Origin of the sequence: Citrobacter sp. Cc139 (genome assembly GCF_030334645.1) — a bacterium.
Classification (GTDB): domain Bacteria; phylum Pseudomonadota; class Gammaproteobacteria; order Enterobacterales; family Enterobacteriaceae; genus Citrobacter; species Citrobacter werkmanii.
The window spans coordinates 1-115,343 of sequence record NZ_JAOWDM010000092.1; the positions used below are offsets into that span (position 1 = coordinate 1).

112 protein-coding genes, 3 tRNA genes and 3 pseudogenes (1 of these 118 running past the window's edge) are annotated in these 115,343 nt (G+C 50.9%); 48 read left to right on the plus strand and 70 right to left on the minus strand.

Features of this window, described 5'->3' with window-relative positions:
* The first annotated feature begins 702 nt into the window (after window positions 1–702).
* From OGV69_RS19155 to OGV69_RS19170, 4 genes are all read left to right on the plus strand, one after another.
* Complete coding sequence (locus OGV69_RS19155; protein WP_038639884.1) at window positions 703–885, plus strand: con-10 family general stress protein; 183 nt, start codon at window positions 703–705, stop codon at window positions 883–885.
* A 78-nt stretch (window positions 886–963) separates the two neighbouring features.
* Entirely contained in the window at window positions 964–1,464 is a 501-nt protein-coding gene (locus OGV69_RS19160; RefSeq protein WP_069323353.1) for a YciE/YciF ferroxidase family protein, read from the plus strand.
* A gap of 36 nt (window positions 1,465–1,500) precedes the next feature.
* Entirely contained in the window at window positions 1,501–2,007 is a 507-nt protein-coding gene (locus tag OGV69_RS19165; RefSeq protein WP_038639879.1) for a ferritin-like domain-containing protein, read from the plus strand.
* Between the two features lie 18 nt (window positions 2,008–2,025).
* Window positions 2,026–2,907 carry a manganese catalase family protein gene (locus tag OGV69_RS19170; RefSeq protein WP_069323352.1) on the plus strand — a complete coding sequence of 294 codons (882 nt, stop codon included), beginning with the start codon at window positions 2,026–2,028 and terminating at the stop codon, window positions 2,905–2,907.
* A gap of 272 nt (window positions 2,908–3,179) precedes the next feature.
* Here OGV69_RS19170 and OGV69_RS19175 read toward each other — a convergent pair.
* A pseudogene (locus tag OGV69_RS19175) lies at window positions 3,180–3,638 on the minus strand (phage tail tip domain-containing protein); the annotation flags it as partial.
* Between OGV69_RS19175 and xisR the strand changes: the two are divergent.
* From xisR to roxA, 5 genes and pseudogenes are all read left to right on the plus strand, one after another.
* Window positions 3,625–3,795, plus strand: a pseudogene (xisR, locus tag OGV69_RS19180) (excisionase family protein); the annotation flags it as partial. The pseudogenes OGV69_RS19175 and xisR sit on opposite strands and share 14 nt — an antisense overlap.
* On the plus strand, window positions 3,792–4,400 hold the full coding sequence (locus OGV69_RS19185) for an Arm DNA-binding domain-containing protein (protein WP_230592233.1): 609 nt from the start codon (window positions 3,792–3,794) through the stop codon (window positions 4,398–4,400). The pseudogene xisR and the gene OGV69_RS19185, both read left to right, overlap by 4 nt.
* 146 nt (window positions 4,401–4,546) lie before the next feature.
* Entirely contained in the window at window positions 4,547–5,221 is a 675-nt protein-coding gene (gene phoP / locus OGV69_RS19190; protein WP_038643115.1) for a two-component system response regulator PhoP, read from the plus strand.
* Window positions 5,218–6,681, plus strand: a complete 1,464-nt coding sequence (gene phoQ, locus OGV69_RS19195; RefSeq protein WP_069323350.1) for a two-component system sensor histidine kinase PhoQ — start codon at window positions 5,218–5,220, stop codon at window positions 6,679–6,681. Before phoP ends, phoQ begins: the two co-directional genes overlap by 4 nt.
* Window positions 6,682–6,772: 91 nt before the next feature.
* Complete coding sequence (roxA, locus tag OGV69_RS19200; protein ID WP_038639870.1) at window positions 6,773–7,894, plus strand: [50S ribosomal protein L16]-arginine 3-hydroxylase; 1,122 nt, start codon at window positions 6,773–6,775, stop codon at window positions 7,892–7,894.
* Between the two features lie 96 nt (window positions 7,895–7,990).
* On the opposite strand, the gene pepT is transcribed toward roxA, so the two are convergent.
* The gene (gene pepT / locus OGV69_RS19205) at window positions 7,991–9,217 is read right to left on the minus strand and encodes a peptidase T (RefSeq protein ID WP_069323349.1); all 1,227 of its coding nucleotides are present in this window, start codon (window positions 9,215–9,217) and stop codon (window positions 7,991–7,993) included.
* Between the two features lie 250 nt (window positions 9,218–9,467).
* Here pepT and potA point away from each other — a divergent pair, with 250 nt between their 5' ends.
* From potA to potD, 4 genes are read left to right on the plus strand one after another with little or no spacing between them, the layout of a single operon-like run.
* On the plus strand, window positions 9,468–10,604 hold the full coding sequence (gene potA, locus OGV69_RS19210) for a spermidine/putrescine ABC transporter ATP-binding protein PotA (RefSeq protein WP_038639864.1): 1,137 nt from the start codon (window positions 9,468–9,470) through the stop codon (window positions 10,602–10,604).
* Window positions 10,588–11,445, plus strand: a complete 858-nt coding sequence (potB, locus tag OGV69_RS19215; RefSeq protein ID WP_038639863.1) for a spermidine/putrescine ABC transporter permease PotB — start codon at window positions 10,588–10,590, stop codon at window positions 11,443–11,445. Before potA ends, potB begins: the two co-directional genes overlap by 17 nt.
* Window positions 11,442–12,221, plus strand: a complete 780-nt coding sequence (gene potC / locus OGV69_RS19220) for a spermidine/putrescine ABC transporter permease PotC (RefSeq protein WP_006684943.1) — start codon at window positions 11,442–11,444, stop codon at window positions 12,219–12,221. The genes potB and potC overlap by 4 nt, the downstream gene beginning before the upstream one ends.
* A gap of 27 nt (window positions 12,222–12,248) precedes the next feature.
* A complete protein-coding gene (gene potD / locus OGV69_RS19225) occupies window positions 12,249–13,295 on the plus strand; it encodes a spermidine/putrescine ABC transporter substrate-binding protein PotD (protein WP_069323364.1) in 1,047 nt (348 codons plus the stop codon).
* A gap of 102 nt (window positions 13,296–13,397) precedes the next feature.
* On the opposite strand, the gene cobB is transcribed toward potD, so the two are convergent.
* Genes cobB through lolC form a run of 5 tightly spaced genes read right to left on the minus strand, consistent with a single transcriptional unit; the run spans window position 13,398 to window position 18,302 of the window.
* Window positions 13,398–14,219: a Sir2 family NAD+-dependent deacetylase gene (cobB, locus tag OGV69_RS19230; protein ID WP_069323348.1), complete on the minus strand. Its 822-nt coding sequence runs from the start codon at window positions 14,217–14,219 to the stop codon at window positions 13,398–13,400.
* Between the two features lie 15 nt (window positions 14,220–14,234).
* Complete coding sequence (gene nagK, locus OGV69_RS19235) at window positions 14,235–15,146, minus strand: N-acetylglucosamine kinase (RefSeq protein ID WP_227408976.1); 912 nt, start codon at window positions 15,144–15,146, stop codon at window positions 14,235–14,237.
* 18 nt (window positions 15,147–15,164) lie between these two features.
* A complete protein-coding gene (lolE, locus tag OGV69_RS19240) occupies window positions 15,165–16,409 on the minus strand; it encodes a lipoprotein-releasing ABC transporter permease subunit LolE (RefSeq protein WP_069323346.1) in 1,245 nt (414 codons plus the stop codon).
* On the minus strand, window positions 16,409–17,110 hold the full coding sequence (lolD, locus tag OGV69_RS19245; protein WP_069323345.1) for a lipoprotein-releasing ABC transporter ATP-binding protein LolD: 702 nt from the start codon (window positions 17,108–17,110) through the stop codon (window positions 16,409–16,411). Before lolD ends, lolE begins: the two co-directional genes overlap by 1 nt.
* Complete coding sequence (gene lolC, locus OGV69_RS19250; RefSeq protein WP_038639847.1) at window positions 17,103–18,302, minus strand: lipoprotein-releasing ABC transporter permease subunit LolC; 1,200 nt, start codon at window positions 18,300–18,302, stop codon at window positions 17,103–17,105. The genes lolD and lolC overlap by 8 nt, the downstream gene beginning before the upstream one ends.
* Before the next feature lie 261 nt (window positions 18,303–18,563).
* On the opposite strand from lolC, the gene OGV69_RS19255 reads away from it, so the two are divergent.
* The 3 genes from OGV69_RS19255 (at window position 18,564) to ldtC (ending at window position 24,307) form a co-directional block, all read left to right on the plus strand.
* Window positions 18,564–19,628, plus strand: coding sequence for an acyltransferase family protein (locus OGV69_RS19255; RefSeq protein ID WP_069323343.1), 1,065 nt, complete (start codon window positions 18,564–18,566; stop codon window positions 19,626–19,628).
* 118 nt (window positions 19,629–19,746) lie between these two features.
* Window positions 19,747–23,193 carry a transcription-repair coupling factor gene (gene mfd / locus OGV69_RS19260; protein ID WP_069323342.1) on the plus strand — a complete coding sequence of 1,149 codons (3,447 nt, stop codon included), beginning with the start codon at window positions 19,747–19,749 and terminating at the stop codon, window positions 23,191–23,193.
* 148 nt (window positions 23,194–23,341) lie between these two features.
* Window positions 23,342–24,307 carry a L,D-transpeptidase LdtC gene (ldtC, locus tag OGV69_RS19265; RefSeq protein ID WP_069323341.1) on the plus strand — a complete coding sequence of 322 codons (966 nt, stop codon included), beginning with the start codon at window positions 23,342–23,344 and terminating at the stop codon, window positions 24,305–24,307.
* 87 nt (window positions 24,308–24,394) lie between these two features.
* On the opposite strand, the gene bhsA is transcribed toward ldtC, so the two are convergent.
* Complete coding sequence (bhsA, locus tag OGV69_RS19270; RefSeq protein ID WP_029139491.1) at window positions 24,395–24,652, minus strand: multiple stress resistance protein BhsA; 258 nt, start codon at window positions 24,650–24,652, stop codon at window positions 24,395–24,397.
* Between the two features lie 243 nt (window positions 24,653–24,895).
* Here bhsA and comR point away from each other — a divergent pair, with 243 nt between their 5' ends.
* On the plus strand, window positions 24,896–25,531 hold the full coding sequence (gene comR / locus OGV69_RS19275; protein ID WP_038639835.1) for a TetR family copper-responsive transcriptional repressor ComR: 636 nt from the start codon (window positions 24,896–24,898) through the stop codon (window positions 25,529–25,531).
* A gap of 247 nt (window positions 25,532–25,778) precedes the next feature.
* Window positions 25,779–27,959: a TonB-dependent siderophore receptor gene (locus OGV69_RS19280; protein WP_038639832.1), complete on the plus strand. Its 2,181-nt coding sequence runs from the start codon at window positions 25,779–25,781 to the stop codon at window positions 27,957–27,959.
* 57 nt (window positions 27,960–28,016) lie between these two features.
* Here the strand turns inward: OGV69_RS19280 and OGV69_RS19285 are convergent, their stop codons facing one another.
* The 9 genes from OGV69_RS19285 to OGV69_RS19325 form a co-directional block, all read right to left on the minus strand.
* On the minus strand, window positions 28,017–28,556 hold the full coding sequence (locus OGV69_RS19285; RefSeq protein ID WP_069323340.1) for a glycine zipper 2TM domain-containing protein: 540 nt from the start codon (window positions 28,554–28,556) through the stop codon (window positions 28,017–28,019).
* Between the two features lie 163 nt (window positions 28,557–28,719).
* Window positions 28,720–30,024 carry an NADH-quinone dehydrogenase gene (gene ndh / locus OGV69_RS19290; protein ID WP_038639829.1) on the minus strand — a complete coding sequence of 435 codons (1,305 nt, stop codon included), beginning with the start codon at window positions 30,022–30,024 and terminating at the stop codon, window positions 28,720–28,722.
* Between the two features lie 235 nt (window positions 30,025–30,259).
* Window positions 30,260–30,802 carry an alpha/beta hydrolase YcfP gene (ycfP, locus tag OGV69_RS19295; protein ID WP_003030817.1) on the minus strand — a complete coding sequence of 181 codons (543 nt, stop codon included), beginning with the start codon at window positions 30,800–30,802 and terminating at the stop codon, window positions 30,260–30,262.
* 21 nt (window positions 30,803–30,823) lie between these two features.
* Window positions 30,824–31,849 carry a beta-N-acetylhexosaminidase gene (gene nagZ, locus OGV69_RS19300; RefSeq protein WP_069323339.1) on the minus strand — a complete coding sequence of 342 codons (1,026 nt, stop codon included), beginning with the start codon at window positions 31,847–31,849 and terminating at the stop codon, window positions 30,824–30,826.
* Window positions 31,850–31,859: 10 nt separating this feature from the next.
* Window positions 31,860–32,684, minus strand: coding sequence for a thiamine kinase (gene thiK / locus OGV69_RS19305; RefSeq protein WP_069323338.1), 825 nt, complete (start codon window positions 32,682–32,684; stop codon window positions 31,860–31,862).
* Window positions 32,665–33,306, minus strand: a complete 642-nt coding sequence (gene lpoB / locus OGV69_RS19310) for a penicillin-binding protein activator LpoB (RefSeq protein WP_038639817.1) — start codon at window positions 33,304–33,306, stop codon at window positions 32,665–32,667. The genes thiK and lpoB overlap by 20 nt, the downstream gene beginning before the upstream one ends.
* Before the next feature lie 13 nt (window positions 33,307–33,319).
* Window positions 33,320–33,694 carry a YcfL family putative periplasmic lipoprotein gene (locus tag OGV69_RS19315; RefSeq protein ID WP_038639814.1) on the minus strand — a complete coding sequence of 125 codons (375 nt, stop codon included), beginning with the start codon at window positions 33,692–33,694 and terminating at the stop codon, window positions 33,320–33,322.
* A gap of 2 nt (window positions 33,695–33,696) precedes the next feature.
* On the minus strand, window positions 33,697–34,056 hold the full coding sequence (gene hinT / locus OGV69_RS19320; RefSeq protein WP_003030826.1) for a purine nucleoside phosphoramidase: 360 nt from the start codon (window positions 34,054–34,056) through the stop codon (window positions 33,697–33,699).
* 437 nt (window positions 34,057–34,493) lie between these two features.
* Window positions 34,494–34,569 (minus strand) — tRNA-Asn (locus OGV69_RS19325).
* A 160-nt stretch (window positions 34,570–34,729) separates the two neighbouring features.
* Between OGV69_RS19325 and OGV69_RS19330 the strand changes: the two genes are divergently transcribed.
* Window positions 34,730–36,217, plus strand: coding sequence for an EmmdR/YeeO family multidrug/toxin efflux MATE transporter (locus tag OGV69_RS19330; protein WP_141700235.1), 1,488 nt, complete (start codon window positions 34,730–34,732; stop codon window positions 36,215–36,217).
* 99 nt (window positions 36,218–36,316) lie between these two features.
* A tRNA-Asn gene (locus OGV69_RS19335) sits at window positions 36,317–36,392 on the plus strand.
* 150 nt (window positions 36,393–36,542) lie between these two features.
* On the opposite strand, the pseudogene OGV69_RS19340 reads toward OGV69_RS19335, so the two are convergent.
* The 8 genes and pseudogenes from OGV69_RS19340 to OGV69_RS19375 all read right to left on the minus strand — a co-directional run.
* Window positions 36,543–36,703 (minus strand): annotated as a pseudogene (locus OGV69_RS19340) (AbrB/MazE/SpoVT family DNA-binding domain-containing protein); the annotation flags it as partial.
* 97 nt (window positions 36,704–36,800) lie between these two features.
* Window positions 36,801–37,826, minus strand: a complete 1,026-nt coding sequence (locus tag OGV69_RS19345) for an AbrB family transcriptional regulator (protein WP_061381753.1) — start codon at window positions 37,824–37,826, stop codon at window positions 36,801–36,803.
* 65 nt (window positions 37,827–37,891) lie between these two features.
* Window positions 37,892–39,124 (minus strand): ATP-grasp domain-containing protein, encoded by a 1,233-nt coding sequence (locus tag OGV69_RS19350; RefSeq protein WP_069323336.1) that lies wholly within the window; start codon window positions 39,122–39,124, stop codon window positions 37,892–37,894.
* Window positions 39,124–39,762 (minus strand): 2OG-Fe dioxygenase family protein, encoded by a 639-nt coding sequence (locus OGV69_RS19355; RefSeq protein ID WP_038639804.1) that lies wholly within the window; start codon window positions 39,760–39,762, stop codon window positions 39,124–39,126. Before OGV69_RS19355 ends, OGV69_RS19350 begins: the two co-directional genes overlap by 1 nt.
* Before the next feature lie 157 nt (window positions 39,763–39,919).
* Window positions 39,920–40,123 carry a 2-hydroxymuconate tautomerase family protein gene (locus tag OGV69_RS19360; RefSeq protein ID WP_038639801.1) on the minus strand — a complete coding sequence of 68 codons (204 nt, stop codon included), beginning with the start codon at window positions 40,121–40,123 and terminating at the stop codon, window positions 39,920–39,922.
* A 15-nt stretch (window positions 40,124–40,138) separates the two neighbouring features.
* Complete coding sequence (locus OGV69_RS19365) at window positions 40,139–41,422, minus strand: hypothetical protein (protein WP_247672762.1); 1,284 nt, start codon at window positions 41,420–41,422, stop codon at window positions 40,139–40,141.
* Between the two features lie 46 nt (window positions 41,423–41,468).
* Window positions 41,469–43,331, minus strand: coding sequence for an FAD/NAD(P)-binding protein (locus tag OGV69_RS19370; protein WP_069323334.1), 1,863 nt, complete (start codon window positions 43,329–43,331; stop codon window positions 41,469–41,471).
* A complete protein-coding gene (locus OGV69_RS19375; protein WP_069323333.1) occupies window positions 43,328–44,518 on the minus strand; it encodes an MFS transporter in 1,191 nt (396 codons plus the stop codon). The genes OGV69_RS19370 and OGV69_RS19375 overlap by 4 nt, the downstream gene beginning before the upstream one ends.
* Window positions 44,519–44,626: 108 nt before the next feature.
* On the opposite strand from OGV69_RS19375, the gene OGV69_RS19380 reads away from it, so the two are divergent.
* Window positions 44,627–45,499 carry a LysR family transcriptional regulator gene (locus OGV69_RS19380; RefSeq protein WP_038639788.1) on the plus strand — a complete coding sequence of 291 codons (873 nt, stop codon included), beginning with the start codon at window positions 44,627–44,629 and terminating at the stop codon, window positions 45,497–45,499.
* A gap of 105 nt (window positions 45,500–45,604) precedes the next feature.
* Here OGV69_RS19380 and cbl read toward each other — a convergent pair whose 3' ends face one another.
* Together cbl and nac are read right to left on the minus strand one after the other, a co-directional pair.
* Window positions 45,605–46,555: an HTH-type transcriptional regulator Cbl gene (gene cbl / locus OGV69_RS19385; RefSeq protein WP_038639784.1), complete on the minus strand. Its 951-nt coding sequence runs from the start codon at window positions 46,553–46,555 to the stop codon at window positions 45,605–45,607.
* A gap of 101 nt (window positions 46,556–46,656) precedes the next feature.
* Window positions 46,657–47,574, minus strand: a complete 918-nt coding sequence (nac, locus tag OGV69_RS19390; protein ID WP_069323332.1) for a nitrogen assimilation transcriptional regulator NAC — start codon at window positions 47,572–47,574, stop codon at window positions 46,657–46,659.
* A 325-nt stretch (window positions 47,575–47,899) separates the two neighbouring features.
* Between nac and OGV69_RS19395 the strand changes: the two genes are divergently transcribed.
* The 4 genes from OGV69_RS19395 to OGV69_RS19410 all read left to right on the plus strand — a co-directional run bounded on the left by OGV69_RS19395 (window position 47,900) and on the right by OGV69_RS19410 (window position 52,867).
* Window positions 47,900–47,975, plus strand: a tRNA-Asn gene (locus OGV69_RS19395).
* A 208-nt stretch (window positions 47,976–48,183) separates the two neighbouring features.
* Window positions 48,184–49,500, plus strand: coding sequence for a shikimate transporter (gene shiA, locus OGV69_RS19400; RefSeq protein ID WP_069323331.1), 1,317 nt, complete (start codon window positions 48,184–48,186; stop codon window positions 49,498–49,500).
* Between the two features lie 119 nt (window positions 49,501–49,619).
* Window positions 49,620–51,074 (plus strand): AMP nucleosidase, encoded by a 1,455-nt coding sequence (locus OGV69_RS19405; protein ID WP_038639774.1) that lies wholly within the window; start codon window positions 49,620–49,622, stop codon window positions 51,072–51,074.
* 14 nt (window positions 51,075–51,088) lie between these two features.
* A complete protein-coding gene (locus tag OGV69_RS19410; protein WP_069323330.1) occupies window positions 51,089–52,867 on the plus strand; it encodes an aminopeptidase P family protein in 1,779 nt (592 codons plus the stop codon).
* Between the two features lie 55 nt (window positions 52,868–52,922).
* Here OGV69_RS19410 and ptsG read toward each other — a convergent pair whose 3' ends face one another.
* From ptsG to yceD, 14 genes are all read right to left on the minus strand, one after another.
* Window positions 52,923–54,356, minus strand: coding sequence for a PTS glucose transporter subunit IIBC (gene ptsG / locus OGV69_RS19415; protein ID WP_003036277.1), 1,434 nt, complete (start codon window positions 54,354–54,356; stop codon window positions 52,923–52,925).
* Window positions 54,357–54,772: 416 nt separating this feature from the next.
* The gene (locus OGV69_RS19420; RefSeq protein WP_038639768.1) at window positions 54,773–55,570 is read right to left on the minus strand and encodes a metal-dependent hydrolase; all 798 of its coding nucleotides are present in this window, start codon (window positions 55,568–55,570) and stop codon (window positions 54,773–54,775) included.
* A gap of 10 nt (window positions 55,571–55,580) precedes the next feature.
* Window positions 55,581–56,585, minus strand: coding sequence for a DNA polymerase III subunit delta' (gene holB / locus OGV69_RS19425; RefSeq protein ID WP_069323329.1), 1,005 nt, complete (start codon window positions 56,583–56,585; stop codon window positions 55,581–55,583).
* Complete coding sequence (gene tmk, locus OGV69_RS19430) at window positions 56,582–57,223, minus strand: dTMP kinase (protein WP_038639762.1); 642 nt, start codon at window positions 57,221–57,223, stop codon at window positions 56,582–56,584. Before tmk ends, holB begins: the two co-directional genes overlap by 4 nt.
* Window positions 57,213–58,235, minus strand: a complete 1,023-nt coding sequence (gene yceG / locus OGV69_RS19435; RefSeq protein WP_069323327.1) for a cell division protein YceG — start codon at window positions 58,233–58,235, stop codon at window positions 57,213–57,215. Before yceG ends, tmk begins: the two co-directional genes overlap by 11 nt.
* A gap of 2 nt (window positions 58,236–58,237) precedes the next feature.
* Complete coding sequence (pabC, locus tag OGV69_RS19440) at window positions 58,238–59,047, minus strand: aminodeoxychorismate lyase (protein WP_069323326.1); 810 nt, start codon at window positions 59,045–59,047, stop codon at window positions 58,238–58,240.
* Window positions 59,048–59,183: 136 nt separating this feature from the next.
* Entirely contained in the window at window positions 59,184–60,425 is a 1,242-nt protein-coding gene (fabF, locus tag OGV69_RS19445; protein ID WP_069323325.1) for a beta-ketoacyl-ACP synthase II, read from the minus strand.
* Between the two features lie 85 nt (window positions 60,426–60,510).
* Window positions 60,511–60,747 carry an acyl carrier protein gene (gene acpP / locus OGV69_RS19450; RefSeq protein ID WP_000103754.1) on the minus strand — a complete coding sequence of 79 codons (237 nt, stop codon included), beginning with the start codon at window positions 60,745–60,747 and terminating at the stop codon, window positions 60,511–60,513.
* A gap of 155 nt (window positions 60,748–60,902) precedes the next feature.
* A complete protein-coding gene (gene fabG, locus OGV69_RS19455) occupies window positions 60,903–61,637 on the minus strand; it encodes a 3-oxoacyl-ACP reductase FabG (RefSeq protein WP_006685074.1) in 735 nt (244 codons plus the stop codon).
* A 13-nt stretch (window positions 61,638–61,650) separates the two neighbouring features.
* Window positions 61,651–62,580: an ACP S-malonyltransferase gene (gene fabD / locus OGV69_RS19460; RefSeq protein WP_069323324.1), complete on the minus strand. Its 930-nt coding sequence runs from the start codon at window positions 62,578–62,580 to the stop codon at window positions 61,651–61,653.
* Window positions 62,581–62,595: 15 nt separating this feature from the next.
* Complete coding sequence (locus OGV69_RS19465; protein ID WP_069323323.1) at window positions 62,596–63,549, minus strand: beta-ketoacyl-ACP synthase III; 954 nt, start codon at window positions 63,547–63,549, stop codon at window positions 62,596–62,598.
* Between the two features lie 77 nt (window positions 63,550–63,626).
* Window positions 63,627–64,706 carry a phosphate acyltransferase PlsX gene (plsX, locus tag OGV69_RS19470; protein WP_074458481.1) on the minus strand — a complete coding sequence of 360 codons (1,080 nt, stop codon included), beginning with the start codon at window positions 64,704–64,706 and terminating at the stop codon, window positions 63,627–63,629.
* 122 nt (window positions 64,707–64,828) lie between these two features.
* The gene (rpmF, locus tag OGV69_RS19475; protein ID WP_003036242.1) at window positions 64,829–65,002 is read right to left on the minus strand and encodes a 50S ribosomal protein L32; all 174 of its coding nucleotides are present in this window, start codon (window positions 65,000–65,002) and stop codon (window positions 64,829–64,831) included.
* A gap of 16 nt (window positions 65,003–65,018) precedes the next feature.
* Complete coding sequence (gene yceD / locus OGV69_RS19480) at window positions 65,019–65,540, minus strand: 23S rRNA accumulation protein YceD (protein WP_003036239.1); 522 nt, start codon at window positions 65,538–65,540, stop codon at window positions 65,019–65,021.
* A gap of 197 nt (window positions 65,541–65,737) precedes the next feature.
* On the opposite strand from yceD, the gene OGV69_RS19485 reads away from it, so the two are divergent.
* Complete coding sequence (locus OGV69_RS19485) at window positions 65,738–66,322, plus strand: Maf family protein (protein ID WP_038639734.1); 585 nt, start codon at window positions 65,738–65,740, stop codon at window positions 66,320–66,322.
* 82 nt (window positions 66,323–66,404) lie between these two features.
* Here OGV69_RS19485 and rluC read toward each other — a convergent pair whose 3' ends face one another.
* Complete coding sequence (gene rluC / locus OGV69_RS19490; protein ID WP_167371252.1) at window positions 66,405–67,358, minus strand: 23S rRNA pseudouridine(955/2504/2580) synthase RluC; 954 nt, start codon at window positions 67,356–67,358, stop codon at window positions 66,405–66,407.
* Between the two features lie 574 nt (window positions 67,359–67,932).
* On the opposite strand from rluC, the gene rne reads away from it, so the two are divergent.
* Entirely contained in the window at window positions 67,933–71,169 is a 3,237-nt protein-coding gene (rne, locus tag OGV69_RS19495) for a ribonuclease E (protein ID WP_069323320.1), read from the plus strand.
* A 40-nt stretch (window positions 71,170–71,209) separates the two neighbouring features.
* Here rne and OGV69_RS19500 read toward each other — a convergent pair whose 3' ends face one another.
* Window positions 71,210–72,235, minus strand: a complete 1,026-nt coding sequence (locus OGV69_RS19500) for a LysR family transcriptional regulator (protein WP_071888122.1) — start codon at window positions 72,233–72,235, stop codon at window positions 71,210–71,212.
* 21 nt (window positions 72,236–72,256) lie between these two features.
* Here OGV69_RS19500 and OGV69_RS19505 point away from each other — a divergent pair, with 21 nt between their 5' ends.
* The gene (locus OGV69_RS19505; RefSeq protein ID WP_069323318.1) at window positions 72,257–73,456 is read left to right on the plus strand and encodes an MFS transporter; all 1,200 of its coding nucleotides are present in this window, start codon (window positions 72,257–72,259) and stop codon (window positions 73,454–73,456) included.
* A gap of 76 nt (window positions 73,457–73,532) precedes the next feature.
* On the opposite strand, the gene flgL is transcribed toward OGV69_RS19505, so the two are convergent.
* From flgL to flgB, 11 genes are all read right to left on the minus strand, one after another.
* Window positions 73,533–74,486: a flagellar hook-associated protein FlgL gene (gene flgL, locus OGV69_RS19510; protein WP_069323317.1), complete on the minus strand. Its 954-nt coding sequence runs from the start codon at window positions 74,484–74,486 to the stop codon at window positions 73,533–73,535.
* A gap of 14 nt (window positions 74,487–74,500) precedes the next feature.
* Window positions 74,501–76,165, minus strand: coding sequence for a flagellar hook-associated protein FlgK (gene flgK, locus OGV69_RS19515; RefSeq protein WP_069323316.1), 1,665 nt, complete (start codon window positions 76,163–76,165; stop codon window positions 74,501–74,503).
* 64 nt (window positions 76,166–76,229) lie between these two features.
* Window positions 76,230–77,180: a flagellar assembly peptidoglycan hydrolase FlgJ gene (flgJ, locus tag OGV69_RS19520; protein ID WP_038639713.1), complete on the minus strand. Its 951-nt coding sequence runs from the start codon at window positions 77,178–77,180 to the stop codon at window positions 76,230–76,232.
* Complete coding sequence (locus OGV69_RS19525; protein ID WP_087857787.1) at window positions 77,180–78,256, minus strand: flagellar basal body P-ring protein FlgI; 1,077 nt, start codon at window positions 78,254–78,256, stop codon at window positions 77,180–77,182. The genes flgJ and OGV69_RS19525 overlap by 1 nt, the downstream gene beginning before the upstream one ends.
* Window positions 78,257–78,289: 33 nt before the next feature.
* On the minus strand, window positions 78,290–78,988 hold the full coding sequence (gene flgH / locus OGV69_RS19530) for a flagellar basal body L-ring protein FlgH (protein ID WP_016152630.1): 699 nt from the start codon (window positions 78,986–78,988) through the stop codon (window positions 78,290–78,292).
* Window positions 78,989–79,045: 57 nt separating this feature from the next.
* Window positions 79,046–79,828: a flagellar basal-body rod protein FlgG gene (gene flgG, locus OGV69_RS19535; protein WP_006685087.1), complete on the minus strand. Its 783-nt coding sequence runs from the start codon at window positions 79,826–79,828 to the stop codon at window positions 79,046–79,048.
* A 13-nt stretch (window positions 79,829–79,841) separates the two neighbouring features.
* Window positions 79,842–80,597, minus strand: coding sequence for a flagellar basal body rod protein FlgF (locus OGV69_RS19540; RefSeq protein ID WP_038639704.1), 756 nt, complete (start codon window positions 80,595–80,597; stop codon window positions 79,842–79,844).
* Between the two features lie 20 nt (window positions 80,598–80,617).
* Entirely contained in the window at window positions 80,618–81,853 is a 1,236-nt protein-coding gene (gene flgE / locus OGV69_RS19545) for a flagellar hook protein FlgE (protein WP_069323315.1), read from the minus strand.
* Between the two features lie 26 nt (window positions 81,854–81,879).
* A complete protein-coding gene (gene flgD, locus OGV69_RS19550; protein ID WP_038639698.1) occupies window positions 81,880–82,578 on the minus strand; it encodes a flagellar hook assembly protein FlgD in 699 nt (232 codons plus the stop codon).
* An 11-nt stretch (window positions 82,579–82,589) separates the two neighbouring features.
* Window positions 82,590–82,994: a flagellar basal body rod protein FlgC gene (gene flgC / locus OGV69_RS19555; RefSeq protein WP_006685091.1), complete on the minus strand. Its 405-nt coding sequence runs from the start codon at window positions 82,992–82,994 to the stop codon at window positions 82,590–82,592.
* 3 nt (window positions 82,995–82,997) lie between these two features.
* Window positions 82,998–83,414 carry a flagellar basal body rod protein FlgB gene (gene flgB, locus OGV69_RS19560; protein WP_038639692.1) on the minus strand — a complete coding sequence of 139 codons (417 nt, stop codon included), beginning with the start codon at window positions 83,412–83,414 and terminating at the stop codon, window positions 82,998–83,000.
* A 157-nt stretch (window positions 83,415–83,571) separates the two neighbouring features.
* Here flgB and flgA point away from each other — a divergent pair, with 157 nt between their 5' ends.
* The 3 genes from flgA (at window position 83,572) to flgN (ending at window position 85,044) form a co-directional block, all read left to right on the plus strand.
* On the plus strand, window positions 83,572–84,231 hold the full coding sequence (gene flgA, locus OGV69_RS19565) for a flagellar basal body P-ring formation chaperone FlgA (RefSeq protein WP_038643111.1): 660 nt from the start codon (window positions 83,572–83,574) through the stop codon (window positions 84,229–84,231).
* A gap of 93 nt (window positions 84,232–84,324) precedes the next feature.
* Window positions 84,325–84,618 (plus strand): flagellar biosynthesis anti-sigma factor FlgM, encoded by a 294-nt coding sequence (gene flgM / locus OGV69_RS19570; RefSeq protein ID WP_003832153.1) that lies wholly within the window; start codon window positions 84,325–84,327, stop codon window positions 84,616–84,618.
* Between the two features lie 3 nt (window positions 84,619–84,621).
* The gene (gene flgN, locus OGV69_RS19575) at window positions 84,622–85,044 is read left to right on the plus strand and encodes a flagella biosynthesis chaperone FlgN (RefSeq protein WP_069323314.1); all 423 of its coding nucleotides are present in this window, start codon (window positions 84,622–84,624) and stop codon (window positions 85,042–85,044) included.
* 84 nt (window positions 85,045–85,128) lie between these two features.
* Here flgN and murJ read toward each other — a convergent pair whose 3' ends face one another.
* The 4 genes from murJ to rimJ form a co-directional block, all read right to left on the minus strand.
* A complete protein-coding gene (murJ, locus tag OGV69_RS19580; RefSeq protein WP_038639684.1) occupies window positions 85,129–86,664 on the minus strand; it encodes a murein biosynthesis integral membrane protein MurJ in 1,536 nt (511 codons plus the stop codon).
* A gap of 198 nt (window positions 86,665–86,862) precedes the next feature.
* Window positions 86,863–87,786 (minus strand): Gfo/Idh/MocA family protein, encoded by a 924-nt coding sequence (locus tag OGV69_RS19585; RefSeq protein WP_227408979.1) that lies wholly within the window; start codon window positions 87,784–87,786, stop codon window positions 86,863–86,865.
* A 1-nt stretch (window position 87,787) separates the two neighbouring features.
* Window positions 87,788–88,435 (minus strand): YceH family protein, encoded by a 648-nt coding sequence (locus OGV69_RS19590; RefSeq protein WP_069323312.1) that lies wholly within the window; start codon window positions 88,433–88,435, stop codon window positions 87,788–87,790.
* Between the two features lie 33 nt (window positions 88,436–88,468).
* Entirely contained in the window at window positions 88,469–89,053 is a 585-nt protein-coding gene (rimJ, locus tag OGV69_RS19595; protein ID WP_069323311.1) for a ribosomal protein S5-alanine N-acetyltransferase, read from the minus strand.
* Between the two features lie 259 nt (window positions 89,054–89,312).
* Between rimJ and mdtH the strand changes: the two genes are divergently transcribed.
* From mdtH to OGV69_RS19640, 9 genes are all read left to right on the plus strand, one after another.
* Entirely contained in the window at window positions 89,313–90,521 is a 1,209-nt protein-coding gene (gene mdtH, locus OGV69_RS19600) for a multidrug efflux MFS transporter MdtH (protein WP_038639676.1), read from the plus strand.
* A gap of 114 nt (window positions 90,522–90,635) precedes the next feature.
* Entirely contained in the window at window positions 90,636–91,196 is a 561-nt protein-coding gene (locus tag OGV69_RS19605) for a lipoprotein (RefSeq protein ID WP_038639673.1), read from the plus strand.
* 105 nt (window positions 91,197–91,301) lie between these two features.
* Window positions 91,302–92,348 (plus strand): dihydroorotase, encoded by a 1,047-nt coding sequence (pyrC, locus tag OGV69_RS19610; protein WP_069323310.1) that lies wholly within the window; start codon window positions 91,302–91,304, stop codon window positions 92,346–92,348.
* A gap of 65 nt (window positions 92,349–92,413) precedes the next feature.
* Window positions 92,414–92,659 (plus strand): DNA damage-inducible protein I, encoded by a 246-nt coding sequence (gene dinI, locus OGV69_RS19615; protein WP_006685106.1) that lies wholly within the window; start codon window positions 92,414–92,416, stop codon window positions 92,657–92,659.
* Between the two features lie 340 nt (window positions 92,660–92,999).
* On the plus strand, window positions 93,000–93,254 hold the full coding sequence (gene bssS / locus OGV69_RS19620) for a biofilm formation regulator BssS (protein ID WP_003036154.1): 255 nt from the start codon (window positions 93,000–93,002) through the stop codon (window positions 93,252–93,254).
* Window positions 93,255–93,368: 114 nt separating this feature from the next.
* Window positions 93,369–94,487, plus strand: coding sequence for an N-methyl-L-tryptophan oxidase (solA, locus tag OGV69_RS19625; protein WP_069323309.1), 1,119 nt, complete (start codon window positions 93,369–93,371; stop codon window positions 94,485–94,487).
* Window positions 94,488–94,537: 50 nt separating this feature from the next.
* The gene (locus tag OGV69_RS19630; protein ID WP_003036148.1) at window positions 94,538–94,651 is read left to right on the plus strand and encodes a YceO family protein; all 114 of its coding nucleotides are present in this window, start codon (window positions 94,538–94,540) and stop codon (window positions 94,649–94,651) included.
* 262 nt (window positions 94,652–94,913) lie between these two features.
* Window positions 94,914–95,480, plus strand: a complete 567-nt coding sequence (locus OGV69_RS19635; RefSeq protein WP_069323308.1) for a cytochrome b — start codon at window positions 94,914–94,916, stop codon at window positions 95,478–95,480.
* Window position 95,481: 1 nt separating this feature from the next.
* Window positions 95,482–96,057 (plus strand): YceI family protein, encoded by a 576-nt coding sequence (locus tag OGV69_RS19640; RefSeq protein WP_038639660.1) that lies wholly within the window; start codon window positions 95,482–95,484, stop codon window positions 96,055–96,057.
* Between the two features lie 48 nt (window positions 96,058–96,105).
* Here the strand turns inward: OGV69_RS19640 and trhO are convergent, their stop codons facing one another.
* Window positions 96,106–97,158 carry an oxygen-dependent tRNA uridine(34) hydroxylase TrhO gene (gene trhO / locus OGV69_RS19645; protein ID WP_069323307.1) on the minus strand — a complete coding sequence of 351 codons (1,053 nt, stop codon included), beginning with the start codon at window positions 97,156–97,158 and terminating at the stop codon, window positions 96,106–96,108.
* A 220-nt stretch (window positions 97,159–97,378) separates the two neighbouring features.
* Between trhO and OGV69_RS19650 the strand changes: the two genes are divergently transcribed.
* Window positions 97,379–98,299, plus strand: coding sequence for a Kdo(2)-lipid IV(A) acyltransferase (locus tag OGV69_RS19650; protein WP_038639653.1), 921 nt, complete (start codon window positions 97,379–97,381; stop codon window positions 98,297–98,299).
* 155 nt (window positions 98,300–98,454) lie between these two features.
* Entirely contained in the window at window positions 98,455–99,675 is a 1,221-nt protein-coding gene (gene mdtG / locus OGV69_RS19655; RefSeq protein WP_038639648.1) for a multidrug efflux MFS transporter MdtG, read from the plus strand.
* Window positions 99,676–99,739: 64 nt separating this feature from the next.
* Here mdtG and OGV69_RS19660 read toward each other — a convergent pair whose 3' ends face one another.
* On the minus strand, window positions 99,740–101,071 hold the full coding sequence (locus OGV69_RS19660) for a sensor domain-containing diguanylate cyclase (protein WP_069323363.1): 1,332 nt from the start codon (window positions 101,069–101,071) through the stop codon (window positions 99,740–99,742).
* Between the two features lie 689 nt (window positions 101,072–101,760).
* On the opposite strand from OGV69_RS19660, the gene OGV69_RS19665 reads away from it, so the two are divergent.
* Entirely contained in the window at window positions 101,761–102,138 is a 378-nt protein-coding gene (locus OGV69_RS19665) for a MysB family protein (protein ID WP_038643106.1), read from the plus strand.
* Here OGV69_RS19665 and OGV69_RS19670 read toward each other — a convergent pair whose 3' ends face one another.
* From OGV69_RS19670 to mdoG, 3 genes are all read right to left on the minus strand, one after another.
* The gene (locus OGV69_RS19670; RefSeq protein WP_038639644.1) at window positions 102,139–102,366 is read right to left on the minus strand and encodes a YceK/YidQ family lipoprotein; all 228 of its coding nucleotides are present in this window, start codon (window positions 102,364–102,366) and stop codon (window positions 102,139–102,141) included.
* 76 nt (window positions 102,367–102,442) lie between these two features.
* A complete protein-coding gene (gene mdoH, locus OGV69_RS19675; RefSeq protein ID WP_038639642.1) occupies window positions 102,443–104,971 on the minus strand; it encodes a glucans biosynthesis glucosyltransferase MdoH in 2,529 nt (842 codons plus the stop codon).
* Window positions 104,964–106,499, minus strand: coding sequence for a glucans biosynthesis protein MdoG (gene mdoG / locus OGV69_RS19680; protein WP_087857802.1), 1,536 nt, complete (start codon window positions 106,497–106,499; stop codon window positions 104,964–104,966). Before mdoG ends, mdoH begins: the two co-directional genes overlap by 8 nt.
* A 270-nt stretch (window positions 106,500–106,769) precedes the next feature.
* Between mdoG and mdoC the strand changes: the two genes are divergently transcribed.
* On the plus strand, window positions 106,770–107,930 hold the full coding sequence (gene mdoC / locus OGV69_RS19685; protein ID WP_069323306.1) for a glucans biosynthesis protein MdoC: 1,161 nt from the start codon (window positions 106,770–106,772) through the stop codon (window positions 107,928–107,930).
* A gap of 20 nt (window positions 107,931–107,950) precedes the next feature.
* Here mdoC and OGV69_RS19690 read toward each other — a convergent pair whose 3' ends face one another.
* The 6 genes from OGV69_RS19690 to csgB all read right to left on the minus strand — a co-directional run bounded on the left by OGV69_RS19690 (window position 107,951) and on the right by csgB (window position 111,826).
* The gene (locus OGV69_RS19690) at window positions 107,951–109,441 is read right to left on the minus strand and encodes a phospholipase D family protein (protein ID WP_373260886.1); all 1,491 of its coding nucleotides are present in this window, start codon (window positions 109,439–109,441) and stop codon (window positions 107,951–107,953) included.
* Entirely contained in the window at window positions 109,374–109,916 is a 543-nt protein-coding gene (gene ymdB, locus OGV69_RS19695) for an O-acetyl-ADP-ribose deacetylase (protein ID WP_038639630.1), read from the minus strand. Before ymdB ends, OGV69_RS19690 begins: the two co-directional genes overlap by 68 nt.
* Before the next feature lie 100 nt (window positions 109,917–110,016).
* Window positions 110,017–110,337, minus strand: coding sequence for a YmdA family protein (locus tag OGV69_RS19700; RefSeq protein WP_069323304.1), 321 nt, complete (start codon window positions 110,335–110,337; stop codon window positions 110,017–110,019).
* Window positions 110,338–110,486: 149 nt separating this feature from the next.
* Entirely contained in the window at window positions 110,487–110,819 is a 333-nt protein-coding gene (gene csgC, locus OGV69_RS19705; protein WP_038639625.1) for a curli assembly chaperone CsgC, read from the minus strand.
* Window positions 110,820–110,880: 61 nt separating this feature from the next.
* Window positions 110,881–111,330 carry a curli major subunit CsgA gene (csgA, locus tag OGV69_RS19710; RefSeq protein ID WP_006685125.1) on the minus strand — a complete coding sequence of 150 codons (450 nt, stop codon included), beginning with the start codon at window positions 111,328–111,330 and terminating at the stop codon, window positions 110,881–110,883.
* 40 nt (window positions 111,331–111,370) lie between these two features.
* Entirely contained in the window at window positions 111,371–111,826 is a 456-nt protein-coding gene (gene csgB, locus OGV69_RS19715; protein WP_032939898.1) for a curli minor subunit CsgB, read from the minus strand.
* A gap of 759 nt (window positions 111,827–112,585) precedes the next feature.
* Between csgB and csgD the strand changes: the two genes are divergently transcribed.
* Genes csgD through csgG form a run of 4 tightly spaced genes read left to right on the plus strand, consistent with a single transcriptional unit; the run spans window position 112,586 to window position 114,931 of the window.
* Entirely contained in the window at window positions 112,586–113,236 is a 651-nt protein-coding gene (gene csgD / locus OGV69_RS19720) for a biofilm master transcriptional regulator CsgD (RefSeq protein WP_069323303.1), read from the plus strand.
* Between the two features lie 4 nt (window positions 113,237–113,240).
* A complete protein-coding gene (gene csgE, locus OGV69_RS19725) occupies window positions 113,241–113,633 on the plus strand; it encodes a curli production assembly/transport protein CsgE (protein ID WP_038639617.1) in 393 nt (130 codons plus the stop codon).
* 25 nt (window positions 113,634–113,658) lie between these two features.
* Complete coding sequence (gene csgF, locus OGV69_RS19730) at window positions 113,659–114,072, plus strand: curli production assembly/transport protein CsgF (RefSeq protein ID WP_016152599.1); 414 nt, start codon at window positions 113,659–113,661, stop codon at window positions 114,070–114,072.
* A gap of 25 nt (window positions 114,073–114,097) precedes the next feature.
* Window positions 114,098–114,931, plus strand: coding sequence for a curli production assembly/transport protein CsgG (gene csgG, locus OGV69_RS19735; RefSeq protein WP_003036082.1), 834 nt, complete (start codon window positions 114,098–114,100; stop codon window positions 114,929–114,931).
* 46 nt (window positions 114,932–114,977) lie between these two features.
* Here the strand turns inward: csgG and OGV69_RS19740 are convergent, their stop codons facing one another.
* Window positions 114,978–115,343: the 3' portion of a DUF1097 domain-containing protein gene (locus OGV69_RS19740; RefSeq protein WP_038639615.1), read on the minus strand. It continues 117 nt past the right edge of the window; only the last 366 of its 483 coding nucleotides appear in the window; its start codon lies beyond the right edge, outside the window; its stop codon occupies window positions 114,978–114,980.

Here is a 115,343-nt window from a genome sequence, read left to right on the forward strand (position 1 = left end):
TACTGTTCAGGAAATGTTTGAAGAGGCTGATATGTGGCTGGTTTCAGATTAAACGCCTTGAACCGTCATATTGCTTAAGTTCAATCCGCCGTGACTGGCCAACATTCAATACTCGCACTATCGAATGTGAACCAGCCAACCGCAGTACGCCCTTACACACTACGTGCTGCGGTTCTACCTTCCACTCTCAAATCTTATGGTTAAGTACAATAATGATGCTTTGGACTGTATGAGTGATTTCGTAAATAGCTCTTAAGACGAAGTTTTCAGACCAACTCCTCTCAGTATTTAGCCAAGGCGAATTCTCTATGAGGAAGAATCTTGAAAAAAGTGAATTACCACTACCTTATTATGGGATTTTTTTACATAATATTCGTTATTGAATTCCTCAATAAAACAGCATAATACATGACTTATCAGAATAATCTTATTTATAAAACACCACAACTCCTCTCATCAAATAATATAGAAATGTAAATTTAGGTTTATTAATCTTTTGAATTACAACCATGATTTTTCTGTTAACCACTTAAAATCAATAGATTATAAGCACTGACGCATAACTTTTACAATTATTATTTTCCACATTAAAAAATACGTAAATCAGTCTCATATTTGACACTTTCTTATTTACTACTAGAGTTAACGGGGTGCTGATAAGGCACATGTTATTTACAAATTGAAAATCAGAGGAGAAATGATATGACCCAACATCGTGGCGGTGCAGGTAATTTCGCCGAAGATCGACAAAAAGCTTCTGAAGCAGGTCGTAAAGGCGGCCAGAATAGTGGTGGTAATTTTAAAAACGATCCCCAAAGGGCATCAGAAGCAGGGAAAAAAGGTGGTCAGAATAGCCATGGCGGCGGTCGTAAATCTGACTCTTAATTTCTCGCCCCATAAATTCGTGAATAACTGAAGCTAACTGCGAGCCTACGGGCTCGCAGTGAAAATTCTGGAGTGATTATGCAAATTAAATCTGTTGAAGATATCTTCATCCACTTGTTATCAGATACATATAGTGCAGAGAAACAACTAACCAAGGCACTATCTAAACTTAGTCGCTCTGCATATAGTGATAAATTAATCGCTGCTTTTCAGTCACATCTTGATGAGACACATGGTCAAATTGAACGCATCGACCAGGTTGTTGATTCTGAAGATGGAATTAAATTGAAAAGAATTAAGTGCGTCGCAATGGAAGGCCTTATCGAAGAGGCGAATGAGGTAATTGAAAGCACTGATAAAAATGAAATACGTGATGCAGCGTTGATTGCCGCAGCACAAAAAGTAGAACACTATGAAATTGCCAGCTATGGCACCCTGGTAACACTCGCTGAGCAATTAGGATATAAAAAAGCAGCGAAACTCCTAAAAGAAACTCTAGAAGAGGAAAAAGCTACTGACGTCAAATTAACAGATCTGGCATTTAATAATGTTAATAAAAAAGCTCAGGATAATTCCTGAACTATAGACCTCAATTTCTTTTAGGAGAAACAGATTATGAATAGAATTGAACATTATCATGACTGGCTTCGTGACGCACACGCAATGGAAAAACAAGCTGAAACAATGCTTGAGTCTATGGCCAGCCGGATAGAAAACTATCCTGAGTTACGTTCCAGAATTGAGCAACATATTAACGAAACCAAGAACCAGCTTTCACAGCTTGAAAGCATACTTGATCGTAATAATATTTCGCGCTCTGTCATTAAAGACTCTATGAGTAAAATGGCCGCATTTGGGCAATCCATTGGTGGAATTTTTCCATCAGACGAAATTGTCAAAGGGTCGATCAGTGGTTATGTTTTCGAACAATTTGAAATTGCGTGCTACACATCTCTTCTCGCAGCAGCCAAAAATGCCGGTGACACAGCTTCAGTACCGATTATTGAAGCAATTCTTAGTGAAGAAAAACAAATGGCTGAATGGCTTCTTAACCATATTCCTGACACCACTGAACAGTTTATGGTCAGATCTGAAATTGATGGAGTTGAAGCAAAAAAATAATTCTTGAGAGGAGGCATTATGTTTAGACACGTGAAAAAACTTCAATATACAGTACGTGTAAGTGAGCCAAATCCAGGCTTAGCTAATCTACTCTTAGAACAATTCGGCGGGCCACAGGGTGAGCTTGCAGCTGCATGCCGATACTTCACTCAAGGTTTAAGTGATGAAGATGCTGGCCGAAGGGATATGCTGATGGACATAGCAACAGAAGAACTAAGCCATCTCGAAATTATTGGTTCTCTTGTTGGCATGCTCAACAAAGGTGCAAAAGGAGCACTCGCTGAAGGGGCTGAGAGTGAAGCTGAACTTTATCGATCGTTAACTCAAAATGGCAATGACAGCCATATAACTTCTCTCCTCTACGGAGGAGGCCCAGCATTAACTAATTCAGCTGGAGTCCCCTGGACCGCAGCTTATGTTGATACTATTGGTGAAGTCACAGCCGATCTTCGTTCAAATATAGCAGCTGAAGCTCGAGCAAAGATCATTTACGAGCGTCTCATTAATGTTACTGATGATCCTGGCGTAAAAGATGCTCTGGCATTTTTAATGACCAGAGAAGCAGCACATATGCTTTCTTTTGAAAAGGCATTACATTCAATTCGTAACGCCTTTCCACCAGGAAAATTACCACCAATTGAGAAATACAAAAACGTATATTACAACATGTCAGAAGGTGAAGACGTGAGAGGTAGTTGGAATAGTGATGAAAACTTTGATTATGTTTCCGATCCATTTCCGGCTGTTGACGGTGGTGATGGTAATGCCTCGATAAACCTTACAGCCAAGCAAGACGCAATGATAAAAGCAATGGCTACAAGGCTTAAATCTGATCAGGATATAAATCCTGTCACTGGCGTGGAACTGGCTGAAGGTGAACCTCAATCTAAGAAACAGTGAAAAAGTTAATTGACATAGTTTTTACATTAAGTTAAAGAATATTAATTACTTAGTATTGAGATGAATGGAGCCCGCGAAATTATTTGCGGGCTTTATAAAAACTAATAGGGAACTTCTTATACAAAGTCGACTAAGTTGCGCCGCCACGATTTGTCCTCCGCGCCAGATGTTAACTGGCCTGAATATTCGGGGTCGTAGGCCATTTAGGTTTTGAGATGTCTACCCGATTAAGCAAGACACCGTGTGTGTGCTCCTGTGCTATTAGTCGTTTTTGTGCCGTAGTATATCTCTCTGCCGTTGTTCTTCACTACAAGCCCACAATCTGTCCATATCTCGTTGCTTGTCTCTGATTTTCCTTTTCCTCCTGCAAAGGTGATGGACGAAATGATTATTTGCCTGTCGAAACGCTGATCATCCTGTTTCTGAACCGTAAGGGTTCCATTCGGGTGAGTAGCACTTCCGGGGAAAGCCCGCCCCACAGCTTTAACAATATCGCCGACAATATTCTCTGCCCGCAGCATGCCGTTGATGGTGCAGTTTTCCGCTATCGTCACATTATTGAGGGTGCCGGAATTCGCGCTGATATGTCCGCTTATATCCGCATTACGGGCAGTCAGCCTGCCGTCAGGTGTCAGCATAAAGGTCGGCGCGTTCCCGCCGCTGGTGATGCTCGGGGCCGTCAGATATTTGAGGGACACCTCGTTCATAAAAATCTGATTAACAGAAAAGACCGGCTTGTCGGAAAGACAAATTAAAAGTTATCGGTTGAATTTGTGGATCGAAGGCGTGCATTTCAAACATCTGACAGCTCTCGGGGAAACTGACAATTCGAAAGTACTGCTTTGGTACAACTATCCAAAGATTAACCAATTAGTACAGGATGCATGATGGACTTTCCAACCAGCGTTGAGCTGCATAATGGAAAAATACGGATCACATTTACCTATCGCGGCAAACCTTGCCGCGAAGTCCTTCGCGGCTGGACGGTTAACAGCAGCAACATCAAAAAAGCTGGAAATCTTCGCGCGCTCATAACAAGTGAAATACAGCTCGGTAAGTTCGACTATGCGGAACGTTTCCCGGAATCCAAAGCGCTTAAGAAGTTCATCACAACCAAAAAAATCACCACGTTTAAAGAACTAAGTGATTTTTTTACAGACACCAAAGCCTTAGAGGTATCTGGTGCAACACTGCTATCGCTTACTTCGGTCGTAAATACGTTACTACGTGTAATCAGAGAAAATACCCGTCTGGTAGATACTGAGCATGCCGATATTTTGCATTACCGAAAAGAGTTATTGGCCGGGACAATTATTAACCCGGCAATGCCGAATCTTGCCGGGCAAGGCCGAGTGTCCTCAACAGTCAATAAACAGATGGCAGTTTTATCAGAAATGCTTAAGCCCGCAAACCGAAGCCAGTTTATATTTCATGCTCCTCATGAAGAAGTGTCGCGACTCCAGCTATCTAAAAACTATCCCGACCCACTTTGACTTCATGGGTACCAGGCACTAATAGCCCCCAGGACGCCCCCACGGGCAGGGGAGCATGAGAAAAGTTATTTAATTTCATAGCGCTGCTTTCAATCCACATAATCAGCGTTAAACTATTCATACCGTTCAGATAGGGAGTAACGATGATGCGCGTACTGGTTGTCGAGGATAATGCTTTATTACGCCACCACCTCAAGGTTCAGTTACAGGATTTAGGGCATCAGGTGGATGATGCAGAAGATGCTAAGGAAGCAGACTATTACCTTAATGAACATCTGCCGGATATCGCGATCGTTGATTTAGGGCTCCCTGATGAAGATGGCTTGTCGTTGATCCGCCGTTGGCGCAGCAACGATGTTTCGCTCCCGATTCTAGTATTAACCGCCCGTGAAGGCTGGCAGGACAAGGTGGAAGTGCTCAGCGCCGGCGCCGACGATTACGTCACAAAACCATTTCACATTGAAGAAGTGGCTGCGCGCATGCAGGCGTTGATGCGTCGCAACAGCGGTCTGGCATCGCAGATTATCTCCCTTCCACCTTTTCAGGTGGACCTCTCTCGCCGCGAGTTATCTGTCAATGATGAGGTTATCAAGCTCACGGCGTTCGAATACACCATAATGGAAACACTCATCCGCAATAACGGCAAAGTGGTCAGTAAAGATTCGCTCATGCTGCAGCTTTATCCGGATGCCGAGCTGCGTGAAAGTCATACTATTGATGTTCTGATGGGACGTCTGCGCAAAAAAATACAGGCGCAATATCCTGACGACGTCATCACCACCGTGCGTGGCCAGGGATATCTTTTTGAATTGCGCCAATGAATAAACTATTGCGTCATTTTTTCCCGTTATCGCTACGGCTACGTTTTTTACTGGCAACCGCTGGCGTGGTATTGGTGCTCTCACTGGCCTACGGCATCGTTGCCCTGGTGGGTTATAGCGTCAGCTTTGATAAGACCACGTTTCGCTTGTTGCGCGGCGAAAGCAATCTGTTCTATACCCTGGCGAAATGGGATAACGGTAAAATTAATGTCGAGTTGCCCGAAAATCTCGACATGCAAAGTCCCACAATGTCGCTGATTTATGATGAAAACGGCAAGTTGCTGTGGGCGCAGCGCAACGTCCCGTGGCTGACCCAGAGTATTCAACCTGACTGGCTTAAAACGAACGGTTTTCATGAAATTGAGGCCAATGTCGACGCCACCAGCACGTTGCTGGGTGCAGATCACTCCGCGCAGCAGCAGTTAAAAGAAGTCAGAGAAGACGACGACGACGCTGAAATGACCCACTCGGTAGCGGTAAATGTCTACCCAGCCACCGCCAGAATGCCCCAACTGACCATTGTGGTTGTCGATACCATTCCTATTGAGTTAAAGCGCTCGTATATGGTCTGGAGCTGGTTTATTTATGTGCTGGTCGCTAATCTGTTGTTGGTCATCCCACTGTTATGGGTGGCCGCCTGGTGGAGCCTGCGGCCTATTGAATCGCTGGCGCGTGAAGTTCGTGAGCTTGAAGAACATCATCGTGAGATGCTGAATCCCGCCACCACGCGTGAACTGACCAGTCTGGTCCGCAACCTCAACCGGCTGTTGAAAAGCGAACGTGAGCGCTACGACAAATACCGCACCACGTTAACCGATCTCACGCATAGCCTGAAGACACCGCTGGCCGTATTGCAAAGTACGATGCGCTCGATGCGTAACGAAAAAATGAACGTAAGCGACGCGGAGCCCATCATGCTCGAGCAAATCAGTCGTATTTCCCAGCAGATAGGCTATTACCTGCATCGCGCCAGCATGCGTGGCAGCAGCGCCCTGCTCAGCCGGGAACTGCATCCGGTCGCGCCGTTGCTGGATAAACTTACTTCGGCGCTGAATAAGGTGTATCAGCGTAAAGGCGTTAACATTAATCTCGACATCTCACCTGAAATCAGCTTTGTAGGCGAGCAGAACGATTTTGTCGAAGTGATGGGTAACGTGCTGGATAACGCCTGTAAATATTGTCTGGAGTTCGTCGAGATTTCAGCGCGACTATCAGAGGATCAACTGCATATTCTGGTTGAAGATGATGGCCCCGGCATTCCGCATAGCAAACGGGAAGTGGTGTTTGACCGCGGACAACGTGTCGATACGCTACGACCAGGACAAGGTGTCGGGTTGGCGGTAGCGCGTGAAATCACCGAACAGTATGACGGGCAGATTATTGCAGGTGACAGCCTGTTGGGCGGCGCGCGCATGGAAGTTATTTTTGGTCGCCAGCAGCCGGGGCAGAAAGACGAGTAATCGTCGCATGTAATAAATATGTACTGACTTCACGCTTGAGGTTAAGTATCCGTTATAATCGGTTGCAGATACCAGCCTGCGGATGCTCATTATGGAATACCAACTCACACTTAACTGGCCCGATTTTCTGGAACGCCACTGGCAAAAACGCCCGGTGGTCTTAAAACGCGGGTTTAACAACTTTATTGATCCACTCTCTCCTGACGAACTGGCTGGACTGGCGATGGAAAGCGAAGTCGACAGCCGACTCGTCAGCCACCAGGACGGTAAATGGCAGGTTAGCCACGGTCCGTTCGAAAGCTATGACCATCTTGGCGAAAACAACTGGTCGCTGCTGGTGCAGGCGGTCAATCACTGGCATGAGCCAACCGCGGCGCTGATGCGTCCGTTTCGCGAGCTGCCGGACTGGCGTATCGACGATCTGATGATCTCCTTCTCCGTACCCGGCGGCGGCGTTGGCCCGCATCTGGATCAGTACGATGTGTTTATTATTCAGGGTACCGGGCGTCGTCGCTGGCGTGTGGGCGAAAAACTACAGTTGAAGCAGCACTGCCCTCACCCGGATCTGCTGCAGGTCGACCCGTTTGAAGCCATCATTGATGAAGAGCTGGAACCCGGCGATATTCTGTATATTCCGCCAGGGTTCCCACACGAAGGCTACGCGCTGGAAAACGCCATGAACTATTCGGTGGGTTTCCGTGCGCCAAACACTCGCGAACTGATTAGCGGATTTGCCGATTACGTTTTGCAGCGTGAACTGGGCAGCACGTATTACAGCGATCCGGATCTGCCGCCACGCGATCATCCGGCTGACGTTCTGCCGCAGGAGATGGACAAGCTGCGCGAAATGATGCTGGGGCTGATTAATCAACCTGAACATTTCCAACAATGGTTTGGTGAGTTTATTTCTCAGTCTCGTCATGAACTGGATATTGCCCCGCCAGAGCCACCGTATCAGCCTGACGAAATCTACGACGCCCTGAAGCAAGGGGATGTATTAGTGCGTCTGGGTGGATTGCGTGTATTGCGCATCGGCGACGATATCTACGCCAATGGTGAGAAAATTGACTCGCCGCATCGTCCTGCCCTTGAAGCCCTTGCCAGTCATATCGTACTGACGGCCGAGAATTTTGAGGATGCACTGGAAGATCCATCCTTCCTTGCCATGCTGGCCGCACTGGTTAACAGCGGGTATTGGTTCTTCGAAGGGTAAATCATTGTGACTGCGCCGGATGGCGCTTCGCTTATCCGGCCTACGGGATGAGATATTTGTAGGCCGGATAAGCGAAGCGCCATCCGGCATCTACATTTATTTTTGTTTCGCCGCCAGCTCCGCAATACGTACAATGACCTGCACCGCTTTTTCCATCCCTTCCAGAGTCACAAATTCATGTTTGCCATGATAGTTGTAGCCGCCGGTGAACAGATTCGGACACGGTAACCCCATAAACGACAGCTGCGCGCCGTCGGTTCCGCCACGAATAGGCTTCAGCACAGGTTCAATATCGCAATCGCGCATCGCCTTCTGGGCAATATCCAGCACGTGCGGATGCTCAATCACTTTTTCGCGCATATTGTAATAGCTGTCTTCGATCACCAGTTCGATATAGCAGTCCGGGTGTAACCCTTTGCCAACCTTCTTGGCGATATCCATGATCTTGCGTTTACGCGCTTCAAACTGCTTACGGTCAAAATCACGGATGATGTAGTGCATATCCGCCCGATCAACCGTCCCTTTCATGCTCGCCAGGTGATAAAAGCCTTCATAGCCTTCCGTCGTTTCCGGGCTTTCATCGGCCGGAACCTCCGCGTGAATACGCGCAGCCAGCGACAGCGCATTCACCATCACCCCTTTTGCGGTGCCGGGATGCACATTGTTGCCCACGATCTTGATATTAACCGACGCGGCGTTGAAGTTTTCAAACTCCAGCTCCCCCACGCCACCGCCGTCAACGGTATAGGCCCACTGCGCATCGAATGCCGCAACGTCGAAATGCTTCGCCCCTTTGCCAACCTCTTCGTCCGGCGTAAAAGCCACGCGGATATCACCATGCGGGATCTCTTTTTGGATCAGCACAGCCAGCGCGGTCATGATTTCTGCGATACCCGCTTTATCATCGGCGCCCAGCAATGTTTTGCCGTCTGTAGTGATTAGCGTCTGGCCCAAAAGCTGATGCAGTACCGGGAACATCACCGGCGACAGAACTTCATCGCCAATACCTAACGCGATATCGCCCCCGCGGTAGTTTTCAACAATTTGTGGATTAACGTTTTTACCACTGCAATCCGGTGAGGTATCCACATGGGAAATAAAACCGATAGCGGGAATATTGCCAGCAACGTTAGCAGGCAACGTTGCCATCAGCGTCCCCTTTTCGCTGAGTGAAATATTGACCAGCCCCATCTCTTCGAGCTGTTGTTTGAGCAGTTGTAATAACTTCCACTGTCCTTCGGTGCTGGGTACTTGCCGCACGCCCGATTTTGATTGGGTGTCCAGCGACACGTAGTGTAAAAAACGCTCAAGTAGTTTATCCATGCAGTCACCCTCACTTTTTGTGACAACATTATCAATAAGCAACAAAAGACAAATATTGCGTCAGGTCACTTTTATCCCCGCAAGTAAGAATATTTCGCCATGACATCCACTCTGACTATAGGGCTAAGTCAGTAATTCGCAACAAGGATTGGCGATTACCATGGTTTGCCGTAGAATAACGGCCCTCATTAAGAGTCATCAAGGTGGTTAACCACAAACCCCGCATCGGTCAGCCATCCGGTGCGTTTACATGGGACAGAGTAAAAAATTGAATAAACAACCGCGTTCGCTTTCTCCACTGGTGCAATTAGCGGGAATTCGCAAAAGTTTCGATGGCAAAGAGGTGATTTCCAGCCTGGATTTGACCATCAAAAACGGCGAGTTTCTCACGCTGCTCGGCCCCTCTGGCTGCGGTAAAACAACCGTTCTTCGCCTGATTGCCGGTCTGGAAACGGTTGATTCCGGTCATATCATATTGGACAACCAGGACATCACTCACGTTCCGGCGGAAAATCGCTACGTGAACACCGTCTTCCAAAGCTATGCGTTATTTCCCCACATGACCGTGTTTGAAAATGTGGCCTTCGGTTTACGCATGCAGAAAACACCCGCTGCTGATATCCCTCCTCGTGTTACCGAAGCCCTGCGCATGGTACAACTGGAAGAATTCGCCCAACGAAAGCCGCATCAACTTTCTGGTGGACAGCAACAGCGCGTGGCGATTGCCCGTGCAGTGGTCAACAAACCTCGTTTGCTCCTGTTAGATGAATCCCTCTCTGCGCTGGACTACAAACTGCGCAAACAGATGCAGAACGAACTGAAAGCGCTGCAACGTAAGCTTGGTATCACTTTTGTTTTTGTCACGCACGACCAGGAAGAAGCGCTGACCATGTCAGACCGTATTGTGGTAATGCGCGATGGCAAGATTGAGCAAGATGGTACGCCGCGCGAAATCTACGAAGAGCCGAAAAATCTGTTTGTCGCCGGGTTTATCGGCGAAATCAATATGTTTAACGCGACGGTCATTGAGCGTCTGGACGATCAGCGCGTTCGTGCTAATGTGGAAGGTCGCGAGTGCAACATTTACGTCAACTTCGCGGTGGTGCCTGGGCAAAAACTGCACGTATTATTGCGCCCGGAAGATCTGCGCGTTGATGAGATCAACGACGATAATCATATTGAAGGTCTTATCGGCTACGTGCGTGAACGCAACTACAAAGGCATGACGCTGGAGTCGGTTGTGGAACTGGAAAATGGCAAGATGGTGATGGTCAGTGAATTCTTCAATGAAGACGATCCTGACTTCGACCACTCGCTCGACCAGAAAATGGCGATTAACTGGGTAGAAAGCTGGGAGGTCGTACTGGCTGATGAAGAACACAAGTAAATTCCAGAGTGTGGTGATCGTCACCATTGTCGGTTGGCTTGTGTTATTTGTCTTTCTGCCCAACCTGATGATCATCGGCACCAGCTTTTTGACCCGTGACGACGCTAATTTCGTCAAAATGGTCTTTACGCTGGAAAACTATACTCGCCTGCTGGATCCGCTCTATTTTGAGGTACTGGTTCACTCCCTCAATATGGCGTTGATTGCCACGCTCGCCTGTCTGGTACTCGGCTATCCGTTTGCCTGGTTTTTGGTAAAGCTGCCGGAAAAAGTGCGCCCGCTGCTGCTGTTCCTGCTGATTGTTCCGTTCTGGACCAACTCGCTTATTCGCATCTACGGACTCAAAATTTTCCTCAGTACCAAAGGCTATCTCAACGAGTTTCTGTTGTGGCTCGGCATTATTGATACCCCCATTCGCATCATGTTTACCCCCAGCGCGGTGATTATCGGCCTGGTGTACATCCTGCTACCGTTTATGGTGATGCCGCTCTACTCCAGCATTGAGAAGCTCGATAAACCGCTGCTGGAAGCCGCACGCGATTTAGGCGCCAGCAAACTTCAGACCTTTACCCGCATCATTATTCCGCTGACGATGCCGGGAATTATCGCCGGATGTCTGCTGGTTATGCTGCCGGCAATGGGGCTGTTTTACGTTTCCGATTTAATGGGCGGGGCGAAAAACCTGTTGATTGGTAACGTGATTAAAGTGCAGTTCCTGAACATTCGCGACTGGCCGTTTGGCGCAGCTACCAGCATAACGCTGACTATCGTGATGGGGCTGATGCTGCTGGTCTACTGGCGCGCCTCCCGCTTGCTGAACAAGAAGGTAGAACTCGAATGATCGGTCGACTGCTTCGTGGCGGTTTTATGACCGCTATCTACGCGTATCTGTACATTCCAATCATTATTTTGATTGTGAACTCCTTTAACAGCTCGCGCTTTGGCATCAACTGGCAAGGTTTTACTACCAAGTGGTACGGTCTGCTGGTGAACAACGACAGCCTGCTGCAGGCGGCGCAACACTCCCTGACGATGGCAGTGCTCTCCGCAACGTTTGCCACGCTGATCGGTTCACTCACCGCGGTCGCGCTTTATCGCTACCGTTTTCGCGGGAAACCCTTTGTCAGCGGCATGCTGTTTGTGGTGATGATGTCGCCCGATATCGTAATGGCGATTTCACTGCTGGTGTTGTTTATGCTGATTGGCATTCAGCTCGGCTTCTGGTCGCTGCTGTTTTCGCATATCACCTTCTGTCTGCCTTTTGTGGTGGTGACGGTCTATTCACGCCTGAAAGGCTTTGATGTGCGAATGCTGGAAGCGGCAAAAGATTTGGGCGCCAGTGAAGTGACTATCCTGCGCAAGATCATTCTGCCGCTGGCAATGCCTGCGGTGGCCGCAGGCTGGTTGCTAAGCTTTACCCTGTCGATGGATGACGTCGTTGTTTCATCCTTCGTCACCGGGCCGGGTTATGAAATTTTGCCCTTAAAAATCTACTCAATGGTAAAAGTCGGCGTATCACCCGAGGTGAACGCACTGGCGACCATTTTGTTGGTTCTGTCGCTGGTTATGGTGATCGCCAGCCAGCTTATTGCACGTGATAAAACCAAGGGCCGCTAAGGCCCTTAATTCAGGGGACGTTAAATGATGAAAAAATGGTCACGCCACCTGCTCGCGGCGGGTGCTCTGGCACTGGGCATGAGCGCCGCTCACGCGAATGACAACAACACGCTTTATTTCTATAACTGGACTGAGTACGTGCCGCCAGGACTGCTGGAGCAGTTCACCAAAGAGACCGGCATTAAGGTTATCTATTCGACCTACGAGTCGAATGAAACCATGTACGCCAAGCTCAAAACCTATAAAGACGGTGCATACGACCTGGTGGTTCCGTCTACCTATTACGTCGATAAAATGCGTAAAGAAGGCATGATCCAGAAGATCGACAAGTCGACGTTGACCAACTTCCACAACCTCGATCCGGAAATGCTCAACAAGCCGTTTGACCCCAACAATGACTACTCCATTCCGTATATCTGGGGTGCGACGGCCATTGGCGTCAACAGCGATGCCATCGACCCGAAAACCGTAACCAGTTGGGCCGACCTGTGGAAACCGGAGTACAAAGGTAGCCTGTTGTTAACCGATGACGCGCGTGAAGTCTTCCAGATGGCGCTGCGCAAGCTGGGGTATTCCGGCAATACCACCGATCCTAAAGAGATTGAAGCCGCGTATAACGAGTTAAAGAAGCTGATGCCTAACGTCGCGGCATTCAACTCTGACAACCCGGCCAACCCGTATATGGAAGGCGAAGTCAATCTGGGGATGGTGTGGAACGGCTCCGCATATGTCGCGCGCCAGGCGGGGACCCCGCTGGAAGTGGTGTGGCCGAAGGAGGGGGGTATTTTCTGGATGGACAGTCTGTCTATTCCGGTTAATGCGAAAAACAAAGAAGGTGCGCTGAAGCTGATTAACTTCCTGCTGCGCCCGGACGTGGCGAAAGAAGTCGCAGAAACTATCGGTTATCCAACGCCAAACCTGGCGGCACGTAAGCTGCTGAGCCCGGAAGTGGCGAACGATAAAACGCTCTACCCTGATGCTGAAACCATCAATAAAGGAGAATGGCAAAATGACGTCGGCTCCGCCAGCGCTATTTATGAAGAGTATTATCAGAAGCTGAAAGCAGGACGCTAATTCAGCGTTGTAAGGAATGCCCGATGGCGCTACGCTTATCGGGCCTACATCAATGCGAAGCGTAGGCCCGATAAGGCATTTGCCGCCATCCGGCAAAAAAAATCACAGCCCTTTCAATAACTTCTCAACAAACTCCGGCACCACCTGGCTTGCCGGACCGTAATGCTTCTCTTCGAACTCGCTTCCCACCTGGCTCGGCTCGAGATTTAACTCTACCGTATGCGCTCCATGCAGCCGCGCCTCATGCACAAAACCCGCGGCCGGGTAGACATGGCCTGATGTGCCAATGGCAATAAACACATCCGCCATTGCCAGCGCCATATAAATTTCATCCATTCCCAGCGGCATTTCGCCAAACCACACGACGTGCGGTCGCAGCGGAGCCGGGAACTGGCAGCAATGGCATTTGTCTTCCGCAGTCACATCGCCCGTCCACTCCAGAATCTGTCCGCTTTGCGAACAGCGAACCTTGAGCAGTTCGCCGTGCATATGGATGACATTCTGGCTGCCCGCGCGTTCATGCAGGTTATCAATATTCTGCGTCACCAGTAAAAAACGGTCACCCAGTTCGGCTTCAAGTTTTGCCAGCGCGATATGCGCCGCGTTGGGCTGGATTTCTGGTTGCTGCAATTGATGACGACGGGCGTTATAAAACGACTGAACCAGTTCCGGGTTGCGACTAAACCCTTCCGGGGTCGCAACGTCTTCGACCCGATGTTCTTCCCAAAGACCATCCGTCGCGCGGAAGGTTCGAATACCTGACTCGGCAGAAATCCCCGCTCCCGTCAGTACCAGCACTCTTGGTTTTTCCATCAATTCAGGCACCACTCTGTCTCTGAAAAAGATTCGTTGACGCAGGCGATCGCGCAAATGGCGTTTATTTTTACGAAAGCGGCTTAACCGATGACTCCGACGCGACAGCATAACAACCTCTTTGTATTAATCGGTAAGATGTAAAAAAGCGGCCCCGCGCATTCCGCCCGCATCACCGTGCCGTGCCTGCTCAATACGCGGCACTCGGGCAACCGGCAGCAGATGGCGTGGCAATCTGTCCGCCAGTTGCGTCGTAATAGCGGAAAAATTCGACAAACCACCACCAATCACCACTAAATCAGGATCAACGATGGTCAGGATATTCCCCAAACAGACTGCCAGTAAATCCAGATAACGTTCAACATGGGCGCGCGCTTGCTCATCCCCCTGCTCCCACAGCGCGATAATTTCACGGGCATCCAGCGGTTGATGGTAGTAATGCTGATACAACCACGCAAATCCACCGCCGGAGAGATAGCTTTCAATACAGCCCAATTGACCGCATCCGCAGCGGCGCAGTGGGAAATCAAATCCCATCAGCGTCAGCGCATCGACAGGCAAACGAATATGACCAAACTCACCGGTGATATAGCTGCGTCCGGTGATAGATTTACCGTTAAGCACCAGTCCACCACCGACGCCGGTGCCGAGGATTAACCCCATAACCAGCGGATACTGAGTGAACTCGTCGTCCCAGGCCTCAGAGAGGGCAAAACAGTTGGCATCGTTGTCCAGGCGAACATCACGGTCAAGGCGGGCGCTGAGATCGGCACGGAGCGGTTTCCCACTGGCGGCAGGCACATTGGCCGCGTACAGCGTACCGTCTTCTGTTTCCGGCATGCCAGGAATGCCGATACCCACCGAACCTTTGACGCCGGATCGCTGGTCCGCTTCCATTACCAGATTGCAGACCGCATTAAGGAAAGCTTCATAGCTGTCGCGAGGCGTAGGGACGCGTGTTTCCCATTGCAAACGGCGTTGGTTATCAAATACTCCCAGCGCAATTTTGGTCCCGCCGATGTCAAATCCGTAATACATCACCGCTCCTTCTTATTGTTATTGGCCGCTAAGTACTCTCGCAGGATCAATATTGCTGGCGCGACGCGCCGGATACCAACTCGCCAAAAGACTCAGCACTAATGCTGTCACCAGCACGTAGATCACATCCAGCCAGTGTAATTCCGATGGCAGGAAGTCAATGAAATAGATATCGCCAGACAGGAACTGATGGCCGATAAGCGCCTCGATGCCATTGATGATCGGCGTCAACTGCAGCGAGACAACCACCCCGATGACGACGCCTATCAGACTACCGAACAGACCCGCCAGCAGGCCGTACCAGACAAAAATGGCACGGATCAAACCATCTTTAGCCCCCAGGGTTCTTAATACCGCAATATCACCGCTTTTGTCTTTTACCGCCATCACTAACGTGGAAACGATATTAAAACAGGCCACGCCAATCACCAGCACCATCGCCAGATACATGATGGCGCGGATCATCTGGATATCGCGGTACATATAGCCGTAGGTGCCAATCCAGCTCTTAATATAAACATAGTTATTGGTGACTTCACCCGCGTCACGTACCAGTTTATTGGCGTTAAAGACGTCGTTAACTTTTAGCGCGATCCCGGAAACGCTGGATCCCATATCCAGGTATTGCTGCGCGTCTTCCATGGGGATCATGGCAAAGCTGTGATCGAGCTGACCGCTCAGTTGCAAAATGCCCGTCACGTGCAAACGCACGCGTTTAGGCTGCTGTAACTTATGGTCCGCACTGGCGTTAGGGATCATAATCGACACCCAGTCGCCCTGCTTCACCTTCAGCGCATCGGCAATCCCCTTACCAATGATGATTTGCTGCTCACCGGCTTTGAAATTATCCCAGGCGTGGTTCTGCACGAACGATGGCAGCGCGCTTAAACGCTGCTCCTGTTTCGGGTCAACGCCCTTCACCTGCACCGCGCGTAGATTCGCCCCACTCTCCACCAGCCCGGTAAAGTTGATATAGGGCGCTGCGGCGACAATACCAGGCACTTTCTGTACTTTATCGAGCGCTTCCTGCCAGTTGTTCCACGGCTGATTGACGGCCTCAATTTCACCGTGCGGGACCACGGCCAGAATACGGTTGTTCAACTCACGCTCAAAGCCATTCATGGCACTTAACCCGACGATCAACACCGCCACACCCAACGCGATGCCAACGGTAGAAATCACCGAAATCAGCGAGACCATACCGCCGCGCCGCCGACCTCGGCTAAAACGCAGGCCAATCAATAATGATAAAGGCGAAGCCATTACTCTGCTCCCATCAGGCTCAGTTCAGCCGTCAGGCGACCATCGCGCATTTCAAGCTGGCGGCTCATGCGCTTCGCCAACTGCAGATCGTGCGTCACCACCAGAAATGCCGTGCCCTGAGAGCGGTTAAGCTCCCCCAGAAGCTCGAAGATGCTGTCCGCGTTGCGCGCATCAAGGTTACCCGTTGGTTCATCCGCCAGCACCAGACGAGGGTTATTGACCAGCGCACGGGCAATCGCCACGCGCTGACGCTCGCCGCCCGACAGTTCAGACGGGCGATGGCTGGCACGATGGTCCAGCCCTACCGCTTTCAGCATATCGCGCGCGCGCGCGGTGATTTCAGCCGGTTTTTTCTTGCCAATCAGCAGCGGCATCGCCACGTTTTCCAGCGCGGTAAAATCCGGCAGCAGATGGTGGAACTGGTAAATAAAGCCCAGCTTCTGATTGCGCAGCTCCGCCTTCGCCGCAGACGAGAGTTTGCTCATCGGCTGACCGTTAAAAATGACGTCGCCGGAAGTTGGTGTATCCAGCCCACCTAACAGATGGAGCAGCGTACTCTTACCGGAGCCGGAGCTGCCGACAATCGCCATCATCTCGCCTTCGCCAACGCAAAAACTGACATTGTGCAGGACATCGGTCTGCACTGTGCCTTCCTGATAGCGTTTGCACAGGTTGTCGCATTGCAACAGGATCTTATTCATAACGTAAAGCCTCAGCGGGTTGAGTGGCGGCAGCGCGCCAGGAAGGATAAAGCGTAGACAGCAGCGCGATGGCCATCGCCACCAGCGCAATGACGATAACCTGCAGCGGCTCGATGGCGACCGGCAGCGCAGCGCCATCCAGAAGCACGCCGATAATGGGCATCAGGTTGTTCAGTTGACTGGCGAGCAATGCGCCCAGCCCTGCGCCCAGCAGCGCGCCGATAATCCCGGCACTGGCCCCCTGAACCATAAACACCATCATTATCTGCCGCGGCGTTAGCCCCTGAGTTTGTAGAATCGCCACTTCCCCTTGCTTCTCCATTACCATCAGACCCAGCGAGGTAATAATATTAAAAGCCGCCACCGCCACGATCAGACTGAGCAGCAGCCCCATCATGTTTTTCTCCATGCGCACGGCCTGGAATAATTCCCCTTTACGCTCGCGCCAGTCCTGCCATTTGGTACCTTGCGGCAGCGTTTGCTGGCTCAACGTGTCAACCTTTAACGGCTCGTTCAACCACAAGCGCCAGCCGGTGATATTACCCACCGGGTAGCGCATCAGGCGTGACGCATCCTGAATGTTGGTCAGCATCTGGTAGCCGTCGACTTCGCTGTTAGCGGCAAAGGTGCCGATCACCGTAAACAGACGCTGGCTGGGCAGACGCCCCATCGGCGTAAACTGACTGGCGGACGGCACCATTACGCGAATTTGATCGCCACGGTTAACGCCCAACTGCCCGGCAAGCTGCTCACCGAGGATGACATTATACTTACCCGGTTGCAGATCTGTTTGCTTCACATTGACCAGATACGGCGTGAGCGGATCTTTTTGCGCCGGGTCGATACCCAGCATTACACCAACCGCCACGCTACGCGCACTTTGCAGCACCACATCACCCGTTGTTATGGGTGCAACGCGGTTGACGCCGTTCAACACCACCGCTTTTTCCGGCAATTGCTGCGGGTTTAGGGAACCCTGTTCAGACGAGAGAACAGCCTGGGGCATCAGGCCAAGGATATTGTTTTGCAGCTCGCGCTCGAAACCGTTCATCACTGACAACACTGTGACCAGCGCCATTACCCCGAGAGTAATGCCGATGGTGGAGAGCCAGGAAACGAAGCGACCGAAGCGATCTGCTGCACGCCCGCGCATATAACGCAGGCCGATGAATAGAGCGACAGGTTGGTACATGAAATCCGTCTGGTTGCTGTTAGCAAAGTCACGAGTATATAAGCGAAAGCGGAATGGGTAAATGACTGAACCGTAAGTGTTCGTCAGCACTATTCCTAAAAGGATAGATAAATCAATCCGCTGTAGTTACCCCTCCCCCTTCAGTCCGGGTCCCTGATCTTTATCCTAAAAAAAACAAAATGCAGACAGTTACGCATTACAGCGTACAGCGGGTTGCGCAGGATGGCAGGCTATAGCAAACAATATGGGTACGCTGTCTCAATGAATAAAAAAGAATTATGGATTAATCAAATCAAAGGGTTATGCATTTGTCTGGTGGTAATATATCACTCAGTCATTACGTTTTACCCACACCTCACCACCTTTCAGTATCCGCTTTCAGAGATGCTGAGCAAATGCTGGATTTACCTCAATCTGTACCTGGCGCCGTTTCGTATGCCGGTATTTTTCTTTATTTCAGGCTATTTGATCCGCCGCTACATCGATAGCGTTCCCTGGACAACCTGTGTGGATAAACGGATCTGGAGTATTGCCTGGGTACTGGTGCTATGGGGAGTGGTACAATGGCTGGCGTTAGTCTCGCTCAATAACTGGTTGGCTCCGCAACGCGATCTGACTCATGCCGCCAACGCCGCGTATGCCGGTTCAATCGCTGGCTTTACCCACGGGATGCTGACCGCCAGCACCAGCTTGTGGTATCTGTATGCGCTGATTGTCTATTTTGTGCTGTGTAAGATTTTCAACCGCTGGGCGTTACCGCTGTTGGCGCTGTTTGTCGTGCTGAGCGTGGCGATCAATTTTTTCCCCACGCCGTGGTGGGGAATGAACAGCGTGATTCGCAATCTGCCCTGGTACAGCCTCGGCGCCTGGTTTGGCGCAACGCTGATGGTATGGATCAAAGAGGTGCCTCTGCGCCGCCATACGCTCATATTTATGGTTAGCGTAGTGGCCGCTGTGGTCGCGTGGCTGGCAAATATTTCGCTACTGCTTTCCCTCCTGTCTATTGTACTGATCATGAAGCTGTTTTATCAGTTCGAGCAGCGCTTTGGTATGCGCGCATCCAGCCCGTTAAGCGTGATTGGATCTAATACTATCGCCATCTATACCACCCACCGTATTTTGGTTGAGCTGTTCAGCTTAACGCTAATCCCCAAAATCAATCATGCCGCCTGGCCTGCGTACGGCGAGTTGCTCCTGCTGCTGGTTTATCCCTTCGCCTGCCTGCTGTTGTGTACTCTGTTTGGCTTGCTGGTGCGTAAGATTTCGCAAACAACCGTTGCCGACTTGCTCTTTTCTCCACCGTCTTTATCGACGGCCTCGCGCTAATTTCAACGCGCTTTTTGCCCCCATCAGGGGGCGAATCAATTTGCTTATGAGAAACGATCACGGATAATAAAGAACATTGCTTATCAGATGTATATCTAAACGAGATCCTGACAACCGAATGCCTGAACAACATCGTTACACGCTCCCGGCCAGCGCTTCCGACCAGCGCCAGTTAGGCGAACTGACCGGCGCAGCTTGCGCGACGCTGGTCGCTGAAATTGCTGAACGTCATGCGGGTCCTGTCGTACTGATCGCGCCGGACATGCAAAATGCCCTGCGACTGCATGATGAAATTCGTCAGTTTACCGACCAGATGGTAATGAACCTGGCGGACTGGGAAACGCTGCCCTACGATAGCTTTTCCCCTCATCAGGAGATTATCTCCTCACGGCTTTCCACGCTGTATCAACTCCCTGCGATGCAGCGCGGTGTACTGATTGTGCCAGTGAACACGCTGATGCAGCGCGTCTGTCCGCACAGCTATCTGCACGGCCATGCGCTGGTGATGAAAAAAGGTCAGCGGCTTTCGCGCGACGCCCTGCGCGAACAACTGGACAGCGCGGGCTACCGCCATGTTGATCAGGTGATGGAGCACGGCGAATACGCCACGCGCGGCGCGTTGTTGGATCTGTTCCCCATGGGCAGCGAATTACCTTATCGACTGGATTTCTTTGATGATGAAATCGACAGTCTGCGTCTGTTTGATACCGACACCCAGCGCACACTGGAAGAAGTCGACGCCATTAATTTGCTGCCCGCGCATGAATTCCCGACCGATAAAACGGCGATTGAGCTGTTCCGCAGCCAGTGGCGCGATACCTTTGAAGTTAAACGCGACGCCGAACATATTTACCAGCAGGTCAGCAAAGGCACGTTACCTGCCGGGATCGAATACTGGCAGCCATTGTTTTTCAGCGAGCCGCTGCCCCCCCTGTTCAGCTATTTCCCCGCCAATACGTTATTGGTCAATACCGGCGATATCGAGACCAGCGCAGAACGCTTCCAGGCTGATACCCTGTCGCGTTTTGAGAACCGGGGTGTTGATCCGATGCGCCCGCTTCTGCCGCCACACTCGCTGTGGCTGCGCGTAGATGAGCTGTTCTCCGAACTTAAACGCTGGCCCCGTGTTCAACTGAAAACGGAGACTCTGGCGAACAAAGCCGCGAATACTAACCTCGGCTTCCAGAAGTTGCCAGATATCGCGGTTCATGCGCAGCAAAAAGCGCCGTTAGATGCGTTACGTAAATTCCTTGAAGGCTTCACCGGTCCGGTGATTTTCTCCGTTGAAAGCGAAGGTCGCCGCGAAGCGCTTGGCGAACTGCTCGCCCGTATCAAAATCGCGCCGAAGCGCATATTGCGTCTCGACGAAGCCGTCGACAATGGTCGCTATCTGATGATTGGCGCAGCCGAACACGGCTTCATTGATAGCAAACGCAACCTGGCGCTGATTTGCGAAAGCGATCTGCTCGGGGAGCGCGTGGCGCGCCGCCGCCAGGATTCTCGTCGCACCATCAATCCTGATACGTTAATTCGTAACCTCGCCGAACTGCATCCCGGTCAACCGGTGGTGCACCTGGAGCACGGCGTTGGCCGTTATGCCGGGATGACCACGCTGGAAGCGGGCGGTATCACCGGCGAGTACCTGATGCTCACCTACGCCAACGACGCCAAACTGTACGTGCCTGTGTCATCGTTGCACCTGATCAGCCGTTACGCTGGCGGCGCGGAAGAAAATGCGCCACTACATAAACTGGGCGGCGATGCCTGGTCTCGTGCCCGCCAGAAAGCCGCTGAGAAGGTGCGTGATGTAGCGGCAGAACTATTGGATATCTATGCTCAGCGTGCGGCGAAAGAAGGCTTTGCCTTTAAGCATGATCGTGAGCAGTACCAGCTGTTTTGCGACAGTTTCCCGTTTGAAACTACGCCCGATCAGGCGCAGGCGATCAATGCGGTGCTCAGCGATATGTGCCAGCCGCTGGCCATGGACCGCCTGGTGTGTGGCGATGTCGGCTTTGGTAAAACCGAAGTCGCGATGCGCGCCGCCTTCCTCGCCGTAGAGAACCACAAGCAGGTGGCCGTGCTGGTTCCGACTACCCTGCTCGCTCAGCAGCACTTCGACAACTTCCGTGATCGCTTTGCCAACTGGCCGGTACGTATTGAAATGCTGTCCCGTTTCCGTAGCGCCAAAGAGCAAGCGCAAATTCTGGAGCAGGTGGCCGAAGGGAAAATCGATATTCTTATCGGCACCCACAAACTGCTGCAAGCGGACGTGAAGCTAAAAGATCTGGGCCTGCTGATTGTCGATGAAGAGCACCGTTTTGGCGTTCGTCATAAAGAGCGCATCAAAGCAATGCGCGCGGATGTCGATATCCTGACGCTGACGGCAACGCCTATTCCGCGTACGCTCAATATGGCGATGAGCGGCATGCGCGATCTGTCGATCATCGCCACGCCTCCTGCCCGTCGTCTGGCGGTGAAAACCTTTGTGCGTGAATATGACAATCTGGTGGTTCGCGAGGCTATCCTGCGTGAAGTTCTGCGCGGGGGGCAAGTTTATTATCTGTTTAACGACGTCGAAAATATCCAGAAAACCGCTGACAGATTAGCGGAACTGGTGCCGGAAGCGCGTATTGGTATCGGCCACGGTCAAATGCGCGAGCGCGAATTGGAACGCGTGATGAACGATTTCCACCATCAGCGCTTTAACGTTCTGGTATGTACCACTATTATCGAAACCGGGATCGACATCCCGACCGCCAACACCATTATCATCGAACGCGCCGATCACTTTGGTTTGGCGCAATTACACCAGTTGCGCGGCCGTGTGGGACGTTCACACCATCAGGCGTACGCCTGGCTGCTGACGCCGCATCCAAAAGCGATGACCACCGACGCGCAAAAGCGCCTGGAAGCCATCGCCTCGCTGGAAGATTTGGGCGCTGGCTTTGCGCTGGCGACCCACGACCTTGAAATTCGCGGCGCCGGGGAACTGCTGGGTGAAGATCAGAGTGGTTCCATGGAAAGCATCGGCTTCTCGCTGTATATGGAGCTGCTGGAAAATGCTGTCGATGCGCTCAAAGAGGGACGCGAACCGTCGCTGGAAGATCTCACCAGCCAGCAAACCGAAGTTGAACTGCGCATGCCGTCACTGCTGCCGGATGACTATATTCCCGATGTCAACACGCGACTGTCGTTCTACAAACGTATTGCCAGTGCGAAAGGCGAAAACGAGTTGGAAGAAATTAAGGTCGAGCTGATAGACCGTTTTGGTCTGCTGCCCGACCCGGCCCGTACGTTGCTGGATATTGCCCGGTTACGCCAACAGGCGCAGAAACTGGGCATCAGAAAGCTTGAAGGCAATGAAAAAGGCGGCACGATTGAGTTTGCAGAGAAAAACCACGTTAACCCGGTGTGGCTGATTGGTTTACTGCAAAAACAGCCGCAGCACTTCCGTCTGGACGGTCCAACCCGGCTGAAATTTATGCAGGATCTGAGCGAGCGTAAAACGCGAATCGACTGGGTACGCCAGTTTATGCGCCAACTTGAAGAAAACGCCGTAGCATAGTGAGCAGGCCGGGAGCGCACATAACGCTCCCGGCCGGTGAATTTACAAACTCTTTGCACTTCCCTGCACTTCCCGACACAGCAAACGGCCATAATTCTTGTTTACTTTTACATAATAAAAACCACGTAAAAACAATGGATTTATGGTGATGTTAAACAATAAACAACTCTCTCGCTGGTTAGCGTTTTTTACGCTTGCAGCGACCTTCGCGTTAGCCCTTCCGGCTCAGGCAAACACCTGGCCGCTGCCGCCGCCGGGAAGCCGTCTGGTGGGACAGAATGCCGTTCACGTTGTCGAAGACAATGGCGGTTCTCTCGAAGCTATTGCGAAAAAATACAACGTCGGCTTTTTAGCGCTGCTGCAGGCCAACCCCGGCGTTGATCCTTTCGTGCCTCGTCCTGGCAGCGTTTTGACTATCCCATTGCAAACCCTGTTACCGGATGCACCGCGCGAAGGTATTGTCATCAACCTCGCCGAATTGCGTCTTTATTATTACCAGCCGGGGACAAATTCGGTGACCGTATATCCTATTGGCATTGGCCAGTTAGGTGGTGATACGCTGACGCCCACCATGGTAACCACCATTTCCGATAAACGCGCTAATCCCACCTGGACGCCTACGGCAAATATCCGCGCGCGCTATAAAGCAAACGGCATCGATCTTCCTGCCGTTGTCCCTGCCGGGCCAGATAACCCGATGGGCCATCACGCAATTCGCTTAGCCGCATACGGCGGTGTTTATCTGCTGCACGGCACCAATGCTGATTTTGGTATCGGTATGCGCGTCAGTTCCGGCTGTATTCGTCTGCGCGACGGTGATATTGAAACCTTGTTCCGTCAAGTGAAGCCAGGAACCAAAGTCAATATCATTAACACGCCGATCAAAGCCTCAGTCGAACCTAACGGCATGCGGCTGGTGGAAGTGCACCAGCCGCTGTCAGAAAAGATCAATGATGACCCGAAACTGCTGCCGATCGTGTTGAACGCCGCAATGCAGACCTTTAAGAATGCGGCGCAAACGGACCCTGCCGTCATGGAACATGCGATGGAGATTCGCTCAGGCATGCCGGTCGATGTCACCCGTCATCACGATGTGGCTCAACAACCGATGTAAACATTCCCCATAAAAAAAACCCCCGCTGGATTTTATTCCGCGGGGGTTTTTTATTTAACTCGCAGTGGCATTGCGATGGGTTAAATCTTATTTGTAGATAACGGCAGTCCCGTGAAGGGTGTTAGGACCGGTAACGGAAGTAATACGGAAAGACTTCGCGCCCATCTCATCCGCTTTCTGCGCCAGTTGATCTTCCAGAGAACCTAAGTTCGTCCCCGCATTTGCAGAGATCGTACCAACTTTCTGTTGACCTGCAGGCGTGGCCTGAACTTCAACAGCGGCGAAGCTGGCAAATGACAGTGAGCTAAGAACAGCAGCAACAAACAGAGTTTTTACGTTTTTCATAATAGTGACCTTTTGCAGATGAATGGGTGTCGTAATGATTAACTTAACGATCGATAGGTAAATCATAGATGTGATCCAGGTCACACGTCAACATTTTTTTATAATGATCGTTATATAAAAGATAAAGACCTTATTTTTCATGCTAATAGCTATAAATTATTTTTATCGCTAATCCGCTGGAGTGTGGGGGGGAATATTTTTATAATGATTATTCAATAAACCCAACAAAGGTACATCGGCGCCATGACAACTGAAACGACAGGTTGTGCAAAAAAAAGCCGTGGCCGACCAAAAGTGTTCGACAGGGAAGCCGCGCTTGATAAGGCCATGACACTCTTCTGGCAGCACGGATATGAAGCGACATCGCTCGCCGATCTCGTGGAAGCAACGGGTGCGAAAGCGCCCACGCTGTATGCGGAGTTTACCAACAAGGAAGGGTTGTTTCGTGCCGTGCTGGACCGCTATATAACTCGCTTCGCGGCGAAACACGAAGCTCAGCTGTTTTGCGAAGAAAAAAGCCTTCAGTCAGCACTGGAAGACTATTTCACCGCCATAGCGACCTGCTTTACCAGTAAAGATACTCCGGCAGGATGTTTTATGATTAATACGTCCGCGACGCTGGCGGCCTCTTCCCGCGAGATCGCACACACGGTGAAATCACGCCATGCGATGCAGGAACAGACGCTTACCCAGTTCCTTCGTCAGCGCCAGCAGCGTGACGAAATTCCGGCCCACTGCGACGTGCAAAAGCTGGCCGAATATCTGAACTGCATTTTACAGGGTATGTCGATTAGCGCCCGTGAAGGCGCGTCATTTGAGAAACTGATGCAGATCGCACACACCACCCTGCGACTGTGGCCCGAACTCATCAAAGCTTAATCCTTTCCTCTCTCTTCCACGAACAGATGACACCGCCGGGGGCTAAAAACCCTCGGTTTTTTGTACCAATAACCCTTCATTCCTTATTGTTTTCATCGCATTAGCAGATCTTTTTTAAAAAATGTATTGATAACGACAATTATTATCAGCAATATTCGCATTTGTTTTAACACCTGTTTCCCAATGTAACTATCGGTTTCTCTACCGCAATAACAAAAACAGACCGACTTTTTTAAAAGGAATACAAATGCATAAGCGTCTCTGGGTGCTCAATCCGCTCTTATTATCCTTAACCCTACCGGCTATCGCAGCGGAGGAAGAGAATCTCATCGTCAGCGCTAACCGCAGCCAACGCACCGTGGCAGAAATGGCGCAAACGACTTGGGTTATTGAAGGAAGCGAAATTGAACAGCAAGTTCAGGGTGGTAAAGAGTTCAAGGATGTTCTTGCTCAGTTAATCCCCGGAATTGATGTCAGCAGTCAGGGACGAACCAATTACGGCATGAACATGCGCGGTCGCGCCATCGTAGTATTGATAGACGGTGTCCGTCTGAATTCCTCCCGTACCGACAGCCGTCAACTTGACTCCATTGACCCGTTTAACATTGCTCATATTGAAGTCATCTCAGGGGCAACATCCTTGTATGGCGGAGGAAGTACCGGCGGTTTGATCAACATCGTCACCAAAAAAGGTCAGCCTGAACGTGAAGTCGAACTCGAACTGGGCAGTAAAAGCGGGTTTAATAACAGTAACGATCATGACGAACGCGTCGCCGCCGCGGTGAGTGGAGGAACCGATCGTGCATCCGGTCGTATGTCCGTCGCGTATCAACGGTTTGGTGGTTGGTATGACGGCAACCACGATGCTCTGCTGCTGGATAACACCCAAACCGGCCTGCAGCATTCCGATCGTCTGGACGTGATGGGCACCGGGACGATTGAGCTGGATGATAACCGTCAATTACAACTGGTTACCCAGTACTACAAGAGCCAGGGGGATGAAGATTACGGGCTGGATCTCGGCGAGAACATGTCCGCCGTGACCGGAAACGGTAAAGCTTATACCAGCAGCGGACTGAACTCCGATCGTATTCCCGGCACCGAGCGCCATCTGATCAGTCTGCAGTATTCCGATGCAGATTTCTTTGGTCAGAACCTGGTCAGTCAAATCTATTACCGCGACGAATCGCTAAAATTCTACCCCTTCCCTACGCTGAGCAAAGGCAAGGTCACCAGTTTCTCCGCCTCACAGCAGGATACCGACCAGTTCGGTGCCAAAATTACCCTCAACAGCCAGGTGATGGATGACTGGGAACTGACGTGGGGTATCGATGCGGATCATGAAACCTTCGATTCCAATCAGAAATTCTTCGATCTGGCTTACTCTCTGCCCTCCGGTGGCATGGACAACCGTACCGCTTATACTACCGGCCGTTATCCTGGTTACAGCATCACCAACTTCGCGCCTTTCCTGCAAAACAGCTATGACATAAACGATATCTTCACTCTCAGTGGCGGCGTACGCTATCAATGGACCGAAAACAGGGTTGATGATTTCGTTGGCTATGCCCAACAGCAGGGAATCGCGACGGGCCTTGCAAACTCCGCGGATACCATTCCGGGCGGCAAAACCGATTACGATAACTTCCTGTTTAACGCCGGGATCCTCGCCCACCTGACTGAGCGCCAGCAAACCTGGTTTAACTTCTCTCAAGGCGTTGAGCTTCCGGATCCGGGGAAATATTACGGTAACGGCACCTATTCTCTGGTTGGCGATCATTATCAACTTCTGCGCAGCGTCAACGTGGCGGATTCTCGCCTGGAAGGGATTAAAGTTAACTCGTACGAGCTGGGATGGCGTTACACGGGCGATAACCTGCGCACGCAACTGGCTGCTTATTACTCCACTTCGGATAAATCGATCGTTATCAACCGCAGTGATATGACCATAAACGTACAGCCCGACGATCGTCGGATTTATGGTCTGGAAGGTGCGGTAGATTATTTCATCGCCGATACTGACTGGAGTCTGGGCGGCAACTTCAACGTCATTAAATCCGAAGTGAAACAAAACGGTAAATGGCAGAAATGGGATGTCACTCTGGCTTCACCATCTAAAGCAACCGCATGGGTCGGCTGGGCGCCTGAACCGTGGTCGCTGCGTGTACAGAGCCAGCAAACATTTGATCTGAGTGACGCCAGCGGCAATAAGCTGGACGGCTATAACACCATGGACTTTATCGGCAGCTACCAGCTCCCATTAGGTAAGCTGACCTTCAGCGTGGAAAACCTGCTGAATGAAGAGTACACCACGCTATGGGGACAACGTGCGCCACTGCTGTACAGCCCAACTTATGGCAGCCCGTCACTGTATGAATACAAGGGCCGGGGTCGTACCTTTGGTCTGAACTACGCCTTAACCTTCTGATAAAAAAAGCCCCCCAGCCTGAGCGAATGGGGGGCTAATGTTCAGGATAATGCTATTTTACGCTTTGTTATTCAGTACCAACTGTCCGTTCTTATCCAACGGAATTTGCGCGCCGGGGTCCTTATCCATACGAATTTTCCCCTGCTGATCGCCAATTTTGTACGTCACGTCGTAGCCCAGCATTTTTTCTGATTTGTCATACACCGTTTTACAGCGCTGCTGCGTGGTGGTGTACGTATCATTTTCTTGCATCGAACCCTGGATCTGGTTACCGGCATAGCCGCCGCCTAATGCACCCGCTACGGTGGCAATATCTTTACCGCGTCCGCCACCAAACTGATGGCCGATAACACCGCCAGCTACGGCACCCAGCACAGAACCCGCGATACGGTTTTCATCTTGCACCGGCTTGCGGTGCGTGACCGTCACGTTCCGACACTCCTGACGTGGCGTTTTTACCGATTCTTTAATCGGTGTTGCAGAGACAACTTGTGCATACTGTGGGCCACGCTCGAAAACGTTAAGACTGGCCACCGCTGCAACACCCAGCGCAGCAGCTACGCCAATCCCTATACCCGCCAACATTGATTTATTCACGGGACTTCCTCCTTTTTTGCTATTAGCAACAACTTTGCAACAGAAGGTAAGGAATGCCAATCAGATTACGGATGAAAATAGCGGAAGGCAGGGATAAAACGAGATGATTCAGAGAACTCTGAAGGAAGGCGTCGGATGCGTTGTCCGACGCCTGAGGTCAATATTAATGCAGTTTCAGACGCGGACGAATCACCCGGTTAATACTGCCGACCAGCATCATCAGGCCGGTTTTGAAGTAACCATGCAGCGCAATCTGATGCATACGATACAGTGAAATGTAGACAAAGCGCGCAATACGGCCTTCTACCATCATTGAACCGCGCGTGAGGTTGCCCATCAGGCTACCGACGGTAGAGAAGTTAGAAAGCGAGACCAGAGAACCGTGATCTTTGTACTGATACGCTTTCAACGGCTTGCCGTTCATCTGCGCCAGGATATTGTTCATCGCGCAGGTCGCCATCTGGTGCGCAGCCTGAGCGCGCGGCGGCACAAATCCACCTTCCGGACGCGCGCAGGAAGCGCAGTCGCCAATCGCATACACGTCAGGATCGCGTGTGCTTTGCAGCGTCGGCTCAACCACCAGTTGGTTAATCCGGTTAGTTTCCAGACCGCCAATATCCTTCATAAAGTCTGGCGCTTTGATCCCTGCGGCCCACACCATCAGGTCAGCCTCAATGTATTCGCCATCTTTGGTATGCAACCCGCCTTCGTCAGCGCTGGTTACCATCGTCTGCGTCAGTACGCGTACGCCCAGTTTGGTTAACTCATTGTGCGCGGCGCTGGAAATCCGCGGCGGCAATGCCGGCAGGATACGCTCACCGGCTTCAACCAACGTAACGTTCAGCGCGTCATTGGTCAGTCCTTTATAGCCATAACTGTGCAGCTGTTTAACCGCATTGTGCAGTTCCGCGGAGAGTTCAACCCCCGTCGCGCCGCCGCCGACAATGGCAATATTCACTTTACCGTTAACGCCCAGATTCGCGGAATACTTGAGGAACAGATTCAGCATCTCCTGGTGGAAACGACGCGCCTGATGCGGGTTATCAAGGAAAATACAGTTCTCTTTGACGCCCGGCGTGTTGAAATCGTTGGACGTACTGCCCAGCGCCATCACCAGCGTGTCATACGGCACTTTACGCTCAGGAACCAGCAGATCGCCCTTCTCATCTCGCAGCTCAGCGATAGTAATGGTCTTCGCTTCGCGATCGATATCAACCACCGAGCCCAACTGGAACTGGAAGCCATGGTTACGGGCATGCGCCAGATAGCTCAGCGCATCCACACCTTCATCCAGAGAACCGGTCGCCACTTCATGCAGTAACGGTTTCCATAAATGGCTGTGGTTTCTGTCCACCAGCGTAATTTTGGCCTTTTTCTTACGCCCCAGCTTTTTACCCAGCTGCGTCGCCATTTCCAGTCCGCCAGCACCGCCGCCGACAATCACGATCCTTTTCAATGGTGTAGTCAACGTGACCCCCTCAAATTTATTAACCAATTGTTAATTAAAAGTTATTGGCATAGCCTTTAATTAACAACAAGTTACGATAATGAAAATGTCCTTCGAGAGTGAGAATAACACGAACGGTGCATTGGTCATACCAAAATTGATGTGCATCAAGTTTTGATGCTGAAAAGATAGACAACCCAAAGGTTAAGGACAAAAAAACCAGCCCGAAAGCTGGTTTTTTAGACGCTCATCAGGCTTAACCTAACGTCTTGAACGCCTTAATGCGCTGCAAATGCGGGGAGATATTTTTAAACTTATGCGTCTGCTCTTCGTCCCAGACGATCTCATAAAAATGATGCAGCTCTTCTGACGAGCGCTGACTGTTCAGTGCTTCATCATGGCGAGAGAGGATCACCAGGCAACGATCGCGGTTCTTTTCACGAAAATTGGTCACGCATTTTGTCGCAATGTCAGCATACTCTTCAGGTCTGTCGATTTTCCCTTCCATATTCTCATATGGGAACAGGTTAGGATTAAATACCACCTGACGAATATCACACAGGAAACCAATGCGTTCTGCCCAATATCCCCCCAGCCCGACGCCACAAATCAGCGGACGATCGTCCACATTAAGCTGCAACATTTTGTCCACTTCTTTTAGCAGATGCTGCATATCATGTTTAGGATGCCGCGTACTGTAGCTAATCAGCCTGACATCCGGGTCGATAAATTGCAGCTGCAACACCTTCTCGTGGTTGCCCGGACTATTAGAGTCAAAACCGTGTAAATAGATAATCATCGCATCCTCGCCAAACGTGCGTTAATGACCTGCTTTCTCTTCCTGCCAGCGCTCATGAAGCTGGTTGAGCTGGGCGCTTACCGTCTTCCAGCGTGTCGAGTCCATCAGTTCCTGACGTGAAAATGAACCTTTATGATACAAACGTGTAACACGTTCTGCATTGATCGGCGACAGATTATCTAACACACTGACCGCTCCCTTACGATTATTGCAGACCAGGATCATATCGCAACCAGCATCCAGCGATGCCTGCCCACGCTCGGCGTAGCTTCCCATAATCGCCGCACCTTCCATCGACAGATCGTCAGAGAAAATAACGCCGTCGAAGCCAAGCTCCTGACGCAGTACCGTCTTCAACCAGTGAGGCGAACCACTCGCCGGACGCGGATCAACATCGCTGTAAATAACGTGCGCAGGCATAATGGCATCGAGTTTGTTTTCCGTAATTAACGTCCGGAACACGGACATATCCTTCGCACGAATCTCTGCTTCTGAACGTGGATCGGTTGGCGTTTCTTTGTGCGAATCCGCCGTCACAGCGCCATGCCCGGGGAAGTGTTTACCGGTGGTCTTCATGCCAGCGGCATGCATACCGTCAATGAAACGGGTCGCCATCGCCAACGCTTTCAGCGGATCGGCATGGTAAGAGCGCTCGCCAATCGCTGCGCTGATATGTCCCACGTCCAGAACCGGTGCAAAACTAATATCAATATCCATGGCGATCATTTCGCTGGCCATCAGCCAGCCGGCGTCCTGAGCCAGTTTGCCGCCCTCTTCCAGACCGTGTAGCGCGGCAAAAGATTGGGCCGCAGGCAGGCGGGTAAAACCTTCGCGAAAACGCTGCACGCGACCGCCTTCCTGATCAACCGCCACGACCAAATGATTACGTGACGCGCTACGGATCTGGCGCACTAACTCACGCAACTGTTCCGGGTCATGATAATTTCGGGTAAAGAGAATCAACCCACCTACCAGCGGATGCGCCAGAATCTCTCGCTCTTCAGCGTCCAGCTCATACCCTTCGACATCCAACATTACTGGGCCCACACTGCTCTCCTCATCCTTTCATTGTTAGCTGCCGCCAGGTTTCATCGGCCAGCCTGATAAATTGTTGATCGCCGGTTTGTCGCCAGCGATACTCAAACCACCCCGCTTTTAGCATGATTACCCAGGGTCGCCATCGCCTGACCTGTCGCCACAAAACGGTTGGCTCAATGCGTGCTCGTCGGCCATAGGCGCTGACCAGCTGTTGGTGCTGGAGTTCATCACTGACCCACACCGCCGCCAGCTCGAGGGCGATATCGCCGTCTCCGGCATATTCCCAGTCAATCAGCCGCAACCCTGACGCCCCGCGCACGATGTTGTCACCGTGGACATCCATATGCAGCGGCCCCAGCCGCAAAGGTCGGGGCTCGCCGCTTTTTCTTAGCCGCTTCAGCGCTCGTAACCAATGTGGTGTACGACGCGCCGGATCACCGCACTGCCAGTACTGTTCGAGTAACGGCAGCAGACTGATTCGCCAGCCCAGTCGGGGTTGCTGATGCAGATAATACAATAAGTCAGCAAGTTCGTCGGCGTCCGGTAATCTGGATTCTACCTTACCCTGAAAAAAGTCGACTGCCATCCAGCCACGCGTATAAAAACGAGGTCGGGGCGCAAGATTTTCCGGTAGGTGTTTTAAGGCATGATATTGGCGCAGAAAATGCGATTCCGGCGCGTCGGGGTCGTGATGACAGCGCAGCACTAAACGGTGGGTCTGATATTCGATAATGCAGCTCCCGCCGCTCAGGCCGTGGTGGCTGGCTACGACGGGATGATACTGCGGAAAGTAGCGCGACAGCACTTCATCGCGCGTCAGTCTGTTATTGTTGCTGAACGGCACCTTTACCTGACCAGATTATCTCGCCAGTTTGTACCAGCATTAATTGCATTTGCAGTGCCGGCGAATTGACGTTGCCAGATGCGCTGGAGTAGAGCACATACTGCGCACCAACGTTACGGGCAATACCAATCGCTTTGCTGCGCGTTCCAAGGCTATCGTTCGGCGACAGACCTAACTGCTGCTTGGCGACAGCCAGTTGCTGGGCGGAAACCAGGGTAAATTTGCCGTTATTCGCCAGCGCGTTACGTAAGGTTTCAGTCGCTTCGCCAGCGTTCAACGAGCCGTTGGTACGATTATTCACGCTATCAACCAGCAGAACACCACCCGCTTTGACACCATCGGCCTGCAGCATTTTACCTACCATCGGCTGCATTGCGCTGTTCCAGTCGTAGTGACGTTGGCGCGGTGTTGGCTGCGCCGTTTGATCCTCGTGTTCGATCGGACCCGGCTGCTGCGGTATACTTGGCACCGTTGGTACTACTGGTACTGGCTGTTGCGGCTGCGCGGGCTGTTCCGGTACCGGCTTCACTTCCTCTACCGGCGCGGGTTCACGTTGAGCCACACACCCAGAAAGAAACATCGCCAGCGCGGCAAGCAATGCGTAGCGATTCATTTTGATCATCAAGATTCACCCCTTACAAATATAGATAAAGTCTAACCTTGTGCGCCCCCAGATAATTGGCGCTGCCGTACAGTGTGACCGACGAATGAGCCGGGATAGTCACGCTGCGTGGCGCTTCCAGAGGATGCATCTCCAACCCTCTGGCGTCATACCAGTAAAACCGATAATGCACGGTGACGGATTCTTGTCTTTCGTTATAGAGTCGCGAGGATGCTGAGGCCTGAATATCAGATGTTGTTAACACGGGCTGTTCTGCGGTTATGCCCGCCGCCAGAATCGTTGATTCCATCACCAGAGACTGTTCATCACTGACCGGAATTTCGGGGTGTGAGCGACAGCCTGCCAGCAACAGCAAGCCCAGTGAAAGTGCAATGCATCCTCTGGTCATGCTTAAAGACCTTTATGTGCGAGCATTGGACCAAGCGCACGTCCACCCAACAGGTGCATATGAATGTGATACACCTCCTGGCCGCCGTGACGATTGGTATTCATGATTAAACGGTATCCATCCGCAGCAATACCTTCCTGCTCCGCGATTTTCGCCGCAACGGTAATCATTCGGCCCAGCGCCTGCTCATGTTCTGCCGTCACATCGTTGACGGTGGGGATCAGGATATTAGGGATGATCAGAATATGCGTAGGTGCCTGAGGGGAAATATCACGAAACGCTGTGACCAGTTCATCCTGGTACACGATATCCGATGGAATTTCACGACGGATAATTTTGCTGAATATAGTTTCTTCTGCCACGACGTTTTCCTTTTTCATTAACAGCCCAAGCGTTATGCCATGCTACGCCGGGTAACACTGCGAGTATAGAGTATGAGCGAGTTACTCACGCTCTTTCAACTTTAACCCTCGATTTTTTAAGCAAAAACCCTGGTCAGCGCCGCTCTTATAACCATTTCCCTATGCTATCGCTTAAGCATAGTACTGAAACGATGCTTCATTTGTGCCGTATCATCTGTATGCGTATGGAATGTTAGTGGTTATAGAGAATCTCAATGATTCTCCCATAGAGAGGGATTACGTGGAGCAATCAACTGGCGTGCTAATCGCCGGTACTCAGTGTGGAAAAACAACACTGTATAACTCAACTCAAAAAGCAGCTCGCCAGGTAACTGCGCCTGGCAGCCAAACAAAAGCAAAAAAAGCCCGCTTAGTTTCCTAAGCAGGCTTTTTAAATTTGGCTCCTCTGACTGGACTCGAACCAGTGACATACGGATTAACAGTCCGCCGTTCTACCGACTGAACTACAGAGGAATCGTTGTGGAGGCTAATCTTAGCGGCGAAATTTTTTTTGTCAAACCCCATTTTCCTGAATAACGCTCAATTGATGCTTCTCTCGACAGTTTGTTGCATTTGCAGACATTTTAAATGGAAAAAACTTTGCAGCTTTTTGGATTCTCCCTCATCATTTGAAATGAGGTTTCAACTTTCTTCTTTAAGGTCCACTTTGAACGTCTCCGCTGCCTTACGTCAGGTCGCTTCCCGCACGCCCTGGTATGCCAAACGCAAGAGTTATAAAGTTCTCTTTTGGCGCGAAATCACTCCGCTTGCGGTCCCTATTTTTCTGGAAAACACCTGTGTGCTGTTGATGGGTGTCCTGAGTACCTTCCTGGTGAGCTGGTTGGGAAAAGAAGCGATGGCAGGTGTCGGTCTCGCCGACAGTTTCAATATGGTTATCATGGCATTTTTCGCCGCCATCGATCTGGGTACCACGGTGGTAGTCGCCTTTAGCTTGGGAAAACGAGATCGTCGCAGGGCCAGAGCTGCTGCCAGACAATCGCTGGTGATCATGACGATTTTTGCAACCGTGCTGGCTGCAGTCATTCACTATTTTGGTCAACAGATTATTGACGTTGTCGCAGGTGAAGCAACGCCAGACGTTAAGGCTTTGGCACTTACCTATCTGGAGCTAACTGTGCTCAGCTACCCGGCGGCAGCTATTGCGTTAATTGGTAGTGGTGCCCTACGCGGTGCGGGCAATACCAAAATACCGCTGTTGATTAATGGCGGCATGAATATTCTGAATATCGTCATCAGCAGTATCCTGATCTACGGGATTTTTTCCTGGCAAGGACTGGGATTCGTGGGGGCCGGCCTCGGACTAACCATTTCACGCTACATAGGTGCGATCGCTATTATTTGGGTACTGATGATTGGTTTTAATCCGGCGTTACGTATCACTTTCAAAAGTTATTTTAAGCCACTCAACCTCGCCATTATCTGGGAGGTGATGGGGATCGGTATTCCAGCCAGCATCGAGTCAGTGCTGTTTAATGGCGGTAAACTGTTAACGCAGATGTTTGTCTCAGGGATGGGCACCAGCGTAATTGCCGGAAACTTCATTGCATTTTCTATCGCCGCGCTCATCAACCTACCGGGAAATGCTTTAGGCTCTGCGTCGACAATCATCACCGGCAGGCGTTTGGGAAACGGCCAGATTGCCCAAGCCGAAATTCAGTTACGGCATGTATTCTGGCTGTCGACCATTGGTTTAACTGCCATTGCCTGGCTAACCGCCCCTTTTGCTGGCGTAATGGCCTCGTTTTATACCCAGGATCAGGACGTAAAAGAGGTCATAGTCATTCTGATTTGGCTCAATGCGGCATTTATGCCGATATGGGCAGCCTCTTGGGTATTACCTGCTGGGTTTAAGGGCGCACGCGATGCCCGTTTCGCAATGTGGGTATCTATGCTGGGCATGTGGGGCTGTCGCGTTGTGGTAGGTTACACCCTGGGGATCGTTTTAGGATGGGGCGTAGTCGGCGTCTGGTTAGGGATGTTCTTCGACTGGGCCGTACGCGCCGCATTATTTTACTGGCGTATGGTGACCGGCCGCTGGTTATGGAAATACCCGCGTCCCGAACAGGAAAAGTGCATAAAACAACCTGTTGCGCCTGGATAATCGGCGAAATGGGGAATATTTCGGCAAACGATTGAATTTATCGATTCAGGCTTTGACATCGCTGAGTGGTGTCGCTAATATGCGCCTCGTTCACACGATTCCTCTGTAGTTCAGTCGGTAGAACGGCGGACTGTTAATCCGTATGTCACTGGTTCGAGTCCAGTCAGAGGAGCCAAATTCAGAAAAGCCTGCTTTCGAGCAGGCTTTTTGCTTTTTTGCGGCTCTGGTGTTAATACAGAATCGCATCCAGCCTGGCAAGCACCTCATTGACAACGGCATCAGGTATGCGTTCCGGGCCGCCATATCTATAGTTCTGTGCTGGTCGCAGCGAATAACGGGGCCGTTTCTGGGGTTCAATAATCAGGCAGCCATCATCAATGGTCATGCCCACTTCGCTGTCCGTCGACAGCCCAGCGTTTTCAGCACGGCGGGAGACACCGCCAGCATGATGGATCCGCCAACCTTTTTCAGACGAGTGGTATACATAGGCTTCAGCAATCAATCCTTCACCTTTAGGCCAGCGGCGGATAAGCGCAATAATAACCGCAACGCCACAACAATGCCTTGCTCTTCAAGGAAGACATTAATCTACTTTCATCTGTCTTTTGCGAAAGAAAACCAATGCTGGAACGGTATGAATGAGAAGCATACGAATAATATGATTCGCCATAACAAAGCTCGCATCTGCTTTTAACGCCAGCGCGGCAAATGACATCGACTCCACGCTGCCGGGAACCCAGGAAAGCATCAACACCGGGAAGGGATAATCCAGCAAGCGCGCCGAGATAAATGCCATGATTATCGTCACCCCCAGTCCAATCAGAACAAGCTGTACCGAAGACCAAAGATGACGACTAAATTCAGCCATCGAATAAGTCGTAAAATGATGCCCCAGCAAGATCCCCATCAACACCATGCTAATCTGGTTAAAGAGATCGGGAAAAATTAGTGGTTGTGAAGATAAAGGGTGCAATGCCGCCGCGCAAACCAGCGAGGTTATCATAAAGGGTGCCGGGAAATGTAAGCGCTCCAGAAACTTCCCCGCAATATATCCTGCTAATACCATTCCGGTCAGCCAGAGCAGATTGTGCCCGGAGAAAAAAACGGCTGGAGTCGCTGCCAGAATATCTGCAGATGCACCACGCGTGATATACCCGGCCAGAAACGTCAGGGTAATGAGACGCAGAGAATGCGAGATCACAATCTTTTGTGGCGGCGTCTTAATATGGGAGGCTAACGCCAGTACCGCCGCCATCGCTCCTGGCACCGCACCTAAAAGCGCCTCTTCTTTACTCCAGCCTAACCGCCGCACACACCAGAAGTAACTCAAGGTAAATTGTAAAGATAAGCAGAGTAATAACAAAGCAAACAAAAGGCTTATCTGCCGATGCTCGCCATATGAAAAATCTCTGAACATAATCCCTATCGAGATTCCGAGAGAAAGCTGGATAACCGTGATACTCCCCGGCATTGAGGATACGGAGAACCCAATACGTTTGAGCATAAGCACGGTAAAAAGGGCACCAAACATCATGCCCAGCGGAACGTTACAGAAAGTGAATCCCTGCCCGACGAGAAAACAGAGGATAATACCTGCCAATACTCTCATCCAGTACCTCTCCAGGCCGGTTGTTCAGATAACAATAGTTTTCGCCGGCACCGTCATGAATATATTCAGTGCACCGTATCTTTAACCCAATGCGTATTATCGATCACCCATTGCGTTAGCATCGCAAGATGTTCCTCAATTTCACGACTGGAATCACCTTCAACAATGGCACTGACAATCTCACCATTCGTCAGTTTCATCACATCGTAATGACGTCCGACAACACCTGTAGCCCGATAATTGATCACAAAAGGTAACGGACATTTATCCGCAATAGCCTGTAAGGTTCCTTGAGAAGGCGGCACATTCAGTTGTCCAACCCGGATAACAGGTATTCTTTGCGCCAAATCCCGCGGATACGTTTCGTTCAGACAGGCCTTCAGCCATGTCATACGCGGATCGAGGCCAAACGCCGCACCTAATTCTTCATTAACGAAACATCCGCCTAACCGGCAGGCAAGCTCGCCGAAAATAATATTACCGCCCTGATCCACAAATACCTCAAGATGAAGTAAGGTGTTTTTCTCAATAGGGAAGACTTCTTTCGCAAGGTATTTTGTATAGTCAATCAACTTCTGGTGCAGTGGATTATCATCTTCCATGACCAGCCCTAAGGTTTGCCCTGATAGAAAATCAAGACAAGATACCGTGGCCCGAGAGGCGGAAATAAATATGGGTTTCCCCTGCAGATACAACGCGTTGATCTGATAAGCCTCACCTTCAATAAACTTCTCGATTAACAGATTATGGTATTCAGAGGATTTCATCTGCGCCAGATATTTAAATAACTGACCTTCATTTTTTAAAACCACCACCCCCAGAGATCCACGTCCATCATTTGGTTTTATCACGCAGGGATATCCGTGTTGCGCAATAAATGAGGCCATTGCCGTCGCATTTCCCACGCGAGCCATTGCTGGAATCGGTAACTGATATTGCTGCACACGGGATTTCATCAGAAACTTATCGCGAAACAGGATCGCCGCATTCTCACGCCCCTGCGTTAAACCTAAACGATCGCTGATCCTAGCCGCCCTGAGCACATCAATTTCAGCCAGGAAGTAAATACCGCTGGCGTTGTTCGAACGTGCATAATGATAAATATCCAGTTCTACCAAGGGATTATCGTTAAAGTTTTCATAAAACAGAAAGGTAAAATCATTCCCCATATGTTGCAAAATCGCCGCTTTTTGACTGGCGCAGGTGGCTATCACTAACGGCGTTGATTGCTGGAGTTCATGCCAGGCGTTTGGCGAGTGTTGTAAAAGAATTTTGGGTGGGCACAGTAAGATGTTCATTATTTTTCACTCTCGATATCAAACGTAATGACAAACACATCCCGAAATCCTTTCCCGGGCAACAGCGGTACGATAGGTGCGGTATAATGCAGATAATTAACATCATTGAAAATGATCGCCTCCCCCGCCAGAATTTTGAAGGTTGTTGCGTCATTTCCGCCGTCGTGATGAGGGATTAACGTAGTATCGCCACCGGCGATATTTTCCATTTCGCTGCAATAGACGGCAATGAACTTAAAGCCATCCTGATGTATACCTTCCGGAGCAGGATAGCCCGGCTGTCGATCATGGGTTGTAATTCTTATTTGATGAATACCAACGTTATAGTTATCCTTCGGTAGCAATGGCAGTAATTTGCTAAATACCAGATTCATAATTTCTTCGGCAACATCCTGTTTTATTTCTGGATACTTTCTGCTGATACCACCTGAATACGTATTAAGTTTTTCAGACTGAAAGAAAACTCCGGCCTCGCACAAACTAAAATATTTTTCGTACCCTGCTTTTGCCTGAAGATAACTTCGAAAACGAAATTTTCCATCTTCAGCTTTAAGCCAGGGATCAGGTAGCAACTCATCAAAGCTTTTTTTAACATTAATCGAGGTATTACCCAAACGTATATGATGATAAGCATGCATATATGACATCCTCAGAAAAGAGACAATAATGTATGTTGGTTATTTTTCTCAACTTATGACACCGGCAAGGGCCAATATCATTACCTGCATCCAGGCAAAATACGATGACTGCGGATATCAGGCGAGGAACGCACGTTCCCCGCCATCACATTCACTATTACTGACTTTTTTTACGCAACTCGGTCACCGGTACGCCGCCAATCCCCCAGTTATCGGTATCGACTTCGTCAATAACCACAATGGTTGTAGCAGGGTTTTTATTAAGCACATCCACCAGTAGCTGAGTCGCACCTTCCATCAGCTGTTTCTTTTGTTTATCGGTCACACCTTCTTTAGTGATCTTAATATTTACGTAGGGCATAACAACTCCTGTAAACTAAATGATTGTGGATAATGCGCCGAGGTAGCTAAGCGCAAACAGGTTAAACAGCAGAACATAACCATAATGCATCTGGAAACTGGTTCTGCCGGGAGAAACATTAAGGCTGTTGGCAGCAAAAATTGCGTTTATCGATACCGGAGATAGCAGTTGCGTAGCAATAAAAAGGCAAATCCAAATCTGATAATCCACCACGCTGCCGGAAAGATAGTCGGAAAAAATCGACCACGACACGCTAAATATAATTAGGGGATGAATACCGAGAATACCAGGCAAGGGCAGAACAAATAAAATAATGGCATAGCACTGAAAAGTTGTAAGACCGCTAACAAACGCTGTAATGCCTTGCGGGATGTTTGCAAACAACATCATACATACCGATGTTAACAGGCTGCATGCCAGGAGTAATACCACTTCGCCGGAGATCCCCTGAGCAGATTCAGACAGTTGTTGCGCCCACTGCTTTTTGCGATTCGCAAAATGGCTGACGATAAAAAGAACAACCGCCGTGAAGGTGATGCTCTGCAAAGGATTCAACCCCAGCACGCTCAACGATAGAATAAAGCTTCCCCAAAACAAGCCGATAAAAGCAAGAATCGAGGTCATATTGCCGCGGTCAGAAACCGTATGACTATCTTCGGCAACCAGTTGGACACGCGATTTCTGGTTTAACAGGATACTGAATAAAAACAGGGGAATGCCGACCAGCATCGCCGGAACATGAGGGATATCCGGCATAGCTGCCCATACCGCCGCCGCACCGATAGTCGTCGGCATTAAAACCATCGTGATACATACCGTACGAGTGACAATCTTCGCCAGGTTAAACTTCGGTTGAACCACTTTTTTCAGGCTATCAAGCAGGAGTGGAATGGCCCCAAGGCTCATTGGCCAGGTTAAAAAAGCGGTCAGCAACGTAATGGACAATGTGACTCGAGACGGTTTTTTCTGCAGTAAATATGCCCCCAGCGCAGCGTTAAAATTTATCGCGTTCATCACCTGCCGGAGTAATGCCATCCCCACCAGCAAGAGCATGACGTCTGAATATCGTACAAAAACAGCGAGGAGGTTAAGTTCCCTACTCTTGTTTGCTGTCAGTAGAAAAATCATCGAAGCGATAAAAATGAGGATCCCACTTCTTGCCGATGATTTTTTCCACCAGAATGAAAAAGTTGACAGGATATACAATATTGACGCAACGAGTGCAAAAGCAGACATCACGGGATATTTACCGGCAAGCACACAGGATGCAAGGAAAACACCCAATGAGATCACAATCATTGAGGATTGCAGATTTTGCCAGAGATTACCGTGCGTCTGGATTTGCTCATTCTGCATTAATGACAACCTCATGCTGAACATTGCGATGGTGCAATTGTTGATACATATCGGTTACACAGCGCCCGGCATCGACCAGGAACCTCGAATTGACAAGGGGTCGGGGCAATACGTAAGTGTAAAAATTAGCCCCTTCCGCTGGATTGCCTAACACCCAAATCGATTCTTGTGTTTCCCCAAGGCAGTTAATCGGATGCTGATTGATATCAATATCCAGCCCGCCTGGATGATAACCTTCGTTCATAAAGGGACGCACAATGCCGTTGATAGTCATATTCCTCATCAACGTTGAAACGTCGTGCAGCGGCGAAAAGTTAGCAATTTTGGCTTTTATCAACACATCAGCTTTCACTACGCTACTCTCATCTTTAAATTCAGAATGAACCTCGAACTTACCCTCATATTCATTCATCATTAACCGGGGATCCTTTCCTCCTGCCAGACGAACTATGTTGGCATGCATTAATGCCAACAGTTGTTCATTACGCAGTTTCGGCGGACCTACAGCAATACGATTAAAGACAGGATTGATCTGCTCAATGAAGTATTGATGCGATTTCGCGTCAAGTCCGCAATTATCGATAGCCCCTCGCAAAATATCTCTTACGTCACGAATAATGTCGGTCGCCGCTTTCACTGGGCCCTTGACGTTGCCTTTGTCAGACTCATGCAAGTCATCGCGTAAAAAATCAATAAACCATTGGCTATATTCTTCCAGGGAGGCATGTTCCTGATTGCGATGAGGATAAAGTATGCTATCGATAACCGCAGCATCATGCACATCAGCAACATATGTCGTGGGTTCCTGCCACTTCCCCTCCAGGGTAGATCGATAGACGTAGCACATTTCTTTATGCAGCAACGGGAAAATTTGTTCGATGAAGTTTATTTTTGATGTGGCATTATTAATTAAATTCTGGACACGAAATTCATTAATTGCGGCTGAAGTTAAGAATCGTGGTCGGTATTGACCGGAAATACCTTTTTGATTCATGCCGCGACTACTGAAAGGGAGAGCCTGTCTGGAATAAATAAAAATATCAGGTTCATTGCCACCAGGGTGATAGCGAAGCATCCCATTGTCGGTCACAAACCGACCACCACGTCCCAGCGTTAATTGAGAAATAACATCATAAGCTGTCAACCCAATGCCCTGGACGATAACCTTAGCTCGGGAGTGGATGTTATTTAACCTATCAACCGGATAAGGCGTGGAATAATATTCCAGCAGTTCATTTTGCTTATTGCTGCTGGCAATAAATTTTTCGACATAATGATCTTCCAACGTTTTCATATTGTCGCCATGGCCGGTTGTCAGATAAACAAAGTCAGCAACAATCCTCTGATTATCTTCTAAAACAATGGCTGATCGTTTATCTTGCTGAATAAAAAGATTAGTTGCCTGCTGATTTACTTGCGTTACCGTCAGACTGGCTGGCAGATTTTTTAGTATTCTCTCATACGCCCAATTCAAATATTCTCCCAATAAGCGACGAGGCAAGTAATCATTTGCATCAATAGCTAAACCTGTTTCGCTTTTTATATAGCGATCACCCACTTTGCGATAACCCTGATTGTTAGCCCATTGATGAAAACATGGACCTGGGCGAAAAGGGCCGGCATTTTTTACGGTCGCATCACCAAACAATGTTATTTGACAGGCAACAGTATTAACTAATAAATGATCGGGCTGAGACAAACTATGCGCTCCCACACCCATGGCATTTTTATCAATAATAATGATCTGCATATGTTCATTAATCGCATACTCTGTATGCAGGGCACAAATCCTTTCCAGAATACTTAAACCACGCGGTCCCATACCCAGTATAGCCACTGTCATTTTTTTCATTCTTTGCTCCAACTGTCTGAATATTTAACTTTACTGTATTGTAAATAGCTAATCCCTGCTGCGGTAAATAACGAGGCTGCACCCAATAATATGGAATAGGTCATTCCATTTTTATTGCTCTGGAAGGCACTGACAATTAATGGACCGACGATCTGCCCGACCCCATAAGTCAGCGTAACGAGGCCAAGAAGGTTAATCTTTTTTGGTGCCCTTATTTTTCTTGCCAGCGGCATGACCAAAGAACTTGTCCCCATGAATGTGCCGCCAAAACCAATACAGCTAATGGTTAGTAGCAGTGGTGAGTTAATAAATATGGCCATGACTACGCAAATCGCCTGAACAATTAAGTTAATACTTAGGCAGGATAATATATTCCACTTGCGCGCGGCCCATAACCAGCCATAGCATCCAGGAATAACGGCAAGACCGACAATGGACCAGATATGGTCGGCTAAAAAGGTGTTGCCAACCCCCCGGGCCATTAACGGTAAATATGTAGCGACAATGATATAGCCGAATCCGGCCAGACCATACAGTAAGGCTAAATTCCACCACTGGATTTCAGGTTCCGCACTTACGACTGCTTTTACCGGGGGGATCATATGCTTATCTTTCGGCAATAAAATTACCAGGATGACGAAAAATATCGTTGAAAGTATGGAAGCACCAATCCACAACAAGCGTGAATCTAACGCGTAAGACACGCCAGCAATGACATATTCATTACCGATAAAAATGCCTATTCCTACGCCTGAAAACAGTGAGGCGATAACAAAAGGATTATGGGTATGCTGGAGCACCAGCATTGAACCAAATATCATCATTCCCGCGCTTGCCACACCCGCAAGGAATCTGATTAACAGAATAATTTCAGGCTGAGTCACTTGTGCCATCAAAAAAATCAGCAGGGCTGTGAATAACGCTGAAGCCAGTAACAGCATTCTTAACTTATTGACTGCGTTGAAAATACCAAAGGAGAAAAGGAGACTGCCGACGAGGTAACCTGCATAGTTTGCGCTGGCAATTAAGGATAATTGCGAAAAGGTAAAAAGCCCTTCATGAAGCATAACGGGAAGCATAGGGGTATATAAAAAACGCCCAATTCCCATTCCTAAGGTCAAGACGATCATACCAAATACAGCAGTACTCAGCTGACGATGGCCAACAGCACTGTGATCGATATCCATTTTTTGGCCTCAAAAGACGAATTAAGTTTGATTGTTATCTTACATAAGGAAATGATAATAAAAAGTTAATAAAAATGACGAAAACATTCACTTTAGGTAATGCCTTCTATGAACAGTACCTCGCTTAACTTGTTTAAAACGGTTGCGGAAACGGGTTCCATATCTGCTGCTGCGCGTAGTCTGCACTGCGTTTCATCGAATGTCACAACCCGTCTCAAACAGCTGGAAGCCAGCCTTGACGTATCTCTGTTTGTCCGTGAGAAAAATCGGCTCTACATCACCCCTGAAGGTGAGCTTCTTCTTCGCTATGCCAACAAAATTCTGGCCCTGTTACACGAAGCGGAATTGTCCATGCATGGAACAAAAGTGGCGGGACCGTTACGCATCGGCGCAATGGAAACGACCGCTGCGGTACGTCTGCCCTCAATACTGGCGAATTTCCACCGCGAAATGCCTTCCGTTGAGCTAAACCTGAAAACCTCCCCCACGGAGGTACTGGTGCAGCACATCCTGAACAATGAACTGGAAATCGCTTTCGTTGCCGATCATCAGGCACTGCACACGGAAAATTCGCCTCTGCAATTGCACATTTTATGTCAGGAAACGCTGGTACTGGTGACGGCGGCAGAGCACCGGAATGTCATTACCGGCGCGGACCTCAAAGTGACAAGACCGCTGGTCTTTGTTAAGGGGTGTAACTATCGCTCCCGTCTGGGACAATGGCTGCGGCTGCAGGGAGTCGATTATGCCGATCCCCTGGAGTTCGGCTCTTTTCAGGCGATCCTTGGCTGCGTGAGTGCCGGAATGGGGATTGCCCTGTTGCCAGAGAGCGTAGTCAGACAGTATGAACATAATTTCCCTATCCGTAGCCATACGATTACCCCACAGATAGGTAACGTGAACACTATGATGATATGGCTTAAAAACCGAGAAGTCAGCCGGGTGCTTAATCGCTTTGTCTCATTTATTACCGAGGCTTAATTTTTCGCTACCGACAACGGCGCAATGCAGGCCGCAGAGTCAGTGGAAGACTGGCGCACTTAAAAGAGCGCCAGTGTCAACGTAATTGATATTGAAAAGCCCGCTTTATATCTGATAATCAATCACGGTTTCATCGGGCTCCATTGCCTGGCGTTTGATTTCATCCACGGATAACCCTGCGTTGCATAGCTCGATAAATCGCCAGACATAGTTGCGCTGTAGTTGTCCTCGTTTCAACCCCAGCCAGACGGTGTTGGCATCAAATAAATGCCGGGTATCCAGACGGGTCAAACTGCCCTCCTCCTGCTCGCCACTGGATTGCTCTGCCACCAGCCCAATACCCAGTCCCAACGCCACATAAGTTTTAATCACATCCGAATCCTGGGCGCTGAGTATGATATCCGGCACTAATCCTTTTCGGGCAAACGCTTCATCAATACGCGAACGTCCCGTAATTCCCTGTCGATAAGTAATTAACGGCCAATGGGCGATGGATTCCAGCGTTAAAGGCGATGTCTTGACGAGTGGATGGTCGTGCGGAACGAGCAGACTGTGGTGCCAACGAAACCAGGGAAAAGCCACCAGCAGTGGATCGCTACTCAGACGTTCACTGGCAATCCCAATATCTGCTCCGCCATTTTGCAACAACGCTTCGATCTCCTGTGGCGTGCCCTGAATCAGTTCCAGACGCACTTCCGGGAAAAGCTCACGAAAAGCTTTAATCACTGCGGGTAGGCTATAGCGCGCCTGGGTATGCGTGGTGGCTATCGTCAGAACACCTGACGTGTCATTGGTAAACAGATCCGCCAGACGCCGGACGTTGCTGGCCTCATTCAGAATACGTTCGGCAATGCCCAGTAAGGCTTTACCCGGTTCGGTCATGCCCAGCAGGCGTTTCCCGCGACGAATAAATATTTCGATGCCAAGTTCATCTTCAAGTTCACGAATATGTCGGCTGACACCCGACTGCGAGGTATACAATATATTCGCGACTTCCGTCAGGTTGTAATCCTGACGGGCCGCCTCGCGGATTATTTTAAGTTGCTGGAAATTCACTTTTCGCTCCGGGCACATCAGACATTACGCTATTGTTAAAGTCTGATGCCCGGCATAACAAATAATAAAAACCTGCATCTTATTCCTCTTGGGAATAAGCTTTAGCTCACCAGCTGCAGCTCACGGTTTTCCAGCATCGGTCGGCTAACCAGCGACAACAGGATCTCCTTGACTGCCTGCGCTTGTGGCGACAAGCTCCCCATGGCCGACACATTCAACGAGAGCGGCAGATTCATTGATGGGGTGGTAATCCGCGCCATCCAGCCATTTGCTGCATTGCACAATGCGCGGGCTGCCGATTCGGGTAACACGGTGACGCCCATACCGCTGGCAATGGCAGCCGTTAAGGTCGAGATAGACTCGATTTCACCAATGACTTTGGCCGTTAAGCGACGTAGCGAAAAAGCCTCATCCACCCGCAAACGCACCGCACTGTAATCCCGCGGCAAAAACAGATTCATCTGCGCCACTGCGGCTAAATCGACGCTTTGGCCTGGACAATCACGCGTCCCCACCAGGAAAAGATCCTCCTTCAGCAACGGCTGACAACTTATGCCCGCCACGGGCGAGCGCTCATAGAGCACTGCCATGTCTAATTGTCCGCTGAGAAGCTTGTCATTTAGCACTGCCCCACTGTTTTCATGCAAATAGACCAGTACATCGGGCAGTTCGGCACGTACTGTTTGTAACAGTGGCATAGTGATGGATGATGCCGCCGTACCCGGTGCCAGGCCAATAGAAACCTGACCACTCAGAGTCTGACCAACATTATTGACCGCAAGTTGCGCCTGTTCACACTGACGTAAAATTGTTCGGGCGTGGGTATACAGCACTTTCCCCGCTTCCGTGGGCGTGACGCCGCGCTTGGTACGAATCAGCAATTGCTGATCCAGTTCGCCTTCCAGCGTGGCGACCTGCTGGCTCAGCGCGGGTTGCGCGATGTGCAACACTTCCGCTGCCTGGGTCAGGCTACCAATATCGACGATTTTTACGAAATATTTCAGTCGTCTGAAGTTCATTTTGCCTCCTGTCGGAATACCAGAACCCGTGCTGGCAGTCATGTGAATCAGGATTGCAAGATACTTGCCAGTTTCGTCTGCAGCGGCGTTTTACGCTGACGCCGCGTCAGGTAAGGAGCAAAGTGAAGAACGACATTTTTTGTACGCTTATACAGATAACTGTGGCTGCCCTGGAAAAGGTAGAAGCGCACCAGAATGGGGCAAAAGCATAAAAAGACGGAAAGTTCGCCGCTTTGCTGATTTTGTCAGCAAACGAACGCACAATTGTATTTCGTCCTTTGACAACCCTCATCGCCCTCGCTAATATGCGCCTCGTTCACACGATTCCTCTGTAGTTCAGTCGGTAGAACGGCGGACTGTTAATCCGTATGTCACTGGTTCGAGTCCAGTCAGAGGAGCCAAATTCAGAAAAGCCTGCTTTCGAGCAGGCTTTTTGCTTTTCAATTTTCTCATTCGTCTAATTATTCATGTTGCCCTCTGCGAGGGATATAATCGTTTCCTCTTCATGCCTGTCGCGGTAATCTCATAACGTCCGGTAATCTATCGGCTGCAATGTGCGTAACCCAACTCAAATACTAATAATTAAAAGACAGTACAGACAGGATAACTATGGATTCCACCCTCACCTCCACGGGTCCCCAACAGGACGCCTCTTCGCTCAACCGTGCCCGACGCGCTGCGCTTGGCAGTTTCGCGGGCGCCGTGGTCGACTGGTATGATTTTCTGCTCTATGGCATCACCGCTGCGTTAGTCTTTAACCGCGAGTTCTTTCCGCAGGTCAGTCCGGCGATGGGAACACTTGCCGCCTTCGCTACCTTTGGCGTCGGATTTCTGTTCCGCCCGCTAGGCGGGGTCATCTTCGGCCACTTCGGCGATCTTCTTGGGCGTAAACGTATGCTGATGCTCACCGTCTGGATGATGGGGATCGCCACGGCGCTGATCGGCATTATTCCTTCCTTTGACACCATTGGCTGGTGGGCCCCTGTTCTACTGGTGACGCTGCGCGCCATTCAGGGCTTCGCCGTGGGCGGTGAATGGGGCGGAGCCGCGTTGCTCTCCGTCGAAAGCGCGCCGAAAAATAAAAAAGCCTTTTATAGCAGCGGTGTACAGGTCGGGTACGGCGTCGGTCTGCTGCTTTCTACCGGCCTGGTCTCGCTGATTAGCTCTCAAACTACCGATGAGCAGTTCCTCAGTTGGGGCTGGCGTATTCCGTTCTTGTTCAGCATCGTGCTGGTATTAGGCGCGTTGTGGATGCGTAACAGAATGGATGAATCGGCCGAGTTCGAACAGCAGCAACAGGCGCCACAGCCCGAGAAAAAGCGGCTTCCGGTCATTGAGGCTTTAATCCGACATCCGGGCGCATTCTTAAAAATTATCGCCCTGCGCCTGTGTGAACTGCTGACGATGTATATCGTCACCGCATTTGCTCTTAACTACTCGACACAAAACCTCGGCCTGCCACGCGAGCTGTTTCTGAATATCGGATTGCTGGTCGGCGGGCTGAGCTGTCTGACCATCCCCTGCTTTGCGTGGCTTGCTGACCGCTTTGGTCGTCGTCGCGTCTACATTACCGGGGCACTGGTCGGGACGCTAAGCGCCTTCCCATTCTTTATGGCGCTGGAGGCCCAGTCTATTTTCTGGATCGTTTTCTTCGCGATTATGCTGGCCAACATTGCACACGATATGGTGGTCTGCGTGCAGCAGCCTATGTTTACCGGTTTATTTGGCGCAAGCTATCGCTATAGCGGCGCAGGCGTTGGTTATCAGGTGGCCAGCGTGGTTGGCGGCGGTTTTACCCCCTTTATTGCGGCGGCACTGGTAACATTTTCAGGCGGAGACTGGCACAGCGTAGCTATTTATCTGATGGCGGGTTGTCTTATCTCCGCCACTACCGCGCTGTTGATGCGGGATAAGCAGCACGGTTAAACCCCCGGTGCGAGGGCCATCCGGTCTTCGCACCATCTTCCTTAACGTCTGACTTTTGTTTCACATTCCTGTGACATACTATCGGGAGAGCGGTATATCTGTGGAACAAGGAGACAGACATGAACAATAAGGGCGCCAGCCTGACCCCGGCTCAGGCACTGGATAAACTGGACGCGCTGTACGAACAGTCGGTTAAATCACTGCGTAGCGCCATTGGTAAGTATATTGAAACAGGGACCCTCCCTGACGTAATCGCCCGCCAGAACGGTCTTTTTGTCTACCCGTCACTTCGTGTCACCTGGGATGGCAGCGCCACTAATCCGCCAAAAACGCGCGCCTATGGCCGTTTTACCCATGCGGGTTGCTATACCACCACCATTACCCGTCCGTCGCTCTTTCGTCCTTATCTTGAAGAACAGCTCACGCTGCTGTATCAGGATTATGATGCGCATATCTCCGTTGAGCCATCGCAGCATGAAATCCCCTATCCCTATGTGATTGACGGTTCAGAACTGACGTTGGATCGCTCGATGAGCGCCGGATTAACGCGCCATTTCCCCACCACTGAATTGTCGCAGATTGGTGACGAAACGGCGGACGGGATTTTTCATCCGGCGGAATTTTCTCCGCTGTCTCACTTCGATGCCCGACGCGTGGATTTTTCGCTGGCGCGACTGCGTCATTACACGGGCACGCCGGTTGAACATTTCCAGCCCTTTGTGCTGTTCACCAACTACACCCGCTATGTCGATGAGTTCGTACGCTGGGGCTGCAGCCAGATCCTCGACCCGGACAGCCCGTATATCGCGCTGTCATGCGCGGGCGGGATCTGGATCACCGCCGAAACCGAAGCGCCAGAAGAAGCCATATCCGATCTCGCCTGGAAGAAACACCAGATGCCCGCCTGGCATTTAATTACCGCTGATGGTCAGGGGATCACGCTGGTGAATATCGGCGTCGGCCCGTCTAACGCCAAAACTATTTGCGATCATCTCGCCGTACTGCGCCCTGATGTCTGGCTGATGATTGGGCACTGTGGCGGCCTGCGTGAAAGTCAGGCAATTGGCGATTATGTTCTGGCCCATGCTTATTTGCGTGATGACCACGTGCTGGATGCCGTACTCCCGCCGGATATTCCGATTCCGAGCATCGCTGAAGTGCAACGCGCATTGTATGACGCGACCAAAGAGGTCAGCGGCATGCCCGGCGAAGAGGTCAAACAGCGCCTGCGTACCGGTACCGTTGTCACCACCGACGATCGAAACTGGGAATTACGTTACTCCGCCTCTGCGCTGCGCTTTAACCTCAGCCGTGCGGTAGCTATCGATATGGAAAGCGCCACTATCGCCGCACAGGGCTACCGCTTCCGCGTCCCCTACGGCACATTGCTTTGCGTTTCCGACAAACCGCTGCACGGCGAGATTAAACTACCTGGTCAGGCCAACCGTTTTTATGAAGGCGCCATTTCCGAGCATCTGCAAATAGGTATCCGGGCTATCGATCGTCTTCGCGCCGAAGGCGATCGACTGCACTCCCGTAAATTACGTACGTTCAACGAACCGCCGTTCCGTTAAGGCCTGAGGTAACTATGCACAACTCAACCCCTCTTTCCGCCCTGCGTAACCTGCTGATAGCGCAGGGGCTGGATGGTATGATTGTCCCGCGCGCCGACGCTCACCAAAGTGAAGATTGTACGCCGCATGATAATAAGTTGGCCTGGCTGACTGGTTTTAGCGGTTCAGCGGGACTCGCGCTGGTCCTGCGCGACCGCGCATTAATATTTGTCGATGGGCGCTATCAGGTCCAGGTGCGCAATGAAGTCTCGCTGGATGATTTTGAAATTCACCATTTACACGACGAACCGCTGGCAGACTATTTGCAGTCTCACATTGCAGCGGGTACACGTATCGGCTTTGAGCCGCTGCTGATGGTTAACAGCCAGTTTGAAGCGCTGTCGGCTACCCACTGCGAGCTGGTACCTCTGGAGCAGGATCCCTTCGACCAGGTATGGTTAGATCGTCCGGCAGCGCCTTGCGGCATCATTCGCGAAATGTCCCTCGACATCAGCGGTGAGAGCAGCGCACAGAAACGTGCCCGCGTCGTGGAGCAACTCATTCAACATCAGGCCGATGTGCTGGCGATTACGCTGCCGGACAACATTGCCTGGCTGCTTAATGTCCGTGGTTCGGATCTTGCTATGGTTCCGGTGCCGTTCTCATTTGCCCTGCTCCATCGCAGCGGCGAACTGGAATGGTTTGTCGATAGCAATAAAACACAGCAACTCCCCGCATCGCTGTTGGATACGCTTACGCTGGCCCCGCAAGAGAGCTTTCTGGCTCGCTGCCAGCAGTTGGCAAATGGGAAGCGCTTTCTGGTCGATAAAGACTACGCTCCGGTAGCATTGCGTTTTGCCATAGAAGAACATGGCGGCCACGTCCTGTGGGCCCCCGACCCTATTACATTAATGAAAGCGCACAAAAATGACGTTGAACTGGCAGGCTATCGGGAATGCCATGAACAGGATGGCGCCGCCTGGGTTAACTTCCTCGCATGGCTGGCCCATGAGGTCCCTTTACGCGAAGCGGCGGGCAATCCAATCACCGAACTGGAAGCACAGGCGAAACAGCTGGAGTTTCGCCAGCAGCAGCCGGGATTTATCGAGCAGAGTTTCAGCACGATTTCAGCCTCTGCCAGCAATGCGGCGATGTGTCATTACCACTCCAGCGAAAAAACCAATACGCCAATTACCTCGCAGGCCATGTACCTGAATGATTCCGGTGGTCAGTATCATAATGGTACAACGGATACGACGCGCACCCTGGCATTTGGCCCACAGGATCCGCAGCGACGCTTGCACTACACCGCCGTGTTGAAAGGCTTCTTGTCACTTATTTCACTGCAGTTCCCCAGCGGTACTCAGGGCCATCAACTGGATGCCTTCAGTAGGCGGGCATTGTGGGATTTGGGACTGGATTTTGATCATGGTACCGGACACGGTGTGGGCCATCAGTTGCTAATCCATGAACAACCCCATCGCATTGCCAAAAAAGTTAACCCCTGGCCTCTGGTCGCGGGCAATATCATCACCATCGAACCGGGTTATTATCTGGCCGGGCAATATGGGATCCGCATTGAGAATCAGGTGGAGATTATCAACAGCCGTCCGGGCTTCTGCCGTTTCTCAACGCTGACGCTGGTGCCGATTGATTTGAACCTGGTGGAATTGCATCTGCTGAGCGATGCTGAGAAACAGTGGATTGATGATTACCACCAGCAGGTCAGAGAGACGTTGTCCCCACGCGTAAACGCAGAAGCCCGTCCGTGGCTGTTCGCCGCCACTGCGTCCATTCGCGTTCAGACCAATTAATGCATTAAAAAAGGCAGCCCGCAGGCTGCCTTAGTTCTCCCCAACGTCTTACTGCTTAGCTGTTACGGATGTACTCATCCATTTCAGTTTTCAGGTTATCGGACTTGGTACCGAAGATCGCCTGAACACCGGAACCAGCAACCACGACGCCCGCCGCACCCAGTTTCTTCAGGCCAGCCTGATCCACTTTGGCAACGTCAGCCACGCTAACGCGCAGACGAGTAATGCACGCATCGAGGTTAGTGATGTTTTCTTTACCACCGAATGCAGCAACCAGAGCCGGAGCCATTTCGCCGGACGCACCCGCTTTGCTGTCTTCGGTCGCATCTTCACGACCTGGCGTTTTCAGGTCCAGCGCTTTGATCAGCACACGGAAGATGGTGTAGTAAACGATCGCATAACCGATACCGACAATCGGGAACAGCCACAGTTTGCTGCTGTTACCGGACAGAACGATAAAGTCGATCAGACCGTGAGAGAACGATGTCCCGTCACGCATACCCAGCAGGATACAGATCGGGAATGCCAGACCAGCCAGAATCGCGTGGATGATGTACAGGATCGGCGCCACGAACATGAAGGAGAACTCGATCGGCTCGGTAATACCGGTCAGGAACGAGGTCAGCGCCGCGGAGATCATAATACCGCCCACTTTCGCGCGGTTTTCTGGTTTAGCTGAGTGCCAGATAGCGATAGCGGCAGCCGGCAGACCGTACATTTTGAACAGGAAGCCACCGGACAGTTTGCCCGCAGTCGGGTCGCCCGCCATATAGCGAGGGATATCGCCGTGGAATACCTGACCCGCGGCGTTGGTGTACTCACCGATCTGCATCTGGAAAGGAACGTTCCAGATATGGTGCAGACCAAACGGCACCAGGCAGCGTTCAATGAAGCCATAGATACCGAACGCCACTACCGGGTTCTGGTATGCAGCCCACTGGGAGAACGTCTGAATAGCAGTACCGATCGGCGGCCAAATGAAGGACAGAACCACGCCTGTGAAGATGGCAGCCAGACCAGAAATAATAGGAACGAAGCGCTTACCCGCAAAGAAGCCGAGATACTCAGGCAATTTGATACGGTAGAAACGGTTGAACATATACGCTGCAATCGCACCGGAGATAATCCCCCCGAGAACACCCGTATCAGCAAGGTGTTTAGCGGCGATCTCTTCAGCAGGTAAATGCAGAACCAGCGGCGCAACAACAGCCATGGTTTTAACCATGATGCCGTAGGCAACAACGGATGCCAGTGCTGATACGCCGTCATTGTTGGTGAAGCCTAACGCAACACCGATGGCAAAGATCAGCGGCATGTTCGCAAAAACAGAACCGCCTGCTTCTGCCATTACGTGCGATACAACGGCTGGCAGCCAGCTGAAGTTAGCGGAACCGACACCCAGCAGGATACCTGCAATCGGGAGTACGGATACCGGCAGCATCAGCGATTTACCGACCTTTTGCAGGTTAGCAAATGCATTCTTAAACATAATTAGGAGTGCTCCTGAGTATTTGTGCTTATACACTTCATCCTTCAAACCGCCTCAGCGTTGGCTGTGCTCATTCACTCCAGTCACTTACTCGAGTAAGCTCCTGTCATTCACTCACTTGCCGCCTTGATGCCGCTTGAATGATTTTGTGTATTCTACGTTCTCACGCATTGGCAAGGGGGGAGAGCCTCGCCGTGGACAGAGCATCTAAGTGCTCTTTATTTATTACACAGAGTAAAATAATTCAGTCTGTATTTGTTTGACGGCTATCACAATTCAGTTGTGAATGGCCGCAAAATACGCACATTCCGATAAAATGAGTTTCTGAATGTGTCTAACTGGTTATTCACCGCCCATTTTGTGGCGGTGAACTTTACTCGCTTTAGTTATTAATTACGAGCTTTAAAAAAAGTCAGTTAACGGACTGATTGCAGGCGAGAAGCATCGATGTGAAACAGGCGGGCAAAGTTATCAGTGGTTGCCTGCGCCAGTTCTTCCACGGCAACACCTTTCACTACGGCCATATACTCCGCAACGTCACGCGTCATGGCAGGTTGGTTCTCTTTTCCACGATGCGGCACCGGCGCAAGGTACGGAGAATCCGTCTCAACTAACAAACGATCCAGAGGAACATAACGGGCAGCATCACGCAGTTGGTCAGCATTACGGAACGTGACGATGCCGGAAAACGAGATATAAAAGCCGAGATCCAGCAATTTGCCCGCCGTTTCTCTGTCCTCTGTAAAACAGTGTAGTACGCCGCCGCAATCCGTCACCTTTTCTTCGCGCAGAATTGATAACGTATCGGCTCGGGCATCACGGGTATGCACGATAACCGGTTTCTGTAACTCGCGGCCAATCTGAATATGGTGGATGAAAGATTCCTGCTGGCGCACCTTCGTTTCCGGCGTGTAAAAATAATCCAGCCCGGTTTCTCCCATCGCTACCACACCGTCTTCGGCGGCAAAACGACGCAGGTCTTCAACATCATAAGTTTCATCCTGATTTAACGGATGCACACCGCAGGAGAAAACCACGTTGTCACGTTGGCCAACCAGTTCACGCATACTGCGGTATCCCGGCAGGGTGGTCGCGACGGCAAGACAAAATTTCACATCGCGTGCGGCCGCTTTCGCCAACACGTCATCCACGTCCTTATGCAGAGATTGATAATCCAGGCCATCAAGATGGCAGTGTGAGTCGACTAAAAACATAATGTCTCTCTCAAAGATGAGGAACAGGCAGTACGGTGCCTGGTTGCAGGTAATGCTCAATACGGAGAATAAGATCGGTTAATACCAGTTCACGGTTTATGCCCGTCACGTTCAGCAACTGCTGACGACAATGACAAACATCACCAAGTATCGCCTGTATCTGGGCGACGGATAACCGCTCGGCGATAGAAGAGATGAGCTCCTGAGCATCAGGATTGGTTAAATGGGAAATCCCATAGGAACGCTTTAAAGCATCCATCAACAGCGTGGCCAGCCAGTGTAAACGAGCGGCAGCCTGATCGTGGTTGAGCGCCGCTAACAGGATATACCAGTCGCCTGATTGCAGGGTGTTCGCCAGCGCGGCGAGGAACTCTTTGCGGTGCGTCCAGCTTTCAGCCTGTAACAACGTTAATGCCGCACCCGGCGACCCCGCACTCAGACGTAATGCGCTCAACAATGCTTCCGGTGACGCCGTCACTTCACGGGTAAGCCAGGAGATAGCGTATGACTCTGCCGGTGGTGCAAGGTGATGTAACCGACAGCGGCTACGCAGCGTGGCCAATAAACGCGCAGGTTCGCGACTGGCGAGGAAGAACCAGGTCTGCGCCGGAGGTTCTTCCAGCGTTTTCAGTAACGCATTAGCGGCGGCATCGGTTAACTGGGCGGCATCCGGGATCCACACCACTTTCGCCCCGCCCAGGCGTGAATACTCGTACAGTTTCTCACTGACTTCGCGTACCGCGTCAACGCCCAGCGTGCTTTTGCCTTTTTCCGGCAGCAGCGAATAGTAGTCCGGATGGGTCCCCGCCTGCATCAGCTGACAGCCGCGGCAGTGTCCGCAGCTTTTATGTCCTTCCGGCTGCTGACACATTAAATAGCGACTGAGCGCGTAAATCAGCGCATCGTCGCCCATGCCGGGTAACGCCTGAATCAGTAACGCATGGTGACCACGACCCGTCTGGTAGCTCGCTACCAGTTTTTCAAAATCAGGTCGTAACCATGGGTACCATTTCATGCGCCCTGCTCCTTCACCCACTGAGTAATGGTATTGCGAATATCAGCCATCACAGCCTCCAGCGGCTGCGTAGCGTCAATAGTACGAATGCTGGCGTCTTTGGCAGCCAGTTCAAGATAGCGCGCTCGGGTACGATTAAAGAAATCGAAAGATTCCTGTTCAATACGGTCCAGTTCGCCACGCGCACGCGCACGCTTCAATCCGACTTCTGGAGTGACATCCAGATAGAGCGTCAGGTCCGGGCGAAAATCTCCGAGTACCGCATCACGTAACGTTGCCAGCATATTTTGATCAATGCCGCGGCCACCGCCCTGATATGCCTGGGTCGACAGGTCGTGACGATCGCCAATGACCCATGCGCCTCTCGCCAGCGCAGGTTTAATAACGGTTTCGACCAACTGTACGCGCGCGGCGTAAAACATCAGGACTTCGGCTTTGTCGGTAATGACCTCGTCGCCTACCGACTTAATGTCCAGCACCAGACTTCTTAGTTTCTCAGCGAGCTGCGTTCCACCAGGCTCGCGGGTAAAAACCATGTCACGAATACCGAGTTGCTCAAGTGTCTCTACCACCACATTACGCGCAGTAGTTTTTCCGGCGCCTTCCAGGCCCTCGATGACGATATAGTTACTGCCCATTTTTTTCCTTAAGCACTTTCAGGTAATCCTGTACTGACCGGTTATGGCTGACAAGATTGGTGTTAAATGTGTGGCCGCCTTTACCATCTGCCACGAAATAGAGATACGGCGTTTTTGCCGGATGTGCGGCAGCCTGCAATGAGGCCTCTCCCGGCATGGCAATCGGGCCAGGCGGCAGCCCGGTGATGGTGTAGGTGTTATAGGCGGTTGGCGTTTCTAAATCCACACGCGACAATTTGCCATTATACCGTGTCCCCATGCCGTAAATCACCGTCGGATCGGTTTGTAAACGCATGCCAATACGTAAGCGGTTAATAAAGACCGAGGCCACCTGGTCGCGCTCGCTGGCAACCGCAGTTTCTTTTTCAATAATCGAGGCCATTGTCACTAGCTGATTTTTGTCCTGATAAGGCAAGCCATCAGCGCGCCCTTCCCAGACGGTATCCACCGCTTTAACCATCTTTTGATGCGTACGTTTTAGCAGTGCTACGTCGGTCGTATTGGCGGTATACATCCAGGTATCGGGCCAGAACCAGCCTTCCACCCACTGCGGGTTTTCCAGCTTCAGCGCCTGAGCGACAGTCTCGTAGTTATCGTCGCTCAGCGTATGTTTAATATAGGGAGCATCGCGCAGTTGTTTGAGGTAATCACTCAGGCGCATCCCTTCCACCAGACGTAACGGGAACTGGGCCTCTTTACCGCTTTCCAGCAATAGCAGCATTTCTCGCACCGTCATGTCGGGCGTCAGGCGATAGGTACCCGCCTTAAAATGCGACAGGTCAGGCTCCACACGCAGCAGCCACTGGAAGACACGCGGACGATTGATAACCTTATCCGCATACAGTTGTTCACCGAGAGCCAGGCGGCCTGTACCCGCTTTCAGCGTAAAAGTGGTCTCTTCTTTAATCAATAACTTACTGTCCGCTAGATGGCGAACTTTCCACATGCCTACGCCCGCGGCAATGCCCAGCACAACCAGCAATAACAGGACAACGAGTAACAGTTTTTTCATGACTAATTCGGGTGCTCACAAAGTGGGGCTAAAAAATCGAATAACAAACGTGAAGACAACATCGTGTCGCCACAGGTACGCACGGGAATAACCGGCATTAATGCGTTACAGACGACGATTTCATCGGCCTGCATAATCTCCTCCAACCCGGCATACACTTCGACAAGACTGAACGGTGATTGTGCCAGCATACGGATACAGAATTGTCGCATAATGCCGTTCACTCCGGCCTGATCCAACCGGGGAGTGTAAACCACATTACCTTTACGCCAGAACAAATTAGCCGCACAGCATTCCGTAACCCATCCCTCGCTGTCAAGAACCAGCGCTTCATCGGCATCCGTCTGCTCAAGATGAGAGCGAATCAATACCTGCTCCAGGCGATTCAGATGCTTAAGTCCTGCAAGCATAGGGTTACGCCCCAGACGCACTGGGCTTAACGCCAGCGTAATCCCTTCATGGCGCCAACGATCGTAATGTTCGGGCCAGGCTGAAACAGAGAGAATACGGGTGGCGTTGTGACAATTTGCGCCGCTGTATCCCCGACCGCCGCTACCGCGGCTAATAATGACTTTCAATACGCCACGCGCGTGTCCTTGAGCCAGCATTTTCATTTCATCTTGCAGTTCTGACCACTGTTCAAAAGCGATCAGCAACTTTTGGCAAGCGTCTTGTAAACGCGCAAGATGCGCTGCAAAGAGGCAAATTTCGCCGTCGATAATCCGCGCGGTAGTAAAACAACCATCGCCAAATTGGGTCGCTCGATCGCTTACGGCCAGCAGATTTTGCTCGCAGCCATTAATTAAGAACATGGAGGCTCCTTATATCTGGTCCGCTAGTTTGGCAGGATGAGTAACACAGGACAAGGGTGAAAAACCGAATAAAAAAAGGCCCGACAAGCGGACCTTTTCAGTTTTATTTCGATGCTAACGCATCACCTGACGAGACTTAAATCTTTTTAAAGATCAAAGAACCGTTGGTACCACCGAAGCCGAAGGAGTTACACAGAGTATATTCCAAACCACTCACCTGACGCGCTTCGTGAGGAACGAAGTCCAGGTCGCAACCTTCATCCGGGTTATCCAGGTTGATGGTTGGCGGAATAGCCTGGTCGCGCAGCGCCAGGATAGAGAAAATAGACTCTACCGCGCCCGCAGCACCTAACAGGTGACCGGTCATGGATTTGGTTGAGCTTACCATCACACGGCTCGCCGCATCGCCAAAGACAGATTTGACTGCCTGGGTTTCAGCTTTATCGCCTGCAGGCGTAGACGTACCATGCGCGTTGACATAGCCGATCTGACCCGCTTCGATAGCCGCATCGCGTAGTGCGTTGACCATTGCCAGCGCAGCGCCTGCACCGTTTTCCGGTGGTGACGTCATGTGGTAAGCATCGCTGCTCATGCCAAAACCAACGACTTCAGCATAGATTTTCGCGCCGCGCGCTTTCGCATGCTCGTACTCTTCCAGTACCACCATGCCTGCGCCGTCGCCCAGCACAAAGCCATCACGCTCTTTATCCCACGGGCGGCTTGCCGCTTGCGGGTTATCATTACGCGTAGACAGCGCGCGTGCCGCGCCAAAACCACCCACGCCAAGCGGTGTACTGGCTTTTTCAGCACCACCCGCAACCATCGCGTCTGCATCACCGTATGCAATGATACGTGCGGCATGACCGATATTATGTACGCCTGAAGTACAGGCGGTCGCGATGGAGATGCTTGGCCCTTGCAGGCCGTATATGATGGTCAGGTGACCTGCCACCATGTTAACAATCGTCGACGGAACGAAGAACGGGCTGATCTTACGCGGTCCACCGTTTACCAAAGAGGTATGGTTTTCTTCGATCAGACCGAGACCGCCAATACCGGAGCCAATAGCGGCGCCAATACGGTGAGCGTTCTCTTCCGTAATTTCGAGGCCAGAATCCTGCATGGCCTGAACGCCAGCGACAATTCCATATTGAATGAAGGCATCCATCTTGCGCTGTTCTTTGCGCGAAATAATGTCTTCACAGTTAAAATCCTTTACTAAGCCAGCAAATTTCGTTGCATAGGCGCTAGTATCGAAATGGTCGATCAGGCTGATGCCACTCTGACCGGCAAGGAGAGCTTTCCAGGTAGACTCTACGGTATTGCCGACAGGAGACAACATGCCCAGTCCGGTCACAACTACACGACGCTTAGACACGGTTGTCCTCCAGGGAGGGAAAATAATTCAAGTGGGATAAAAAGATAAAACTCAGGCGGTCGAATGACCGCCTGGAGATGTTCACTTACGCCTGGTGGCCGTTGATGTAATCAATGGCAGCCTGAACGGTAGTGATTTTCTCAGCTTCTTCGTCCGGAATCTCAGTATCAAACTCTTCTTCCAGAGCCATTACCAGCTCAACGGTGTCAAGAGAATCTGCGCCCAGGTCTTCAACGAAGGAAGCATTGTTGGTAACTTCTTCCTGCTTAACGCCCAGCTGTTCGCCGATAATTTTCTTAACGCGTTCTTCGATAGTGCTCATACTCTTAAATTTCCTATCAAAACTCGCTTTCGCGATGGTTTTCGTAGTGTATAAAATGTTGAAAAATTTGCAACTAAATCCCGGCAGGTCTTACCACGATTTTACGTTATTTTGAGGCCATTCCCCCTAATAACGCAAATATTTTTCAATCGTGGTTAAACCATGTACATCCCGCCGTTGACGTGCAAAGTCTCACCTGTGATGTAACTTGCTTCGTCAGAAGCTAAAAATGCAACCGCACTGGCGATTTCCTGAGCGCCACCAAGGCGACCCGCAGGAACCTGCGCCAGTATACCCGCACGCTGATCATCAGACAGCGCACGCGTCATGTCCGTTTCAATAAAGCCCGGAGCAACAACGTTTACAGTAATACCACGGGACGCAACTTCGCGCGCCAGTGATTTACTGAAGCCGATCAGACCTGCTTTCGCCGCAGCGTAGTTAGCCTGACCCGCATTTCCCATGGTACCAACCACAGAACCGATAGTGATAATACGCCCATGACGCTTTTTCATCATAGCTCGCATTACCGCTTTTGACAGACGGAAAACAGATGACAGGTTGGTTTCGATAATATCGTTCCACTCGTCATCTTTCATGCGCATTAACAGGTTATCACGAGTAATCCCGGCATTATTGACCAGAATATCGACTTCACCAAATTCTGCGCGAATATTTTCCAGAACAGATTCGATAGATGCCGGATCGGTCACATTCAACATCAGACCTTTACCATTTGCACCTAAGTAATCGCTAATGGCCTGCGCACCACTTTCACTGGTTGCAGTCCCGATAACTTTCGCGCCACGGGCAACGAGTGTTTCTGCAATTGCGCGGCCAATTCCACGGCTTGCACCGGTTACCAGCGCGATTTTTCCTTCAAAATTCATGGGCTTCCTCTTTTTATTGCTCTAGCGCCGCAGACAGCGCTGCCGGCTCATTCAGTGCCGAAGCGGTCAGGGTGTCAACAATACGTTTCGTCAAACCGGTGAGAACTTTACCTGGCCCCACTTCATACAGGTGCTCTACGCCCTGAGATGCCATAAACTCAACGGTTTTGGTCCACTGAACCGGGCTGTACAGTTGACGAACCAGCGCATCGCGAATCGCGTCTGCGGTAGCTTCACACTTCACGTCGACGTTGTTCACAACTGGAACAGTCGGCGCGTTGAAAGTGATTTTTTGCAATTCAACGGCCAGTTTCTCAGCGGCAGGTTTCATCAGCGCGCAGTGAGAAGGCACGCTGACCGGCAACGGCAGCGCACGCTTGGCGCCAGCGGCTTTACAAGCAGCACCTGCACGTTCTACCGCTTCTTTATGCCCGGCGATAACCACCTGACCCGGCGAGTTGAAATTAACCGGAGAAACGACCTGCCCTTCAGCAGACTCTTCACACGCTTTAGCGATAGAGGCATCGTCCAGACCAATAATCGCAGACATGCCGCCAGTACCTTCCGGTACGGCTTCCTGCATGAATTTGCCGCGCAGTTCAACCAGACGGACGGCATCGGCAAAATCAATTACGCCCGCACATACCAGCGCAGAGTATTCGCCCAGGCTGTGACCTGCCATCAGCGCAGGTGTTTTACCACCCTGCTGTTGCCATACGCGATACAGCGCGACAGATGCAGCCAATAGCGCTGGCTGCGTCTGCCAGGTTTTATTCAGTTCTTCTGCCGGACCTTGCTGAGTCAGCGCCCACAGATCATAGCCCAGCGCAGCTGATGCTTCAGCAAAAGTTTCTTCAACAATTGGGTAGCTTGCTGCCATTTCAGACAACATCCCAACGGTCTGGGAACCCTGCCCCGGAAACACAAATGCAAATTGCGTCATGTTAAAATCCTTATACTAGAAACGAACCAGCGCGGAGCCCCAGGTGAATCCACCCCCGAAGGCTTCAAGCAATATCAACTGCCCGGCTTTGATACGCCCGTCGCGGACGGCTTCGTCCAGTGCGCACGGTACGGAAGCCGCGGACGTATTGCCATGTCTGTCCAGTGTAACGACGACATTATCCATCGACATGCCCAGCTTTTTCGCTGTCGCGCTGATAATGCGCAGGTTTGCCTGATGCGGCACCAGCCAGTCCAGCGCAGAACGGTCGAGATTATTGGCTTCCAGCGTTTCATCAACGATGTGGGCAAGCTCGGTCACCGCGACTTTAAATACTTCGTTACCCGCCATCGTCAGGTGGATCGGGTTATCCGGATTTACGCGATCGGCGTTAGGCAGCGTCAACAGCTCACCGTAACGACCATCAGCATGTAGATGCGTGGAGAGAATACCCGGCTCTTCGGATGCGCTCAGTACCACCGCGCCCGCGCCGTCACCAAAGATAATGATCGTTCCACGATCGGTTGGATCACAAGTACGAGCAAGAACATCAGATCCAACAACCAGCGCATGCTTCACTGTGCCAGACTTAACGTACTGATCGGCAACGCTAAGGGCATAGGTAAAACCGGCACAAGCGGCCGCAACGTCAAACGCCGGACAGCCTTTGATCCCCAGCATACTTTGGATCTGGCATGCCGCGCTTGGAAATGCGTGTGTGGATGATGTGGTGGCAACCACAATCAGACCAATTTCTTCTTTGTCGATGCCCGCCATTTCCAGCGCACGGTTTGCGGCGGCAAAGCCCATCGTCGCAACTGTTTCATTTGGCGCTGCAATGTGGCGTTCACGGATACCTGTACGAGTGACGATCCACTCATCAGATGTCTCGACCATTTTTTCCAAATCGGCGTTAGTACGCACTTGTTCAGGCAGATAGCTGCCGGTACCAATAATCTTCGTATACATGTACGCTCAGTCACTTTTTGGTTATATACCGCCACGAGCAAAACGCTGGTACGCTGACAGCTTTCACAAACGCGCTATTATCTGTGCGGTCGTGAGTTTGCGCTTTCGCCACCGTCCAGCAGTTCGAATCCAGCTGGGTATACAGATTCCAGGCGAGCGGCAATTCGCTGAGGAACTTGTCGCTGCACCGCCTGCACTGCCTGTTCAATCGCGACCTCAAATGCTCGCTGATTAGCCGCACCATGACTCTTAATCACCGTGCCGCGCAATCCTAACAGACAGGCGCCATTATACTGGTCGGGGTTGAGGTGACTAAATCGCCTTGTCAGGCTTTTTTGTAACCAACGTTTTAATAAAAGCAGCCACCACGACCGTTTTTTGCCCTCACCCTGAGATTTCAGCAGTGAAAGGAACATTCTGACAACACCTTCCATCGTCTTTAATGTGACATTACCTGTAAAGCCGTCACAGACCAGTACATCAGTTTTGCCAGTCAGTAACTCATTGGCTTCAAGATAGCCTATATAGTTAATGGAAGGGATTGTTTTTAGCACCGCAGAAGCATCCCGAATACTGTCGAGACCTTTCGTTTCTTCTTCGCCGATGTTGAGCAACGCAACGCGAGGATTAGCAATCCCAACGACTTCTTCTGCCAGCACGGAACCCATGACGGCAAATTGCACCAACATCGTGCTATCACAATCCACGTTGGCGCCTAAATCCAGCACCACCGTTTTACCCTTTTGCTGATGCGGTAACACCGTCACCAACGCAGGACGCTCAATACCCTCAAGGGGTTTGAGCAATAACTTCGCAAGTCCCATTAGCGCGCCGGTATTACCAGCACTCACACAGGCTTGCGCTCGACCTTCTTTCACGAGCTCCAGGGCAACACGCATTGAGCTTCCACGACTGGCGCGAATAGCCTGCGAGGGCCGGGCATCACTGGCAATAACTGACTGAGCAGGGACAATCTGCAGACGTGAACGTTGTTCGAAGTCAGCTTTGGCAAGTAATGGCGTGATTGTATCGGGATCCCCGACTAAAAGAAGTGTGAGTTGCGAATTAGAATTCAGTGCCTGCAATGCTGCAGGCACTGTCACGGTAGGGCCAAAATCTCCCCCCATGACATCTAACGCCAGGGTTAGATGTGTCAAGGTATCGTCGCTGCCCGGTTAGGTGTTTCCCCAGTTACCCGGGGAAAGCCTCACTAAGCTTCATCACGCGTGCGCTCTCTGTCTTTCTCACCGAAGCGGGAAATCCATTGAGTCATGCGTGATTACTTAGCGATTACCTTACGGCCACGGTAGAAACCGTCGGCAGTGATGTGGTGACGCAGGTGTTGTTCACCAGAAGTTTTGTCTACAGACAGGCTGGTGACTGCGGTCAGAGCGTCATGAGAACGACGCATGCCACGTTTGGAACGGGTTGGTTTATTCTGTTGTACGGCCATGGACCTTACTCCTCAATTACTTACGCTTTAAGCTGGCTAATACGGCAAATGGGTTTGGTTTTTGCGCTTCATCAGGCAATTCGCCAAAGACCATGTCCGCCTCGGACACTTCACAGTGTTCAGAATCATGCACCGGAACTACCGGCAAGGAGAGGATAATCTCATCTTCAACCATTGCAAGCAGATCGATTTCACCGAATTCGTTAACCTCAATCGGCTCATACGCTTCCGGGAGTGCTTCAGCCTGTTCGTCAGAACGGACAGGACTAAAACAATATGTTGTGTGAACATGAAGTGGGAACGGTTTCCCGCAACGCTGACATTCGAGCGTAACCGACACTTTCGCATCACCGGTTATCACGGCAAGGCGCTGGTTATCGATAGCGAACGACATGGAGCATTCCACATCACTGTCCACACTGACCACAGAATCGGCGACGCGCTCAACCAGATCAGAAGTATAGATACCTTCATAATCGAGGCGTTTTTGAGCCGTACGAACCGGATCAAGAGTCAGGGGTAATTTTACCTTTTGCATAGGGCGCGCATATTAACTTTGTAACGTCATATAGTCAAAGAAAAAGGCAGCCTGAGGTTGCCTTTTGCCAATAATTCGCACACATTGCGGGTCATCGACTTAAAATCGCTCAAGACAAGCCAATACAGCCAGCTTGTAGGACGAAGTCCATAGTTTAAAATGGCTCTCATCAATACGCTATATGCGAGGGGAAAAATATGCCTCAACTTATACTTGCCTCGACCTCTCCCTGGCGTCGCGCTTTACTTGAAAAACTGGCAATTCCGTTTGAATGCGCGGCTCCTGAGGTGGATGAAACGCCGTTACCCGGCGAAGCACCACGCCATTTAGTCTCGCGACTGGCGCAACAAAAAGCGCAATCTCTCGCCCAACGTTATCCAGCGCATCTGATTATTGGCTCCGATCAAATTTGTGTTCTTGATGGTGAAATAACCGGCAAACCATTAACAGAAGAAAATGCGCGCCAACAATTACTCAAAGCCCGTGGCAATATTGTGACGTTTTACACCGGACTGGCGCTTTATAATTCAGCTACCGGACATTTACAAACTGAGGTCGAGCCGTTCGACGTTCATTTTCGGCATTTAAGCGAAACGGAAATTGATGATTACCTGCGCAAAGAACGCCCGCTACATTGTGCCGGCAGTTTTAAAAGTGAGGGGTTAGGCATTGCTCTCTTTGAGCGTCTCGAGGGTCGCGACCCCAATACGCTGATCGGCCTGCCGCTGATCGCATTGTGTCAAATGCTGCGCCGGGAAGAGATGAACCCGCTGAACGCCTAGTTAATCTACCTGATGGCGACGCGATGCGTCTTATCAGGCCTACGGCGCATAACGCGATTGCAGGCCTGATAAGCAACGCGCATCAGGCTTTGCTACGTAACACCTCAAGGCAGCGCTTCAACTGTTTATCCATCGGCGCTTCAACACGCATCACTTCGCCCGTCCCCGGATGGGTGAATTTCAACGCCGCGGCATGAAGGAACAGCCTGTTCAGTCCGGTATCCGCGAGTTGTTTATCGAACTCACGGTCGCCATAGCGATCGTCAAAGGCTATCGGATGCCCGGCATATTGGGTATGCACACGGATCTGGTGCGTGCGCCCTGTAACCGGGCTACAGCGCACAAGCGTGGCAAACGCATAGCGCTCTTCCACCTTAAAGCGTGTTTCCGACGGTTTGCCTTCCTGATTCACCCGCACGATACGCTCGCCGCTTTGCAGAATGTTCTTCAACAGCGGCGCCTGCACGGTTTTGACATGCGACTGCCACTGGCCTCTCACCAGCGCCAGGTAGTCTTTTTGCATCCCTTTTTCACGCAGCTGTTCATGCAATGAACGTAAGGCTGAGCGTTTTTTAGCAACCAGCAGCACACCGGAGGTATCGCGGTCCAGGCGATGCACCAGTTCGAGGAAACGCGCTTCCGGACGTAACGCGCGTAAACCTTCAATAACACCGAAGCTTAATCCGCTTCCGCCATGTACGGCCGTTCCTGAAGGTTTGTTAAGCACCAGAATATGATCATCTTCATATAAAATGACATCAGTCAGCGCCGCAACCTTCTGCAGATTTGGGGAAATAGTCTCTTCTTCACGTTCAGCGACACGCACAGGTGGAATACGCACAATGTCCCCATCTTCGAGTTTGTACTCGGGTTTAATGCGCTTTTTATTCACCCGCACTTCGCCTTTACGCAAAATGCGATAAATCATACTTTTCGGCACACCCTTAAGTTGAGTGCGTAAAAAGTTGTCGATGCGTTGCCCTGCTTCGTCGGCAGTGATAGCAACTGTTTTTACGGCTGGAGTCTCTGTTTTCATGGGGGCCGATTTTAAATAGCCATCAAGATTCGCGCCACACATTTTTCTATGCTTATATTAACTGCTATACCCTATTACTTAAGTTTGACATAACCGATTTGGTGGTTATTAAACCAATCACTACGCGGAAGTGAAAAAACTGTGAGTAACCGGGTGATAAATGGCAAAAGTCATCTTGCTATAACAAGGTTAGCAGTGGAATAATGAGGTTGTTTCCGTGTTGAATCTTGTTAAAACAAGACCTTTTCCGGAATGACCCAATTTTGCCCGACCGATCATCAACGCAGCAATGGCGTAAGACGTATTGATCTTTCAGGCAGTTAGCGGGCTGCGGGTTGCAGTCCTTACCGGTAATAAGGAAGCTTTTCTGGAGAGTAACACCCAGACTGTTCCCCTGATAATTGCGCTGTGTTTCCGTATGAAATACAGGCAACCGACACTCTGCGCCTCTTTGAGCTGACGATAACCGTGAGGTTGGCGACGCGAATAGACACGAGGCCATCGGTTCACACCCGGAAAGGCATTACTCTGCCCGCAGCTTAGTCGTCAATGTAAGAATAATGAGTAAGTTACGATGAAAAGAATGTTAATTAACGCGACTCAGCAGGAAGAGTTGCGTGTCGCCCTTGTAGATGGGCAACGTCTGTACGATCTGGATATCGAAAGTCCCGGACACGAACAGAAAAAAGCCAACATCTATAAAGGTAAAATTACCCGTATTGAACCGAGTCTGGAAGCTGCTTTTGTTGATTACGGCGCTGAACGTCACGGTTTCCTTCCGTTAAAAGAAATTGCCCGCGAATACTTCCCCGCTAACTACAACTCCCATGGTCGTCCCAACATTAAAGATGTGTTGCGTGAAGGTCAGGAAGTCATTGTTCAGATCGATAAAGAAGAACGCGGCAATAAAGGCGCTGCGCTGACCACCTTTATCAGCCTGGCGGGTAGTTATCTGGTTCTGATGCCGAACAACCCGCGCGCGGGCGGCATCTCCCGTCGTATTGAAGGCGACGACCGCACCGAATTAAAAGAAGCGCTGGCAAGCCTGGAACTGCCTGATGGTATGGGGCTTATTGTGCGTACCGCAGGTGTCGGCAAATCCGCCGAAGCACTGCAATGGGACCTGAGCTTCCGCCTGAAACACTGGGAAGCCATTCAAAAAGCCGCCGACAGCCGCCCTGCTCCGTTCCTGATTCACCAGGAAAGCAACGTCATCGTCCGCGCATTCCGTGACTATTTACGTCAGGATATCGGCGAAATCCTCATTGATAACCCGAAAGTCATGGAGATGGCGCGTCAGCACATCGCCGCGCTGGGTCGTCCGGATTTCAGCAGCAAAATCAAACTGTACACCGGTGAAATCCCGCTGTTCAGCCACTATCAAATTGAATCCCAGATTGAGTCTGCGTTCCAGCGCGAAGTGCGTCTGCCGTCCGGCGGCTCCATCGTCATTGACAGCACTGAAGCCCTTACCGCTATCGATATCAACTCCGCACGCGCGACCCGCGGCGGCGACATCGAAGAAACCGCATTCAACACCAACCTGGAAGCAGCCGATGAAATTGCGCGTCAGCTGCGTCTGCGCGACCTCGGCGGCCTGATTGTCATCGACTTTATCGATATGACGCCGGTTCGCCACCAGCGTGCGGTTGAAAACCGCCTGCGTGAAGCCGTGCGCCAGGACCGAGCGCGTATTCAGATCAGCCATATTTCTCGCTTCGGCCTGCTGGAGATGTCCCGCCAGCGTCTGAGCCCGTCGCTGGGTGAGTCCAGCCATCACGTCTGCCCGCGCTGCTCCGGCACCGGTACCGTGCGTGATAACGAATCTCTGTCGCTGTCTATTCTGCGTCTGATTGAAGAAGAAGCGCTGAAAGAGAATACCCAGGAAGTTCACGCTATCGTTCCTGTGCCAATTGCCTCTTATCTGCTCAACGAAAAGCGTACTGCGGTCAACGCTATTGAGACGCGTCAGAATGGCGTGCGCTGTGTAATCGTGCCAAACGATCAGATGGAAACCCCGCACTATTCCGTGCTGCGCGTCCGCAAAGGCGAAGAAACGCCAACCCTGAGCTACTTGCTGCCGAAGCTGCACGAAGAAGCAATGGAACTGCCGTCAGAACAAGAGTATGTCGAGCGTAAACAGCCAGAGCAACCGGCACTCGCGACCTTTGCTATGCCAGACGTGCCGCCAGCACCAACCGTGCAAGAACCCGCTGTTAAAGCCGCTGCGCCTAAAGCTGCTGCCGCCACCGCAGCAACAGCCTCTCAGCCTGGTTTGATTAGCCGTTTGTTCAGCGCACTGAAGTCTATCTTCGGCGGTAACGAAGAAGCGAAGCCGGTTGAACAACCTGCACCGAAAGCTGAAGAGAAGACGGAACGTCAGCAGGACCGCCGTAAACCACGTCAAAATAATCGTCGCGATCGTAACGATCGTCGTGATAACCGCGATAACCGTGGCGATCGTGACAACCGTAACGAACGTGCGGAAAACGGCGAAAACCGCGATGACAGTCGTCGTAACCGTCGTCAGGCCCAGCAGCAAAATGCGGAAGCGCGCGATAATCGCCAGCAATCCAGTGATGTCGCTGACAAAGCGAAATCAGGTGATGAGCAGCAGACCCCGCGTCGTGAGCGCAACCGTCGCCGCAACGATGACAAGCGTCAGGCGCAGCAGGAAGTTAAAGAGCTGAACCTGGCTGAACAGCAAGCGCAGGATACCGAGCAGGAAGAGCGCGTACGTCAGCCTCAGACCCGTCGTAAACAGCGTCAGTTGAACCAGAAAGTGCGTTATACAGACAGCACGGCGGTTGAAGCCGAAGTGGCAACTACCGCTGCGGCAGCTGAGGTCGTTGTCGCTCAACCCGTTGAGCAGTCCGTACCGACTCCGCGTACCGAACTGGCGAAAGTTGATCTGCCAGCCGTTGTCGCACCTGAGCAGGAAGACAACAGCGAAGCGCGTGACTCCAACGGTATGCCACGTCGTTCCCGCCGTTCCCCTCGCCATCTGCGCGTAAGTGGACAGCGTCGTCGTCGTTATCGTGACGAGCGTTATCCGGCTCAGTCGCCAATGCCGCTGACCGTCGCCTGTGCTTCTCCTGAATTGGCGTCCGGTAAAGTATGGATCAGCTACCCTGTCGTTCGTCCGCAGGATCAGCAGGTTGCAGAACAACGCGAGCAGGAAATTCACCAGGAGCAAACTGCCTCTGTCGCAGTAGAGCCTCAGGTTGCTGCGGCTGCCGTTGAGCACATTGCGGACACTCCTGCGCCGGTTGAAGCCGTGCAGCCAGAGGACGTTGTAGCGGAACCTCAGATTGCCATTGTTGAAACCACGCATCCGGAAGTCATTGCGACCCCGGTTGAAGAACAACCGCAAATTATCGCTGAATCTGACGCACCTGTAGCTGAAGAGATCGCCGCTGAAGCTCAACCGGTCGCTGAAACCCCGGCTGAAGAGCCTGCGGAAATCGTTGTCTCCCGGCCGGAGGTGGTTGAAGAAGTCGCACAAGTCGCGCAAGCAGCACCTGTTGTGGAAGAAGTCGCTGCGCCGCAGGAAGTTGTTGCTGCGCCGGTTGTAGAAGCTGAAGTCGTTAAGTCTGACGTTGTCGCAACAAGCGTTGACGCCGAGCACCTTCACAGCCATGCGACTGCGCCGATGACCCGCGCTCCCGCGCCGGATTATGTGCCAGAAGCGCCGCGTCATAGCGACTGGCAGCGCCCGCCATTCACCTTTGAAGGCAAAGGCGCCGCCGGTGGACACAGCGCCACGCATCAGGCCACTGCGCCGGCAACACGCCCGCAGCCGGTTGAATAAGTCATAATCAACATCAAAGCCGACCTTAGGGTCGGCTTTTTTATATCGGCTCGACGCGTTTCATCCCGGTTAATTGTGGCATCACATCCTTCATTAACGCTAAAAATTTGCGCAACCGTGTCGGATAGTAACGCGCCCATGGATAAACCAGATGCACCGGCAACGAGGCTGCCCGCCACTCGGGTAGCAGCATAACTAAACGTCCGTTGGCGATATCTTCTTCAACCATCCAGCTGGAAACAATCGTCACCCCCAGCCCCGCCAGCGCGGCATTTCTTGCCACATAAATACTGTCAGTACTTAATCTGGGTGAAATAGTCAGCGTGACAGGTTCATTGCGCGCCTGGTGTAGCAACGAAACGCTATGCTGAAAAAACGTGTTCACTGCAATCCACGGCAGCACGGATAACTGCTCAGGGTGCGAAATTTCGCCATATTGCTCCAGCAATACAGGACTCGCCACCATGCTACGCGGAACTTCAGCCAGTAAAACGGAAACCGTGGCCGGATCGACTTCCGCGCCAACCCGAATCGCGCAATCAATATTATCGCTCAGGAAATCAACGGTTTTGTCGTTAAGCATCCACTCCACCGATAACTGTGGATAGCGGGAAAGAAACTGCAACAGCGGCTCAAGGAGCTGTTGCTGTCCAAACGCATGCGGCGCCCGTACGCGCAACGTCCCCACCGGTTCATCTTCCGTGACATTAAGTCCATCTTCCAGCGCCAGCCAGGCATCGATGATATTTTTGGCGTGCTGGTATCCGCGCTCTCCATCGTCGGTTAATTTCATCGCATGCGTGGTACGCATGATCAGTTTCACACCCAGCAGAGTTTCCAGGGATTGCAACCGTCGGCTTACCGTCGCTTGCGTTGTCCCCATCTGTTTTGCCGCTGCCGAAAGCGACCCTGCTTCAACGATACGCACAAACGTGCGCATCAATTCCACCCTATCTATACGTTCAGTTTTTATCATTACCAGTTTCTTCATACGTCTGACGTATAACTGTTTTACCACTGCGCTCGCTACCGCACCACCCGCAGAAGGATAAAAATAGCCGCACATCCTGTGATTGAGGAATCATTTGTGAACACACACACCGCACTTTCCCGTTGGGTCATTTTCGTTCTGGCATCAGGTGCCGGATTCAGCGTTGCCGCTATCTACTATGCCCAGCCCCTTCTGCCTTTAATGGGTCAGGATCTGAACTTAAGTATTACCGGCATGGGACTGGTTCCGACGCTGACCCAGGCGGGATACGCGCTGGGTATTTTGTTTTTATTACCATTGGGCGATCGTTATGACCGCCGGACATTAATCCTGCTGAAAAGTATCTCTCTTGCCGTACTGCTTCTGGCATGCAGCTTTACCGGGCAGTTACATTCACTGCTAATAGTGAGCCTGTTGATGGGCATGGCGGCAACAATGGCGCAGGATATCGTTCCCGCGGCGGCTATTCTGGCGCCGGAAGGCAAACAGGGAAAAACGGTGGGCACGGTGATGACAGGCCTGCTGTTGGGGATTTTACTCTCGCGTACCGTCAGCGGACTGGTGGGTGAAGCGTTTGGCTGGCGTGAGATGTACCAACTTGCCGCCGCCAGTATTGCCATGATTACCGTAATTATGTGGAAGGTACTGCCTCGTTTTACGGCCCATTCTACGCTGAGCTACCCGTCATTGATGCTCTCTATGGCGCAGCTCTGGCAACGGTATCCCGCATTGCGCCGCGCGGCGCTGGCACAGGGCTTTCTGTCCATAGCCTTCAGCGCTTTCTGGTCCACGCTGGCGGTGATGTTATCTGAACATTATCACATGGGTAGCGCGATGGCGGGCGCGTTTGGTATCGCGGGAGCCGCCGGTGCGCTTGCCGCGCCGTTGGCGGGTCATCTGGCCGATAAAGTGGGCGCAGCAAAAGTGACGCAGTTAGGTGCTTTGCTGGTAACCGTCTCTTTCGCACTGATGTTCTTGTTACCCGCCCTGCCAGTACAGGGGCAGTGGTTGCTGATTGCTGTTTCGGCGGTCGGTTTTGATCTCGGATTGCAATCCAGCCTGGTTGCCCACCAGAACCTGGTTTATGGCCTGGAGCCTCAGGCCCGGGGCCGTCTGAATGCGCTGCTGTTTACTATGGTGTTCATTGGTATGGCGCTGGGTTCCGTTCTCGGGAGTCAGGTCTATGCGCTGGCAAACTGGGAAGGTGTGGTGACGCTGGCAACCATCAGCGGTACGCTTGCGCTGGTAATAAGGCTGACGGGAAATCTGTCGCTTAGCAAAACAACGGTAACCTAAAAAAATGCCCGCTCTGGGTGTTAAGGGAGCGGGCAGACAAACATACCCAGTTTCAAGATATGTTCAAAAAGAGTTATTACCGATTAAGCTGGAACAACGACATTCCCTGCATATCGGTAAATGCTTTATAAGAGGCCTGAAGTGCGGCCTGTTGCATGACGTAGGACGAAATCGCCGCATTCCAGTCGACATCCACCAGGTTGCTCATCTGTTGGGTTTGGCCTAACGCACGATCGGCTCCCAGTGAATCCAGTGAGCTCAGTTCACTCAGCTGGGTACCCAATTCTGCGCGAACGGAAAGCACGTTATTCAGTGAGTTTTTCAAGCCACGATTGGTTTTATCGATAGCTGCTGCGGCCTTATCCTTTGCCACATCATCACCCGCAATAGGAATTTTTAGCTCTGCAATCGCGCTGTCCAGCATTTTGAACAGGTTCTTTTCCTGGGTGCTACCCGGTGGTTCCGGTACGGCGTTGCTGGTCAGGCTGGCGAAGATTTTGTCGCCCGTGTGACCAATAACCATAGTACGGGAAGCATCAACCTGCTGGGTCACATTTGTTGTACCACCGCTATAGGACCCATCAGCCTGCGCAAACGGCGCGGATTCTGTTTTGTAGCCGCCAAAAATATAGCGACCATTACCGTCGGTGCTGTTCGCCAGGTTCATCAGTTGATCGCGGATACCCTGCAAATCAGTGGCCAACGATGCGCGGTCATCATCACTTAATGTGCCGTTGCCGGCAGAAACAATTTTCTCCTGCGCGGCATGGATAGCCGTTGTTACCTGGTTCAGTACGTTTTCTTCCAACGAGACTTTCTGCGTCGCAAATGTGCGCGCCAGCGTGTACTGGCTGTTCTGCGCCTGAGCCTGAGAAAGCACTACGGCCTGCGACGCGGCAATCGGATCGTCAGACGGGCTGATCACGCGTTTACCGGTCGACATCTGCTCGCCGAACTTCATCCATTCAGCCTGAGAGTTAGTGATGCCACGCATATTCTGCTGGTACATCATCTGGGTGCTGATACGCATTGTGTCCCTCTCCCTTAGCGAATATTAATCAATGCATCAAACAACGCATTCGCAGTTTGCAATACCTGTGCGTTAGCCAGGTAATACTGCTGATAACGCTGCAAATTACCGTATTCTTCGTCGAGGTTTACCCCGGAAATCGACTGCTGCTGGTTATAAAGCTGCTTGACCACATTGTTTTGCGTGGTACTGCTGGTTTTCAGCGTCGCCGTTTTGTTGCCCACGTCGCTCACCAGAGTGGCGTAAGCGTCATTAAAGGTTTTATTACCAACAGTTGCCTTGGTTTGCAGATCCAGCAGTTTCTGACCGTTACGGTTATCGCTTGCACCTGTATCTGCAGCAGGATCAGTGCTTTTCTCTGACGCCATGGCGATTTTCGACTCGTCTGTCACCATGACTTTCATATCAACAATAGCGTTGCTCACGGGTTTCAGAATAAAGCTGTCGTTATCGTTAGCGCCGGTTGGATTAGCCTTAACCGTTACCTTCAGACCATCAATATCCAGTTTACCGTTCGCATCAGGTTTAGCTTCAAACGTGGTGTTATCGGCCAGACGCGTCACCTGCCATTTGCCGCCGCTAAACACAACTTTATAGTCGGTAGCCTGCACTTTCGAACTGTCATCAACTTCAGCACTTAATTCTGCTTTACCGGTATTTTTAGCGTTACTCAGTACGGACGGGCTGCCGATAGCAAAGAAATCTTTACCCGCATCGCCGTTAGCATCAAAACCTTCTTTATGCTGGGTGTTAAACGCATCGGCAAACGCCAGCGCCAGTTGGCCCAGCGTGTTACGCGTTTGATCCAGTTCCTGCGAACGGAAGGTGAGCAGTCCACCCAATGAACCGGTATTCAGCAGTTTCTCAGGGATCTCAACCGCTCCGGCAACGCCATCCACATACGCAACGGTTGTACGCGAAGGATCGTCACTGGAAGGCACTGCCGCCAGTTGGCGCGCATTGCTGCCCTGCACCAATGAATAACCGTTCGCCATGGTTACGTTGTAAGTGCCGCCGTCCTGAACGCTGACTTCCACGCCGACAAGCTGGTTCAGTTCACTGACCAGTTGGTCGCGCTGATCGAGCAGATCGTTAGGGGATGCCCCCGCCCCAACACCGGTCAGACGAGAAATCTGGTCGTTAAGGCTGGCGATTTGTTTCGAGTAGTTGTTGATCTGATCGACGCTGGCTTTGATAGCGGTATTAACCTGCTTATCCTGATCGCGCAGATACTGATCGGTCGTTTTAAACTGATTCACCAAACCGTCAGCTTTACCGATCAGCGCCTGGCGTGCCGCCGGATCTTCGGCGTTACTGACCAGCGTTTGCAGACTGGTAAAAAAGTCCTGCATTGAGGTCGAAATCGAACTGGTTTTGCTGGACAGCAGGTTGTCGATTTTCGACATTTGCTCATAACGGGTCGTCAGACCGCTGCTCTGGTTTTGCGCTGCCCGCAGCTGATTGGTGATAAACGAGTCATACTCGCGCTGCACGCCAGAAACATAGACGCCATTGCCTACCCAGCCCCCCGCACCCAGCGTGCTGTTCGCTTGCGCCATAATTGTCGTTTGTCGGGTATATCCGGCGACGTTATAGCTGGAGATGTTATTACTGGCAGTGTTCAACGCGGCCTGCGCTGCGCTGAGTCCACTCATCGCGTTATTAATCAAGCTGGACATGGAGGTTCCTTGTAATCCTTCAATACTCGTTATTATCGGCAGCAGGTCGGTAGACTTGAGCTATTTAAAAGAGATTATCGATGTTCGTACTGTAGGTTTTGCTCACCTTTTCACTCATCGATTTCAACTGCTGGATCATGCTGGTTAATTTCCGCGCATAGTTAGGGTCGGTAGCGTAACCGGCATTTTGCAGGGCCTGCGCGCCCTGCTCAGCGGTTGCAGCTGCGGTCACCGCCGCATAGCGCGGGTTACGGGAAATCAGTCCGACATAATCCGACAGCGCCTCAAGGTAAGAGCTATAGACGCGGAATCTGGCTTTCACCTTTTTCGCCTCGCCGTTTTCATATTCGGTTGTGGTGATTTCGGTCGTTGGTCCCTTCCAGCCTCCCGAAGCCTTCACGCCAAAAATGTTGAAGCTCGGTTCGCCGTTTTCCCGGCGAATTTGCCGCTGGCCCCATCCGGACTCCAGCGCCGCCTGCGCCAGAATCAGATGATGCGGAACGCCGCTTTGCTGACTCGCCAGTTTTGCCGGCAGCGACAGCTGGGCGAGGAAGTCTTTACTGTCGCCCGACAGCGGCTCATCATTACTTTCCGTCGTCCTCGGGATGGCTTTGCGCACCAGTTGCGTCAGCGCCTGGTTTTGATAGCTGGTCACCGTTTCCAGCGGAAACTTCATCGGCACCTGTGGCGCATCATCAGCAGGTTGCACTTGTCCTTGCGTCATCTGCTTAACCATCATTTCAGCCAGTCCCAGACCTTTGCCTGCGGTCATCTGCTGCGCAATTTGTTGGTCATACATGCTGGTATACAAACGCGTTGAATCGCTGCTAAACACGCCGTCTTTCGGCAACGCTTCACGCATGCTTTTCAGCATCATCTGCACGAACATCCCTTCAACCTGACGGGCCACGGGGCGAATATTCGCCGCCGGATCCTGACCCGCTTTCGCTTTCAGTTCGTTCAGTGCTTGCGCATCCCAGGCGGCGCTGGTCAGCAGTTTGCTGTCGCCAATCATCAGATGATTTCCAGTTTGGCGCGTAAGCAACCCGCGCTCTGCATCGATTGCAGAATGGACATCAGATCCATCGGCGTCGCCCCCAGCGCATTCAGCGCGCGCACGACGTTGTTCAGATTGGCGCTGGAACGTACGCTTTGCAGCGAGCCGCCGCTCTGGCGCAGATCGATCTGCGTTTGTGGCGTCACTACGGTCTGTCCGCCGCCAAACGGCGTATCCGGCTGGCTGACGTTTGCCTGGCGGTTTACCGTAATCGACAAGTTACCCTGCGCCACGGCACAGCTATCCAGCGTGACTTCACGGTTCATGACTACAGATCCCGTACGCGAGTTGATAATGACCTTCGCGTCCTGCGGCGTGACGTTCACCTCCATATTCTGGATGTCGGCAAGGAAGCGTACCTGCGAACTGTTGCCGCTTGGCACACGCACTTGTATGGTCCGGGCATCCAGCGCCGTCGCGCTGCCAAAACCACGCGAGCGGTTAATGGTGTCGGTAATCTGCTGCGCCATAGTGAAATCTTCATTATTGAGCTGCAGATTAATAGTGTTGCCGCCGCCGAACTGGCTGGGCAACTCACGTTCGATGGTCGCGCCGTTGGTGATGCGTCCGCCATTGAGCTGGTTAACTTGCACGCTACTGCCCCCCGCAGCCGCGCCCGCACCGCCAACCAGAATATTCCCCTGCGCCAAGGCATATACCTGGCTATCGACCCCTTTCAGCGGAGTCATCAGCAGCGTTCCGCCGCGCAGGCTTTTGGCGTTCCCCATGGAAGAGACCACCACGTCAATCGTTTGCCCCTGGCGACCAAAAGCCGGGAACTGCGCGGTAACCATCACCGCCGCCACGTTTTTCAGCTGCATATTGGTGCCGGTTGGTACGGTGATCCCCAACTGCGACAGCATGTTATTGAGCGTTTGCGTCGTAAACGGCGTCTGTGTGGTCTGGTCACCGGTACCATCCAGCCCGACCACCAGCCCGTAACCTATCAACGAGTTTTCCCGCACGCCCTGCACGCTGGTCAGGTCACGAATACGGTCGGCATGCGCAAAGGCGGTTGCCAGTACCAGTACCATTCCAACAAGAGATTTAAACACCGGGTACCTCGCTTACATCGGCGACAAGTTAAGGAAGAAACGCTGTAACCAGCCCATATTTTGCGCTTCATTGATGTAGCCGTTACCGACGTACTCAATACGCGCATCCGCAACCTGAGTTGACGGTACGGAGTTGCTGCCACTGATGGTGCGCGGGTTAACGACCCCGGAGAAGCGAATGAACTCAGTGCCCTGATTAATGGCGATCTGTTTTTCACCCACGACATGTAAATTGCCATTCACCAGGACCTGATCGACCGTTACGGTCAACGTACCGCTGAAGGTATTGCTGGCGTTCGCGCCGCCTTTACCGTTAAAGGTGTTCCCACCGGAGGCTTCTACGTCGGCACGTTCGTTACCAAACAGCCCTTGCAGGTAGCGCGGTACGGTATCAAAACCAAAGTTGGTCTTGCCGTCGCGGCTGGCGTTTGCCGAGGAGCTTTTGCTCGCGCTGACGTTTTCCTGCAATACGATGGTCAGCGTATCGCCAATATTGCGCGGACGGCGGTCTTCGAAGAGCGGTTGATAACCGTAGTTAATCGGCTGCGCCGACTGGAAGATTGAGCCATTCGCCACCGGCGTCGGGCCTGGAACCGGTTGAGCAGACGTCGCGCCCTGCACGAGCGGCGTGGCTGGGATCCAGGCGCACCCTGTCAGTGAAACCACCAGCAGAGCTAAAATTGGGTATGGGTGAAGCGCGTATTTTCGCATTGCGGTCATCTTCAAAATCAGTGTGCCGGTGAGGTTCTCACCCCACCGGACTCCACTTTAGAGTTGCGTCAGTTTTTGCAGCATCTGATCGGTGGTCGATACCGCTTTACTGTTGATTTCGTAAGCGCGCTGAACCTGGATCATGTTTACCAGTTCTTCCGCCACATTGACGTTAGAGGTTTCAACATAACCCTGGTACAACAGACCCGCGCCATTCAGCCCCGGCGTGCTCTCATTCGGCGCGCCGGATGACTGCGTTTCGGTGTACAGATTCTCACCAATACTTTCCAGGCCGGTGTCGTTCATAAAGGTGGTCAGGTTAAGCTGCCCGACCTGAACAGGCGCAGCCTGACCCTGTTGTGTCACACTGACAATACCGTCACGTCCAATGGTGATGCTGAGCGCGTTAGCCGGTATGGTGATGGCAGGCTGAACCTGAAAACCACCCGCCGTCACTAACTGACCGTTCTGATCCACCTGGAAAGAACCGTCACGGGTATAAGCTGACGTACCATCAGGCAGCATGACCTGGAAAAAGCCCTGGCCTTTAATCGCCACATCTTTACTGTTATTGGTTTGCGACAGGTTCCCCTGGCTGTGTAAACGCTCGGTTGCCACCGGACGCACACCGGTACCAATCTGCAAACCGGACGGCAGTGTGGTTTGTTCAGAAGACTGGGCGCCAGGCTGGCGAATCGTCTGATACAACAGATCTTCAAACACCGCACGTTGGCGCTTAAATCCGTTGGTGCTGACGTTTGCCAGGTTGTTGGCAATCACATCCATGTTGGTTTGCTGCGCATCCAGGCCGGTTTTGGCGATCCATAATGAACTGATCATAAAATGTCCTGTGTTAACTCATCGACAGCAGTTGGTTAGCGCGGCCCGCGTTATCATCCACGCTACTGATAATCTTCATCTGCATTTCAAAACGGCGAGCGTTGGCGATCATGTCGCTCATCGCGGCAACCGGCTTGACGTTACTGCCTTCCAGCACACCCGACATAACGCGGATGCTCGGGTCGGCCTGTAACGTCGCGCCACGGGTAGCCTGTGCGGCCTGAGTCAGACGGAACATACCGTCGTCGCCACGCTGCACTTCATTCCCCGTCGCCTTCACCAGTTTCAGACGCCCAACGGGCGCAACCGTATTAGCCGGATCGCCTGGGTTAAGCGCCGAGATCGTCCCGTCAGCCGCAATGGTGACTTCGGAACCTTCTGGTACGGCTATCGGCCCGGCTTCACCGATTACCGGATGCCCCTGAATAGTGAGTTCACCCGTAGGGCTTACCTGAATGGCGCCATTACGGGTATACCCTTCGCTACCGTCTGCGGTCTGGACAGCCAACCAGCCGTCCTGTTGCAACGCCACGTCCAGCGGGCGTGAGGTATAGTCCATCTGGCCCGGCGTCATGTCGGCCCCCGGCGTGGAGGCCACCACCAGCGTACGCGTCGGTAAAGACAAACCTTCAACGGGAACCGCACGCAGCGCATTGAGCTGCGCACGAAAGCCCGGCGTGGAGGCGTTTGCCAGGTTGCTGGCCGTCACCGCCTGTTGATTCAGCGTCTGACTGGCCGCGCCCATAGCGGTATAAATTGCGTGATCCATTAAGCCATCCCGTCAGGCGCTTAGCGCAGGTTGACCAGCGTGTTGAGGATCTGATCCTGGGTTTTGATGGTCTGCGCGTTCGACTGATAGTTACGCTGAGCGACGATCATATTCACCAGTTCTTTACTCAAATCCACGTTTGAGGCTTCCAGCGCGCCGTTGGTCAGTTTGCCGAAGTTACCTTCGCCTGCGGTACCCAGCAGCGCCACGCCGGAAGCCTGTGTAGCCGCCCAGACGTTGTCGCCCTGAGACGCCAGACCTTCATTGTTGGCAAAGTTTGCCAGCACGATCTGGCCCAGCACCTGTTGCTGTTCGTTGGAGTAATTACCGACCACGGTACCGTCATTGTTAATCTGGTAGCTCACCAGATCGCCCGGCTTGTAGCCGTTCTGATTCGTGGCGACGATGTTGTTGGCACCGGTGTTCTGCTGCATGGAGTTCAGGAAGCTCAGAGAGAAGGTGGCTTCAGTTGCGCCATTAATCTGACCGGTTGTAATTGTGATATCCGTTCCTGCTGGCGTACCGGTTGCCGTGGCGCTCATCCCTAAAAACGCACCATTGTTGTTAAACTTCATAAACCCGGCTGATTTTGCAGCTTCGCCAGTTGAAGCATCCTGTGTGTGAATTTCCCAGGTGTTGCTCTGCGCGTTTTTGACATAAAAAATATTCATGTCATGGGCGTTACCCTGACTATCGAAAACGGTAACAGTGCCTTTTTTGTTGTAGGAATCCGCATCGTTTGGATTAAACGGCGTTTTGCTTGGCACCTTGTCAGTGGAGTTCAGGTTGATCTGCATTGACGCGGTAGTCGTGGTTTTCGCCGCCATCAGCGTATTCGGAATAGTGATCGGTGCCGGGTTAGCACCTTGCTGTATTGTCGGCGGTGTACCGGTAGCAGGATAACCTGTCAGTTGCAGCCCCTGCATGTTAACGATATTGCGGTTTTCATCGAGCTTGAACTGACCGTTACGGCTGTAGAATACAGAGCCGTTGCTGTCTACCATACGGAAAAATCCGTTCTGGCTGATAGCCACATCCAGTCCGCGTCCGGTATTGGTGGTAGTACCATCGGTAAAGTCCTGAGTAATACCCGCAACTTTAACCCCCAGGCCCACTTTAGAACCGGCGAACATATCGGCAAAAGAAGCCGTACCAGATTTAAAACCGTAGGTAGCGGAGTTGGCGATGTTATTACCAATGACATCGAGGTTGGTCGCTGCAGCGTTCAGACCGCTGACCGCTTGAGAAAAGGCCATGACTTACTCCTGATAAGTGTGAGGGCTTAGATTATTTGCCGTACTTCGTCGAGGGTGGTGGTTCCATAGGTGCCCAGGTCCAGCGTATTACCGCCGTTACTGCGAATAACACCCTGCACCAGCGCAAACTGAAGCGGCTGTGCCACCAGTTGCGTTCCGCCATTGCTGGCAGCAATTGAGACGTTATAAGAACCGCTTGGCGCATCCGTGCCATCGGTCATGGTGCCGTCCCAGGTAAAGGTATGAACTCCTGCTTTCAAGCCGCCGATATCAATAGTGCGTATCACTTTGCCGTCTTTATCGGTAATCGTTGCAGTGACCTTATCTGCTGGCTGCTGCAGCTCAACGCCAAACGGCGTGGTGGTGGTTTTCGCGCCCTCTTCCGTACCTTTACCGGTCAGGATGGTGGTGCCGGGGATCATGACGCCGTGACCAATCAACGTACTGGCCTGCAGCGACTGACTGTTGTCGATCTGCCCGGAAATAGACCCCAGCGTGGTGTTCAGTTTCTCAATCCCACTCACGGTGCTGATTTGCGCCAGTTGGGTGGTCAGTTCGTTGTTTTGCAGCGGGTTGGTTGGGTCCTGGTTTTTCAACTGTGCGACCAGCAGCGTCAGAAAACTGCTTTGCAGGTCAGCGGCATTACTGCCCGTCAGGGAGCTATTCCCGGTAGCGGCTTTAACGCCTGCATTGCTCGGGTCATTCATGGTTACAGCAACAGACATGTGCGTCTCCTTTACTGGCCTAACGTAAGCGTTTTGAGCATCAAGCTTTTCACGGTGTTGAGCACTTCGACGTTTGCCTGGTAGCTACGCGAAGCGGACATGGTGTTGACCATCTCGCCGACGACGTCCACATTCGGCATTTTTACGTAGCCGTTCGCATCGGCCAGCGGATTACCCGGCTCATACACCAGCTTATCCGGCGCCTGGCTTTCAATAACGTCAGCAACTTTTACGCCGCCTGTAGCCGCCCCTGGCGCGGCATCAACCTGAAAAACAACCTGCTTGGCGCGATAGGGCTGACCGTCGGGTCCGGTGACGCTATCCGCATTCGCCATGTTGCTGGCCGCCACGTTCAGACGCTTAGACTGCGCCGTCAGCGCAGAGCCTGCGATATCAAAAATATTTAACAGCGCCACGAATTAGTTCCCTCCTTGCAGCACGTTCATCATGCCTTTGATTTGTCCGCCCAACGCGGTCAGCCCCATTTGATATTTGAGGCTGTTGTCTGCAAATTGCGTACGTTCCCGGTCCATATCCACCGTATTACCATCCAGAGACGGCTGGTCAGGAATGCGATAGAGCAATTCCGTAGCGGGAGCAGAAGCGGTTTGGGCCGGAATATGTTGTGCAGAGGTCAGCGTCAACGAGACGCCGCCGGTTTGTTCCCGTCCACGCACCATGACTTTTTTCAATTCACTGGCGAAATCCAGATCGCGCGCCTGATACCCCGGCGTGTCGGCATTGGCAATGTTGGCGGCCAATATTTCCTGGCGCTGGGCGCGCAAATTCAGCGCTTCCTGTTGAAAACGTAAGGCGGCGTCGAGCTTATCGAGCATATCTCCTCCGCAAATGACAAAATTCAGCCGACAGCTTAAATCCCATTACGCGCGCGTTATCGCCGGAATAAACGCAAAATGCGTCGCTATTTGTTGCGTTGATGACTGCGTCACACAGGTAAAATCCTGCCACTACCTGAAAAAGCGCGAGGTTTTGATGCAAACGTTTAAACGTGGAATAGTTGTGGCTGCACTGCTGTTCAGCCCTATGACGCTGGCGCAAGACCTGAATTCACAGCTGACGGCATGGTTTTCCCAACGTCTGGCCGGATTTAGCGATGAGGTGGTCGTCACTATCCGTACGTCGCCTAACCTACTGCCCAGTTGCGAGCAACCCGCATTAAGCGTGTCAGGCAACGCGAAACTGTGGGGGAATGTGAACGTGCTGGCCCGCTGCGCCAACGAGAAACGTTATTTGCAGGTGAATGTGCAGGCCACGGGAAACTACGTGGTTGCCGCCGCGCCCGTCGCCCGGGGCAGTGCGCTAACCCCGACCAGCGTGACGTTAAAGCGAGGCCGGCTGGACCAACTGCCGCCGCGCGCCGTGTTAGATTTGAATCAGGTGCAGGACGCGGTGAGTCTGCGCGATCTGGTTCCCGGTCAGCCGATACAGCTTTCAATGTTGCGCCAGGCCTGGCGGATCAAAGCTGGCCAACGCGTACTGGTTATCGCCAATGGCGATGGCTTTCGGGTGAATGCCGAAGGTAAAGCGCTGAACAATGCCGCCGTCGCACAGAATGCGCGAGTGCGGATGATTTCCGGCCAGGTGGTGAGCGGCATCGTCGATTCTGATGGGAATATTCTTATTAACCTATAATAGGTTAAAGATTTTTTAGCGTGTGCCGATAGATAAACAACCAATGATTACAGCGGGCCGCTATAGCGTACCCCCTCGATGAGGATAAACAAAATGAGCATTGATCGTACCTCACCATTGAAGCCAGTCAGTACCGTTCAGCCACGTGAAACCAGCGATGCGCCGGTACAAAAAGCGCGGAAGGAAAAAACCACCGCGACCACCAGCACCAGCGTCATGCTGAGCGACGCCCAGGCCAAACTGATGCAGCCCGGCACCAATGACATCAATATGGAACGCGTCGAAGCATTAAAAACCGCGATCCGTAACGGTGAGTTGAAAATGGATACCGGAAAAATTGCCGACTCGCTCATTCGCGAGGCACAGAGCTACTTACAGAGTAAATAAAGTATGACTCGTTTGTCAGAAATACTTGATCAGATGACAACCGTCCTCAATGACCTGAAAACGGTAATGGATGCTGAGCAGCAGCAGCTTTCCGCCGGATATATCAACGGCAGCCAGCTACAGCGTATTACAGAAGAAAAAAGCTCTTTGCTGGCAACCCTTGATTATCTGGAGCAGCAGCGCCGTCTGGAGCATGACGCCACGCGCAGCGCCAACGATGAGATTGCTGAACGCTGGCAGACGATCACTCAAAAAACGCAGCATTTGCGCGACCTCAACCAGCACAACGGATGGCTGCTGGAAGGGCAAATTGAGCGTAATCAACAAGCGATTCAAGTGCTGAAACCGCACCAGGAGCCGGCGCTGTATGGCGCAAACGGTCAAACCTCTGCTGCGCACCGCGGCGGGAAAAAATTCTCTATTTAATGCCAGCCTGATCGCTCACAGCTTTCAAGCCAGCGCGTTCTGCAGGCCGGATCCGGCGTAACGCCGCCATCCGGCAATTATCGGTTACGCCGTCCGGCGCACAAACTCTTTCACTTTAAAGCCCAGCACAGCAAGCGCGGCGAAGTAAGCTGCAATCCCAGCCACCACGACGGCCATCAGACGCAGTAAACGCCACAACATCGTTCCCTGCGACCAGTCCGGCATGATATAGAGCATCCCGAACAGGACCGCTGACATCACCACGACGGAAATCACCAGACGCGCCAGAAACCAGGCCCAGCCCGGTTGCGGGGTAAAGATTTTCTGTTTACGCAACTGCCAGTAAAGCAGTGAAGCGTTCAGACATGCCGCCAGACCAATCGACAGCGACAGCCCGGCATGCTTCAGCGGGCCGATAAACGCCAGGTTCATCACCTGAGTCATAATCAGCGTCACAATAGCAATTTTCACCGGCGTTTTAATATCCTGGCGCGAGTAAAAGCCAGGGGCCAGAACTTTCACCACGATCAAACCAATCAAACCGACCGAGTATGCCACCAGCGCGCGCTGGGTCATGGCGGCATCAAAGGCGGTAAATTTACCGTACTGAAACAAAGAAACCGTCAGCGGTTTTGCCAGAATACCCAACGCCACAGCGCTGGGTAATGCCAGCAGAAAACACAGACGCAGCCCCCAGTCCATCAGACGACAATATTCATCATGATTACCGCTGGAAAAGCTTTTTGATAGCGATGGCAACAGGATAGTCCCCAGCGCCACGCCAAGGACGCCGGACGGGAACTCCATCAAACGGTCGGCGTAATACATCCAGGAAACCGAGCCGGAGGCCAGAAATGAGGCGAAAATCGTATTGATGATCAGTGAAATCTGGCTGACGGAAACCCCGAGGATCGCCGGCCCCATTTGCTTGACGACGCGCATCGCCCCCGCATCGCGGAAGTTCACGCGCGGCAGCACCAGCATGCCAATTTTCTTCAGATGCGGCAGTTGATACACCAGTTGCAGCACGCCGCCAACGGTCACGGCCCATGCCAGCGCCAGTACCGGAGGATTAAAATAAGGCGCGGCAAACAGCGCAAAACCGATCATGCTGATATTCAAAAAGGTCGGCGCAAACGCCGGAATAGAAAAGCGGTTCCAGGTGTTAAGGATTGCGCCGACCAGCGAGGCCAGTGAAATCAGCAGGATATAAGGAAAGGTGATCCGCAGCAGTTGGGTCGTCAAGGCAAATTTGTCGGCGGTGTCGGCAAACCCTGGCGCAGTGACTAAAATCACCCACGGCGCAGCCAGCATCCCGGCAACCGTCACCACGGCCAGCGCCAGCGTCAGCAGCCCTGAAACATAGGCAACAAACACGCGGGTAGCATCCTCACCCTGCTTACTTTTGTATTCAGCCAGAATAGGCACAAACGCCTGAGAAAATGCGCCTTCAGCAAAAATTCGGCGCAGCAGGTTAGGAAGTTTGAAGGCCACAAAAAAGGCATCGGTCGCCATCCCTGCGCCAAAGATTCTGGCGACAATCGCATCACGCGCAAAACCCAGCACACGTGAAAACATCGTCATCGAGCTGACGGCTGCCAGCGACTTTAATAAATTCATCTATGTTGTATTCCAGACCCTGAGGCAAAACCCCGTATAACCAACATCGCCATCCGGCAATGTCACTGTGCCTGATGGCGACGCCGCAGCGTGTTATCAGGCCTACAAGCCAGCCTATGGTTGAAAAGAGGTGTTATTTTGAGTTGGCATATAGTACCTGGATTACAATGAATTACTACCGCCAGATGTTACAGGCGGTTATTCAGCCATCGCCTCCCGCCATAGCTTTTCGACAACACGCTGGGCCAGTAGCGCCTGCTCGCCTGCCGTCTGAGGAACCGTCTGATTTTGCACACACTCCATGAAATGCCGCGCACATCCGGCAAAACCTCGCTGTTCTAAGGTCGTTTGCCAGCCTGCTATCGGCTTGTGTACGACACCTTGCCCGCGTTCTTCCCGCCATTCCCGCATATCTGTGACGTCAATCAGTCCCCCATCGGTCACCGCCTGAACGCACTCCCGCTGGCTACCTGCACGCCGATGCATACTGGTTGTTATCTGTAGCTGATCGACAGAAAAATGGTGCTCGGCGTAGAGCATCACGCCAGCGTCATTAGTCAGCAGAGTACCGCTATTTAACTGCGCCCTCCCTCCTGCCAACCACAACGCAGTATCGACCACGTGCAGATAGTCATCCAGCAGAGTGAAACGCAGGTCATGCGGCCCCACGCTGTCCGAACGATGCTTATCCATACGCACAGACGCTGCGTTGCCCAACTGGGCTTTGAGATCCTGATACAGCGGCGAAAATCGGCGGTTAAAGCCGACCATCAACGTCAGTTTTTTCCGCGCGGCCAGCTCGACCAGTTGTTCAGCCTCACGCAGGTTTTCCGCCAGCGGTTTATCCACACACACATGGACCCCGGCATTCAGGAGTTCACTGACCACCGCAAAATGCGTCGCGGTGCTGGAATGGACGAAAACCGCGTCGCAGGTTTTCGCCAGATTCACCAGGGAGTCAACGTAGGGTATGCGCCAGGTCTCACAGACACGCAGCGCTTTTTCCCGCGAAGGTGAAAACGCGCCTTGCAGCGTCCAGTCTGCGGAACTGCCCAGTACGGGCAGCCAGGCTTTTTGCGCAATGCCACCCAGACCGACAACACCGATACGTAATTTATTCACGTTAGTCTCCCAGGTGCGCCAACAAAGAATCCAGCCGCTGCTTAAGTTCCGCGACTTCTGTTTCCAGGGCTTCAACGCGCGCCTGCAGATCGCCAGACGCGACCGGGAGTTCATCTGCCGCAGCGATGGGCTCATCAACATCACCGCAAAACAGGTGCATATAGCGACTTTCGCGTTTACCCGGCTCGCGCGCCAGACGGATCACATAAGGGCCATCTTCACGGGTCGCCAGTTTTTCCAGCGTCGACTCCACTTCAGCCATATCGCGGAATTCGTACATTCGCGAAGCACGGCTTCGCAGTTCGCCCGGCGTTTGCGCGCCGCGCAGCAACAGCGTGGTGACCAGCGCCACCTCGCCTGCGCTGAGTTTCAGATTGCCAAATTCAGAGTTGCAGAAACGCTGCTCATATTTCGTGACGCGATTACCAAAGCCGCTCACCGTACGCAGAAAATGCCGCTTCACCAGGTTATCAAGCTGATCCTGCACTTCCGATTCCGACAGATTCATCACCGGTTCACGATTCGTTTTTTGATTGCAGGCGGTGACGACGCCATTGACAGAAAGCGGATACTGTTCGGGCGTGGTGACCTGTTTTTCCAGTAAACAGCCAATCACGCGTGCTTCGGTGGCGGTTAATTCGTATTTCATCGTCTTCTCCATTATTCATGGCTAATCTGAAACTTAGCGGCCAGGGGTCCATTCTGATGTGGTCAACGCCGTCAGCACATGATCGCGCCACTGCCCGTCAATCAGCAGGTAATCTTTGGCATACCCTTCTTTTTCAAAACCGAGTCGCGCCAGCAAGTCACCACTACGTTTATTGTGCGGCATATAGTTCGCCATAATGCGGTGAATATGCTGCGTGCGCTGCATATAACGAATGGCCGAGGTTAAAGCTTCGTACATCAGCCCCTGCCCCTGCCACTTTTGCGCAATGGAATAACCGAGATAACAAGCGTGGAAAGATCCCCGCACCACGTTCGAGAAGTTCGCGACGCCGATAATCTCTTTTTCTTCCGGATCGAGCAGCACAAAATAATACGCGGTGCCTTGTTTATGAAACTCAGAGATCATACTCAGACGCGCCTGCCAGCCGGAGGGATAACAGTGGCTTTCATCGCGAATAGGTTCCCAGGGTTTTAAGAAATGACGATTTTCTGCGTAATAATCTGCCAGACGCCAGGCATCACGCTCGTGCACTAAACGCACGACCAGGCGGTCCGTGGTTAAGCGCACTTTTGGCACGTTACTGCGATAGCCAAACATTCTATACCTACTCCTTCCCGTAACGTCTTCAATACGCTATTCGCGATACTATACCTGTGCAAATATGCCCTTTGAAAAGAGCAAATTGCCATTTTTTGAATTATTCACACATTTTGATGAAAACTCTCTATCAAGACGGACTTTTGATAAAAAAATATTGTCCCGCCAAGGGTGGGAAAAGCGATGACGACACCGCAGAATAGGAGATGCTTATCTTTTAAACTCTAACCAGAGTGACGAGTTTTTCCCGGGAGGGGAAATGTCGCAAGTCTCGCAGGCAAGGAACCTGGGTAAATACTTCCTTCTCATTGATAATATGCTGGTCGTGCTGGGCTTCTTCGTCGTTTTCCCGCTGATCTCAATTCGCTTCGTCGACCAAATGGGCTGGGCTGCCGTTATGGTCGGGATCGCGTTAGGATTGCGTCAATTTATTCAGCAAGGTCTGGGTATTTTTGGCGGCGCTATTGCTGACCGTTTCGGCGCAAAACCGATGATCGTCACCGGTATGCTGATGCGCGCCGCCGGGTTCGCCACCATGGGTATTGCCCACGAGCCTTGGCTGCTGTGGTTTTCCTGTTTTCTTTCCGGGCTGGGCGGCACGCTGTTCGACCCTCCCCGTTCGGCGCTGGTGGTCAAACTGATCCGCCCGGAAAAGCGCGGGCGTTTTTTCTCTATCCTGATGATGCAGGATAGCGCAGGCGCCGTGGTTGGCGCGTTACTTGGCAGTTGGCTGTTACAGTACGATTTCCGCCTGGTCTGCGCGACAGGAGCCATTTTGTTTGTTCTGTGCGCGGCGTTTAACGCCTGGCTACTCCCGGCATGGAAATTGTCGACGGTGAAAATTCCGGTGCGTGAAGGGATGGGCCACGTGATGCATGACAAACGTTTTGTCACCTATGTGCTGACGCTGGCGGGTTATTACATGCTGGCGGTACAGGTCATGTTAATGCTGCCAATCATGGTGAACGACATCGCTGGCTCGCCTGCCGCCGTGAAATGGATGTATGCCATCGAAGCATGCCTCTCGTTAACGCTGCTCTACCCTATTGCCCGGTGGAGTGAAAAACGTTTTCGCCTGGAACATCGCCTGATGGCCGGTCTGCTGGTGATGTCTCTGAGCATGATGCCCATCGGTCTGGTCGGCAATTTACAGCAGCTATTCACGCTGATCTGCACCTTCTATATCGGCTCGATCATCGCCGAACCGGCGCGTGAAACCCTGAGCGCCTCGCTGGCCAATGCACGGGCGCGAGGAAGTTACATGGGCTTCAGCCGACTTGGGCTCGCCATCGGCGGCGCAATTGGTTATGTCGGCGGCGGCTGGCTGTTTGATATGGGCAAAGCCCTGGCGCAGCCTGAATTGCCATGGATGATGCTCGGTATTATCGGCTTCATCACCTTCCTGGCTTTGGGCTGGCAATTCAGCCACAAACGCCCGACGCGCGGCATGCTGGAACCCGATGCCTGATAGCTAATCCGGCGCACGAGCACTTTTCAGTTTTTTCTGCTGGTGCCCGGGGCGCTGGTACTCGATGATGCTTTGTGTCACGATTACGCCATATGCATCATGTTGAGGACTCCCATGAAAAAGCTTTTTTTTGCCGCTGCACTGATTGTCGGCGGCCTGTTGGTTGGTTGTAATCAACTCACGCAATATACGGTTAGCGAGCAAGAGATTAATCAGGCGCTGGCGAAGCATAATAACTTTTCAAAAGATATCGGTTTGCCCGGCGTCGCTGAAGCACACATCGTACTGAGCAATCTCGCCAGTCAGATAGGGCGTGAAGAGCCTAATAAAGTGACTCTGACGGGTGATGCCAACCTGGACATGAATTCCCTGTTTGGCAGTCAGAAAGCCACCATGAAGCTGAAACTTAAAGCGCTACCGGTCTTCAATAAAGAGAAAGGCGCGATTTACTTGCAAGAGATGGAAGTCGTGGACGCGACCGTCACACCTGAAAAAATGCAGTCGGTGCTACAAACGCTGATGCCGTATTTAAACCAGTCGCTGCGTAATTACTTTAACCAACAGCCTGCCTATGTTCTGCAGGACGACAGCAGTCAGGGTGAAGCGCTGGCGAAAAAACTGGCGAAAGGTATAGAAGTGAAACCGGGCGAAATCATCATCCCATTCACCGACTAATAAACCAGAGGGCGCTGATGCGCCCTTTTTTTTCGTGCAAACGAAAACGTTTCCGCTTATCCTTTGTTTCCGGCAAAAAAGACAATCCTCAGCCGGAGCATATTGATGACTGCACCATCCCAGGTTTTAAAGATCCGCCGCCCAGACGACTGGCATCTTCACTTTCGCGATGGCGACATGTTAAAAACTGTCGTGCCCTATACCAGCGAAATTTACGGCCGCGCCATTGTCATGCCGAACCTGGCACCGCCCGTCACCACAGTTGATGCAGCTATCGCTTATCGCCAACGCATTCTTGATGCGGTACCTGCCGGACACGACTTCACGCCCTTAATGACCTGCTATTTAACGGATACATTGGATCCCAATGAGCTGGAGCGAGGTTTCAGCGAAGGCGTGTTTACCGCCGCGAAACTCTACCCGGCGAATGCCACCACCAACTCAACGCATGGCGTAACCTCTATTGAGGCCATCATGCCTGTGCTGGAACGGATGGAAAAATTGGGTATGCCGCTATTGGTGCATGGTGAAGTGACGCATGCGGATATCGATATTTTCGATCGCGAAGCACGCTTTATTGAGACGGTGATGGAACCGCTGCGTCAGCGGTTGACTGCGCTGAAAGTCGTGTTTGAACATATCACCACTAAAGATGCTGCCGAATATGTGCGGGATGGTAACGAGCTTCTCGCCGCCACCATTACGCCACAACATTTGATGTTTAACCGCAACCACATGCTGGTCGGCGGCATTCGTCCGCACCTGTATTGTCTGCCAATCCTTAAACGTAACGTCCACCAACAGGCGCTACGTGAGCTGGTCGCCAGCGGATTTAGCCGTGCATTCCTTGGTACCGACTCAGCGCCGCATGCCCGTCATCGCAAAGAATCCAGTTGCGGCTGTGCCGGGTGTTTTAACGCCCCGACCGCGCTGGGCAGCTATGCCACCGTATTTGAAGAGATGAATGCACTGAGCCATTTTGAAGCCTTCTGCTCACTCAATGGTCCGCAATTCTATGGTCTGCCGGTGAATGAGACTTTTATTGAGCTTGAACGCGTGGAGCACCATGTCCCGGAGAGCATTACGCTGACAGATGACACGCTGGTGCCTTTCCTGGGTGGCGAAACGGTACGCTGGTCAGTAAAAAGCTAAAAAAAGTGTAGCCAACCGATCTGAATAACTGTATAAATAAACAGTATATTCAACAGGGGGCTATTATGCGTATTGAAGTCACTATTGCCAAAACTTCACCTTTGCCTGCCGGTGCGATTGACGCATTGGCAGGTGAACTCTCCCGCCGTATTCATCATCATTTTCCGGATAACGAGGGTAACGTTACCGTCCGTTATGCCGGAGCTAACAATCTGTCGGTAATTGGCGCGACCAAAGAGGACAAAGAACGCATCAGCGAGATCTTGCAGGAGACCTGGGAAAGCGCGGATGACTGGTTTATCAATGAATAAATAATGATATGCAGTGATGTTTGTTTGCCGGGTCGCCCCGGCTTTTTTTTACACGCAGTTTTAAAAAAAATGCAGACTCCCCCTGGCGGCCATTTAATTTAATATTCATTTCCTGGTTATCTTTTAACCAGAACAACAAAATAATTGTGCAACTTGCTAAAAAAAAATGAATGACATGTTGCTTTATTAGTCAGATAACGCTGAAAACTATAAATTTATGCGCTGCCCTCTTTAAATTTTCAATGAATACCCTTATTTATTGATATACTGAAGTTGCTTCAGAAAAAAAATGCATTGAACCTCGAAAACCGTTGTCTAGTAACACGAATTAGGGGGCATGATGGAAAAGAATAATGAAGTCATTCAGACTCATCCGCTTGTAGGATGGGACATCAGCACCGTTGATAGCTACGACGCGCTGATGCTGCGTTTGCACTACCAGACCCCGAATCGACCGGACCCGGATGGGACTGAAGTTGGTCAAACGCTCTGGTTAACCACTGATGTTGCCAGGCAATTTATTTCGATATTAGAAGCAGGAATCGCCAAAATTGAATCCGGCGATTACCAGGTAAATGAGTATCAGCGCCATTAAATCTGATACATCCAACCATCAAAAGGCACCTTAACGGTGCCTTTCTTATTTCCCGGTTGAATATTCCAGGTCAGTTATTTACCCTGCTACTATCGCGATTGCAGAGAGAAGCGGATGAAATACGACTTAATCATTATTGGCAGCGGTTCCGTGGGTGCCGCAGCCGGATACTATGCCACTCGCGCCGGTCTGAACGTTCTGATGATCGATGCGCATATGCCACCACATCAACAGGGCAGCCACCACGGCGACACACGATTAATTCGTCATGCTTATGGCGAAGGTGAGAAATACGTTCCGCTGGTGCTGCGCGCGCAGACATTGTGGGATGAACTTTCCACTCAAAATGAAGAACCGATTTTTGTACGCACCGGGGTTATCAATCTGGGCCCGGCAGATTCAACTTTCTTAGCTACCGCAACGCAAAGCGCGAAACAGTGGCAACTCAACGTCGAACATCTTGATGCCGCCGCCATCATGGCTCGCTGGCCCGAGATTCGCGTACCTGAAAATTATATTGGTCTGTTTGAAGCTGAGTCGGGCTTTTTGCGTAGTGAGTTAGCGATTAAAACCTGGATTCGTCTGGCTGAAGAAGCTGGCTGCGCACAGCTGTTTAAATGCCCGGTCACGGCTGTTCATCATAGTGAAGATGGCGTCACGGTAGAAACCGCCGACGGTGACTACCACGCCAAAAAAGCCCTGGTCAGCGCCGGGACATGGGTGCAGGCATTAGTACCGGAACTGCCGATACAGCCAGTGCGCAAAGTGTTCGCATGGTATCAAGCCGATGGCCGCTATAGCGTTAAAAATAACTTCCCGGCCTTTACCGGCGAGTTACCAAATGGCGATCAGTACTACGGTTTTCCGGCAGAAAACGACGAACTAAAAATTGGTAAGCACAACGGCGGACAGGTAATTCACGCTGCCGAAGAGCGCAAGCCGTTTGCCGCTGTGGCCAGCGATGGCTCCGAAGCTTTCCCATTCCTGCGTACAGTTCTGCCAGGCATTGGCTGTTGTCTGCACGGTGCATCCTGCACTTACGATAATTCGCCGGATGAAGACTTTATCATTGATACGCTACCTGAACATGACAATACCCTGATCATCACCGGACTGAGCGGACATGGCTTTAAGTTTGCCTCCGTACTGGGGGAAATAGCCGCGGACTTTGCGCAGGACAAACCGCCAGCCTTTGACCTGACGCCATTCAGGCTGAGTCGCTTTACGCGATAATGATTAATGGCCTCGTGGTGAGGCCATTTTTAATGACAGGAATAACATCGATGCGGCGCATCTTTCACTATCTGGTTAATAATATTCGTGAGCATCTTATGCTCTACATTATTTTATGGTCGCTGCTGGCAATTATGGATGTGATATATATTATGTTTTTCTGACCAGATTGCACTGACACTAATTGACAAAAACTGATATTTACTTAAATTTCATTGCAATAAACTGAATAAGAAAACCCTATCAACACCGTGTAATAATGCCCACCTTTTGCTCATTCTCTCTAATACCTTGATGATGACATCAATATTCAATCAATTTTATTGAATGTGAAAATAAATATCATCATCATTGTTATTTATTAGTTGCATTAATGTCTTTTACGCGCCATTTTCATTTACTCCTGAAATATCTAACGGTGTACTTATGCAATTCACTAATAGTCCACAGCGCTATGGCGTGGTGTCTGTCGCATTGCACTGGCTGATGGCGATTGCTGTATATGGCATGTTTGCGTTGGGTTTATGGATGGTCACGCTCAGTTATTACGATGGCTGGTATCACCAGGCCCCTGAACTGCATAAAAGCATCGGGATCCTGCTCATGATGGGACTGGTCATTCGCGTTGTCTGGCGGTTGTTCTCCCCTCCCCCAGTTGCGCTGACAAGCTATTCCCGCTTAACCCGCATCGCAGCGGCAATGGGTCACCTTGCACTCTACGCCCTGCTCTTTTCGATTGTTATCAGCGGTTATCTGATCTCGACCGCAGATGGCAAAGCGATAAGCGTATTTGGTTGGTTTGATATTCCCGCCACCCTTGCCAACGCGGGCGCTCAGGCCGACCTTGCCGGCAGCCTGCACCTGTGGCTGGCATGGACCGTGGTGGTTTTATCGCTTCTTCATGGGCTTATGGCCCTGAAACATCACTTTATCGATAACGACGATACCCTGAATCGCATGTTGGGAAAATCGTCATCTGACTATGGAGCTTAAAATGAAAAAAAACCTGCTGGGATTGACACTCGCCTCTCTGTTATTCACGACCGGATCGGCTATGGCGGCAGATTACAAAATTGACAAAGAGGGACAGCATGCCTTTGTTAATTTCCGTATTCAGCATCTGGGTTACAGCTGGCTGTACGGCACCTTTAAAGATTTCGACGGTACGTTCACCTTTGATGAAAAAAATCCCGCAGCCGATAAGGTTAACGTCACCATCAACACCAACAGTGTTGACACCAACCACGCCGAACGCGATAAGCATCTGCGTAGCGCGGATTTCCTTAACGTGGCTAAATTCCCGCAGGCGACCTTTAGCTCCACCAGCGTGAAAAAAGAGGGGAACGACCTCGATATCACCGGTAACCTGACGCTGAATGGCGTCACCAAACCAGTGACGCTGGACGCGAAGTTGATCGGTCAGGGTGGCGATCCATGGGGTGGTACGCGCGCCGGTTTTGAAGCGCAAGGTAAGATTAAACTGAAAGACTTCAATATCACCACCGATCTCGGCCCTGCTTCACAGGAAGTCGATTTAATCATCTCAGTGGAAGGTGTGCAGCAGAAGTAACGCATAAATGTTGCCGGATGAGGCGATAGCCATCATCCGGCAACGTTTTTATTGCGCGGGATCCGGAATACCCAGTTTGGTATTCAGACGACCGCGGGATTTATTAAAGATTTTGTTGCCATTTTCACGCCCGGCGCGACGACGTCGTTGCTCTTCTTCCGGCAACTCACTCTCTTCGCAACACAGCTCACTACAGCAGCCTTTATACTTCTGCGCGCAAGCCGGGCACTGGATAAACAGCAGATGGCAGCCATCATTTTTACAATTAGTGTGGCTGTCGCATGCGGTTCCGCACTGATGACAATGCGCGATAATATCTTCAGAGATCCTTTCGCCCATACGCTCATCAAAAACGAAATTTTTGCCGATGAAACGTACCGGAAGCCCCTGTTCACGCGCCTTGCGGGCATATTCAATAATCCCCCCCTCAATGTGCCAGACTTTGCTAAATCCGTTGTGTTTCATCCAGGCGCTGGCCTTCTCACAGCGGATCCCGCCCGTGCAGTACATAACTATTTTTTTATCTTTATGCGCCTGCATCATTTCAACCGCTTTCGGCAACTGGTCACGGAATGTGTCTGCCGGGATCTCCAGCGCATTCTCGAAATGCCCCACCTCATATTCATAGTGGTTGCGCATATCAATGAATACCGCCTCAGGATCGTCCAACATGGCGTTCACTTCTGCCGCCTTCAGGTAATCACCCACGTCGCTGGCGTTAAAGTCAGGATCATCAATACCATCCGCCACAATACGTTCGCGAACTTTCATGCGTAGCACCCAGAATGATTTTCCGTCATCGTCCAGGGCGATATTAAGACGTAATCCATCCAGTGCGGGATTGAACGCATACAGCTGTTGGCGGAATGCATCCACGTTGCTTTGCGGCACGCTGATTTGCGCGTTAATGCCTTCATGGGCAAGATATACACGCCCGAACACATTCAGCGCAGTGAACAGTTGGTACAACGCATCACGCGTATGTTGCGGGTCATCGATGGTGAAATATTTATAAAACGAGATCGTCGTGCGCGGCTCAGTCTCGGCCAGCATTTTGGCTTTGAGCGCGTCGTTCGAAATGCGGTTGTGTAACACTGGCATGGTGTACGTATCCTGCAAATAGGGAGTAAATGAAAATCGGCGGCATCATAAAGCAAACATCGCCAATTTACATCCATACATTTTACGCTACATTTCTTACTTCACGATAAAAACGCAACAACAATTGCCGATTTAATCACCGTTCTCCCGTCACAAATTTTTGATACGCGCGAAAAAATGCGACAATACAGGGAATTGGTCGTTTGAAGACAGGATAGACATGACGAATTTACCCAAGTTTTCGGCTGCGCTACTGCATCCACGTTATTGGTTAACCTGGCTGGGTATTGGCATCCTTTGGTTAATCGTGCAGTTGCCCTACCCGGTACTTTATAAGTTGGGCTGTGCATTAGGTCGTCTGGCGTTGCGTTTGATGAAACGCCGGGCAAAAATCGTTTCACGTAATCTGGAGCTGTGCTTCCCGCAGATGAGTGAGCAGGAACGCCAGCAGATGGTCGTCAGGAACTTCGAGTCCGTCGGCATGGGCGTAATGGAAACCGGGATGGCCTGGTTTTGGTCCGATAAGCGCATTTCACGCTGGACAGAAGTGATCGGGATGGAACATATCCGTGACGTTCAGGCGCAAAAGCGGGGGATCCTGTTAGTCGGTCTGCACTTTCTGACCCTGGAACTGGGTGCGCGTCAGTTTGGTCTGCAGGAGCCTGGTATCGGTGTGTATCGTCCTAATGACAACCCGCTGCTCGACTGGTTACAGACCTGGGGACGCATGCGCTCTAATAAATCAATGCTTGATCGTAAGGACTTGAAAGGAATGATTAAAGCGTTGAAAAAAGGCGAAGTGGTCTGGTACGCGCCGGATCATGACTACGGTCCTCGCGCCAGCGTGTTTGTGCCGCTGTTTGCCGTTGAACAGGCCGCCACGACCTCCGGGACCTGGATGCTTTCACGCATGTCGAATGCGTGCCTGGTGCCATTTGTTCCTCGTCGTAAGCCCGACGGGAAAGGGTATCAATTGATTATGCTGCCGCCAGAATGTTCACCGCCATTAGACGACGCGGAGACCACAGCTGCATGGATGAATAAGATCGTTGAGCAATGCATCATGATGGCCCCAGAACAATATATGTGGCTGCATCGTCGCTTCAAGACCCGTCCTGAAGGCGCCCCTTCCCTGTACTAAAACACGGTTGCAGTCCAGTGGGCTGCAACCCTCTCCTGACTCGCTTTAGGTTTAACTGCTATCCGCATTGCAGCAACTATCAACCGGGCGCATAATTAGTCTGCTTACTTATATTCAATCGATAGCGCATACAGCGCATCACACTGCGGATCGTTATGTCACCCTCAGATGCCCCCATAAACTGGAAACGCAACCTCACCGTTGCCTGGATAGGTTGTTTTTTAACCGGCGCAGCATTTAGCCTGGTCATGCCCTTTTTACCCTTGTACGTTGAGAGTCTCGGCGTCACGGGGCATAGCGCCCTGAACATGTGGTCAGGTCTGGTCTTCAGCATCACCTTTTTGTTTTCAGCCATCGCCTCCCCTTTCTGGGGTGGCCTTGCCGACCGCAAAGGGCGAAAAATCATGCTGCTGCGTTCCGCATTGGGTATGGCTATTGTGATGCTACTGATGGGCCTGGCGCAAAATATCTGGCAGTTCCTGGTTCTGCGCGCGCTGCTCGGTCTGCTCGGCGGTTTCATTCCCAACGCCAATGCGTTGATCGCCACCCAGGTTCCACGCAATAAAAGCGGTTGGGCGCTGGGAACGCTCTCTACCGGCGGTGTCAGCGGCGCACTGCTAGGGCCGCTGGCAGGTGGACTACTCGCGGACCATTATGGATTGCGTCCCGTGTTCTTCATTACCGCCAGCGTACTGCTGGTCTGTTTTATCCTGACGCTATTTTTTATCCGCGAGCGTTTTCAGCCGGTAAGCAAGAAAGAGATGCTGCACATACGCGAAGTCGTGGCCTCGTTAAAAAACCCCAAACTGGTGCTGAGCCTGTTTGTCACTACCTTAATCATTCAGGTGGCGACCGGTTCTATTGCGCCAATCCTGACGTTATACGTGCGGGAGTTAGCCGGGAACGTCAGTAATATCGCGTTCATTAGTGGGATGATTGCCTCCGTACCCGGCGTAGCAGCGTTAATCAGTGCCCCAAGGCTTGGCAAACTCGGTGACCGGATTGGCCCGGAGAAGATTCTAATCGTCGCGCTGATTATTTCCGTGCTACTGCTGATCCCGATGTCATTTGTACAAACTCCCTGGCAATTGGGCGTTCTGCGTTTTTTATTGGGTGCTGCCGACGGTGCTCTGCTCCCGGCGGTGCAAACGCTGCTGGTTTATAACTCAACCAACCAAATAGCCGGGCGTATTTTCAGTTATAACCAGTCATTTCGCGACATCGGCAACGTAACGGGACCATTAATGGGGGCGGCAATATCCGCCAACTACGGCTTTCGCGCGGTCTTCTGCGTGACCGCGGGGGTTGTACTGTTTAACGCGATCTACTCGTGGAATAGTCTGCGCCGTCGCCGGAGTGCCGAGCTCGCTGGATGATTTGTATATATTGCCTGAACCCGAAGAGTAAACTTTGCGTTTTCAGGCAGTATTCATTTTACTTTTAATGATAGTAGTAACACACCTTATTTCTGCCAGAGTTTTTGGCGTCATACAGCGCAGCATCCGCATAAGAAACAACTTTATCCGCTGAGTCATCATCAACTTTAGTACAATATACACCGATGCTGATCGTCATCTTTTCTTTTAAATCATAGGCATTGGGTATAGTCGTTCCATGCTCAACATTTCTTCTGATTCGTTCTGCAACGACAATAGCTTCATCTTTATCCTTGCACTTAAGAAGAATCGCAAACTCCTCGCCGCCGATGCGCGCAAAGATATCCGAATCTCTAACTGACTTGTTTATTATATCAACAATACTAATGATTACCCGATCCCCCTCCTGATGCCCATAGGTATCGTTAATGCGTTTAAATTTGTCGATATCCAAAACCATTACGCAAACCACGCCTTTCGCTAGCGATGCTTTTAACGATCTATAGAATAGTTTCCGGTTGTATATTTTGGTCATGGCATCTTTGATAGCCGAATCCGTTTCTTTTTTTAGAATGATAAAAGTGTTATACATTAAGATCGATATTATACAAAGGGTACTGATCACCTCAATCCCTCTGCTGATATACCAAATATACATACTATATTCATCTAAACTTAATAGCAGCACATTGGTTAATATTCCTGAGCAACACAGTAAGCCGATACTTTTCCATAAGATGTTATGCGTTTTGGTTTTAATGACCAAATAGAGTAGAACCAATCCCCAGGCAACGATCAGAGAGTAAATGTAGCCAATATGCCAGTGTACGGTTATGTTGTCGGATTTTAAGCTCGTAATCTCAAGGGTCATGCCCGGGTTATAACTGGCCAGGCTATGTGCCAGGACAGCGATAGCCAACATGATCAAAAATGCTACCGCTATATAGCATGGTTCTCTTTCTTTGGTTTCAAGGATTGTCGAAGATGCTTTATAAGATTTCAAGGATACAAATAATAAAGCAATAAAACTCAGTTGGCGAAAATAATAGAATATAGCGATATCGTTAGTTCTTTTTTCTATCGAAGTGTGATCATTGATTAAATCCTGAACGATATAGATAGTTTCTACAAAGAAAATATTATTGCTAAGAAATGCCATACCTAAGACTATGAGACATGTTAGATCTTTTCTGCATAAATACTGAAACAACATAAACAGGAAAATAATTCCATATAAAAAGAACAAACCTACTATGATAATCAAATATATTGTTTGCGGAACACTTTGGATTGTTAATTTAAACTGCGTAAGACATAACCCACCAAGAATATAGCTGATTAAGCAAGTTATATAGAACGCCATCAACTTCCTGTTATTTGAATTACTGTTTTCCATAACATCCTTAGGAGTATTCTTGAGTTGGCATTTTATATAATAAAGCATAAGCATTTGCAATCTATATAGCCGTACAACTTCAGTGATATTTATTCATTTATTATTTAATGATTTTTTATCCATTTATAACACTTGGTATTAATCATCTATTATTATGTATCCTTTTTTAAAACGCCTCACGCCATTAACAGATGTTGCACATGGCGGATACTTAGTCATTACCTTTCCGGCTCTTGAGTTCAGTATCTCTCAATAATTACCTCTGTGATTTTTTCACATTAATAAATATTTTTTCCTTTATTTTGATAAGGTTAGACATCCACTCATCAGTACAATGGGCATTACCGCAAGCAAAAAATCGACTAAATACGTATTAAATCTGAAGATTCATTTATATAACAGTATCGTTTATTTATTTGATTTTCATTACGCCACTGCTAACCACACACATTACCTTTTTTTCTCAAATTCGCGGTCGTCCATTACGCCAACTTCAGTATCTCGCATTGTAAATTTTTCCATACCAATCGAAGACGTCATCATAAAACCCTGTCGTCGCTACCAACGGCTGGCATTCATTTAAGTTAGCTCTGCAGTCAATGGGTTTGACGCTCCGCGGATCGAGGTCTATAGATTGAATCATCACCATTTATTGTTCACCTTAGGAGAAGATTATGGCAAAGAATGACATGTATTTTTATGCCACGCTGGAAGAGGCTATTGATGCTGCTCGTGAAGTGTTTCTGGCAGATAACCCAGGTCTGGAGGCTGACGATGCCAGTGTTCAGCAGCTAAGCGTACAAAAATACGTGCTACAGGATGGCGACATTATGTGGCAAGCAGAATTCTTTGCCGATGAGGATGATGTCGATGGCGAATGTCTGCCAATGCTAAGCGGTGAAGCGGCGCAAAGCGTTTTTGATGGTGATTATGATGAGATTGAAATTCGTCAGGAGTGGCAGGAAGAAAACACGCTTCACGAATGGGACGAAGGTGAATTTCAGCTGGAGCCTCCCCTTGATACCGAAGAGGGTCAGACCGCAGCTGATGAATGGGATGAACGATAACTACTCGTAAGGCCCATGGTGAATGTCGAGCGGTAACAACAGCGTATCAAACACTAGCGAAAACGGCAGGTCGAGGATGGTGACGTAGCGCCATGCGGAATCCCGGACATCCCACTGTACGCCCGGATAGTATTGGTTGCCATGCCCTTGTCCTGGGATGGTCCGGCTAATGATGCTGCCGCATCCGCTCAGGAACAAGACCATTATCGCCACTGCCACTATTCGCATCTGGTACCCCATGACTCTTTTTATTCAGTATAAAAAAATACCGGCACCAGGCCGGTATTTTCACATTACAGAACGCTTATTTTTTCCTGAGCGCTAACGGATTCAGGGTCAGGCCCTGATAGTAATTCACCCACGAAGAATACTTATCAGGTGAATTCCAGACGCGATAATGCAAACGCGCCATGGTCACCGGATCGCTTAACAGCACAAGGCGACGATCGCGATTCAGTTTCTCCGGCGTTTCGTTCAGCGCCTGCTCCACATGACGGTCGCGTGCAATCTCAAGTACGTTACTCACACGGTGGCGAGCAGTCGCCATTGCCGTAGCCAGCGCGTTAAACGACGGGTTAAACACCGCATGCATAAAACCGTCGTCCAGCGTACGATTACGGTTCATTACCAGATAGGTATCTGTATCCACCAGCACCTGTGGCGGAGAGTACTCTTCCGGGATCAGGAACAGCTTCCAGCGTTTGGTTCGTAACCCAACCGTAGAACGACTGGAAATTACGGAAACAAACGGCGAGAGGATCAGCGAGAAGACAATCGGCGCCAGCCAGAACAGAAAACGCAGATCCAGCCAGGCCATACCCACAGCCCACACCAGCCCTAGCAAGAGCTGAGAACCATGACGCATAAACGCTTCCCCCCACGGGGTGGAATCGTCATCACGCTGCGGCGAATTCCACACCACTTCCCAACCGAGGAATGCGCTCACCACGAAAACGGTATGGAACAGCATACGCACCGGCGCCAGCAGCACGGAGAACAGAACCTCCAGCAGCAACGACAGCGTGACGCGAATAAATCCGCCGTACTCTTTCGTCCCTTTACACCAGATAAGTAAAATACTCAGCAGCTTCGGCAGGAACAGCAGCACCATGGTGGAAGCAAACAGCGCGATCGCCAGTTCAGGACGCCACTGCGGCCAGACCGGGAATAGCTGCCGCGGTTGCAGGAAGTACTGCGGCTCCGTCAACGCATGGACTACCTGCAATGCGGTAGACAACGCGAGGAACATGAACCACAACGGCGCTGACAGATAGGACATAACGCCGGTCAGGAACACCGCGCGGTGAACCGGATGCATCCCCTTAACCAGGAACAGACGGAAGTTCATCAGGTTGCCATGACACCAGCGACGGTCACGCTTGAGCTCATCCAACAGGTTTGGCGGCAGCTCTTCATAAGAACCCGGCAGATCGTAAGCGATCCACACGCCCCAGCCGGCACGACGCATTAATGCCGCTTCCACGAAGTCATGGGAGAGGATCGAGCCTGCAAATGAACCTTCGCCAGGTAACGGCGCAAGCGCACAGTGCTCAATAAACGGCTTCACGCGAATGATGGCGTTATGACCCCAGTAGTGCGATTCACCCAACTGCCAGAAGTGAAGCCCGGCGGTAAACAACGGGCCATAAACACGGGTCGCGAACTGCTGGCAACGCGCATACAGCGTATCCATACCGGAAGCCTTGGGTGAAGACTGGATAATCCCGGCGTTAGGATTCGCTTCCATCAGACGAACCAGACCGCTCAGACAGTCGCCGCTCATCACGGAGTCAGCATCCAGCACCACCATATAGCTGTACTGATTCCCCCAGCGGCGGCAGAAGTCATCGATGTTGCCGCTTTTGCGCTTCACACGACGACGACGACGACGGTAGAAAATCTGCCCTTCGCCCTGCACTTCGGCAATCAGTTCCATCCACGCTTTTTGTTCCGCTACGCAGATATCAGGATTGTAGCTGTCGCTCAGGATGTAAACATCAAAATGCTCGGCGTTGCCCGTGGCTTTAACTGACTCCCACGTGGCGCGCAGCCCCGCGAATACGCGGTCAACGTCCTCGTTACAGATAGGCATAATCAGTGCGGTGCGGTGTTCAGGATTCAGTGGTTCGTCCCCGACCGTTGAGGCGGAGATACTGTACTTATCTCGCCCAATCAGCAGTTGCAGGAAGCCCATCAGCGCAGTCCAGAACCCTGCAGAGACCCAACAGAAAAGCACGGCAAACAAAATCAGGATCCCGGTCTGTAGCATATAGGGCAGCAATTGCATAAAGGAGACCCACAGGTCCTGCCCCATCATGTCGACCGGATTTATGAATGCCCAACCCTGATACGGAAGGATCGTCTTCATATACCAGGTTGCTACCACCGTTTGCGCCAGCGTTAGGATCAACAGCGTATAGCGGCGGATTGTGCCAACGGTACGCCACTTTTGCTCGCTTTCTTGTTCTTCTTTCGTCAGACGCGAAAGATAACGCGGAGTCACATCACGTCCACGCAGACGATCCCAAAAACGACCAACCGGGTTGGTACGCCAGGGATCGGGGAACATCGAGGTACGCGTTGCTTTAGGCATTGCCTGAAGCTGATCGCGTCCTTCATCGTCTTTAACCAACTGCTCTTTCGCCAGAGAATCTGGCCATGCTTGCTCAAGACGAGCTTTCACAGAACCCTGCGGTGAATCATCTTCGCGCGAGTAAGTACGATGCTCAGCATCCAGCGCCTGATGAACGGCGCGGATGTCAGTTTTCGGCAGAGCCGCTTTTTCGATATCCGAAAGCGGCATTGCGTCAATATACTCAGTAGTCTTATTCATTGGCAGGTAACTGGTAGCTCCAGGTTTCACTCAACGTCTGATCGGCATTGACCAGGGCTGCTCGCATTTCAGTGGTTTTCTTCACGTCTTTCACCTTCACGCGCAGCATCAAACGCCAACCTTTAGTGACCGGGTTGTAACGCACGGTGTTTTCAACGATCTCGCCGTTGTCGCCAATGCTGGTTTGTGCGGTAACCGGGGTATCCTGTGGCAGCTTTTTCATGTCTGCGCCGGTAAAATCCACCACAAACGCGATAGTACCGTCTGGCTGACGAATCAGATTGGATTGTTTAACATCACCCGTAGAACGACGAGTCTGTTGTACCCAGGCATTTTCCGGCGCATGAAGCTTGTCTTCATCACGCGTGAACGTCAGGGAGTACTTGAAGTTCATCTCTTTGCCCGCTTCAGGCAGTTGATCCGGCGTCCAGTACGCAACGATGTTATCGTTCGTTTCATCGTTAGTCGGAATTTCAACTAACTCAATCTTACCTTTGCCCCAGTCACCTTTTGGCGTGATCCAGGCGCTTGGACGCAGGTCGTAACGATCGTCAATATCTTCAAAACGCGAGAACTGACGGCCACGCTGCAACAGACCGAAACCTTGCGGGTTTTCCATGGCAAAGCTGCTCACCGCGAGATGTTTCGGGTTGTTCAGCGGCCGCCAAATCCATTCGCCGTTGCCAGCGTGGATAGACAAACCATTAGAGTCATGCAGTTCCGGACGATAATTCGTTGCCGGAGAAGGCTGATTTGGGCCGAACAGGAACATACTGGTTAACGGCGCCACGCCCAGCTTGCCCACTTTGTCGCGCAGGTAAACTTTGGACTGAACATCAACAACCGTGTCGCGACCCGGAATAATGACAAAGCGATACGCTCCGGTTGCGCGCGGAGAGTCCAGCAAGGCGTATATGGTTAAACGTTTGTCAGTCGGTTTCGGACGTTCGATCCAAAACTCACGGAAGCGGGGAAATTCTTCACCAGAAGGGAGAGCGGTATCGATCGCGAGACCGCGCGCAGACAGACCGTAGACCTGGCCTGCGCCGAGAACGCGGAAATAGCTGGCCCCGAGCATGCTGACGATTTCATCGTTTTTATCTTTGCTGTTGATCGGATACAGCACTTTGAACCCGGCGAAACCGAGATCTTTTACCGTGTCTTTATCATGCTGAACATCGCCAAAATTAAAGTAATCCGGGCTATATTTGATTCTTTTCACCGCAGTGGCGGTAACTTCGTTGATTTTAACCGGCGTGTCGAAGTACATACCCTGGTGGTAGAATTCGAGCTTAAATGGGGTCTTGAGATTGCTCCAGTAGGCTTTATCGCGATTAAACTGGATCTGCTGATAATCCGCATATTTCATGTCGCGGAAAACGGAGGGCAAGTTACTTTTTGGCGCCTCATAGCCTTTACCGGCTAAGGATTGAGCTTGTTTTGCAACATCATCAATGCTGAACGCCCAGCTCGATGATGTGTACAGCGTTAACATGACTGCTGCACCCAACCAACGCATTTTCATCATTTGTAGTTTATGTTTCATAATTAGTAAGCACTTCCCCCTTTGTGTGCTTATATTGATCCGATCCATTTTAATGGATAATCGGGTATTCCGACAACTGAATCCCTGTATTGTTCGCGCGCTGGCTCATGCTTTAAGCAGCTTTGTCTGCTGTTTTCACTTTGCGTGCTTATCCTGGAGACAGGTTGTTGGACTTCGTGTAGGGTTGGCCTCGAATGTAACCATTATTCGTCTTAGGGATAAGACGAAAAGTCTGAGAATACGTAACTGTCTATGAGCCCTGTATCACCACCACGTGAATATTTTCTTGACTCCATCCGTGCCTGGCTAATGTTGTTAGGGATCCCCTTCCATATTTCTTTGATCTACTCCACTCATACCTGGCACGTGAACAGCGCAGAGCCGTCATGGTGGTTGACCCTTTTTAACGATTTTATCCATGCATTTCGCATGCAGGTCTTCTTTGTTATTTCGGGTTACTTTTCGTACATGTTATTTTTGCGCTATCCGCTAAAGCGGTGGTGGAAGGTGCGTGTCGAACGCGTGGGAATCCCGATGCTGACGGCGATTCCATTGCTTACGCTGCCGCAATTTATCATGCTGCAATACGTGAAGGGCAAAGCAGACAGCTGGCATACTCTCAGCGGGTACGAAAAGTACAACACGCTGGCCTGGGAGCTTATTTCCCATCTGTGGTTTTTACTGGTTCTGGTGGTTTTAACGACTGTAAGCATGTGGGTATTTACCCAGATGAAAAATAAGACGATGCGTAGCGAAGGTGCTAACCCCTCTGCTGTGTCGATGACCAAATTAACGCTGATTTTTATTTTATTGGGTGTCGGTTATGCCGCCGTCAGAAGGACGATTTTCATCCTCTACCCTTCAATTCTCAGCGATGGCATGTTTAATTTTATTGTTATGCAAACGCTGTTCTATATACCTTTCTTTATGCTCGGCGCGCTTGCGTTTATCAACCCTAATCTGAAAGCGCTGTTTACCAGGTCATCGCGTGGCTGCACGATAGGCGCTGCATTGGCGTTTGTCGCTTACCTGCTCAATCAACGTTATGGCAATGGCGATGCCTGGATGTATGAAACCGAATATGTCATCACCATGGTCATGGGACTGTGGATGGTGAACGTCGTCTTTTCGCTTGGCCACCGTTTGCTGAATTTCCAGTCGGCCCGCGTGACCTATTTTGTCAACGCGTCACTGTTTATCTATTTAGTGCACCACCCTTTGACGCTGTTTTTTGGCGCGTATATCACACCGCATATCTCATCGAATCTACTGGGCTTTTTGTGCGGCCTGCTGTTTGTGGTGGGGATTGCGGTGATACTGTACGAACTCCATTTGCGCATACCGGTGCTGAAGTTTCTCTTTTCGGGTAAACCGGCCGTTAAGCAAGATAAAAATAAAGCTGTCGCCGGTTAATTTTTCTCTCATTGTGTGGTTCAGAGCAGCCACTCAATGGGTAACACCGACGCAAGCTTCACCAGAACCCGCTTCCAGAATCCTGTGGCGGGTTCTTTTTTCAGTACCTGTTCGCTGCCGGAAACGCGATCCACCCAATTAATTCTGCCCCAGCGGTCGAGGCGCAGTTGCCAGGCCATGTCACGCTGGCTCTGCATAAAACGTTTATGGATCACTTCAGCCAGCACTTCACTCTCAATCACAAACCCCATTTCCGTATTAAGCAGCGTTGAACGGGGATCAAAATTAAGCGAGCCGATAAATACTTTTCGACCGTCAATACTGAAGGTTTTAGCATGCAGGCTGGAACCTGAATTACCGGTTAATCCGCGATCGTGGACCACCGAAACGCGTTCGCGGGTAGGTTTAAGTTCGTATAATTCTACCCCGTAACGCAGCAGTTTTTTTCGCCATCGCGCGTAGCCCGCATGAACGATAGCCACATCATTTGCCGCCAGCGAATTGGTTAAAATCGCAATCTTGACGCCTTTCCTTACCATTCTCAACAGTTGCGCCACCCCAGCCCGAGTCGGCACAAAGTAGGCGGAAATAATATCAATGCGTTCGCCCGGTGACCCCATCACATCAAACAAACGCTGCGGTAATAACGAATGGCGCGGCGCTTTCCCTTCACCTTTGACAGGATCATCACTCAGCAAACGCGTTTTCGCCCAAATCAGCGGCAGCGACTGCTGATCGAGGCTGGCCATAAACTGGCTGGTTTCCAGCTTATGCAAATAGCGACGAGTAATATCATCGTTATACCAGGATTCAGGCAGCTCGATACGCTGCGAAGAATCTGACTCCGACATCTCAAGTACGTTTTGTAACGTTGAAACAGAGCGGCAGTGCCAGTAACGCTCAAAATCATCCGCAACATCTTTGACAACGGGACCAATAGCCATGACGTCCAGATCGGAAAACAGCGGTTGCTCACCCGCCCCAAAATAGGCATCACCAATATTACGCCCGCCCACGATGGTCACCACGCCGTCAGCGGTATAACTTTTATTGTGCATTCGCCGATTTAGCCGGGCAAAATCGGTCAAATAGCCCAGGGCGCGCAGGATGCGAAAGGAAAAGGGATTAAACAGACGAATTTCTATATTAGGATGGCTATCCAGCAGCCGCAGCGTGTCATCAAGACCCGGCGTGTTGTTGTCATCCAACAGCAAGCGAACCTTCACTCCACGTTTCGCCGCCGCCAACAGAACTGAAAACAGCAACAGACCGGACATGTCGTTCTCCCAGATGTAGTACTGCACATCCAGTGTACGTTCCGCCATTTCTGTTAGTCGATAGCGAGCAGCAAAGGCATCCAGGCTGTCATCCAACGTAAGAATGCCGCAATCTCCAGGATGGTTAGCACAAAGTGGCGTGATGGCCCGCTCAAGTCGCGTCATATCAATCCGTGTTCTTGTCACCTTGCCGGGAAAGTAGTCTCTTGTAGAGTTGAGCGTTTTCTTCGTCAAAACAAACAAAGTATATTTGATCGGGAAGCGTACGACGGGTAATAAATTTTAACACCGTATTTACCGCTATTTCTGCCGCTGCGGCGCGGGGATACCCGTAGACTCCGGTACTGATCGCCGGAAAAGCAATGGATTGATACCCATTGGCCAGGGCCAGTTGCAGCGAATTCAGATAGGCGTCTTCAAGACGTTCAGCCTCATGATGCCCTCCACCTTGCCAGACAGGCCCTACGGTATGAATGACCGCTTTTGCCGGAAGCGCCCCCGCCAGCGTGATAACGGCATGCCCGGTCGGGCATTCTCCCTGTTGCTGGATAACCTGTTTGCAGGCCTCCAGCAATGCGGGGCCGGCGGCGCGATGGATTGCGCCATCAACACCACCACCTCCCAGTAGCGATGAATTCGCCGCGTTGACGATCACATCAACAGCGATCGTCGTAATATCGCCGTGTAACACATGCACGCGTGAATGCATAAATTCCCCCTGACAAAACACGATTCATCAAGTGTACAGCAGGGATTTCCTTGAAATCTCACTTTTTAACCACAAGTTTGCATGCCTAAGCCAGAATGGTTCATTTATATTCAATGTTAAGGATCGCCATGTTTTTCTGTTCATTGAGGTAATGCATTTTCACAGTAGCAATTTGCTGCACATTCTGAGGGGCAGCCGTGACCTGTTGATGATTATAGAGACTATTACGGGTGGTGCCATTGCGCATACAAGACAATTCGATCTGTTGTTGTTGGGTGTTAACGTCGCAGGGCGCTTCAACTATTGCGCCGCGAAAATGGATAACGCCGCCGGGCGCGATCTGTTGCGCCATTATGGGAAAAGTGAAAAGAGATAACGTACATAAACTGGCGCTAAAAATACGTTTAAAAAATGTGCACATAAGGGTTCCTCAATGATTAGTCATCCTTGAGGGATCTGAATGATCCTTCACCACTGCGAGTTACGATCAAATAAAAACGCTGTACGTTTCTATATTCATAGAACAGCGCCGCATTCCCAGCCACACCCTTAATGCAAATACAGCAAAAATTATGGCTGACTGGTTGAGTCAGGCCATTGTTGTGACAAATGCAGAGACTGCCCGTCCGAAACGGTAACGATAATTTTGACCGAATCCCCCGGTGAAATATTAAAGCTCAGTTTGGTTAGTTCAATCGGCCGATTAGCGGGGACCGAAAGGCTTGTTTTCTGCTGCGATTGGCTTTGTCCTCCCTCCCCCTTACGAACGGCAAGGACCTGGACCTCACAAACGCAGGGTTGGGCTAACGTCACCTGAGGAATAATGGTGTACATATCGCCTTGTTGGGTCGTATTGAATGTTATTTGATTTGTCAGCGCGGCAATGAGTAATAATGTATGCATCATATTCTCCCGAAAAAAAAACAGGGCTCACGCCCTGTTTATTATCAGTCAGAAAACTGAATTAGTGTTGGTTAGCTGTTGCATTGTTGCCAAAACCAACTTGCTGAATCAGCACATTGGAGTCAGAAGCAGTCTGATTAACCAGCGCGCCGTTGCGGCCACCGAACTGGGTCACGCTAATATCAGCATTTTTTGCATTCCACTGATCGATGGTGGCATTGTTCTGGAAGCCAGTCTGTTTCAGGCTAATAGTACTGTCATCAGCCCCCTGGCCTACGACCGCGCCATTACCACGCCCATGTTGGGTGATGGTGACATCTGATTTACGCGCATCGCTTTGCAGAGCATTCGCAGCGTTGTTTGAACCATATTGGTAGATACTCAGCGAAGAGTCTGGGCCATAGTTGCTACCGCCGCCATGATGATTACCGCCCCATTGCGGAACAACACCAGCCAGAGCACTGCCAGAAACGACGATTGCTGCGAATGCTGCCACTTTTAAAAGTTTCATGGTAAACCCCCATCGGATTGATTTAAACGTCGATCATGGATTAGCGTTGAGTTACGCGAATTGCCATTTGCGACTGTCTCTGCACCACAACTGCTGTTTTTTGTGTACCATACTGGGTAATATTCGCTTTATTACCAGAGCCTTTCTGGATAATTACAGCTGTATTACCATAAGAACCTTGTTTAATACTCGCGTCATTGGAACTACCCACCTGATCAATATATGCAAAGTTATATGATCCCGTCTGGTCCGTTTTCGCCCGGTTACCAGAACCTTCTTGCGAAATGACCGACAATAGCTTCGAGCCCCCCTGACGAGTATTTGCACTGTTCGCAGTGCCAACCTGACCAATAATGGCTGCCTGATTAAATGAAGACTTACTTAATTCATTTACCGCAAAGTTATATTCTGAATTAGCTAAATCATAACTTGTTGCGGATGCAATCCCAGGCACACCCAGTATTGTAAACATCATAAATAACAACTTGTTTTTCATGTTGTCACCCTGGACCTGGTCGTACATGAAGTTAAATTAGTTACCACTCAAATTGTTGTTAACATGACTTACATTTGTTAACGTCACGTTACGATGAAGAGTATGTCCGTTGAAACATTTTAAATAACTCACCCGCCAGTGGTATTTTTATATCCTGATTCACACCAAAGTATTAATTAACAGTAAAAAACACGGTTGCGACAGCAGGTTCTATTTCTTTTTTAACCCTGCAAGTGAATTTCTATGCAGTAACAAAAAAGTGCATTTCCCGTGATTTCCGCGCCTCCCAGCTTAGTGCTGCGATAAGCATCGGTACAAGTCGTGACAAGCATCATTTTTTTCTATCTAAAATTGTCCAAGTTGAATCCAGGCGAAACAATCCGAATTCATTAGGAATGTAAAACTAACAAACCATAAATTTATTTATTTGATATCAATGCGATAGCATAATTTGTATGATTTTTTAAATCTATGCAATAATGCTGAAATGTACAACTTTACTATCAAATCTAAACTCAATTAAAACCCAAAAATCACATTTTAATATATAAATTTACATTATGTAACATGTTTAACACTTGCTTTAAGATTTGTAATAGCTAGATTGAAAACAGTTGAAGTCCATTTGTTTTAATATTTTCACCCCGTTGGGTTGATATTTTATTTCTACACAGCAGTGCAACATCTGTCAGTACTTCTGGTGCCTCTATTTTAGTAGCGGCAGCTGTCAGGTGTGCGACTAAAAAGTGGAGTTTCATCATGTTTAATGAAGTCCATAGTATTCATGGTCATACATTATTGTTGATCACTAAACCTTCTCTGCAGGCAACTGCGTTATTACAACATTTAAAGCAATCACTGGCGTTAACCGGAAAACTACATAATATTCAACGTTCTCTGGATGATATTTCCTCCGGCTGCATTGTTTTAATGGATATGATGGAGGCAGATAAAAAACTGATCCATTACTGGCAAGATAATTTAAGCAGAAAAAACAACAATATAAAGACTTTATTGTTGAATACCCCTGATGATTATCCCTATCGGGATATTGAAAACTGGCCGCATATCAATGGTGTATTTTACGCAACCGAAGATGAACAACGTGTAGTCAGCGGCTTGCAAGGTGTGTTGCGCGGTGAATGCTACTTTTCGCAAAAGCTCGCCAGCTACCTGATCACGCATTCCGGAAATTACCGCTATAACAGCACGGAGTCGGCACTACTCACTCACCGTGAAAAAGAGATCCTTAATAAACTGCGTATCGGTGCCTCAAATATTGAAATCGCGCGTTCGCTGTTTATCAGTGAAAATACCGTGAAAACGCACCTTTATAATCTTTTCAAAAAGATAGCTGTCAAAAATCGTACGCAGGCGGTCTCGTGGGCCAATGATAACCTCAGGCGATAAAGCCATGAAACGCTATTTGAACTGGATTGTGGCAGCAAATTTGTTCTTTGCTGCCGGGAATCTACACGCGGCTGTAGAGGTGGAGGTTCCCGGACTGTTAACTGACCACACTGTCTCTTCCATTGGCCATGATTTTTATCGCGCCTTTAGTGACAAGTGGGAAAGCAAGTACACAGGAAACTTAACCATTAATGAAAGGCCCAGTGCACGTTGGGGAAGTTGGATTACGATAACGGTTAATCAGGACGTTATCTTCCAGACCTTTTTATTCCCGACGAAAAGAGACTTCGACAAAATAGTGGTCTTCGCATTGGCAGAAACTGAGGAAGCATTAAATCGCCGGCAAATAGATCAAACACTATTAAGCACAAGCGATTTAGCGCGTGATGAATTCTAAAACATGATTTTGTCCGGAGGCTTTCATGCGTGTCAAACATGCAGTGGTTTTGCTCATGCTAATTTCACCGTTAAGTTGGGCCGGAAACATGACGTTCCAGTTCCGCAACCCTAACTTTGGTGGCAACCCAAACAACGGCTCTTTTTTATTAAATAGCGCTCAGGCGCAAAACTCATATAAAGATCCGAGCGCTGGCGACTACGGGATCGAAACCCCAACAGCACTGGATAACTTTACCCAGGCAATTCAGTCGCAAATACTCGGCGGCTTACTCACCAATATCAATACAGGTAAGCCGGGGAGGATGGTAACCAGTGACTTTATCGTTGATATCGCCAACCGGGATGGGCAACTGCAATTGAATGTCACTGACAGGAAAACGGGAAGAACTTCGACTATTGAAGTGTCAGGTTTACAAAACCAGTCAACCGATTTCTAAATGAGAGCCACGAAAGGAAAATATCATGCAGCGCTTACTTATCATGGTGGCAGTAATTTTACTCAGCGGATGCTTAACCGCCCCGCCTCAAGAGGCCGCTAAGCCGACATTAATGCCCCGAGCCCAAAGCTATAAAGATTTGACGCATCTACCCATGCCTACAGGTAAGATATTTGTGTCGGTATACAACATTCAGGATGAGACTGGCCAGTTTAAGCCTTACCCGGCAAGTAACTTCTCTACCGCCGTCCCGCAAAGCGCCACGGCTATGCTCGTCACCGCATTGAAGGATTCTCGTTGGTTCGTCCCGCTGGAACGTCAGGGGTTACAGAACTTGCTTAACGAACGAAAAATCATTCGTGCGGCTCAGGAAAACGGTACGGTTGCCATTAACAACCGGATCCCGCTCCAGTCTCTGACCGCAGCAAACGTCATGGTGGAAGGGTCAATTATTGGTTATGAAAGCAACGTTAAATCAGGTGGTGTCGGCGCACGCTATTTCGGTATAGGCGCCGATACGCAATACCAGCTTGACCAGATAGCGGTAAACCTGCGTGTGGTTAACGTCAGTACCGGTGAGATCCTCTCATCGGTGAATACCAGCAAAACCATTCTGTCTTATGAAGTGCAGGCAGGGGTTTTCCGCTTCATTGACTACCAGCGTCTGTTGGAGGGGGAAATTGGTTATACCTCTAACGAACCGGTTATGCTTTGTCTGATGTCAGCAATTGAAACCGGCGTTATCTTCCTGATTAATGACGGAATAGATCGCGGGTTGTGGGATTTGCAGGATAAGAAACAAGTTGATAATGACATCCTGGTTAAATACCGCCATATGTCGGTACCGCCAGAATCCTGATGGGTCGTTACAGCATAAAAAGCGTGAGGGAAGCCTCACGCTTGTTTTATTTACTGGTCGGGGTTGGCGATATCCTGTTTTCACGGCGTGACGCCAGCCACAAGCCGCTATTTTTCATCGCATAGCCAAATACCAGACCCAGCGCCAAAGATGGCACGACCAGTCGCCAATCCCCCTGCCCTGCAAACGTTGCACAAGCCCCAATAAACGTGCCCGGCACGAATGAAAGCAACCATTGCTTTGCCTGAATACACATCAAAAACGCGACAATTCCCGTCATGACATAGCCGACAATATCCATATGCGGGGCAAGCGCACTGCCGTTAATAATCACCAACGCCCACACCACACCGCTTAGCAGCGTACACGCCGAGATCCAAAGCCCTTTCAGCCCACCTTGCGGACAGGCAAA

Excerpts from the sequence above, each read along its gene's own strand:
- OGV69_RS19155 (WP_038639884.1), top strand. The coding sequence starts at position 703 with ATGACCCAACATCGTGGCGGTGCAGGTAATTTCGCCGAAGATCGACAA.
- OGV69_RS19160 (WP_069323353.1), top strand. The coding sequence starts at position 964 with ATGCAAATTAAATCTGTTGAAGATATCTTCATCCACTTGTTATCAGAT.
- OGV69_RS19165 (WP_038639879.1), top strand. The coding sequence starts at position 1,501 with ATGAATAGAATTGAACATTATCATGACTGGCTTCGTGACGCACACGCA.
- OGV69_RS19170 (WP_069323352.1), top strand. The coding sequence starts at position 2,026 with ATGTTTAGACACGTGAAAAAACTTCAATATACAGTACGTGTAAGTGAG.
- OGV69_RS19185 (WP_230592233.1), top strand. The coding sequence starts at position 3,792 with ATGATGGACTTTCCAACCAGCGTTGAGCTGCATAATGGAAAAATACGG.
- phoP (WP_038643115.1), top strand. The coding sequence starts at position 4,547 with ATGCGCGTACTGGTTGTCGAGGATAATGCTTTATTACGCCACCACCTC.
- phoQ (WP_069323350.1), top strand. The coding sequence starts at position 5,218 with ATGAATAAACTATTGCGTCATTTTTTCCCGTTATCGCTACGGCTACGT.
- roxA (WP_038639870.1), top strand. The coding sequence starts at position 6,773 with ATGGAATACCAACTCACACTTAACTGGCCCGATTTTCTGGAACGCCAC.
- pepT (WP_069323349.1), bottom strand. The coding sequence starts at position 9,217 with ATGGATAAACTACTTGAGCGTTTTTTACACTACGTGTCGCTGGACACC.
- potA (WP_038639864.1), top strand. The coding sequence starts at position 9,468 with ATGGGACAGAGTAAAAAATTGAATAAACAACCGCGTTCGCTTTCTCCA.
- potB (WP_038639863.1), top strand. The coding sequence starts at position 10,588 with ATGAAGAACACAAGTAAATTCCAGAGTGTGGTGATCGTCACCATTGTC.
- potC (WP_006684943.1), top strand. The coding sequence starts at position 11,442 with ATGATCGGTCGACTGCTTCGTGGCGGTTTTATGACCGCTATCTACGCG.
- potD (WP_069323364.1), top strand. The coding sequence starts at position 12,249 with ATGAAAAAATGGTCACGCCACCTGCTCGCGGCGGGTGCTCTGGCACTG.
- cobB (WP_069323348.1), bottom strand. The coding sequence starts at position 14,219 with ATGCTGTCGCGTCGGAGTCATCGGTTAAGCCGCTTTCGTAAAAATAAA.
- nagK (WP_227408976.1), bottom strand. The coding sequence starts at position 15,146 with ATGTATTACGGATTTGACATCGGCGGGACCAAAATTGCGCTGGGAGTA.
- lolE (WP_069323346.1), bottom strand. The coding sequence starts at position 16,409 with ATGGCTTCGCCTTTATCATTATTGATTGGCCTGCGTTTTAGCCGAGGT.
- lolD (WP_069323345.1), bottom strand. The coding sequence starts at position 17,110 with ATGAATAAGATCCTGTTGCAATGCGACAACCTGTGCAAACGCTATCAG.
- lolC (WP_038639847.1), bottom strand. The coding sequence starts at position 18,302 with ATGTACCAACCTGTCGCTCTATTCATCGGCCTGCGTTATATGCGCGGG.
- OGV69_RS19255 (WP_069323343.1), top strand. The coding sequence starts at position 18,564 with ATGAATAAAAAAGAATTATGGATTAATCAAATCAAAGGGTTATGCATT.
- mfd (WP_069323342.1), top strand. The coding sequence starts at position 19,747 with ATGCCTGAACAACATCGTTACACGCTCCCGGCCAGCGCTTCCGACCAG.
- ldtC (WP_069323341.1), top strand. The coding sequence starts at position 23,342 with ATGTTAAACAATAAACAACTCTCTCGCTGGTTAGCGTTTTTTACGCTT.
- bhsA (WP_029139491.1), bottom strand. The coding sequence starts at position 24,652 with ATGAAAAACGTAAAAACTCTGTTTGTTGCTGCTGTTCTTAGCTCACTG.
- comR (WP_038639835.1), top strand. The coding sequence starts at position 24,896 with ATGACAACTGAAACGACAGGTTGTGCAAAAAAAAGCCGTGGCCGACCA.
- OGV69_RS19280 (WP_038639832.1), top strand. The coding sequence starts at position 25,779 with ATGCATAAGCGTCTCTGGGTGCTCAATCCGCTCTTATTATCCTTAACC.
- ycfP (WP_003030817.1), bottom strand. The coding sequence starts at position 30,802 with ATGATTATCTATTTACACGGTTTTGACTCTAATAGTCCGGGCAACCAC.
- lpoB (WP_038639817.1), bottom strand. The coding sequence starts at position 33,306 with ATGATCAAAATGAATCGCTACGCATTGCTTGCCGCGCTGGCGATGTTT.
- OGV69_RS19315 (WP_038639814.1), bottom strand. The coding sequence starts at position 33,694 with ATGACCAGAGGATGCATTGCACTTTCACTGGGCTTGCTGTTGCTGGCA.
- OGV69_RS19330 (WP_141700235.1), top strand. The coding sequence starts at position 34,730 with ATGAGGTTTCAACTTTCTTCTTTAAGGTCCACTTTGAACGTCTCCGCT.
- OGV69_RS19345 (WP_061381753.1), bottom strand. The coding sequence starts at position 37,826 with ATGAGAGTATTGGCAGGTATTATCCTCTGTTTTCTCGTCGGGCAGGGA.
- OGV69_RS19350 (WP_069323336.1), bottom strand. The coding sequence starts at position 39,124 with ATGAACATCTTACTGTGCCCACCCAAAATTCTTTTACAACACTCGCCA.
- OGV69_RS19355 (WP_038639804.1), bottom strand. The coding sequence starts at position 39,762 with ATGCATGCTTATCATCATATACGTTTGGGTAATACCTCGATTAATGTT.
- OGV69_RS19360 (WP_038639801.1), bottom strand. The coding sequence starts at position 40,123 with ATGCCCTACGTAAATATTAAGATCACTAAAGAAGGTGTGACCGATAAA.
- OGV69_RS19365 (WP_247672762.1), bottom strand. The coding sequence starts at position 41,422 with ATGATTGTGATCTCATTGGGTGTTTTCCTTGCATCCTGTGTGCTTGCC.
- OGV69_RS19370 (WP_069323334.1), bottom strand. The coding sequence starts at position 43,331 with ATGAAAAAAATGACAGTGGCTATACTGGGTATGGGACCGCGTGGTTTA.
- OGV69_RS19375 (WP_069323333.1), bottom strand. The coding sequence starts at position 44,518 with ATGGATATCGATCACAGTGCTGTTGGCCATCGTCAGCTGAGTACTGCT.
- OGV69_RS19380 (WP_038639788.1), top strand. The coding sequence starts at position 44,627 with ATGAACAGTACCTCGCTTAACTTGTTTAAAACGGTTGCGGAAACGGGT.
- nac (WP_069323332.1), bottom strand. The coding sequence starts at position 47,574 with ATGAACTTCAGACGACTGAAATATTTCGTAAAAATCGTCGATATTGGT.
- shiA (WP_069323331.1), top strand. The coding sequence starts at position 48,184 with ATGGATTCCACCCTCACCTCCACGGGTCCCCAACAGGACGCCTCTTCG.
- OGV69_RS19405 (WP_038639774.1), top strand. The coding sequence starts at position 49,620 with ATGAACAATAAGGGCGCCAGCCTGACCCCGGCTCAGGCACTGGATAAA.
- OGV69_RS19410 (WP_069323330.1), top strand. The coding sequence starts at position 51,089 with ATGCACAACTCAACCCCTCTTTCCGCCCTGCGTAACCTGCTGATAGCG.
- ptsG (WP_003036277.1), bottom strand. The coding sequence starts at position 54,356 with ATGTTTAAGAATGCATTTGCTAACCTGCAAAAGGTCGGTAAATCGCTG.
- OGV69_RS19420 (WP_038639768.1), bottom strand. The coding sequence starts at position 55,570 with ATGTTTTTAGTCGACTCACACTGCCATCTTGATGGCCTGGATTATCAA.
- holB (WP_069323329.1), bottom strand. The coding sequence starts at position 56,585 with ATGAAATGGTACCCATGGTTACGACCTGATTTTGAAAAACTGGTAGCG.
- tmk (WP_038639762.1), bottom strand. The coding sequence starts at position 57,223 with ATGGGCAGTAACTATATCGTCATCGAGGGCCTGGAAGGCGCCGGAAAA.
- yceG (WP_069323327.1), bottom strand. The coding sequence starts at position 58,235 with ATGAAAAAACTGTTACTCGTTGTCCTGTTATTGCTGGTTGTGCTGGGC.
- pabC (WP_069323326.1), bottom strand. The coding sequence starts at position 59,047 with ATGTTCTTAATTAATGGCTGCGAGCAAAATCTGCTGGCCGTAAGCGAT.
- acpP (WP_000103754.1), bottom strand. The coding sequence starts at position 60,747 with ATGAGCACTATCGAAGAACGCGTTAAGAAAATTATCGGCGAACAGCTG.
- fabG (WP_006685074.1), bottom strand. The coding sequence starts at position 61,637 with ATGAATTTTGAAGGAAAAATCGCGCTGGTAACCGGTGCAAGCCGTGGA.
- fabD (WP_069323324.1), bottom strand. The coding sequence starts at position 62,580 with ATGACGCAATTTGCATTTGTGTTTCCGGGGCAGGGTTCCCAGACCGTT.
- OGV69_RS19465 (WP_069323323.1), bottom strand. The coding sequence starts at position 63,549 with ATGTATACGAAGATTATTGGTACCGGCAGCTATCTGCCTGAACAAGTG.
- rpmF (WP_003036242.1), bottom strand. The coding sequence starts at position 65,002 with ATGGCCGTACAACAGAATAAACCAACCCGTTCCAAACGTGGCATGCGT.
- yceD (WP_003036239.1), bottom strand. The coding sequence starts at position 65,540 with ATGCAAAAGGTAAAATTACCCCTGACTCTTGATCCGGTTCGTACGGCT.
- OGV69_RS19485 (WP_038639734.1), top strand. The coding sequence starts at position 65,738 with ATGCCTCAACTTATACTTGCCTCGACCTCTCCCTGGCGTCGCGCTTTA.
- rluC (WP_167371252.1), bottom strand. The coding sequence starts at position 67,358 with ATGAAAACAGAGACTCCAGCCGTAAAAACAGTTGCTATCACTGCCGAC.
- rne (WP_069323320.1), top strand. The coding sequence starts at position 67,933 with ATGAAAAGAATGTTAATTAACGCGACTCAGCAGGAAGAGTTGCGTGTC.
- OGV69_RS19500 (WP_071888122.1), bottom strand. The coding sequence starts at position 72,235 with ATGTGCGGCTATTTTTATCCTTCTGCGGGTGGTGCGGTAGCGAGCGCA.
- flgL (WP_069323317.1), bottom strand. The coding sequence starts at position 74,486 with ATGCGTATCAGCACCCAGATGATGTACCAGCAGAATATGCGTGGCATC.
- flgK (WP_069323316.1), bottom strand. The coding sequence starts at position 76,165 with ATGTCCAGCTTGATTAATAACGCGATGAGTGGACTCAGCGCAGCGCAG.
- flgJ (WP_038639713.1), bottom strand. The coding sequence starts at position 77,180 with ATGATTGGCGACAGCAAACTGCTGACCAGCGCCGCCTGGGATGCGCAA.
- OGV69_RS19525 (WP_087857787.1), bottom strand. The coding sequence starts at position 78,256 with ATGGTACTGGTACTGGCAACCGCCTTTGCGCATGCCGACCGTATTCGT.
- flgH (WP_016152630.1), bottom strand. The coding sequence starts at position 78,988 with ATGCGAAAATACGCGCTTCACCCATACCCAATTTTAGCTCTGCTGGTG.
- flgG (WP_006685087.1), bottom strand. The coding sequence starts at position 79,828 with ATGATCAGTTCATTATGGATCGCCAAAACCGGCCTGGATGCGCAGCAA.
- OGV69_RS19540 (WP_038639704.1), bottom strand. The coding sequence starts at position 80,597 with ATGGATCACGCAATTTATACCGCTATGGGCGCGGCCAGTCAGACGCTG.
- flgE (WP_069323315.1), bottom strand. The coding sequence starts at position 81,853 with ATGGCCTTTTCTCAAGCGGTCAGCGGTCTGAACGCTGCAGCGACCAAC.
- flgD (WP_038639698.1), bottom strand. The coding sequence starts at position 82,578 with ATGTCTGTTGCTGTAACCATGAATGACCCGAGCAATGCAGGCGTTAAA.
- flgB (WP_038639692.1), bottom strand. The coding sequence starts at position 83,414 with ATGCTCGATAAGCTCGACGCCGCCTTACGTTTTCAACAGGAAGCGCTG.
- flgA (WP_038643111.1), top strand. The coding sequence starts at position 83,572 with ATGCAAACGTTTAAACGTGGAATAGTTGTGGCTGCACTGCTGTTCAGC.
- flgM (WP_003832153.1), top strand. The coding sequence starts at position 84,325 with ATGAGCATTGATCGTACCTCACCATTGAAGCCAGTCAGTACCGTTCAG.
- flgN (WP_069323314.1), top strand. The coding sequence starts at position 84,622 with ATGACTCGTTTGTCAGAAATACTTGATCAGATGACAACCGTCCTCAAT.
- murJ (WP_038639684.1), bottom strand. The coding sequence starts at position 86,664 with ATGAATTTATTAAAGTCGCTGGCAGCCGTCAGCTCGATGACGATGTTT.
- OGV69_RS19590 (WP_069323312.1), bottom strand. The coding sequence starts at position 88,435 with ATGAAATACGAATTAACCGCCACCGAAGCACGCGTGATTGGCTGTTTA.
- rimJ (WP_069323311.1), bottom strand. The coding sequence starts at position 89,053 with ATGTTTGGCTATCGCAGTAACGTGCCAAAAGTGCGCTTAACCACGGAC.
- mdtH (WP_038639676.1), top strand. The coding sequence starts at position 89,313 with ATGTCGCAAGTCTCGCAGGCAAGGAACCTGGGTAAATACTTCCTTCTC.
- OGV69_RS19605 (WP_038639673.1), top strand. The coding sequence starts at position 90,636 with ATGAAAAAGCTTTTTTTTGCCGCTGCACTGATTGTCGGCGGCCTGTTG.
- pyrC (WP_069323310.1), top strand. The coding sequence starts at position 91,302 with ATGACTGCACCATCCCAGGTTTTAAAGATCCGCCGCCCAGACGACTGG.
- dinI (WP_006685106.1), top strand. The coding sequence starts at position 92,414 with ATGCGTATTGAAGTCACTATTGCCAAAACTTCACCTTTGCCTGCCGGT.
- bssS (WP_003036154.1), top strand. The coding sequence starts at position 93,000 with ATGGAAAAGAATAATGAAGTCATTCAGACTCATCCGCTTGTAGGATGG.
- solA (WP_069323309.1), top strand. The coding sequence starts at position 93,369 with ATGAAATACGACTTAATCATTATTGGCAGCGGTTCCGTGGGTGCCGCA.
- OGV69_RS19630 (WP_003036148.1), top strand. The coding sequence starts at position 94,538 with ATGCGGCGCATCTTTCACTATCTGGTTAATAATATTCGTGAGCATCTT.
- OGV69_RS19635 (WP_069323308.1), top strand. The coding sequence starts at position 94,914 with ATGCAATTCACTAATAGTCCACAGCGCTATGGCGTGGTGTCTGTCGCA.
- OGV69_RS19640 (WP_038639660.1), top strand. The coding sequence starts at position 95,482 with ATGAAAAAAAACCTGCTGGGATTGACACTCGCCTCTCTGTTATTCACG.
- trhO (WP_069323307.1), bottom strand. The coding sequence starts at position 97,158 with ATGCCAGTGTTACACAACCGCATTTCGAACGACGCGCTCAAAGCCAAA.
- OGV69_RS19650 (WP_038639653.1), top strand. The coding sequence starts at position 97,379 with ATGACGAATTTACCCAAGTTTTCGGCTGCGCTACTGCATCCACGTTAT.
- mdtG (WP_038639648.1), top strand. The coding sequence starts at position 98,455 with ATGTCACCCTCAGATGCCCCCATAAACTGGAAACGCAACCTCACCGTT.
- OGV69_RS19660 (WP_069323363.1), bottom strand. The coding sequence starts at position 101,071 with ATGGAAAACAGTAATTCAAATAACAGGAAGTTGATGGCGTTCTATATA.
- OGV69_RS19665 (WP_038643106.1), top strand. The coding sequence starts at position 101,761 with ATGTATTTTTATGCCACGCTGGAAGAGGCTATTGATGCTGCTCGTGAA.
- OGV69_RS19670 (WP_038639644.1), bottom strand. The coding sequence starts at position 102,366 with ATGCGAATAGTGGCAGTGGCGATAATGGTCTTGTTCCTGAGCGGATGC.
- mdoH (WP_038639642.1), bottom strand. The coding sequence starts at position 104,971 with ATGAATAAGACTACTGAGTATATTGACGCAATGCCGCTTTCGGATATC.
- mdoG (WP_087857802.1), bottom strand. The coding sequence starts at position 106,499 with ATGATGAAAATGCGTTGGTTGGGTGCAGCAGTCATGTTAACGCTGTAC.
- mdoC (WP_069323306.1), top strand. The coding sequence starts at position 106,770 with ATGAGCCCTGTATCACCACCACGTGAATATTTTCTTGACTCCATCCGT.
- ymdB (WP_038639630.1), bottom strand. The coding sequence starts at position 109,916 with ATGCATTCACGCGTGCATGTGTTACACGGCGATATTACGACGATCGCT.
- OGV69_RS19700 (WP_069323304.1), bottom strand. The coding sequence starts at position 110,337 with ATGTGCACATTTTTTAAACGTATTTTTAGCGCCAGTTTATGTACGTTA.
- csgC (WP_038639625.1), bottom strand. The coding sequence starts at position 110,819 with ATGCATACATTATTACTCATTGCCGCGCTGACAAATCAAATAACATTC.
- csgA (WP_006685125.1), bottom strand. The coding sequence starts at position 111,330 with ATGAAACTTTTAAAAGTGGCAGCATTCGCAGCAATCGTCGTTTCTGGC.
- csgB (WP_032939898.1), bottom strand. The coding sequence starts at position 111,826 with ATGAAAAACAAGTTGTTATTTATGATGTTTACAATACTGGGTGTGCCT.
- csgD (WP_069323303.1), top strand. The coding sequence starts at position 112,586 with ATGTTTAATGAAGTCCATAGTATTCATGGTCATACATTATTGTTGATC.
- csgE (WP_038639617.1), top strand. The coding sequence starts at position 113,241 with ATGAAACGCTATTTGAACTGGATTGTGGCAGCAAATTTGTTCTTTGCT.
- csgF (WP_016152599.1), top strand. The coding sequence starts at position 113,659 with ATGCGTGTCAAACATGCAGTGGTTTTGCTCATGCTAATTTCACCGTTA.
- csgG (WP_003036082.1), top strand. The coding sequence starts at position 114,098 with ATGCAGCGCTTACTTATCATGGTGGCAGTAATTTTACTCAGCGGATGC.